We start from the raw sequence: 93,247 nt of genomic DNA, 5'->3' as shown, positions 1-93,247 counted from the left end.
GGATATCCCCTGAGTTTGAAAGCCGGATGAGGCAAAAACAAACCGCCATTGTACCGGTCGAGCGTTCAGTTATCCACATGTGGACACGTTAGGAACCACGACAAAACAGCCATTTATCGACCAAAACGGCTTTTCGCCTCTGTGAATAAGCCCTGTGGATAAACGACCATGAGGGCTATGCACAACCCCACCCCTTAGCCTGTTGATAACTCCGCTGTGGATAACAGGTGTTTTCATCCACAGCTTTCGCTCACGATTGGAACAAGCGCAGCACGGGATCAGAACAAAGTTGTAAAACTCTGTACACCCCGTAATTCATGGGCCAGCGCAGGTTATCCACAGAAGGTTATCCACTTAAGAGTTATAAGTTCTTCAAAAAAGCTTTTTATATGTCTCTTCTTTTTTTTCATGTTGTCCCCGATCCGTGTGTCCGATCAAGCACCCCTTGGGCACTGATCAACAGGCACCGTCCATCACATGCTCTATATGGAAAGACTGGTTGGAAATTGACCTATGGGCTTGCTTTCTCTAGAATCGCCGGTCTCTTAAAAAGGGGGCCATCCCGGCCCGTCGTCGACAAACCAGGTAACACGCCATGAAACGTACTTTCCAACCAAGCACCATCAAGCGCGCCCGCACCCACGGTTTCCGTGCCCGTATGGCTACCAAGAACGGCCGTGCTGTTCTGTCGCGTCGTCGTGCCAAAGGCCGTAAGCGTCTGGCCATTTGATTTTTCGGCACAGGTGGTGAGTCAGGACTTCAGTCGGGAAAAGCGACTGCTTACACCCCGGCATTTCAAAGCGGTCTTCGACTCCCCAACCGGCAAGGTTCCAGGGAAAAACCTGCTGATCCTTGCTCGCGAGAACGGCCTCGATCACCCACGCCTTGGCTTGGTAATCGGCAAGAAGAGTGTCAAGCTCGCCGTTCAACGCAACCGCCTCAAGCGCTTGATGCGCGATTCCTTTCGTCTGAACCAGCAATTGCTTGCCGGTCTGGACATCGTGATCGTCGCGCGCAAGGGATTGGGTGAGATAGAAAACCCGGAATTGCACCAACATTTTGGCAAGCTCTGGAAACGCCTGGCGCGCAGCCGGCCGACACCAGCAGTCACCGCCAATTCCGCAGGGGTAGACAGCCAAGATGCGTAAACTGGCACTCGTTCCGATCCAGTTTTACCGTTATGCCATTAGTCCTCTGATGGCCAATCACTGTCGGTTTTTCCCCAGTTGCTCCTGTTACGCGTATGAAGCCATCGAAAACCATGGCATCTGGCGTGGTGGGTGGCTGGCCGTTCGTCGCCTGGGGCGTTGTCATCCGTGGAATGACGGCGGTTACGACCCCGTTCCACCCGCTCCTTCCTCCCGAACTTCTTCGATAGCCGAGTAATCATGGATATTAAACGCACGATCCTGATCGCCGCGCTGGCAGTCGTGTCCTACGTCATGGTCCTGAAGTGGAACGATGACTACGGCCAGGCTGCCCTGCCGACTCAGAATACTGCTGCCAGCACTGTTGCTCCGGGCTTGCCCGATGGCGTGCCGGCCGGTAACAACGGTGCCAGCGCCGATGTACCGAGCGCCAACGCCGAATCGAGCCCTGCCGAACTGGCACCGGTCGCACTCAGCAAGGACCTGATCCGAGTCAAGACCGACGTTCTGGAACTGGCTATCGATCCGGTCGGTGGTGACATCGTCCAGCTGAACCTGCCGAAGTACCCACGCCGTCAAGACCACCCGAACATTCCATTCCAGTTGTTCGACAACGGTGGTGAGCGTGTTTACCTGGCACAAAGCGGTCTGACCGGTACCGACGGCCCGGATGCCCGCGCCAGCGGCCGTCCCCTGTATGCCGCCGAACAGAAGAGCTACCAGCTGGCCGATGGCCAGGAACAACTGGTGGTAGACCTGAAGTTCAGTGACAACGGTGTCAACTACATCAAGCGTTTCAGCTTCAAGCGCGGTGAGTACGACCTGAATGTCAGCTACCTGATCGACAACCAGAGCGGCCAGGCCTGGAACGGCAACATGTTTGCCCAGCTCAAGCGTGATGCCAGCGGCGATCCGTCCTCCAGTACTGCCACCGGCACCGCGACCTACCTGGGTGCTGCCCTGTGGACAGCTTCTGAGCCTTACAAAAAGGTCTCGATGAAGGACATCGACAAAGGTAGTTTGAAAGAAAATGTGTCCGGCGGCTGGGTTGCCTGGCTGCAGCACTACTTCGTGACCGCCTGGATTCCGGCCAAGTCGGACAACAACGTTGTCCAGACCCGCAAGGATAGCCAGGGCAACTACATCATCGGCTACACCGGCCCGGTTATCAGCGTACCGGCTGGCGGCAAGGTCGAAACCAGTGCCCTGCTGTACGCCGGCCCGAAGATCCAGTCCAAGCTGAAAGAGTTGTCCCCAGGCCTGGAATTGACCGTCGACTACGGCTTCCTGTGGTTCATCGCCCAGCCGATCTTCTGGCTGCTGCAACATATCCACAGCCTGCTGGGTAACTGGGGCTGGTCGATCATCGTGCTGACCATGTTGATCAAAGGCCTGTTCTTCCCGCTGTCGGCTGCCAGCTACCGCTCCATGGCGCGTATGCGTGCCGTTGCACCTAAGCTCGCCGCACTCAAGGAACGCTTCGGTGACGATCGCCAGAAGATGTCCCAGGCGATGATGGAGCTTTACAAGAAAGAGAAGATCAACCCACTGGGCGGCTGCCTGCCGATCCTGGTGCAGATGCCGGTATTCCTGGCCCTGTACTGGGTATTGCTGGAAAGCGTGGAAATGCGCCAGGCCCCGTGGATCCTGTGGATTACCGACCTGTCGATCAAGGATCCGTTCTTCATCCTGCCGATCATCATGGGCGCCACCATGTTCATCCAGCAGCGCCTGAACCCGACTCCGCCGGATCCGATGCAGGCCAAGGTGATGAAAATGATGCCAATCATCTTCACCTTCTTCTTCCTGTGGTTCCCTGCCGGTCTGGTGCTGTACTGGGTTGTGAACAACTGCCTGTCGATTTCGCAGCAGTGGTACATCACTCGCCGTATCGAAGCAGCTACCAAAAAAGCTGCTGCTTGACGGGCTAATACGCTAGCCTGTGAATAAAAAACGCCCCCTAGTGGGGCGTTTTTGCTATCTGTCGTTTTTGTCGTAGAGGCTTTCGAGCATGAACACTGTGCGTGAAACCATCGCCGCCATCGCCACGGCCCAGGGCCGGGGCGGTGTGGGAATTGTCAGGTTGTCCGGCCCTCTGGCTGCCAAGGCCGGCCTGTTGATCACCGGCCGCACCCTGACCCCGCGGCATGCCCATTACGGTCCATTCCGCGACGATGAAGGGCTGGTGCTGGACGAAGGGATTGCTCTGTTCTTTCCAGGGCCTAATTCGTTCACTGGCGAGGACGTGCTTGAACTGCAGGGACACGGTGGCCCTGTGGTCTTGGACATGCTGCTGCAGCGCTGTGTACAAGTCGGCTGTCGTCTGGCCCGCCCGGGCGAGTTCAGCGAGCGCGCCTTCCTCAACGACAAGCTCGACCTGGCGCAGGCTGAAGCCATCGCCGACCTGATCGAGGCCAGTTCCAGCCAGGCAGCGCGCAACGCCCTGCGCTCGCTGCAAGGGGAATTCTCCAGGCGTGTGCACAGCCTCACCGAGGCGTTGATTGCCTTGCGTATTTACGTCGAGGCGGCGATCGATTTTCCTGAAGAAGAGATCGACTTCCTCGCCGATGGCCACGTGCTGTCGATGCTTGATGCCGTGCGCAGCGAGTTATCCACTGTGCAGCGCGAGGCCGGGCAGGGCGCCTTGCTGCGTGACGGCATGACGGTAGTCATTGCCGGCCGGCCGAATGCCGGTAAATCGAGCTTGCTGAACCAGCTGGCTGGTCGGGAAGCTGCCATCGTCACTGACATCGCCGGCACTACGCGGGATATCCTGCGCGAACATATCCACATCGACGGCATGCCGCTGCACGTTGTCGATACTGCCGGTTTGCGCGATACCGATGACCATGTGGAAAAGATCGGCGTGGAACGCGCCCTGAAGGCCATTGGCGAGGCAGACCGCGTTCTGCTGGTAGTCGACTCTACTGCGCCCGAGGCCAGCGACCCGTTCGCTTTGTGGCCTGAGTTTCTGGCTCAGCGGCCTGACCCGGCCAAGGTCACGCTGATTCGCAACAAGGCCGACCTGAGTGGTGAGCGGGTAGCGCTGGAACAGTGCGATGACGGCCATGTGACCATTACCCTGAGCGCCAAGGGCGACGACACAGGGCTGCAACTGCTCCGCGACCATCTGAAAGGCTGTATGGGTTATGAGCAGACTGCAGAGAGTGGCTTCAGCGCCCGCCGGCGCCATCTGGATGCCTTGCGCCAGGCCAGCGAGCACCTGGAGCACGGCCGTGCTCAATTGACCTTGGCGGGCGCGGGAGAGCTTCTGGCTGAGGACTTACGCCAGGCACAGCATGCGCTGGGGGAGATCACAGGAGCATTCAGCTCGGATGACCTGCTTGGGCGGATTTTCTCCAGCTTCTGCATCGGCAAGTAATCCACAGCCACGCAAGGCCAAGCGCCGCTCCTTAGGGAGCGGCTTTTTTTTGCCTGAAATTCGTTGCAGAAGATGAATGCAGGCCGCTGACCCAAGCACCTGTGGGAGCGGGTGGACCCGTGATGAAGCTCTTACAAGCACCAGATCTCTGTGGATGTACCCATCCTTTCGCGGGCTCGACCGCTCCAACCTGACCATGCCTAGCCGCCAGCGCGATGAATTTTCCCTGCTCGGTTTGAAAACTGTGCTCAGGAGCCCTGTGGAAAAGTCGCCTTCAGCTCAGTTGATAAGCGGGCTTTTTTTCTGAGGAAAAACCCGCCTGTGGGTAAACAGCCATTTAATCCACAGGCTAAATGACGTTATCCAGAGCCCTCATGGCACTCCAGGCACAGGGTTTAATTTCTCTCTACATAGCGACATTATTGGGATGCAGGACTTTATCCACAGAAGTCGCTGTGCATAAGAATAAACATAAAAACAAAGCTTTTTAAATTTCTTCTCTCTGATTTCTGTTGTTTGCCACTCATCCACAGACTGGTCAAAATTTGCTCAGACGGTTTCTTTACTGGGGGGGAAGTCCCTATACTTGTCCGCTTACCTTCTCTATTCGCAAAAACAGGCACGAGGTGCGTGGTGGATTTCCCTTCCCGTTTTGACGTGATCGTCATCGGCGGCGGCCATGCCGGTACCGAGGCTGCGCTTGCGTCTGCACGCATGGGTGTGAAAACCCTGCTGCTGACCCATAACGTGGAAACCCTCGGTCACATGAGCTGCAACCCCGCCATCGGCGGTATTGGCAAAAGCCATCTGGTCAAAGAGATCGATGCGCTCGGCGGCGCCATGGCGCTGGCCACCGACAAGAGCGGCATCCAGTTCCGCGTTCTGAACAACCGCAAGGGCCCGGCCGTACGTGCCACCCGTGCGCAAGCCGACCGCGCCATCTACAAGGCAGTGGTACGTGAAATCCTGGAAAACCAGCCAAACCTGTGGATATTCCAGCAGTCCTGCGACGACCTGATCGTCGAGCAGGACCAGGTCAAAGGCGTGGTGACCCAGATGGGCCTGCGTTTCTTTGCCGAATCTGTGGTGCTGACTACCGGTACCTTCCTCGGCGGCCTTATCCACATTGGTCTGCAAAACCATTCCGGTGGTCGCGCCGGTGATCCACCTTCGATTGCCCTGGCCCACCGCATGCGTGAACTGCCGTTGCGCGTCGGCCGCCTGAAAACCGGTACCCCGCCACGCATTGACGGCCGCTCGGTGGACTTCTCGGTAATGACCGAACAGCCAGGCGATACGCCGATCCCGGTGATGTCGTTCATGGGCAATGCCGAAATGCACCCGCGACAGGTGAGCTGCTGGATTACCCACACCAATGCGCGCACCCACGAGATCATTGCGTCGAACCTCGACCGTTCACCGATGTACTCGGGCGTGATCGAAGGTGTCGGTCCGCGCTACTGTCCGTCTATCGAAGACAAGATCCACCGCTTTGCCGACAAGGAAAGCCACCAGGTGTTCATCGAGCCGGAAGGCTTGAACACCCATGAGTTGTATCCCAACGGTATTTCCACTTCGCTGCCGTTCGACGTGCAGTTGGAGCTCGTGCGTTCCATCCGTGGCATGGAAAACGCCCACATCGTGCGCCCCGGCTACGCCATCGAATACGACTACTTCGATCCCCGCGACCTCAAGTACAGCCTCGAGACGAAAGTCATCGGCGGCCTGTTCTTCGCCGGGCAGATCAACGGCACCACCGGGTACGAAGAAGCCGGCGCCCAGGGCCTGCTGGCCGGGACTAACGCCGCACTTCGGGCGCAGGGCCGTGACAGCTGGTGCCCGCGCCGCGACGAGGCATACATCGGCGTACTGGTGGACGACCTGATTACCTTGGGTACTCAGGAGCCGTACCGCATGTTTACCTCGCGTGCCGAGTACCGGCTGATACTGCGCGAAGACAACGCCGACCTGCGCCTGACCGAAAAGGGCCGTGAACTGGGCCTGATCGATGACCAGCGCTGGGCCGCATTCTGCGCCAAGCGCGACGGTATCGAGCGTGAGGAACAGCGCCTGAAATCGACCTGGGTTCGGCCCAATACCGAGCAAGGCCAGGCCATTGTGGATAAATTCGGCACTCCGCTGAGCCACGAGTACAGCCTGCTCAACCTGCTGGCGCGCCCCGAAATCGACTACGCCGGCCTGATCGAAGCGACTGGCGGTGAAGCGATCGATCCACAGGTTGCCGAGCAGGTCGAGATCCGCACCAAGTACGCCGGCTACATCGACCGCCAGCAGGATGAAATTGCCCGACTGCGCGCCAGCGAAGACACACGCCTGCCTGTGGATATCGACTACACGACGATTTCCGGCCTGTCCAAGGAGATACAGGGCAAGCTGAGCCAGACCCGTCCGCAGACGCTGGGTCAGGCTTCGCGTATCCCGGGTGTGACCCCGGCGGCGATTTCCCTGTTGCTGATTCACTTGAAAAAACGCGGCGCTGGCCGCGAATTGGAGCAAAGCGCTTGAGTTCCCTGGTCACCCCTCAACACGCTGAAGAGTTGTCCACAGGTGCGCGCCAGCTTGGTGTCGAGCTGACTGCCGAGCAGCACGAGAAGCTGCTTGGCTACCTGGCTCTGTTGATCAAATGGAACAAAGCCTACAACCTGACTGCTGTGCGCGACCCGGACGAGATGGTTTCGCGTCACCTGCTCGACAGCCTTAGCGTCATGTCTTTTATCCACAACGATCGTGATAACTGGCTGGATGTTGGCAGCGGCGGTGGCATGCCCGGCATCCCGCTGGCTATCCTGCATCCACACAAGCGCGTCACCGTGCTGGACGCCAATGGCAAGAAGACCCGTTTCCTGACTCAGGTGAAAATGGAACTCAAGCTGGACAACCTCACGGTTATCCACAGCCGGGTCGAGGCCTTCCAGCCGGCACAACCGTTCGACGGAATCATCTCCCGCGCCTTCAGCAGCATGGAGAACTTCACCAACTGGACCCGCCACTTGGGCGACACCGGGACGCAATGGCTTGCAATGAAGGGGCTGCATCCTGCCGATGAACTGGTAGCATTGCCCGCAGACTTCACAGTGGAAAGCGAACAGGCCCTGACCGTTCCGGGTTGCCAGGGCCAGCGCCATCTGCTGATACTGCGCCGCAAGGCATGACTGGGAACACTCGCAACAATGGCTAAGGTATTCGCAATCGCGAACCAGAAAGGTGGTGTGGGCAAGACAACCACCTGTATCAATCTCGCCGCCTCGCTGGCTGCGACCAAGCGTCGTGTCCTGCTGATCGACCTCGATCCGCAGGGCAACGCCACCATGGGCAGCGGTGTGGACAAGCACGAGCTCGAGCATTCGGTCTACGACCTGCTCATCGGGGAGTGCGACTTGGCCCAGGCTATGCACTACTCCGAGCACGGAGGCTTCCAGTTGCTGCCGGCCAACCGTGACCTGACCGCCGCTGAGGTGGTGCTGCTGGAAATGCAGGTCAAGGAAAGCCGTCTGCGCAACGCCCTGGCGCCTATTCGCGATAACTACGACTACATCCTCATCGACTGCCCGCCGTCGCTGTCGATGCTCACGCTGAATGCTCTGGTCGCTTCCGATGGCGTGATTATCCCCATGCAGTGTGAGTACTACGCACTGGAAGGTCTCAGCGACCTTGTGGATAACATCAAGCGTATCGCCGCCCGGTTGAACCCGGAGTTGAAGATCGAGGGCCTGCTGCGGACCATGTACGATCCGCGTCTGAGCCTGAACAACGATGTTTCGGCACAGTTGAAGGAGCACTTTGGCCCTCAGCTGTACGACACGGTCATTCCGCGCAACATTCGCTTGGCCGAGGCCCCCAGCTTCGGCATGCCAGCCCTTGCTTACGACAAGCAATCGCGGGGCGCGCTGGCGTACCTGGCCCTGGCTGGGGAACTGGTACGCCGTCAACGCCGTCCATCACGCACTGCACAAACAACTTAAGGAATCCGTATGGCCGTCAAGAAACGGGGTCTCGGACGTGGGTTGGATGCACTGCTCAGTGGTCCTTCCGTCAGCGCGCTCGAAGAGCAGGCTGTGAAGATCGACCAGAAAGAACTGCAACACCTGCCGGTCGAGCTGGTCCAGCGCGGCAAGTATCAGCCTCGCCGGGACATGGACCCGGAGGCGCTGGAAGAGCTTGCGCACTCGATTCGCAACCATGGTGTGATGCAACCGATCGTGGTACGCCCGATTGGCGACAACCGATACGAGATCATCGCCGGTGAGCGCCGTTGGCGCGCTACCCAGCAGGCCGGCCTGGACACGATCCCGGCCATGGTCCGCGAAGTGCCCGACGAAGCCGCCATCGCCATGGCATTGATCGAGAACATCCAGCGCGAAGACCTCAACCCACTGGAAGAGGCCATGGCCCTGCAGCGCCTGCAACAGGAATTCGAACTCACCCAGCAGCAGGTGGCTGACGCTGTGGGCAAGTCGCGGGTGACTGTGGCCAACCTGCTGCGCCTCATCACCTTGCCCGATGCGATCAAGACCATGCTCGCCCACGGTGATCTGGAGATGGGGCACGCCCGTGCATTGCTGGGCCTGGACGAAAATCGTCAGGAGGAGGGGGCGCGTCATGTTGTCGCACGTGGCCTCACCGTGCGCCAAACCGAGGCACTGGTCCGTCAGTGGCTCAGCGACAAGCCTGATCCGGTCGAACCGAGCAAACCTGATCCGGATATCGCACGCCTTGAACAGCGGCTCGCAGAGCGCCTGGGCTCGGCCGTGCAGATCCGTCATGGCAACAAGGGCAAAGGCCAGTTGGTTATTCGCTACAACTCGCTTGACGAGTTGCAAGGCGTGCTCGCTCACATCCGCTGAAACAATTCCTGTTGTAGCGTGAAGTCGGAAATCACTACCGAAGAGTTGAATAGGGGTTAATCCACCCCTATACTCTGCGCGCATTTTGTCGGCACAAATTATGCCAAGTCATAGCTGACTTGTTGGTCGACTTCCGAGGAGCAGTTGTGATGGAAATACGCACGCCAAACCGCCTGCCTTTCCATCGCTGGGCGGTTTTTCCGGTACTGCTGGCTCAATTTGTCGTACTGCTGCTGGCAACCTTGGTGTTGTGGCAGTGGAAAGGGTCGGTCAGTGGATATTCAGGCCTTTGCGGAGGTTTGATTGCCTGGCTGCCCAATGTGTATTTCGCCTGGAAGGCTTTTCGCTTCAGCGGGGCTCGGGCGGCACAAGCTATCGTCAAGTCGTTTTACGCTGGCGAGGCAGGCAAGATGATTTTGACGGCAGTGCTTTTTGCACTGACCTTTGCAGGAGTGAAGCCACTGGCGCCGCTAGCAGTATTCGGCGTCTTCGTGTTGACCCTTTTGGTCAGCTGGTTCGCGCCCCTGCTGATGAATAAAAGACTTTCGAGACCTTAGGGCGTTTGAGGCAACCATGGCAGCAGAAACCGCTTCGGGCTATATCCAGCACCACTTGCAGAACCTGACCTACGGTCAACTACCAGACGGCAGCTGGGGCTTCGCCCATTCGGCTGCAGAAGCCAAGGCAATGGGCTTCTGGGCGTTCCACCTGGACACCCTGGGTTGGTCCGTCGCGCTGGGTCTGATCTTCCTGTTGATCTTCCGCATGGCGGCCAAGAAGGCGACTTCCGGCCAACCTGGCGGTCTGCAGAACTTCGTTGAGGTGATGGTCGACTTCGTCAACGGCAGCGTGAAGGACTCCTTCCACGGCCGTAGCCCGGTAATCGCACCACTGGCGCTGACCATTTTCGTCTGGGTATTCCTGATGAACGCCGTCGACCTGATACCGGTCGACTGGATTCCTCAGCTGGCCATCCTGATTTCCGGTGACCCGCACATTCCGTTCCGCGCCGTGTCGACCACCGACCCGAACGCGACCCTGGCCATGGCCTTCTGCGTCTTCGCCCTGATCATCTTCTACAGCATCAAGGTCAAGGGACTGGGCGGCTTCATCGGTGAGCTGACCCTGCACCCGTTTGGCAGCAAGAATATCTTCGTGCAGATCCTGCTGATTCCAGTCAACTTCCTGCTGGAATTCGTAACCCTGATCGCCAAGCCGATCTCGCTGGCACTGCGTCTGTTCGGCAACATGTATGCTGGCGAGCTGGTGTTCATCCTGATCGCTGTAATGTTCGGCTCCGGCCTGCTGTGGCTCAGCGGCCTGGGTGTGGTGCTGCAATGGGCGTGGGCTGTGTTCCACATCCTGATCATCACCCTGCAAGCTTTCATCTTCATGATGCTGACCATCGTCTACCTGTCGATGGCTCACGAAGATAACCATTAAGACCGCCTGGCGTGTCTGATAGCCTTCCCTGCCTGTACGGGGGGAGGGCTTAAAAAGTCCGCAAGGGCATGCTGTACCAAACGATTTGTTTTACCGCTTCAAACTAAAAACCTAACCAATACGACGTAAAAGTCGGGAGGAAAGATGGAAACTGTAGTTGGTCTGACCGCTATCGCTGTTGCTCTGCTGATCGGCCTGGGTGCTCTGGGTACCGCCATTGGTTTCGGCCTGCTGGGTGGCAAATTCCTGGAAGGCGCTGCTCGTCAGCCAGAAATGGTTCCGATGCTGCAGGTCAAAATGTTCATCGTTGCCGGTCTGCTCGACGCCGTAACCATGATCGGTGTTGGTATCGCTCTGTTCTTCACCTTCGCGAATCCGTTCGTTGGTCAGATCGCCGGCTAATCACTCGTCACCACGAGTTGATGGCTGTATGAATTAAGACCGAGCGAGGTGTTGGCGTGAACATTAATGCAACCCTGATTGGCCAATCCGTTGCTTTCCTGATTTTTGTACTCTTCTGCATGAAGTATGTATGGCCTCCGGTCATCACTGCTCTGCAAGAGCGCCAAAAGAAGATTGCCGACGGCTTGGACGCTGCCAACCGCGCAGCTCGCGACCTGGAGCTGGCCCAAGAGAAAGCGGGTCAGCAACTGCGTGAAGCTAAAGCACAAGCAGCCGAAATCATCGAGCAAAGCAAGAAACGCGCTGCTCAGCTTGTCGACGAAGCCCGTGAACAGGCTCGCGTCGAAGCTGACCGTGTGAAGGCTCAGGCTCTGGCCGAGATCGAACAGGAACTGAACAGCGCTAAAGACGCCCTGCGTGCCCAAGTGGGTGCTCTGGCCGTTGGTGGTGCTGAAAAGATCCTTGGCGCCACAATCGATCAAAACGCGCATGCGGAGCTGGTTAACAAACTGGCCGCTGAAATTTAAGCGAGGGCGATCATGGCAGAACTGACCACGTTGGCCCGACCTTACGCTAAGGCTGCCTTTGAGCATGCCCAGGCCCATCAGCAACTGGCCAATTGGTCAGCCATGCTCGGCCTGGCTGCTGCGGTGTCGCAAGACGACACCATGCAGCGCCTGCTCAAGGCCCCGCGACTGACGAGCGCAGAAAAGGCCGCCACGTTCATTGACGTGTGCGGTGACAAGTTCAATGCACAGGCACAGAATTTCATTCATGTTGCCGCGGAAAACGACCGTCTCCTGCTTCTGCCGGAGATTGCCGCTCTGTTCGACCTGTACAAGGCCGAGCAAGAGAAATCCGTGGACGTGGAAGTCACCAGTGCCTTCGCGTTGAACCAAGAACAGCAAGACAAACTCGCCAAGGTTCTCAGTGCACGGTTAGGCCAGGAAGTGCGCCTGCACGCGTCGGAGGATGCCAGCCTGATTGGCGGCGTCGTCATCCGCGCCGGTGACCTGGTAATCGATGGCTCTGTTCGCGGCAAAATCGCGAAACTGGCCGAAGCATTGAAATCTTGAGTTTGAAGGGGCAGCAGAGCAATGCAGCAACTCAATCCTTCCGAAATTAGTGAAATCATCAAGGGCCGCATCGATAACCTCGATGTGAGCTCCCAAGCCCGTAACGAAGGTACCGTCGTTTCGGTATCCGACGGTATCGTGCGGATCCACGGTCTGGCCGACGTCATGTACGGCGAAATGATCGAGTTCCCTGGCAGCGTCTACGGCATGGCCTTGAACCTGGAGCAAGACTCCGTAGGTGCAGTGATCCTGGGTGCCTATGACACCCTCGCCGAAGGCATGAGCGCCAAGTGCACCGGCCGCATCCTGGAAGTTCCGGTTGGTAAGGAACTGCTGGGTCGCGTCGTTGACGCACTGGGTAACCCGATCGACGGCAAAGGTCCTCTGGGCAACACCCAGACCGACGCAGTCGAGAAAGTGGCTCCAGGCGTGATCTGGCGTAAGTCGGTAGACCAGCCTGTACAGACTGGTTACAAATCCGTCGACGCCATGATCCCTGTCGGCCGTGGCCAGCGTGAGCTGATCATTGGCGACCGTCAGATCGGCAAGACCGCCATGGCCATCGACGCCATCATCAACCAGAAAGACTCCGGTATTTTCTGTGTTTATGTTGCAGTCGGCCAGAAGCGTTCCACCGTTGCCAACATCGTTCGCAAGCTGGAAGAAACCGGCGCCCTGGCCAACACCATCGTGGTTGTTGCCAGTGCTTCGGAATCCGCCGCACTGCAATTCCTGGCGCCATACGCCGGTTGCACCATGGGCGAGTTCTTCCGCGACCGCGGTGAAGACGCACTGATCGTTTACGATGACCTGTCCAAGCAGGCCGTTGCCTACCGTCAGATCTCCCTGCTGCTGCGCCGTCCACCAGGACGCGAAGCATACCCAGGCGACGTGTTCTATCTCCACTCCCGTCTGCTGGAGCGTGCATCGCGCGTTTCGGAAGAGTACGTCGAGAAGTTCACCAACGGTGCTGTCACTGGCAAAACCGGTTCCCTGACCGCTCTGCCGATCATCGAAACCCAGGCTGGCGACGTTTCTGCGTTCGTTCCGACCAACGTGATTTCCATCACCGACGGTCAGATCTTCCTGGAATCGGCCATGTTCAACTCGGGCATCCGCCCTGCAGTTAACGCCGGTGTTTCGGTATCCCGCGTAGGTGGTGCCGCTCAGACCAAGATCATCAAGAAGCTGTCCGGTGGTATTCGTACCGCTCTGGCTCAGTACCGTGAACTGGCTGCATTCGCCCAGTTCGCGTCCGATCTGGACGAAGCGACCCGCAAGCAGCTGGAGCATGGTCAGCGCGTTACCGAGCTGATGAAGCAGAAGCAGTACGCGCCGATGTCCATCGCGGACATGGCTCTGTCGCTGTACGCCGCTGAGCGTGGCTTCCTGATCGACGTAGAAGTCTCCAAGATCGGCAGCTTCGAGCAAGCTCTGATCGCCTTCTTCAACCGTGATCACGCTGAACTGATGGCGAAGATCAACGTGAAGGGTGACTTCAACGACGAAATCGACGCAGGCCTGAAAGCCGGTATCGAGAAGTTCAAGGCCACCCAGACCTGGTAAGCCGCAGCGGGGGCTCAGGCCCCCGCTTGCTAACCTGATAGGTGATACATGGCAGGCGCAAAAGAGATTCGCAGTAAGATTGCGAGCATCAAAAGCACGCAAAAAATTACCAGCGCCATGGAGAAAGTGGCGGTCAGCAAGATGCGCAAGGCACAAATGCGCATGGCTGCTAGCCGTCCTTACGCGGAACGTATCCGCCAGGTGATCGGTCATCTGGCCAACGCCAACCCGGAATACCGCCACCCGTTCATGATCGAGCGCCCTGTAAAGCGCGCTGGTTATATCGTGGTGAGCAGTGACCGTGGTCTGTGCGGTGGCTTGAACACCAACCTGTTCAAGGCCCTGGTCAAGGACATGAGCGCAAACCGCGAACAGGGCGTGGAAATCGACCTGTGCGTGATCGGCAGCAAGGGTGCGACTTTCTTCCGCATCTTTGGCGGCAACGTCGTAGCAGCGATCAGCCACTTGGGCGAAGAGCCATCGATCAACGATCTGATCGGCTCCGTCAAAGTGATGCTGGACGCCTACCTGGACGGCCGTATCGATCGCCTCTCGGTGGTTTCGAACAAGTTCATCAATACCATGACCCAGAAGCCGACGGTCGAGCAATTGGTACCGTTGGTGGCAACCCCGGATCAGGATCTCAAGCATCACTGGGACTACCTGTACGAACCCGACGCAAAAGAGCTGCTGGACGGCTTGATGGTGCGCTACGTGGAGTCGCAGGTTTACCAGGCGGTGGTCGAGAACAACGCTGCTGAACAAGCGGCCCGGATGATCGCCATGAAGAACGCCACAGACAACGCCGGTGATTTGATCAAAGAGCTTCAGTTGATCTACAACAAGGCGCGTCAGGCTGCGATCACCCAGGAGATCTCGGAAATCGTCGGCGGCGCTGCCGCGGTTTAACGGTTCACATATTCAGAGGATCCAGCTATGAGTAGCGGACGTATCGTTCAAATCATCGGCGCCGTCATCGACGTGGAATTCCCACGTGACGTCGTGCCGAGTGTATACAACGCGCTTAAAGTACAAGGCGCGGAAACCACCCTGGAAGTTCAGCAGCAGCTGGGCGACGGCGTGGTTCGTACCATTGCGATGGGCTCGACCGAAGGCCTGAAGCGCGGTCTGGATGTCGTCGACACCGGCGCTGCCATTTCCGTTCCAGTTGGTAAGGCCACCCTGGGCCGTATCATGGACGTACTGGGCAACCCGATCGACGAAGCCGGCCCGATCGGCGAAGAAGAGCGTCGCGGTATCCACCAGCCAGCGCCTTCGTTCGCTGACCAGGCAGGCGGCAACGACCTGCTGGAAACCGGCATCAAGGTTATCGACCTGGTTTGCCCGTTCGCCAAGGGTGGTAAGGTTGGTCTGTTCGGTGGTGCCGGTGTCGGCAAGACCGTAAACATGATGGAACTGATCCGTAACATCGCCATGGAACACAGCGGTTACTCCGTGTTCGCTGGTGTGGGTGAGCGTACTCGTGAGGGTAACGACTTCTACCACGAGATGAAGGACTCCAACGTTCTCGACAAAGTAGCGCTGGTCTACGGTCAGATGAACGAGCCACCAGGAAACCGTCTGCGTGTAGCGCTGACCGGCCTGACCATGGCCGAGAAGTTCCGTGACGAAGGTAACGACGTTCTGCTGTTCGTCGACAACATCTATCGTTACACCCTGGCCGGTACCGAAGTATCCGCACTGCTGGGCCGTATGCCTTCGGCAGTAGGTTACCAGCCGACCCTGGCTGAAGAGATGGGCGTTCTGCAAGAGCGCATCACCTCCACCAAGGAAGGTTCGATCACCTCCGTACAGGCCGTATACGTACCTGCGGACGACTTGACCGACCCGTCGCCAGCGACCACCTTCGCCCACTTGGACGCCACCGTCGTTCTGTCCCGTGACATCGCCTCCCTGGGTATCTACCCAGCGGTCGACCCACTGGACTCGACTTCGCGCCAGCTGGACCCGAACGTGATCGGCAACGAGCACTACGAGACCGCTCGTGGCGTTCAGTATGTTCTGCAGCGCTTTAAAGAGCTGAAGGACATCATTGCGATCCTGGGTATGGACGAACTGTCCGAAGCCGACAAGCAACTGGTAGCCCGCGCTCGTAAGATCCAGCGCTTCCTGTCGCAGCCGTTCTTCGTGGCAGAAGTCTTCACCGGTTCGCCAGGCAAGTACGTTTCCCTGAAAGACACCATCGCTGGCTTCAGCGGCATCCTCAAAGGTGACTACGACCACCTGCCAGAACAAGCGTTCTACATGGTCGGCAGCATCGACGAAGCGATCGAGAAAGCCAAGAAACTGTAATTCCTGCGCCCCGCAAGGGGCGCTATCAGGTTGAGGCAAGCAGATGGCTATGACAGTCCATTGCGATATCGTCAGCGCGGAAGGAGAGATCTTCTCCGGCCTGGTCGAGATGGTGGTTGCGCACGGTAACCTGGGTGATCTTGGTATCGCTCCAGGCCATGCGCCGCTGATCACCAATCTCAAGCCTGGTCCGATCACGCTGACCAAGCAGGGTGGCGCACACGAGGTGTTCTACATCTCTGGTGGTTTCCTCGAGGTTCAGCCGAACATGGTCAAGGTGCTTGCCGATACCGTGCAACGTGCTGCAGACCTGGATGAAGCTCAGGCTCAGGAGGCCCTCAAGGCTGCCGAGAACGCCCTGAATCTGAAAGGCGCGGACTTCGACTACGGCGCCGCCGCCGCACGTCTGGCCGAGGCCGCAGCCCAGCTGCGTACCGTCCAGCAAATGCGCAAAGGCAAGTAATCGGCCCCGGCTGATAACTTCTGTTGCGATTGAGTAAAAGGGTAGCCTCGGCTACCCTTTTTCTTTTTCTGTTTTCTCCCCCGGTCTTTCACTGACCGCACAGGATTGGTAGCCAGTAATGTCACTCGATATCGTTATTCTCGCCGCCGGTCAAGGCACCCGCATGCGCTCGGCGCTGCCCAAAGTGTTGCACCCGGTAGCTGGCAATTCCATGCTCGGCCATGTTATCCACAGCGCGCGTCAACTTCAGCCGCAAGGTATTCACGTGGTCATTGGCCATGGTGCCGAGCTGGTTCGCGAGCGGCTGGCTGCTGACGACCTGAATTTCGTCATGCAGGATAAACAGCTGGGTACCGGTCATGCTGTTGCCCAGGCACTGCCAGCGCTGACCGCTGACACCGTGCTGGTGTTGTACGGCGACGTGCCTTTGATCGAAGTGGAGACCCTGCAGCGTCTGTTGGCCAAAGCCAACGATCAGCAGCTGGGGCTTCTGACAGTCACCCTCGACGATCCGACCGGCTATGGCCGGATCGTGCGTGACGAGCAGGGCAAGGTAACTGCCATCGTTGAGCACAAGGACGCCAACGACGCGCAAAAAGCGATCAAGGAAGGCAACACCGGCATTCTGGCCTTGCCGGCCGCGCGCCTCGCCGACTGGATGGGCCGCCTGTCGAACAACAACGCCCAGGGCGAGTACTACCTGACTGACGTAATCGCCATGGCAGTGGCCGATGGCTTGGTGGTGGCCACTGAACAGCCACACGACGCTATGGAAGTGCAGGGCGCCAACGACCGCCGCCAACTCTCCGAGCTGGAGCGTCACTACCAGTTGCGTGAAGGCCGCCGTCTGATGGCTCAGGGGGTTACCCTGCGTGATCCGGCACGCTTCGATGTTCGTGGTGAAGTAAGCGTTGGTCGTGACGTGCTGATCGACATCAACGTGATTCTCGAAGGCAAGGTGGTCATCGAAGACGATGTGCAGATCGGCCCTAACTGCGTGATCAAGAACACGACCCTGCGCAAAGGCGCGGTGGTCAAGGCCAACAGCCACCTCGAAGGCGCCGTGATGGGCGAAGGCAGCGATGCTGGCCCGTTTGCTCGCCTGCGCCCGGGCAGCGTACTGGACGCCAAGGCCCATGTGGGTAACTTCGTTGAACTGAAAAACGCCCACCTGGGTGAAGGGGCCAAGGCTGGTCACCTGACCTACCTGGGGGATGCCGAAATCGGTGCGCGCACCAATATCGGCGCCGGCACCATCACCTGCAACTACGATGGCGCCAACAAGTTCAAGACCGTGATGGGTGAAGACGTGTTCATCGGTTCGAACAACTCGCTGGTGGCGCCTGTGGAAATCAAGGCCGGCGCGACCACCGCAGCCGGCTCGACCATCACCCAGGCTGTAGAAGCGGGTGACCTGGCTGTAGCCCGTGCGCGCCAGCGCAACATTTCGGGCTGGAAGCGCCCGGAGAAGATCAAGAAGAGCTGAGTTATTCACAGCCCTTTCCATCGAAAGCCGACTTATGTGAATAAGTCGGCTTTTTTATTGGCGCGGCTGCGCCTATAGGACCGCCTCAAAGCAGAAGCAAACAATCCACAGGTCAGCGACAGCTTGACGAATCGCGCGTCTTAGGTTTTGATTGCAACCATTAACTTTCGAATCGAAACTTAAACGCACATGTCGAAACGAAACACACCACAACGGCGACACAATATTCTGGCTCTGCTCAGCGAGCAGGGTGAGGTAAGTGTGGACGCGTTGGCCAAGCGTTTCGCCACCTCGGAAGTGACCATTCGCAAAGACCTCGCCGCCTTGGAAACCAACGGCTTGTTGTTACGCCGCTACGGTGGTGCTGTGCCGGTACCGCAAGAGTTGCTCGGTGAACCGGCACAACCCGTCTCTTCCTATAAAAAGGCCATTGCGCGTGCCGCCGTGGGGCGTATCCGCGAACATGCGCGCATTATCATCGACAGCGGCAGCACCACGGCGGCAATGATCCCCGAACTGGGGCGCCAGCCAGGCCTGGTGGTGATGACCAATTCGCTCAATGTGGCCCGTGCAATCTGCGACCTCGAACACGAGCCGGTGCTGCTGATGACCGGTGGCACCTGGGACCCGCATTCCGAATCGTTCCAGGGCCAGGTCGCGGAGCAGGTACTGCGCTCCTACGATTTCGACCAATTATTCATCGGCGCCGACGGCATCGACCTGGGCCGGGGTACCACTACCTTCAACGAGTTGCTTGGGCTGAGCCGGGTCATGGCGGAAGTTGCCCGTGAAGTGATCGTGATGGTCGAGTCGGACAAGGTGGGGCGCAAGATCCCTAACCTCGAGCTGCCCTGGGGCAGTGTGCACACCCTTATTACAGATGAACGCCTGCCAGCAGCAGCGCGCGAACAAATTCAAGCCCGCGGCATCAACCTGATCTGCGCCGCGATCAGCCAGGAGCAATAAAACATGTGTGGAATCGTTGGTGCTGTCGCCGAGCGTAATATCACAGCCATCCTGATCGAAGGCCTTAAGCGTCTTGAATACCGCGGTTACGACAGCGCCGGTTTGGCTGTACTCACCCAGAACGGTGAACTGCAGCGCCGCCGCCGCATCGGCAAGGTCAGCGAGCTGGAGGTTGCTGTTGCTGATGACCCATTGGCAGGCCAGCTGGGTATTGCCCACACCCGCTGGGCTACTCACGGCGCGCCGACTGAAGGCAACGCCCACCCGCACTTCTCGGGCAATGATGTGGCCGTGGTGCACAACGGCATCATCGAGAACCATGAGGAGCTGCGCGAAGAGCTGAAGGGCCTGGGCTATGTCTTCACTTCGCAGACCGATACCGAAGTCATCGTCCACCTGATCCACCACACCCTGAAGAGCATTCCAGACCTGACCGACGCCCTTAAGGCGGCGGTGAAGCGCCTGCACGGCGCTTACGGCCTGGCGCTGATCAGTGCCAAGCAGCCGGACCGCCTGGTGGCAGCACGCAGTGGTAGCCCGCTGGTTATCGGCCTGGGCCTTGGCGAGAACTTCCTGGCGTCCGACCAGCTGGCGCTGCGTCAGGTTACTGACCGCTTCATGTACCTGGAAGAAGGCGACATCGCTGAAATCCGCCGTGATCAGGTCTCTATCTGGGACCAGCAGGGCAACAAGGTCCAGCGCGAAACCGTGCAGTACCACGAAGGTGCCGAGGCTGCCGACAAGGGCGCTTACCGTCACTTCATGCTCAAGGAAATTCACGAGCAGCCAAGCGTTGTTCAGCGCACGCTTGAAGGCCGCCTGGGCAAGGACAACGTGCTGGTCCAGGCCTTTGGCCCGCAAGCTGCCGACCTGTTTGCCAAGGTGCGCAACGTGCAGATCGTTGCCTGTGGCACCAGCTACCACGCCGGTATGGTTGCGCGCTACTGGCTGGAAAGCCTGGCCGGCATCCCTTGCCAGGTAGAAGTGGCCAGCGAGTTCCGTTACCGCAAGGTGGTGGTGCAGCCGGACACTCTGTTCGTCTCCATCTCGCAGTCCGGCGAAACCGCCGATACCTTGGCCGCACTGCGCAACGCCAAGGAGTTGGGTTTCCTTGGCAGCCTGGCGATCTGCAACGTGGGTATCAGCTCGCTGGTACGCGAGTCGGACTTGACCCTGCTGACCTTGGCCGGCCCTGAAATCGGCGTGGCTTCGACCAAAGCGTTCACCACTCAGCTGGTTTCGCTGATGCTGCTGACCCTGGCCCTTGGTCAGGTGCGCGGTACGCTGGAAGCCGGTGTCGAAGCTGAGCTGGTTGAAGAGCTGCGTCGACTGCCTACCCGCCTGGGCGAAGCCCTGGCCATGGATGCCACCGTCGAGAAAATTGCCGAGCTGTTCGCCGACAAGCACCATACCCTGTTCCTCGGCCGCGGCGCGCAGTACCCGGTGGCGATGGAAGGTGCTCTCAAGCTTAAAGAAATCTCCTACATCCACGCCGAAGCATACCCAGCAGGCGAGCTGAAGCACGGCCCGCTGGCTCTGGTGGACAACGACATGCCGGTGGTTACCGTTGCACCGAACAACGAACTGCTGGAGAAGCTGAAGTCCAACCTGCAGGAAGTGCGTGCCCGTGGTGGCGAGCTGGTCGTGTTCGCCGACGAGCACGCTGGCATGACCAATGGCGAAGGCACCCACGTGATCAAGGTGCCGCACATTGCCGATGCCCTGGCGCCAATCCTGTACACCATTCCGCTGCAGTTGCTGTCTTATTACGTGGCCGTGCTAAAGGGGACCGACGTTGACCAGCCTCGTAATCTGGCCAAGTCGGTGACTGTCGAGTAACGGGTAGTCAGGTGTTGATCAACTTTGATTTTAGAGAATTAAAACTGTCGCTAGAGAATTAAAGCTGTCGCAGGAGCCGGTGAGGTCTGTCTCATCGGCTCCTGCGATGGTCCCAGCCCTTCGCCTGACCCTCCACTCGCTCACCTTTCCTGCTCCCTAGGGACCAGCAATCCATGCTGTTGCGAATCCAACCTGATGAATCGCTCCGTTCTTATGTTGAACGAAACCTTTACCTACAATTCCGTAACTCTGACTTAGATATTCTGAAGTCGGCGGAGCTCCGTTACTTCAGCTGGAGCAACAGGCAGGTAAAGCTCGTAGGCAGTATCATGGGCTGGCATGGCTGTTACGGCTTTAACAAGTTGGTGCATTTGCATAGCGATTACCCCTTTCGAAGTGTGTTTAAGCCAGCAAAGTTTTTAGCTTACTCTGGCGCAGAGTATGTATATGGGCAATACTGTTTTGACTCCCTCGCAGATACTCGAACCTACTGTCCATTGTGCGTGAATGAAGATATTCAGTCGCTAGGTTACTCTTATTGGCGACGTCTTCACCCACATGTAACTGTGTGCGCGAAGCACAACGTCGATTTGCTCTCGTACTGCCAGTTCTGTGAGCAGCCATTTTCTCGCGATGGCCACTCTGTCCAGGTAATGTGGAGCGGATGTTGCGGGCGCAGCCTAGGCAGCGCAAGGCCTGCGGCCAACAGGGACCCATTGGCATTGCGGCTGGCACAATTCTACGAAAGGATCTGCCTCCTTGAGCACCACCTTGCACTTGAAACGGTTCTACGGGTGCTCGAAAGCAAACTCAAAAACATAGACAATCGAATTGTTGATCAAAGCTTTAGGGAAGCTATTGATGAATTTATAGCTGACACTGAATTGCGTAAGGAACGTGGTTATGGGTTTATCCTCCACGAAGATCGGCAGTATGGCCTGCTTGATTTAATAGCGCTTATCTACGAGGGGTTTGATGACTTCCTAGGCCATTACTTAAGCCTAGAATCGGGTTCAGCACTGATTGACTCTTGTTGGAGCACTTATCAAATTCGCAGTGATTACTTTGATCACTACATCGAAGAAGATTACCGCCATGGAGTTGCCTTATGGTCACTCCGCGATTTTGACCACTACAAGGCACACTCACTCCGAGACCGCCGACCAAGACTCTATCGTTGCTGCAACGTAGCTGATTCAAGACGCGACTTGCGTTTCAGTCCCAGACTGGTAAAAGCATCACTCCCAGCGGTTCCTCGACTTGGAGCCACCGGTTGGGCGCCAGTGACCACGAGCAGATCCCTGCTGGGGAACCGGTCATCTATCGATGACACCTGTGAGCGTCAGTTGCAGTAAGGTAAGCCTTACCCTCGCGGTCGCGTGGTAGCGGAGGCGCTATGCTTACAACTGACCTGCTCGGTCCCTGTCCTTTCGCTCCTTCCCATTGCTGGAGCAGCCAGCACCGTTGTTTCGTTGCGCGTCGAGAACAGGTTCAAGGCCAGGCGGCCTACGTTCTTGGCAACAATCGCCTGGCGGCTGAATGGCTAAAGCGGCCAGCAATCGGCCTAGATCGACGGATCCCCTGTAGCCTTCTAGCTGATGCCCAAGGCTATCGGCAAGTCTGCGACTACCTCATGAGGATCGAGTACGGCGTTTACTGCTGAGGTGGATTGCCCTGCGGCTGGTGGAGCGGCACCTCATGGACATTCACTACCAGGCGGTTTGGCACACTAATCGGCACGAGTGAGGCCGTTGCTACCCCGGAACAGAGGCGGCTGTTGCTTCAATGTAAGTCTCATGTGGCCTAACTCTTAAACGCTAAGGAGTTACTCACGCATAAATCAAAAAAGTACCATAGATTGAGGGACTTTTCACGAGCTACAGTCATATGTACCCGTATTTCCGTGAGCTCGTACAAGTAACAGTCAATCATTAAAAATCTACTGCTGAGATATTTCGGAGACGAGCTGCCTCGTCTTTGGATAGTGCGACTTCTGCTCAAGCGAAGAAAAAAGACTAGGTACCATTTGGTACAAGTCACGTTTTCGGATTTTTCTGGGTTCGGTGGTCGACGTTACCAGTACCTTCTTAATCAAGGTACACAAATTCTCATCCCGGGCATCCCAGTCAATTGCGACATGGTTGCCGGCCCTGCCACTTGGTAGTGAGCCTGTTTGCGAAAGTAACCAAGACTGATCGTTTCTGTAGAGCCATGCATAGACGTTGGGTACTGACCGCTTAATTACATTCGCGCTGGCGAAGGGCGATTTGTCCACGGCGCAGCGCCACAAGGTACGCTGTTCCTCAAGTTTCTTGAGTTTAAAGTATATTTTTATCTTCTCGTCGACACTCGGGTTAAGCCGTAGTAGCCGATTTACCGTGCTCATAGATATCTCAAAGTTAACACAGACCTCTTTTTTGCTAGAGCCAGTCATCAGTTCCCGGAGGATTTTCTCCTTCAAGTCATTAAATAGCTTTTTGGGTTTCGGGGCTCCAGTTCTCCTTATTTGAGCTGAAATAGGATTAACGAAAGAGTTATTTAAGTTAAGCTTCACTGAGGGGCTAGTCCCTGGAAGTTTCTGCTGGTTCGCGGCATGTTGATAGGCCTTAACGAATGATTCTAAGCTCCCGAATAGCCACCAAATCAGGGTCAGATGCTTCAACGGATGGCAGTAACCACGGGGCTTACGGGTCATTTGAGAAATGAACCCTATTGCACACTTGCGCGTGGTTGGCAAAGCGGTGAAAGGCGGGTGCTGTTTGAGCATTGCACAGAGCTCAGCAAAGCGGTCGGCAGCAGCATCGCGAGACTTCTGGGAGCGGCCAAAATTACTGAAGGCTTCCTTGTAAACGTTAGCGACTGTAGTGCTATCAAACTGGCAGGAGGAGCCTGATTTCCACAGGTCCACCGCTAACTCAGACATGTTTTGTAGTGCTTCGAAGGTTGCAGGATCTATGGCCGATTGATCAGTTACGCTGAGGGCTAATTCATCAGGAAGAAGCCACTGAAAACCCCTGGACCACTGCCTGTTCTCGATTGACTCCGAGAGCAAGACTCCATGCACTGGACAAGTCGTAACACCAGGAAGCTGGTGAGATAAGTGCCAATATGTGGCGCCCAGAACTGATCGGTCAGTTGCCATGCATTTAACACACGCCTTAAGAGGGTGCGCACCACCGAAGCGGCCAGTCACAAGTCCAAGCCTATACTTCATAGATCCAATTTTGGGCCCCATCAATGCTTGTTTCAGTTCCTGAATGTGATCAGAAGATTGGAAAGGAAAGAAAATGGGTGCAATGGTGTGTTCAGATATCAATTCCTCTGGGGTTCCCCAAGTAGACTTTGCAGACTCGATTAATAGACTCAGGTTACTTGGAAAGTCGTGTGCAAATTTTTTATACCCGCTTCCAAAAAGAAAACTCAGTGTATCTGTAGGTGACGGGTTGCCCCAAAGAATATGCTGGCGGCTGCATACGCTGTAAAGACATTCATCTGGGAGCCAGTGTAAAAAGGGTAAATGCTTGCCTTTGAGGTTCATGAGATATGCCTCAAAGAATATTAATCTAATACATTGTCTTGGACTCTTAAAGTCCAATAAATTATCGGTCTAGAGCTGGTTAGAATTTTCAGTTTTGAAGCGTCTTCGGCGGTTCTCAGGGGCGGACCAAGGCAGCATGGTCCTGGCATGGACCGGAATCCTGTGAGCGCTTCGTATAGGCGGAAATTTGCTAGGTGGGAGTATTTGAAAGTTATGTGTGGTTTGCGCGCAAACTTGTTGTCAGCTAGGAATTTCCAGCGTTAACATATTGAGTTAACCAAGCTCGTAGCCCAAAAGCGCTGCGTCAGCGAACCCTGAAAGAAGGGTTCGTGAGCATGGGCAAGATCACAATCGGCGGAGACGCCTAAGGTAGACCTAACGATAGAAATTCAGACGACAGCTAGCTAAACGAGAGCGCTGAAAATGAGATAGACAAAGGCCCAAGTGCGACCTTGGGCCCTTGTGGATAAGTCAGAAAAGGCACCTGACTCCTCCATTGTCTATCCCTTGCATGTGAAACGTCAAGTTTCGCACGGATTCGCTCATCCACAAGAATCTCCGCGTTATCCACAACCGGAAACGCGGTTACCTGCCCGCAGGATAAGGGTTTTGCCGGTGTGCGCGTTGTTATCCCCAACGTGCGCCTTCAGCAACAAATCCTGGTTAGATTGGAAAGCTTGGATGAAACCGCAGGAACGATTTGACCTGATCATGAAACGCCAGGCCCGGTTCGAATGGGGCCAGGAATATGTACCGTCCACGCTGGCGGTTCCACGAGAGGCACCTAAAGGCTCTCGCATTAGCAGACTGCATAGCCGAAAGCTGGGGCGCACGATTCATCTCCTTTCCCACCCAGAGAAGGTGTTTGCTCAATTAGCTCTCTTCCACCCCGAGCTTTTTGAGCTGCACGAGCAGAAGATGCTTTGGCCAGTGAACACAGGGCACCCACTGAAAGGGCACCCATTGACGAAGGGCACATTCCCGCCCCCTCTCCGCGGCACCATGGATATCGCAAGAGAGATCGGTTTCAAACATCATGAAATCGTAGTCGAAGACGCGAGCGGAAACAGGGGCTGGGTCCCGTACCCGTACCAAGGCGACCTCCTGCTCTTCCTCTTCAACTGTCGAGGAGAACCGTTTGCCATCAACTGGACGGTCAAGGACCAGGCCCAGGAATTTCGAGAACGTCGAAGCACGTCTGCGAAGACCCCTGTTCAACAAAAGAAGGACCGCGACCATGCCGAGCTTCGGGGAGAGCTCGAGCGCCGATACTACGCCAGCGCCGGCATCCGGACCGTAGAGGTTTCCCGAGATCTGATATCGCCCACTATTCAGGCGAATCTAGACCTGTTGTTTGGTATGCACGGTCTTGATTTTTCACTTGAACCGAATCTGCTTCAAGACTTTGTCGGTGCGATTGCTGAGGCTGTTCAGGTCGGGAAGCCCGTGGCCTACGTGGCGATTGAATACGGTGCTCGGTGGGGCTTCCGTGACCAGTTCATAGCCAAGATCTACCAACTGATTTGGGACCGAAAGCTTCAAGTCGACTTCAGCGAACCTATCTTGATCGATCGCCCGTTGATTACCGGTGGATGCGATCTGCTCCAGGAGTTCGGCTCGCTTTTTGAAGAGGCCGCGCCATGAGGGCAGGCTCGCGAATCATAGCCCCCGAGGGGTTTCGTAACCTTCCACAAGGCGATGTATATCACCTATTGGTCAGCGATGGCCGGCAAAACCGTGTTCGCTTGGTCGAATTCAAAGACGATGGCAAACACATCAGCACCCACCTGATCCAACTGAGCCAGTTTGATTTTGAGGAGGCAGTCGAGAATGGGTGGCTGGTTGAGGATGGATCGGCCGATTCAAGTCCTCCATGGCTTACACCCATCGAGGGCGTTGCCATCGAGCATCTGGAGTATCGGCGAGCTTCAAAGAAAGAAAGCTACGAGCAGAAGGTGGACAAGCGTTTTGCTGCGATATCTGGCTTGGTTGCTCGCCAAAATGAAATCCTCGCGAGCGATGATCCTGACGCCCTAATTAACGCCTACGCCAAAGCACAACGACCCCATCAGAACGCAGCCAGGACAAGGCTCTGGTTCTACTCATACATGGTGTTTGGTCGGACTAAGTGGTCCTTGCTGCCACCTCTCCACCGTATTGGGGCATGGAATCGAGAAGGGCCAGGGCGTATGACGAAGCTTGGTCGGCCCTCTCGCAAGGGAAAAAGGCATGGTTATCGTTGCGATGCAGAAATGCAGCAGAGGTTGCTAAAGGGGTTCCTCGCCAATAAATCCCCCCACAAGACTCAAAATAAGGTAACCGATCCATGAACCCCACCTACCACAAGGTGGAAGCCAAAGTTACCGTGGCATCTCTGGCGAACAGTTCCATGGCAGCAGCGCTTCGTAGTCTGCTACCGATGAGGCGTGCGGCAGTCGCTCCAGGACGTGGCGCAGCCACGTATAGGGCTCTTGGCCGTTGACCTTGGCGGTTTCGACCAAGCTGTAGATCTGCGCGCTAGCCGTGGCTCCCTTGGGCGTGTCACTGAACAGCCAAGCTTTGCGCCCGATCACAAACGGCTTTATGGCCCGCTCTGCCAGGTTGTTGTCGATCGGCAGGTGGCCCGCCTCGACATACCGCTCCAGGCGGTTCCAGTTGTTTGCCAGGTAAAGCACCGCCTTGCCCAGTACGCTTTGCGGTGTCACCTGTGAGTGCGTCTTGTCGAGCCAACTTTTCAACTGCTCAAGGATCGGCAGGCTTCGTTCCTGACGACCGATGAATCGCTGTTCATCGCTGGCATCCTTGAGGTCGCGTTCGATGCCATACAGTTTGTTGATCATCGTCAGCGCAACATCGGCGCGACCGCTCTTGCCCTTAGGCTGCACCTTCTGCGCTTCGACGAATTTACGCCGGACATGCGCCATGCACGCCAGTCGTTCAACGCCCGGCTGTAGCGCCAACGCGTTGTAACCGGCGTAATCATCGGTCATCACGTAACCGCGATAGCCCTCCAGCAGGCGCAGCGGCACCTCCTGCGCGCGGCTGGTGGTGTAATCGAACAGCACGACTTGTCGATCAGGCGGGCCACTGGCCTGCACCCACATCCAGGATTGACTGGTCGGATCACGATCCGGCTCTTTGAGCACCTGCACGCGAGTTTCATCGCAATGGATCACCGGGCTTTCCAGCAGGCGGTCACGCATCAGGTTCAGCAGTGGCTGAAAGTGTTCGCTGCACTGGATGACCCAGCGGGCCAGGGTTTGCCGGGGGATCTCGATACCATGTCGGTTCAGCACCGTTTCGAAGCGGTGCAGCGGCAGGCCATCGACGTACTTGGTGGTTAGCAACATCGCCAGCACGCTGGGACTGGCCATGCTCTTTTCAATCAATTGGGCCGGCTTGTCAGCGGTGACCGGCGCGGTTTCGCAGCCACGGCAGCCATAGATTTTGCGTACGTGTTTAAGCACACGGATCTGCATCGGCACGATGTCGAGTTGTTCGCTGGTTTGCTCGCCAACCACGTGTTTGCGGCAACCACAGGCGCAAGTCAGTTCGTGCTCGGGCAAGTCATGAATGACTTCAATGCGTGGCAGGTCAGCCGACAGTGGCTTGCGTTTGCCGCGCTGCTTGCTTGGCGCAACAACTTCTTCGTCGGCATCATCAGCGGTAGGTACCCACTGACTTTCGGGTTCATTGAACAACGCCAGTTGGGGCGTGTTGGACTCGACGGTTTGCTCGGACTTGCGATTGAATAATCGGTCACGCAGCAGCTTGACCTGTTCTTTAAGGTCGACGATCTGACCTTTGTCGACCGTGCGCTCGGCCAACAACTGCGCAAGCAGTAGTTTGAGCGCGGCAGGGTCGTCAGGAAGGTTATCGGGCACTGAAATCATGGCCCGGATTATACCCGGTCAGGCGACGAAACGAGGAGTCAAAACCTGATGCGGACGGTTGCGCCAGAGATCGAAACCGTCGAGTAGCCAATTCAGTTCCTGGACGGTCAGTACGATAGCTTCGTCGGTCGCGTCGGGTGAAGTTTTGAAACGCTCGGCTTCGAGGCGCTTGAGCCAAAGGCAGAAGCCGTTGCGCTCCCAATACAACACCTTGATGCGGTTACGGGCTTTATTGAGGAAGACGAAAAGTACCGGGTCGAACACGGCGACCTTGATGTCCAGTTCGACCAGGGCAGTGAGGCCGTCGATGGACTTTCGAAAGTCCACGGGCTTGGGGTAGAGGTAGACTTTTTCGACTTTGCTGTCGGGGCGCATCATGGCGGGCTGGCTCCAGAAAGAAATCGGGAGCACAGCATCGGGAATCAGGTGGACGGTTGGAATGTGGGGATGATGGATCCCTTACAAAATAAGATCTACAGCGACATCCTTATAGGAGAGTTTGGCTGCAATGCATACAAGCTGGCGGGAGAGGCTGTTGAATACAGACATCCTAAAGGCATGCCATTCCCTTCATTCCCACAGTTTAGGTATTGGATATCTAAACTAATCAGCGCAAAACAGCTCCGTATCGCTTTGAAAGGAGCGCACCGGGCTCGTGCTCAATCTGGTTCAGAGGGAAGTTTTGCCGACAACCTAATTAATGTGAGTCAGCGAATTGAGTTTGACGGATATAATATTTCCGAGAAACTATCTGGGTTGACTGAAGGCAGTGCAGTTGACAGCTTTTGTGTCGTCCGTGCTGTTTGTGCGTTGTCAGGGATGGTGCTTGGCATTGGCTTTTCGGAAGGCAAAGAAAATATGGCCGCTTATCGCATGGCAATCTACTGCATGGCATGTGACAAAGTTAAATTCTGCGAGCAGTACGGTATTGAAATCAGTGCCGAAGAATGGCCGAGTGCTGGTTTGTCGGGCTCTATGGTGCTTGATAGAGGACCTGCTGCAGGGTACGAAGTAGATCCAGAGATTCACTGGTTAAAGTCGGTAGATCTGACGCCAATCTACTCAGGTCAGTCCAAGGCTACTGTCGAATCCTCACACCCGAGAGACAAGAAAACCCTCGGGCAGCCGACCTATTTTCACAGCAAGCTCGATTTCGTACAGATGGCCAAGCGGGAGATTGTGCGGGTCCTGAAGGATAACCATACCTCTGACGCTGGCCTGCGTATGGACGAGGAGATGATTCTGGCCGGCATTAAGCCTACCCCACATGACATTTACTGCTATTGGAGTATGCGTGGACGAGATTCCTCGATTGGGGTCCCCTTCGAAACGGCTGTGAGGCAGTTTCTGGATGTACGACCAGCTGCGATAAGAAAGGACGGTGTCTATTTTTACGGGCGAAAATACCGATCCCGTGAATTGGAAGAAACAGGAATTTTTGATTTGGTGGCCCGGCAAGGTGTCATCAACACCTCCGTATATGTTTTGGTCATGTGTGTTCGTCATATATGGATAGAAGTTAAAGGGGTTTTATACCAGTTAGACTTCATGCGGCCATCGCGTAGTCCGCAAAGCTCCGTCGATATTTCCTTGCGTGATCTTCAAGACATTGATCAGGTACGTCGAGGAGCTGCTGCTGATCTCAGAGACGAGCGCCCTGCGCATGAGCAGCATTTCGAAGACAGATTCAAACAGAATACAGGCGAAGAATGGGATGCTGGCGAGAGAAAATTTGGGCGGCCCTCGAAAGGAGGTGCTGCCCAGCGCGACACGGACGATTTCAATCGATTCAGGGGCGCTAAAAAATGAACAGAATCATTGAAGCTCGCTTCGATGGTTATATGGACATCGAATCCATCCGTAGTCGAGTGACTGTTCGACCAGATCCGATAAAGGATTTGGAGGCGCTTCCTCCCTTGCTCGGTGCTGAGCTACTCGCTGAGCGGCTCAAAGAGATGTACCTCCCCAACCAGTTCTCGCTTGCCTTTATTCAAGAAATGATCGGTTTGGCATATTTGCACAACCTCAAAAATTTCAGGAGTGAAGCAGAGTACGCCGGAAGGATCTTTAATCCGCCCGACGTGGAAGCTTCACCGATTTGCCTTACCGGCCTAGCTGGGGTCGGTAAAAGCCAGACGATTGCTGCTCTTCGAAGAGCGATGCCCCCGCCGGTAGAACTGACTTGTGACCTGTTCGAGGGCAGCATAGAGCTTGCCTCGATGTGGTATGCGAGCGCCCGCGGTAAAGCGAGTGGTAAACAGCTCCTACTAGACTTCATTCATGGAAGTGGTCATGAGGGGCGGGGTGGTAACCTGGCAAAACTGCTTGTGGAGTGTCGCCGTCGCGCCAACCGGGACGGGGTTTTAACAGTTGTCCTGGATGAGACGCAGCACATCAACACCGGCATGGGCGCGTCCAAAGTGACCGACATACTATTGACGATGGTAGCCATCGGAGTGCCGACGATTTTTGTGTCCAACTATAGCCTCGGGCACAAGCTGTTTCGTCGCAACAGTGAGGACAAGCAGAGGCTGCTTTCTCAACCCAGGGTAATGCTGCCCGAGGATCCAAGGAGCCAGGATTGGGCAGAGTACGTAGGCGAGTGCATGAGGCTCAGTGACGGCCGTATCAGTTCAGGAAAGGATGAATTTGCGGCTGAGCTTTACCGTTCCACTTTTGGTATCAAGCGGCTTGTCGTACAACTGCTGAAGCTTGCCTACATCGAATGCCGAGTCGCCGGCAGAAACCGGATTGAAGTCGACGACCTCCACAAGGCCTACAGATCGAGCGCGTATACCACCAGCTCGAAAGAGGTCGAAGAGTTGCAATTGCTGGCCATTAGCAAAGGCAATCAAGGGGGGCATTTGGACCTGCGCTGTCCATTTGACTTACCTGTTGAATACAAGTCGAACGTGGTGAGCTTTAACAGGACAGACCGTGATCAGCGTGTACAGACAAAGGTCTTCGATTCGTCGGCTACCGAGACTGAGCGCTCCCTACTTAGGCAGATTACCCAACCGGATGAGAAAGCTCCGGCCAAAGCGCCCCGTCGTAAACCGCTTCCAAAGGCGACCGACGAAGACCTAGCACTAGCCTTCCATCGATATGCGGACTCACAGTCCCCGTCCTCACCCCCTAAAAAGCCGAAGTAGCATGTCCAGCTCGGCTTTCAAATCAGTGACCATCACGGAAAAAGTCATCCCTGGAAGCGAGGCCGAAGTCATCCTCGGGCTGCTGTGGATCACCTTCAAACATGTTGGCTGTGCGCCGCTCTTGCTTGAGGTAAGCGATGGTCTGGAAGAAGCAAGGTTCACATAGGTGCACCTCATAGCGCTCTCCGTCATGCAGTGCACCGAAGCCCCAGTGCGCGTGGAGCACCCCATACTGAAGACTGCCGGTTTCCAAACGTGTGGAGGAGCCGCATACGTCGCAGCTCACGTCGACCACCGCTTCCGTTTCTACACGACCAGTGATTTTCATCATCAAGCCTCTGCCAACGTTGGGACAATTGGTTAAGCCAGAGTCGCGCCTTTGACAGCATCAATATGTGTCGTATCGGTATTCCTGCGGCGAGAGTCGGCCGCCAGGGCCGAATAGCAGGTGGGAGGTGTAACGCTCCAGAAAAGCTATGGCTTCCTTCTGAACGCATCCCTCGTAGTAGGCGCGCCGAGCTAGCGGAACTTTGGCCCGATTTTTCAGGCAAAGCTTCACCAACTCTGATAACAGATAACCGCGAACGTCATACCGAGCATCAACCGCCTTGATCACCGTCGAATAGCAATCATGGAAGACGGGTCGCCAGTTACGATCGCTGCCGAGAGCTGCTTGACTGTTCATCTTTGATCCCCTGAGACGCCATCCATCGGACGCGGCACGGTATGCAGTCTGAAGCCGTTCATCTGCTCACACGTCTTCCTCTTGGCTTTTTCTTTGCGGCAGCTAGCACCTGTTCTGGGGCGGATAACAGCAAGGCCTTGGGAGCGATACCGCCCAGAGACGAATTTTCTGATTGGAACCAAGCCGCCATAGACCACTCGTCCATGCGAGTCGAGAGAACGGACAGTACGTCGCTAAGTCTGCTGATCGGTCGATAGCCGTTGCTACCGTCCAAAGCATAAACGGGGAAGAAGTCGACCTTCCCAGGTCGAAGCGAGAAGATCTGACCATCAGCCAGTGACTGGTTGGGATCAACTTCACCGCCTGGGGTGGAGGTAGATGCCAGCTGAAGCCATTGCTTGCCTGATATCCAGTCTCCGCTTTGGAAGACCCTGGAGCGGATGAGCCCGACTGAAACGCCGTTCTTCAGGATGGATTGAGGCACCGACTCTGCGGGGAGAAAGCAGTCGATGATGAGATCTAGCGCTTTCTGGGGGTACTCATCCAGCCGCCACTCGAATAGATCGTTGTACATCTGCAGCCCACCGAGGTAAGCATCGATCGTCTGGTCTGTATTGGCTTCAATCGACAGGGTAGCAACCAAAGCGACCTTGCTTTTATTCGGCTCGGTTGAAGGCTCATGTCGGGTCTGGATGTGAGCAAAGGGAGTGGTCACAAGCACCTCCCGCGATGGGGCTACGGCTAGCTGTAGATCGGGAAGCTGAAATCCATTGGAGCTTTCCTAAAATCGGTGAGATCAGTATGCGGCACCCTGCACTCAACGCTTGGTTTTCCGATCAAACGCGAGTGCTTTAGCTAGGATGTGCGGCTTTTCCCGTGTTTACTGCAAGGGTGTCCCTGCTGCGGGGCTGAGGTGTGTCCAATGAGCAATTTGCGAAGAGCTGCTGAGGCTTTGCGCAGGTCCAAGAGGGTCGTTTTTTTCACGGGTGCAGGTATCTCTGCTGACAGCGGAATTCCGACCTTCCGCGACAAACTGACAGGGCTCTGGGCGAAGCATGACCCTCAGCGTCTCGAAACAGCGAACGCCTTTCGCGAGAATCCAGCTCTCGTCTGGAGCTGGTATCTCTGGCGTCGACAGCAGGTTGGCCAGGCCAAACCTAACTTGGCTCATCTATCTATTCCACGGATAGCTGATGCTGGCTGGAACGTATCTGTCGTTACCCAGAACATCGATGATCTGCATGAACGAGCCGGCTCCAGTCCGGTGATACACCTCCATGGCAGCTTGATGGACGTGAAATGCTTTGGATGTCACCGGCCAGCAGAGTTATCACCAGACCAACTGGCGGTTCCCCCGGCGGGACAGATGATCGAGCCCCCGCGATGCACTCGATGCAACGGAAGGTTGCGCCCTGGGGTGGTCTGGTTCAGAGAGAATCTTCCAGAGGATGCGTGGCGTTCAGCAGTAAGGCTTGTGGAAGCCTGTGACTTGCTGATTTCGGTGGGTACATCTGGCGTAGTCATGCCGGCAGCCGGTATTCCAGATATGGCTCTGGCGGCCGGGGCAACCGTGATCCATGTGAACCTTGACGACGTGGGGATGGACGGGGCGGAAGAGATAATGCTCGTTGGGCCTGCAGGGGTGGTATTACCCGCTTTGCTTCAAGCCGCAGGAGTTGCAGGTCCGTTGCAGCTTGATGGTTTTACTTAAGGAGCCAAGCCAGCTCTCCAATCCGCAGATGCTGTGCACATTTTTTTGCACATATCTCACGCCACGATACCCCAGTAGATTCAGGCTTTTCGCAGCCTTTGCATAGGTGAGTCGCGATGGATTTCTACACATCTCAATGAGGAAACCTAAGCTCCGTTTTCCACGTATTCCTCCGCTACAGAACGCTTTTCTGCGGTGTGTCCCCTGACATTCGCTTTTCAGGGCGAGCTATGGGGGCCACTCAAGACGGCTATCTTTTGCCTGGCACCAATGAAAAGGCCCTCAATATTGAGGGCCTTAAATTCAATGCGGATCCGTCACGCGGGCATTTTTTGCAGCTGTCGAACTCGATCATGGACCACAAATTTAATGATTCCTTTGACATCGTTGGTGCAGTTTTCAAAGGCAAGGCGCGATACCACCTGGCGACCCTCCTTCAGAATCAGCGCCCCGATCAACTCGTCGACGAAGGACTGAGTGACATCGTTCCCAGCGAAATCTATGACAACGCTCTCACCACTACTGAGCGAGCGTTCGATTTCGGTACGGTAGGGGATCGCTGAAGCTCGCATTCCGTACGTTCGGATAGAACTATCCCTACTTAATCGAATTTGAGTTTGCATGTCGTAACCCCTTGTATTGCATAATCCTTTTTTGCAGCCCGAGAGTTTCAGTTGACGCTGAATCTCCCATTTACCGCTCCTTGCATGATCGACTCTAGCCCTCGAGCTATCAAAAAGCCAGAGCTAGCGGAAATTCAGATCTAGGTCGAGATCGTCGTCAACCTGTCCCGCATCGTCCTTCGGCAGCAAGTCACTGATCGAAATGGTGGGCAGCAGCTCACGGGTACAGCTAAACGCGATCGATACACCATTCCACAGCGCATCATGCAGCTCCTGAGACTGCCGACGCTTTGTGTCATGTATGCCATTGCCGCTCACGATGATCAAACCACCGCCCGCCGCGTCTGCAATTTTTGCGGTAGTTGTTAACCCGATACCTTGGTTCTCGCTACCCAGGATCTCGGCCATCGCACCCCGGTTGCAGCTCACTCGCGGTTTGAGTGCCGCCTCGATCGCGTGCAAATGCGTGCGGTCATGAAGCTCAGGGTGATTCCTCAGTGTCGCGAGAAACCCACACCCATTATCGACGATCGCCATGCGTACAAGGTTCAATTTTGGATAAAACTGACAGGTCAGCCAAACGGCGGCGTCACCACGTCCCTCTCTGCGGGCGTGAGTAAGCGAGTTTTCCAATAGCTCCTTGAGCGAATACTCCAAAGGGCCCCGGTAGGAGTCAAACTCATTCCGTCCCGTGTACTCGTCGACTGGAGCGTCCGGGTCCGACTGAGTCAACCTTCCCGTGATAGCCCTAGCGAGGCGAGACGCTGCAGCCTCTGCTTGATGGTGTTCGCTGATTTTGGTGATTTCCACCAACGAGGTGCTTCGGTCGTTTCGACGTCCTACTCCCGATAGATCAACACCCTCTACATCAATGTCCTTGAAAAAATCCATCCTGGCTAGGTAGGAGGTCAGGTCTCTGCTCAGAAACTGCATCGAAACTCGCTTCTGGGCCAACTGGTTCTCAAACAACGCCCGCAGCGTGGCCATCCCTAACGGATCGATATACGAGAGGTTGCTAGCGTCTAAAACGATGTCGCCAGGGCAGTTAATGATTTCTGAGCACACAGAAAACAGGTCATGGGGCGATCTTGAGCCAAGCCCCCAAGGAAGAACGATCGCGTTTTCAATATCGATGGCCTGCATGCAATTCCCTGGCAACGGAGCTAACCCTTTCGGATAGAGATAGGGCTCGATAGTAGCCCATTGCCTGCCGGGTAGGCACTCACCTAATTTTTGACGAGTAGTGCCGGCATAGAATTGGCGCGCGGCAGTAGCGGCCTGTGGATGGTGGATCGCGCTCGCATTGGGCTCAACACGCACGAAGAAAACACGGCCAACGCCCTGCCACGGGTCAGCCATTCAAGCAAAGATGGCCAGATCAAAGCCTTGTGCGAGAGCACTGGAGCAGGTTTGTGAGTCCGCCGAGCAGTTTCATCTCCGACGTCTGCTGTGGGCAAAGGCAAAGCTGGAAGGGGAACAGCGAAGAGTGACCCGATCAGCGCTGTATCGCACCGCATGTATCAGGTCTGGGGCTTGAGCTGTTAGATCGCATAAGGCTACCTAGGCCGGCAACTGGAGAACGAACTGCACCTCGTCTTCCAATGCGTTGGCGTGGAAGTAACTGAGGAAGTACTCGCTTTGACGGAACTGGTCAGAAGCGATCTCCTCCAGGCGTTACAGCCCACTGGGCAGGCCTTCCTGACAGGCCCGGTAGAAGGGGTCGAGCAAGTATAGGCCGTCCAGGCAGGAAAGCATGGACGGCGTTCCCCTCCGGGAGCCGGCGTCGTACTCCTCCAGCGGCTTGGGCACTCCCTCGCCGGGGTACAAGGCAGCCAGCGCAGTGTCGAAGGGCAACCACTGGTGCAGCAGCAGGATCAGCAACCTCCAGAAATGATCTATGCCATGACGCTACACCACAACAATAATCGACACCCTTACAGGAGCATTGATTGGCGTCACAGTTGTACAAGGAGATGTTGTCTAGGCTGAGCAATACGGCAGCGGCCGATATTTCCCACCCAGCTTGGGAGTTGATCATGACGGAGCCCATCGCCATGGTGCTGATCTGGCAATACCTTTTTGGCGGACTAAAGGCGGTATCGCACTGATCATACAGGTCATATTTGGCCTGTTATATGTGGCTCGTGAGCACTATGGCCACCTGTCACAGGTACTACACTGATTTAATTTTGTTGCTCTGTCTGCTGACGCACCTCTTCGGGCACAACCATGGCGGGTATTCTCACCAAAAGGGTGAAAACTCGTCCAAACCGGACAACAAAGGGAACTACTTCATGCACACCGAATCGTGCCAGCATGACCATGACCACTCGCACCCGCATGAGCAACCGGATGGTAGTCAGCGCGATTTGGTATGCGGTATGACGGTGCCACCGGATAGTCGCTACTTCGAGCTATACGAGGGAAGGACATACCGCTTCTGCAGTGAAAAGTGCCTGACGAAATTCCGCGCAGCGCCTGTGCATTATCTTAGCCCTCCCCAGGACCAAGAACACGCGGGCCATCTCCACTCGGCTGCCCCGCAGCCAAGCAACGCGGCGGACGCCGAATACACTTGCCCGATGCATCCCCAAATCCGCCAGCGTGGGCCGGGCAGTTGCCCAATCTGTGGCATGGCCCTAGAGCCGGTAATACCGGAGCTTGAGGAAGACGAGAACCCGGAACTCAAGGACTTCTCCCGCCGCTTCTGGTGGACCTTGCCCCTGACGGTCATCGTGACCGTGTTGGCCATGACTGCCCACCAGCTCCAATTGCTGCATGGTGCCACACAGAATTGGGTGGAGTTGATTCTGGCCACTCCCGTGACACTATGGGCTGGCTGGCCGTTTTTCGTGCGTGGGGTCGCATCGATTCGTAATCGCAGCCCGAATATGTGGACCTTGATAGGTTTGGGAACGGCTGCGGCGTACCTATACAGCGTTGCGGCCACAGTGTTCCCGCAGGTTTTCCCGACGACTTTCATGCAGGATGGCCGCATTGGCGTCTACTTCGAAGCGGCCGCGGTCATCATCTCATTAACGTTGCTCGGCCAAATGCTCGAGCTCAAGGCGCGCTCACAAACCTCTGCCGCCATCAAGTCGCTCCTGGGCCTTGCCCCCAAGACCGCCCGTCGCATCGGGGCCGATGGTCAGGAGGAAGATATTCCGCTCACCCACGTGCATACGGGCGACCACCTGCGCGTTCGCCCTGGCGAGAAGGTGCCGGTCGACGGGGTGGTCCTGGAGGGCGAAAGTGCTATCGATGAATCCATGCTGACAGGCGAGCCCGTGCCAGTGATGAAGAAAGCTGGGGATGCACTCATCGGTGCCACGCTGAATACCCACGGCAGCCTTGTGATGGCGGCGCAGAAGGTCGGCGCCGAGACAGTGCTCTCGCAAATCGTGCAGATGGTCGCGCGGGCTCAGCGCTCGAAAGCCCCGATGCAGCGGATGGCGGACACCGTGGCCGGCTATTTCGTCATGGGGGTGATTCTGGTCGCGCTGGTCACCCTCTTCGGCTGGGGGCTTTTCGGACCGGAGCCTGGCTGGGTCTTCGGCCTGATCAATGCGGTCGCGGTCCTGATCATTGCCTGCCCCTGCGCGCTCGGCCTGGCCACTCCCATGTCGATCATGGTCGCTACCGGGAAGGCTGCCAGCAGTGGCGTGCTCTTCCGAGACGCCAGTGCTATCGAGAACCTCTGCAAGATCGACACGCTGATCGTCGACAAGACCGGGACCCTCACCGAGGGCCGGCCAGTATTTCATAGTGTGGTCGGTACCGGGCAGTTCATGCCACCCGAAGTCTTGCGCCTTGCCGCCAGCCTGGACCAAGGCAGCGAGCACCCGCTGGCACATGCGATTGTCGATCATGCGCGAGCGCATGGACACAGCTTGTCCAAGCCAGAGACGTTTGAGTCGGGCTCTGGGATCGGTGTACGTGGCCAGGTGGACGGCAAACGGCTGCAGCTTGGCAACACGACCTTGATGGAAGAGGCTGGCCTCGACACCAGTCCGTTGCGAGACCGCGCCGAGCAGCTACGTCTGGAAGGCATGAGCATCATGTACCTGGCCGTCGATGGCGTGCTCGCTGGCCTGCTAGCGGTGTCCGATCCGGTCAAACCCACCTCCAAGGAGGCGGTAACCCGGTTACAGGCAGAAAATGTGAAGGTCATCATGGCCACCGGCGACGGTCTGACTACGGCACGTGCGGTCGCGAAACAACTCGGCATCGAGGAAGTCCACGGAGAAGTGAAGCCCGAGGACAAGGAGCAACTGGTGGCGCTCCTGCAGGGCGATAAGCGCCGGGTTGCCATGGCAGGAGATGGGATCAACGATGCCCCCGCGCTGGCCCGGGCTGATGTTGGGATCGCCATGGGAACTGGCACCGATGTTGCCATGAACAGCTCCCAGTTGACGCTGGTCAAGGGCGACCTGATGGGCATCCTGCGGGCCAGAACACTATCCGTGGCCACGGTGAAGAACATGCGTCAAAACTTGGGCTTCGCATTTTTCTACAACGCTATGGGCATACCGCTGGCGGCAGGTTTGTTCTACCCGCTTACCGGCCATCTATTGTCACCGATGATTGCGGCATTGGCCATGAGCGTAAGTTCGGCTTCCGTGGTGTTCAACGCACTGCGACTGAAGCGCGTAGTCACAGACTGAAATGGGCACACCGCAACCTATGAGAGGAAGTTCCGCCATCAGCGTTTCAACGCCTGATCCATATGACTGACTGTCTAGGGCTTTGGCCTTAGCGGGTATGTCCGCGAGTTCGGCGCCAATCTGGTCCTGATGGAGGACATCGGGCAACTGCGACGTCCGCCATCTTCTGCCAAGATCGTAAGGGACAATTGTGATGCAGCAGGGTCCGCCGCCAGAGGAGTTGGACAAGATTTCAGGGCGAAGATAAATCCCTTGACCGGGCCTTGACCTTGTCATCGTGTCAAGGTTGAAGCTGTAAAAGCGGCGAGAAAAGCCGTACCAACATGAGAGGCCCGCTATGTTCGTTTTGGAAGTTTCCGGTATGGGATGTGGCAGTTGTGTCAACAAGATCACCAAGGCCATCCAGGCTGCCGATGGCGACGCGAAGGTGATCGTTGATCGTGCTGCCGGTACAGTGAGTGTCCAAAGCAACATCGAGGCGGAACGCGTCGGTGCACTGGTCCAGGCGCTTGGTTACCCAACCAAAGTCAGTCGCTAAGTCTCGTTACCGCTCAGATGGCAAGCCGCCGTGCCATGTTTCATGGCGCGGTTTCTTCATATACAGCCTGATGTCGACTGACTCCGGGTCGGGATAGCCAGCAATACTCCCCAAGAAATGGACGGCCTTCGATCACCCAGCGCCAAGTCAAGCCGTGGACGTTGACGCTGATCAAGAAAATGCTTCGCGATTGGTGTTTATCTTGAGTAAATGTATAGGCCAGCCTGGCTCACATACCCCGGCCCCTCGTTGGAGCTCATTCACAATGATGACTGCCAAGCGGTTTAGTTCTATGGCCTTGGGGATATCCCTGCTCATCCCTCTGGGGCTGGTCATGGCAAACCCTACGGGTAACGTCTACACGGCCAATGAACGGTCCGCTTCCATTAGCCAGGTAAATCTTGCGACAGGTGATGTGAGCACGGTCGCATTGCCGATCGCACCCCACAACCTACAGGTTTCGCCCGACGGCAGCTTGCTTCTGGTTGTTGGAGTGGCTGGACATGCGGGGCATTCGAGCGGTGAAAAGCCCGGTGGGCAGTTGCTGGTGTTCAGTACCAGCGCGCTGGACAGGCCACCGTTCAGCTTCCCGGCAGGCGATCACCCGGCTCATGTGGTCACCGACGTCACCGGGCTGCGAGCTTTTGTGACCGATTCCGCTGCCAACCAGGTGCGAGTATTTGACCTTGAGCAGCGAATCGAGTTGCCCGGTATTCCAACTGGGCGTTATCCCCATGGGCTGCGCTTGAGCCCTGATGGCCGGACACTCTATATCGCGAACATGAAGAGCGACAGCGTATCGCTTATCGATGTCGTCACACTCAAAGAAACCGCGCAGATTCCCGTGGGCAAAGGCCCTGTCCAGGTCGGCTTTGCCCCTGACGGTCGCCTGGCATTCGTCTCGCTCAGTGCGACAAATCAGCTTGGCATCATCGACACAGCCAGACGCAAGGTGATCAGCAAGGTTGATGTTGGCCGCACGCCAATCCAGATGATGGCCACCGTTGACGGTCGCCAGGTCTATGTCGCGAATCAGGGCAGCGGCCAGAATCCGGACGACCGAGTCTCCATCGTAGATCTCCAGACGCGTAGCAGCCTGGGCACCGTGACCACCGGCAAGGGTGCCCATGGTGTGGCCATCAGCAGCGACGGCGCTTATGTGTTTGTCAGCAATATTGAAGCGGGCACCGTATCTGTCATCGATACGAGCAGCCGTAAGGTCGTTGCTACCCATAAGGTTGGCGCCGGGCCAAACGGGATCAGCTTCGAGCCGCCGAGTGCCCAATAGCCCGTCGGTGTACAACCCGAGCACGAGGCGAAAAATGAGCATTCACGCCGGCGCAGTAATTTGCTTGTCGTGCCAGGTGAGGCCTGGCGCCCAGACCAAGGCATCCGGCTTTAAAACAGTGCTAAGGAGATGATGATGAACAACGTTCGAAATTTACTGATCGGACTTTGTTTGGCCGCAGCGTCCGTGGGCGCCATGGCGCAAAACACCGATGAACACTCGACACATCAACCGGCCGATGCACCAAGCGCGGCGGCTACCGAGAAGACGCCTTCTCAGCCAATGGACAAAGGGCAAATGGCGGCGATGGACCAGCAAATGAAGGCCATGCAAGCCATGCACGAAAAGATGGCTGCAGCCAAAACGCCGGAAGCCCGTCAGGCGTTGATGGCCGAGCATATGGCGCTGATGAAAAATGGCATAGCCATGATGAAGTCCATGGAGGGTGGCATGCCTGAAATGGGGGGCATGCATGGCGGCATGGGCGGGGATATGGCCGCCCGCCACCAGATGATGGAAAAGCGCATGGACATGATGGAGTCGATGATGCAGATGATGATGGACCGCATGCCATCTCCTGCATCGAAGTAACCCATCTCCTTTCCCAGGAGTCGCTATGAACCCTCACTTCGATGAAAACGGCTCACCACCCAGTTTCTGGCGTTCACGCTACGCAATCGGCCTGGTGGTAATCGGCGGGGTCGCCGTCTACTTCCTGCTCACCGAGCACCTTGTCCATGTCGTTGGAGCCCTGCCTTATCTGTTGTTGCTCGCCTGTCCGCTGATGCATGTCTTCATGCATCGAGGGCATGGGGGACACCATCACCAGGGCCAGAGCAAACCGGCCCCCTCCGATAAGGCTGATATCCATAAGCCGGGAGATCCATCATGAATCATGGTGAAAGCGCGTATGGCCTCTGGTCGCTGGTTTTCATCAACTCCGCGATCTTCATCATGTTTGCCTTCAGTTTCTTCAAGCCGGCAACGGCGAGAGACTGGAGGAGCTTCGGTGCATTCTCGGCCTTCATCGTTGCCCTGTTTGTGGAAATGTATGGCTTCCCCCTGACGATCTATCTGTTGTCAGGCTGGTTGCAGGCCAGGTTCCCCAACCTTGATCTGCTTTCCCACGAATCCGGCCATCTGTGGTCGACGTTGCTCGGTGACCAGGGCAACCCACACTTCAGTGTTTTGCACATTGCCAGTTACCTATTCCTGGGTTTCGGCTTCTATTTGCTTTCTGCCGCCTGGAACGTGCTATATCACGCGCAACGCCGCCATTCACTTGCAACGGTCGGGCCATATGGCTGGATCAGACATCCGCAGTACGTGGCATTTGTGCTGATTCTTCTGGGCTTTCTCCTTCAGTGGCCGACGCTGCTGACGCTGGCAATGTTCCCGGTGTTGCTGGTGATGTACGGGCGTTTGGCGGTTTCCGAAGAGCGGGAAATGCACAAGCAGTTTGGCGCTGCCTACGAAGCTTATACCCGCGTTACGCCTAGGTTCGTTCCGCACCTGCGCGAAAGGTTGGGTGGGGGTCATAGAGGCTGAAGCGTAGGACGAAGGAGCTACATGCCAGGAGGGTTTCAGCGGCAGTGTTTCTAGCGGGAATAGGGTATCCAAAGTCTGTTTGCTCGGATAACACTCTGAGTTGTCGCGGGTTTTCTTGTCGACAAGCTCGGTGGAATCCTTTTTGGCGTTCGGATAACTCAGGCAGTTGGATGACTTTGCGATGCCCTGTCCGCTTTCGACCCATATAGATCGTGATGCACGAAGATCTCTGCTCAAACGTCAGCTACTACTCTGATCTGAATGCATCCCGGCTACAGAGCGCAAAGACCAACTAGCGTCCCGAGGCACAGAGCTGAAGGCGGCGCGGTCAGGAATTGCGGCAGCACTTTTTCCAAAGTTTGGCTAAATGACCCTGCCTATCAGCTCTAATAGGCAGGGTTAGAAGTCAATCCGTCACTGCTTGCGAATACCTACGATCGTCGCTGTGCCCCCATTCATTCGGAAATCGAAGCTGACCTTGTCGCCTACCTTGAGTCCCTTGAGTTGCTGCTCGGTAGCGCTGAAGCCCATGGTCATTGCCGGCCATTTCAGGGCTGATACTGGTCCATGCGCCAAGGTAACTTTACCTGGTTCCAAAGCTTTGATGGTGCCCTCAGCCGATGCAGTCGGAGCCGCCTGGCTGCCTTGGGTCTCGTTGCCTTCCATGGGCATATTCTTCATATCCGTGCCATACATGTCTTGGGCCTGCACCGCCGCCGCAACGGCGAACACCAGGCCAGCGCTGATCAGTAGCTTCTTCATCGGGTTACTCCTGTTTGGGGGTTATCGTGTACAGCGAGTCCGCGGCGCCTGACGAGCCAGTAAGCCGCAGGGATTACAAATAGTGAGAGCAAAGGCGCGGTGAGCATGCCGCCGACCATGGGTACAGCGATCCGGCTCATGACTTCGCTGCCGGTACCGCTACTCCAGAGGATTGGCATCAAGCCTGCGACGATCACTGCTACGGTCATGGCTTTGGGGCGGATGCGCTGCACGGCCCCTTCGCGGATAGCATCCAGAAGCGCAGGTTGCCCCTGCGTACCGTTGCCGTTTCGTTCAGTCCAGGCATTGTTGAGGTAGATCAGCATGATGACTCCAAACTCTGCTGCGACCCCAGCCAAGGCGATAAAGCCGACACCCGTGGCCACCGACAGGTTGTAGCCCATCATGTACAGCAGCCATACGCCGCCGGTTAGCGCAAATGGCAAGGTAGCCATGATCAGCAGCGCTTCACCGAGGCGGCCAAACGTGAGGTAGAGAAGGACGAAAATAATGGCCAGCGTCGCCGGTACTACCCATGCTAAGCGCGCATTGGCGCGCTCCAGGTATTCGAACTGCCCGGAATAGCTCAAGCTTATGCCAGGATCGAGCTTCACCTGCTGATCGACTAGCCGGCGCAGGTCGGCAACGACGGAGGACAGGTCCCGTCTCCGCACGTCGATATACACCCAGCCCGAGGGGCGCGCGTTTTCACTCTTGAGCATGGGTGGACCGTCCGCAATACGCACCCGTGCCACGGTTCCCAGTGTGATTCGCCCCCCTTGGCTGGTGTAAATCGGTAGCTGCCGCAGGGCATCAACAGAGTCACGCCACTCCCGTGGGTACCGAACACTGATGGGATATCGCGCCAGGCCTTCTACGGTTTCGCCGATGTTTTCGCCCCCAACGGCGCCGGCAACAATCGCTTGGACATCAGCAATGTTCAGGCCGTAACGCGCTGCGGATTGGCGGTCGATATCCAGATCGATGTAGCGTCCACCGGTTAATCGCTCGGCGAGGGCGGAAGTCACCCCTGGAACCGTTTTGGCCACCTTCTCGATAGCCTGAGTCACCCGGTCGATCTCATTCAAATTGCTGCCGGCGACCTTTACGCCGATCGGGCTTTTGATACCGGTGGCGAGCATGTCGATACGGTTTCGAATCGGTGGGATCCAGATATTGGTTAGCCCAGGTACCTGCACGGTACGGTCCAGCTCTTCGATCAGCTTCTCAGTGGTCATCCCTGCTCGCCACTGATCCTTCGGTTTAAGTCGGACAGTCGTCTCGAACATCTCCAGCGGGGCCGGGTCGGTCGCTGATTCAGCCCGGCCCGCTTTACCGAAGACACTGGCGACCTCCGGCACCGTTCGGATCAGCCGGTCCGTATGTTGCAAAAGCTCAGAGGCTTTCTGCGCCGAAAGACCTGGCAGGGCAGACGGCATGTACAGCAAATCGCCTTCATCCAGTGGCGGCAAGAATTCGCCGCCGAGCCGGCTCAGGGGCCAGACACTGCTGAGCAAAATTAACAGTGCACCCGCCAACGTGAGCTTTGGCCGGCGTAGAACGATCTCCAATGCTGGGCGATAGAGCCGTATCAGAGTTCGATTGAGTGGGTTGCGCTCTTCTGCCGGTAAACGACCCCGAATCCAGTACCCCATCAGCACGGGCACCAGGGTGACCGACAGGCCCGCTGCTGCTGCCATGGCGTAAGTCTTGGTGAATGCGAGGGGCGCAAACAGCCTTCCCTCCTGAGCCTGCAAGGTGAATACCGGTATGAAGGACAGCGTAATGATCATGAGGCTGAAGAACAGCGCAGGCCCGACCTCGACTGCTGCCTCAGTCATCACTTTCCAATGATCTTCGCCACGCAACGACTTTCCAGGGTGCCACGTATGCCAAGCCTCAACCCGTTTGTGCGCGTTCTCAATCATCACCACAGCGGCGTCCACCATCGCACCGATTGCAATGGCTATGCCCCCAAGCGACATGATGTTGGCGTTGATGCCCTGGTGGCGCATGACGATCAGGGCAATGAGGACACCAACCGGAAGCGAGACGATGGCGACCAACGATGAGCGCAGATGCCAAAGAAATGCAGCGCACACCAGTGCGACCACGATGAACTCTTCAATCAGCTTCTGGCTGAGATTTTCCACAGCACGATCGATCAACTGGCTACGGTCGTAGGTAGTGACCAGCTCGACCCCGGCAGGCAGGCTTTTTTCCAGCGATTCAAGCTTGGATTTGACGTGAGCGATGGCATCTTTCGCATTCTTGCCATTGCGCAGGATTACTACGCCGCCCACCGCTTCGCCCTGTCCATCAAGTTCGCCGATGCCGCGACGTGCCTCAGGGCCCAGCTGTACAGTGGCTACATCGCCCAGTGTTACGGGTATACCCTTCGCAGCCAGGCGCAGGGGAATAGCTCGGAAATCATCGAGTGACTTCAGATAGCCGGAAGCCCTTACCATGAACTCAGCTTCGCCTTGTTCGAGCACGCCGCCACCGGTTTCCTGATTGGCCTTGGCGATGGCGTCCGAAACCTCAACTTGAGTGATTCCCAAGCTGGCCATGCGCAGCGGATCGAGCACTACCTGGTACTGCTTGACCATCCCGCCTATCGTCGCCACTTCGGCAACGTCCGGAAGAGTTTTCAACTCGAAGCGCAGGAACCAGTCCTGAAGGCTGCGCAGCTGTGCCAGGTCATGGGTACCACTGCGGTCCACCAGCGCATACTGGTAGATCCAGCCTACACCAGTGGCATCGGGTCCGAGCACTGGCTTAGCGGACGCCGGTAATCGAGACTGAACCTGGCTTAGGTATTCGAGCACCCTGGACCGCGCCCAATAGAGATCTGTGCCGTCCTCAAACAACACATATACGAAGCTGTCTCCAAATGCTGAAAAGCCCCGCACTGTCTTGGCTCCGGGTACGGAAAGCATTGTGGTGGTCAGGGGATATGTCACCTGATTTTCCACGATCTGCGGTGCCTGCCCTGGGTAGGAGGTGCGGATAATCACCTGCACATCTGACAGGTCAGGCAACGCGTCGATCGGCAAACTGCGCAGAGAGAAAACGCCCCAAGCTACGGCAAACAGTGTTGCCAGCAAGACCAGGACGCGGTTGCCAACCGACCAACGAATCAGGTTCGCGATCATGGCTGGTTCTCCTGCTGGGTTATTTGCTCGATGACCATGCCTTCATCGCGCTCGCGCACTCCAAACCGGATGCGTTCGCCAACCTTGAGTCCGGCAATCAAGCGGGGATCTGCCACAGGGAAAGTCATCGTCATTCCAGGCATGCCCAGCGTCACGAACGGTCCATGAGCGATGGTCAGCTGATTACCTTCTATTTGAACGATGCGCCCATTGGTCTGATGTAGAGCTGGCTGAACAGGTTGCGCAAGTGGAGCATCGCCAGCAGTAACGGCCTCGATACCTTTCAAGCTCGCTTCAGAGTCCAGCAGAAACTGCCCGGACGCCACAACGCGCTGGCCCGCCTGAAGGCCTCGCAGCACGACCACCTGGCCAGCACTTTCCTGGCCGAGCACTACTTCCACCGGCCAGAATCGACCTCCGTCTTCTGACACCATTACGAGATCGCGTTTCCCCGTCCGAATGATCGCCTCGGCTGGCACCAGTAGGCTGTCATCCTGTTGCCCGGACGGATGGAGGGAAACCTGCGCGGTCATGCCTGGGCGTAACCGGCCGCCGGGGTTGGGCAGTTCTATACGAAGCCGCAAGGTGCGGCTTTGCAGATCAGCATCAGCCAGCAATGCGGTCAGCTTGCCGGGAACAGGTTCGCCTGGGAACGCTGCCAGATTCGCCTGCACTGCCTGTCCTTCCTGTAGGCCTTGGGCTTGCGCTTCAGGTACTGCGGCCTCAAGCCAGACGTTCGCGATACCATTGATCTTCGCCAACGTTGCACCCGGTGTCATTGTCATGCCTGGCCGCAATTCCAGAGCCTGAAGGACGCCTGCTGTTGGGGCCAAGAGCGTTACCGAATTCTGGACCCTTCCCGTACGGTCAATCCGGTTGATAAGATCGGCAGGCATACCCGCCAGCAGTAGTCGTTGCCGAGCTGCAGCGCGCAATTCAGTGTCCCCAGATCGCTGAAGCGCCAGGTACTCTTCCTGCAAGCCCGCCCATTCAGGCGTCAACACATCTGCCAATGGGGCGCCCTTGGCAACCATGTCGCCTGTAGCGCGGCCATAGGTGCGTTCGACGTAGCCACCGGTACGAGCCTGCAGAACGCTAAAATCCCGCTCATCGAAGGTAAGCACGCCGCTCACCTGGAGGGTTCGAGCAAGCTGCCCTTTCGCTACGGTAGCCAGACGGACCCCCAGATTTTGTTGGAGCCCCTGTGAAACTTGAACTGCGGGGCTTACCTCAGCAGCAGTGCTTTCCTGGTACTTCGGCACCAGTGGCATGTCCATAAAGGGCGACTTGCCCGGTGCTGGAAAGTGCTGCTGGGGGTACATCGGGTCATACCAATACAGCACCTTCTGTTGCGTTTCAGGGGAGGCAGTGGACACCTGCCCACGCTTTGCTAGCTGATAGCCAACGCCACCGCCGATAGCCAACGCGGCCAATACCACAAGGCTGATAGTTGAATTTCTCATGCGCGCACCTCTCCATACGCGAAGTGCAGCCGTGCAGCTGTCGCGGCCAATTGTCCTTGAAGATCGATGTCTTGCAGTCGTACCTCAACGCGCTGACGTCGAGCGGTGAGAACCTCACTTAAGGGCGATTTACCGGCGCGATAGTCGGCAAGGGCGAGGCGGACCCGATCCTCGGCCAGCGGCAGCAGTGTTTCACGGCTGCGCTGCACTGCTCGCTGCAATCGCTGGTAATCCGCAAGATCTGTCTCCAACTGCGCCTTATGCTCACGCAATGCCGCTTCCTGCTCGTCTTCCAGTTGCCGGACCTGTGCGCGACGTGCCGCGATCATCGGGTCCTGCCGTGAGCCAGCGAACAGGGGTAGTTGGAAACTTACCTGCAGGCTCACCATATTGCTGAAGTCAGGCCCGCGCCGCTGGTAGTCCACCTGCCACCCCCAGTCCGACTTCTTTTCTGCCAAGGCTTGGTGAACCTGAGCTTGTGCTTCCCGCGTAAGGGCGTTGTAGGTCGCCAACTCGGGGTGTGCATGTATGGCGTGTAGATAGTCCGGCGCGCTCACTGCCCACTGCGGAAATGCTTGGGCTTGCGTATCAGCATCCTCCCCAATCCAGCGCTTGAGCGCAGCCCGTGCCTGAGCGGCCTGTGTGAGCAGAACATCTTTTTGCTCATCGAGTTGCGCAGCTTCCTGGTCAGGAGCAAGTGCGTCGGCCGTCGCGCCGGTACCGCCGGCCAGGCGTGCGCGGATTGCTGCGGCCAACAGACGGTTTTCTTTGTAGAAGTCCTCAAACTGCTGCAGTTTCCGTTGAACGGTGTACGCCGCGACCCAAGCTTGGGCTGTGGCAGCACGCACTTTTAAGCGCTCGAACACCGCCTCTGCATCGGCTCGCTCAACGCTCGCTCGTGCCGTCTCAACTCGTGCCTCCCGCTTGTCCCGGTTTGGTACTTCCTGGGAGAGGCCGACAACCTGCATCGTCATGAAATCGCGGTTCATGCTCCAACGATCACTGCCGTCAACAGGAAGGTTCTGCACTCCTAGGTTGAGACGTGGATCAGGCAGCTCGCCTGCTGGGATCACCGCGTGTCGAGCGGCCGTCATTTGCTCTTGCCTGGCCTGGAGGATGGGGGCATTGCGTTCGGCAAGTTGAAGCGCTTCCTCCAGAGACAACGGTGTAGCCTGAGCCGGTAACGTCGACAACAGGCTGATCAGAGCGGCCAGACATGCCATCCCTAATCGGTAACGTGGGGGAGTCATGGAAATGATTCCTCAAAAAATCAGCGCGCAAGCGCATGCCATCATCCGGCTGCAAAACAGGACGATGGGGTGAATTTAAGAGGTAATCAGGCGCGGGGTGGCCGCCAAGGGTCAGGAGGCGCCCTGTTTACGAGGCTCACCGCATAGGTATCCACTGGCCTAGGCGCAGAATAGGTGAGCGTGGGGTTAATTATTTCGACCTGAACTGTGCTCGCGGTTCTACACTCCTGGCCCACTTTGCAGGCTTTGGAGTGGTCGGCAGCTGATCCTGGATCAGTATCCTGGCAACAATCGGGATCCATCCCCGCCATCATCTCCATCCCCATGGTTTGCATGGGGCATGGTTCAATGGCCGAGTCGACTCCCGCCATTCCGTTGAGAGGAAGCGATGCGATTAGAAGCAGGATGGTGAACAGTCGTAGGAGCCGGTTCATGATGGCCGAGTATAGGTTACACGCATGAAATGAGCATTAAGCCGTTTGAGGCTTGGAAGTGGATTGTTTGGCGTGCGGCAGAGCGATGTGAAAACTCGTCACGCCGTCAGCGGAGGTACACCAAATCCGCCCACCATGAGCCTCGATGATCGAACGCGTTATGGCCAGACCCAAGCCGGCGTTGCTTGGGCTTCCTTCCCGCCTTGCAGGGTCAGCGCGATAGAACCGGTCGAAGATTTTGTTGATATGTTCCGGATCAATCGTGGCCCCATTGTTCTGGACGGACAGGTTCACTTGATCAGCCGCCTCGACAATCCGGACGGCGATATCGTGGCCTTCGGGGGTATAGCGCAAAGCGTTGGATAGAATGTTGGAAACCGCCCGGTCAATCATTAGCCGGTCACCACGGATCGTACCTTCGCCTTGAAGGGCAAGCCGAATGCTTCGGTCTTCGGCTGCAAGCTGGTAGTACTCAATCAGTCTGGACACTAGCCCGACCAGATCGATATCAACCTGCTCGGGGATGATCAAGCCGTTATCAGCTTTTGCCAGGAACAGCATGTCATCGATCATGCGCGACATGCGCTTGAGGTCTTCAAGATTGGAGTAGAGGTTGTCTTCGTAGGCATCGAGGTCGCGTTTTTTGGTCAGAACGACTTCGGTATGCGTCAGAAGATTACTTACCGGAGTCCGCAGCTCATGTGCGATGTCGGCTGAGAAGTTTGATAGCCGGACGAACGCGTCTTCCAGGCGTGCAAGCATTCCGTTGAAGGAGAGGATCAGCTCCTGCAATTCAAGCGGCACGGGCTCCAATGGAATTCGCTCGCGAAGGGACCGGGCAGACATGGATGTCGCCACCTTGGTGATCTGCCCAACCGGCCGAAGACCGCTCTTGGCCACGATCCACCCTAATCCTGCACTAACCAGAGCGCTGATGACCAAGCCAATGCCGAACCACCATTGCAGCGTCTTGAAAAAGTGGGCATGGCTGGTGACATCCAGCATCAACATGACTGTTACCGGCGCCTGCGACTGCGCTATAGCCAGTTGAGAGGTAATCCCCCGGAAGTTCCGCGAGTCGATTTTCCAGTCCCAAACGGCGCCAGAAGAGGCCTGCTTAAAGCGCTCAGGGATGCGGGATGCCTTGGAGTCCGAGAACAGGACAGTACCGTCAGCATCAAGAATCTCCGCAGAAAGGTCCTGATGAGCCCCCAACAAAGCACGCAGTTGAGGCTCCTGATCCTCAAGTTCATCACGTGCTGCTGAAAGTGAAAGGATGTGCCGGGTGGATTCGAGTTTCTCGGCCAGGGCTTGCTCATCCAGCATCTGGAAATGGTGCTGACTGAGCATGTAGAAGCTCACGCCGGCAACGACCAATACGGCGATGACCGCGAACATGAACATGAGGGTAAGGCGTTTAACGAGCGACGATTGGGCGCGCATTACTCGGGAACATCCATCAGATAGCCCATGCCACGAACTGTATGTATGAGCTTGGGGGCGAAATCGTCATCAATCTTGGCCCGCAACCTACGAACAGCAACCTCGATCACGTTAGTGTCGCTGTCGAAGTTCATATCCCACACCTGCGATGCGATCAGGGACTTCGGCAGCACCTCGCCGCGTCGGCGCATGAGTAGTTCCAGTAAGGAGAACTCCTTGGCTGTGAGGTCGATCCGCTTGCCATTTCGGGTGGCCCGGCGCTTAAGCAGGTCTACCTCCAGGTCAGCCATCTTCATAGTGGTCTGAGCAGAGCCACTGCTGCCTCTTCGCAGCAAAGTGCGCACACGCGCTAGCAGTTCCGAGAATGCAAAGGGTTTGACCAGGTAATCGTCAGCCCCGAGTTCTAACCCTTTCACGCGATCGTCCACGCCATCACGGGCCGTCAAAAACAAGACTGGGACCTCTTTCCCTGCCGCACGTACCATCCGCAGCACCTCCCAGCCGTCTAGCCCCGGCATCATTACATCAAGAATCAGCAGGTCATACGCCTCGCTCAAAGCGTATTGCAGCGCGTCGGTCCCTGTAACCACACGATCGACGGTAAAGCCTGCCTCCGTCAGCCCTTGCTGCAGGTAGGCCCCGATTTTTGGCTCATCTTCGGCTACGAGTAATTTCATCTGCTGCGCCCCCTTGGATGCCCTTCAGTGTGCAGCAAAAAAGGCACCCAACCAGAAGCTGACGGAAAAGTAATGTCGGGCTCAGCTTGCTGACAGTGCCGGGTAGCTAGCTTGAGCACTGTGAACGGCGCCAATCAGGCGAAACTGACCCTTAGAGGAAACGCAAATGAACATGATCAAAGCGATTGTGATGGTAGTCACCTTCGGCATGGCGAGCCTCGCCCTGGCTGAAGGCGGCGCGGATCGCACCTTCGCCAGGATGGAAGCTGCACGTGCATCTTCCATGCAGGCTTACCAGGTTGCTCAGGAGAAAAAAGCAGAGGCTCCCGTTACCGCCCAAAGCCAAAAGCACCCCGGCCACGAGAGCTGCTGAGCTTAGCTTACAGAAATGTAATCACCCCGGAATCTGAACTATGTCAGCTTTCGGGGTATTGCCTCCCGCAATCCTTGTGCTTTGGCGAAAGTCTACGAGGCTTGGGGGAGCTCAATTGAAACCAGATGGCTGCGGACCCCGCAGTCTGGATATCAGCGATCTACCTGATTGGACGCAACGGCATGCAAAGCAAAACCACGAGACGTTCATTCGTCAAAGGCCTGGCTGCTACCGGACTACTGGGTGGGCTGGGCATGTGGCGCGCGCCGGTCTGGGCCGTAACCAGCCCTGGCCAGCCTAACGTACTGACCGGCACCGATTTTGACCTGTACATCGGGGAGCTCCCGGTGAACATTACCGGGGCAGCTCGAACGGCGATGGCCATCAACGGTTCGCTGCCAGGACCAATACTCCGTTGGCGCGAAGGCGACACGGTCACGCTACGGGTTCGCAACCGCTTGAAGCAGGACACGTCCATCCACTGGCACGGCATCATCCTGCCGGCGAATATGGACGGCGTGCCGGGTCTAAGCTTCCATGGCATCGCTCCCGACGGCATGTACGAGTACAAGTTCAAGGTCCACCAGAACGGCACCTACTGGTACCACAGCCATTCGGGCTTCCAGGAGCAGGTCGGTGTTTACGGTGCGCTGGTGATTGATGCCAAGGATCCAGAGCCTTTCACCTACGATCGTGACTATGTCGTCATGCTGAGTGATTGGACCGACGAAGATCCGGCGCGAGTTATGTCCAAGCTCAAAAAACAGTCGGACTATTACAACTTCCACAAGCGCACCGTTGGCGACTTCGTCGACGACGTGAGCGAGAAAGGTTGGTCTGCTGCTGTGGCCGATCGAAAGATGTGGGCCGAGATGAAGATGAGCCCAACCGATCTCGCTGACGTGAGCGGGCACACCTACACCTACCTCATGAACGGCCAGGCGCCAAATGGGAACTGGACGGGAATCTTCAAGCCAGGGGAGAAAATCCGGCTTCGCTTTATCAATGGCTCGGCGATGACCTATTTCGACGTGCGGATCCCCGGCTTGAAAATGACGGTTGTCGCAGCCGACGGTCAGTACGTTAAGCCAGTGTCGATCGATGAATTCCGGATTGCCGTTGCTGAAACCTACGATGTCATTGTCGAGCCTGAAAACGAGCAGGCTTACACCATCTTTGCTCAATCCATGGATCGCACCGGCTATTCAAGGGGTACCTTGGCTGTCCGTGAGGGCCTGCAGGCACCGGTGCCGGCTGTAGATCCAAGGCCTCTCATCTCCATGAGTGATATGGGGATGGACCACGGCAGCATGGGTGGCATGGATCACGGCGGTATGGCCGGTATGGACCACAGCAAGATGGCCGGCATGGACCACGGCAGCATGGCCGGTATGGACCACAGCAAGATGGCTGGCATGGACCACGGCAGCATGGCCGGTATGGACCACAGCAAGATGGCTGGCATGGACCACGGCAGCATGGCCGGTATGGACCACAGCAAGATGGCTGGCATGGACCACGGCAACATGGCCGGTATGGATCACAGCAATATGGCCTCCAGCGGTGGCATGCAAACTCATCCCGCCTCCGAAACAAACAACCCTCTGGTCGATATGCAGACCATGACCCCTACGCCAAAGCTGAACGATCCGGGGATCGGGTTTCGCGATAACGGGCGTCGGGTTCTCACGTATTCGGATTTGCGTAGCACCTTCATCGACCCGGACGGCCGGGAACCTGGCCGGACCATCGAACTGCACCTTACCGGGCATATGGAAAAGTTCGCTTGGTCCTTCGATGGGATCAAGTTTTCTGACGCAGAGCCGCTGCGGCTCAAGTACGGCGAGCGCCTGCGTATTACCTTGGTCAACGACACCATGATGACTCACCCCATCCATCTGCACGGCATGTGGAGTGACCTGGAGGATGAGGACGGCAATTTCATGGTGCGAAAACACACGATCGATATGCCGCCTGGCTCGAAACGAAGCTATCGCGTAACCGCAGATGCACTCGGGCGCTGGGCCTATCACTGTCACCTCATGTACCACATGGAGATGGGCATGTTCCGAGAAGTCCGCGTGGACGAATGAACTGGAGATACGAGATGAGCAAACCAATGAAACGAAGCGCCTTTTTCCTCTCTGCCGCGATGGTTGGCCTGCTCGCGGTGTACGCCCCGTCTTCCTGGTCCAGTGACAACCATGATCAGCACTCTCAAAAGTCGTCCAACGCGGCGCAATCGAACGGCTCGAAGAGCAAGCAAGCCCAGGGCATGAACCATGAAGGCATGGATCACGGCTCCATGAAAGGCATGGATCATGGCTCTATGGAGGGCATGGATCATGGTTCCATGGAAGGAATGGATCACAGCAAAATGATGGAATCGCATGGCAGCGACAAAGCTAAGGCAGGGAAAAATGGCCAATAGCGTTGCACGACCATCGCTGCTGGCATTCGCCGTTTCTCTAGGTGTGCTGGGCGTTTCGCCCAGCTTCGCCGCTGAAATGGATCATTCCGGAATGGACCACTCGGCAATGGGCCACGGTGCCATGCAGATGGACGACGCCTCATCACAGGCTGCGATGCCGGGCATGGACCACAGCCAGATGGGCGCGAGCAAGCAACCCACGCAACCTGCACCCGTTGATCACAGCAAAATGGGCCATGGCCAGCCCAAAGCGAAACCCGCCTCGATGGACCACAGCAAGATGGACCATGGAAGCATGAAAGGCATGGATCACGGGTCCATGGAAGGCATGGATCATGGCGCGATGGGTCATTCCACGATGGGAAACGGGAACGCTGATTCGCCGACCCCGACCAGCCGTACGCCAATCCCGGTGCTGACTGATGCCGACCGGCAGGCTGCCTTCCCCCCGCTTGACGGGCACAAAATGGATGACAGCGGGTTCAACAGCTTTTTCTTGCTGGACCAACTGGAATACCAAGATGCCGATGAAGGTAGCACGCTTGCTTGGGATGCATCCGGCTGGGTGGGCGGCGATATCAATAGGCTCTGGATTCGCTCGGAAGGTGAACGAACCAATGGTGTGACTGAAGATGCTGAGCTGCAGCTCCTCTATGGCCGCTCGGTAAGCCCGTGGTGGGATGTTGTCGCCGGCGTCCGGCAGGATTTCAAACCGGAGGATCCGCAGACCTGGGCTGCGTTCGGTATTCAGGGCCTGGCCCTGTATGACTTCGAAGCTGAAGCCACCGCCTTTATCGGCGAGAACGGTCAAACCGCTGCCCGTCTGGAGGGCGAGTACGACATCTTGCTAACCAATCGTTTAATTCTTCAGCCAACCGCTGAGGCCAACTTTTATGGCAAGAACGACCCGGAACGCGGCGTCGGCTCTGGCCTGGCAAACACCGAAGTCGGGCTGCGGTTACGGTACGAGATTGTTCGCCAGTTCGCGCCATACATAGGTGTCACCTGGAGCCGTTCCTACGGCAAAACCGCCGATTTCATTCGGGATGAAGGCGGGGACGTGGACGAAGCTCGTTTTGTGGCCGGTATTCGGATGTGGTTTTGAGAACTCAACATGAAAAAAACAATTACAACGCTGGTGGCGGCAGGTGCTGTTACTAGCGCAGCAGTGCTAGGTGCTGCTTACTTCGGTCTCGTGAACGTTGGTGCGGACGACCCACACTTCCCCGCTGTGCATGCGTTTTTGGCCATGGCGCGGGATCGCTCGATTGAAGTCCGAGCAAGCGACATTGAGGTGCCAAACCTTAAAGATCCTGCTCTCATCCAAGCAGGGGCAGGCAACTACAACGCCATGTGTATCGGTTGCCACCTCGCGCCAGGGGTGGAGAAAACTGAACTCAGCCAAGCCCTATACCCATCCCCACCAAACCTCACCGAGATAGGTGTAAGCGGTGACCCTGCTGCTGCGTTTTGGACCATCAAGCACGGTATCAAAGCGACAGGCATGCCAGCCTGGGGTAAGAGCATGGACGACCAGTACATCTGGGGAATCGTCGCGTTCCTGGACCAGCTACCGCAACTCAATGCTGAGCAGTACCAGATGATGGTCGCTTCCAGTGGTGGTCACCAACATGGCGGTGGCGAAAGCGATATGCATAACCATGAAGGCCAACACGGTGGTGCGAAATCAGGTCATGGAAATCATGATGATTCCGCAGCAAACGGCGTGGCTGAGGAAAGTCATGATCATGGCAGTTCGCATTCGGAGTCTTCATCAGTAGCGGAGCACCACGGTGAACACGAGTCCGGCGAGGCGCACTCGGACCACCACACAGGTTCTACTCCCAAAACCCATGTGCACAAAGACGGGAAGGAGCACACTCATGACAAGTAAGCGCCGCTTCCTCGGTTTAAGTACCGCAGCGTCACTTCTAATCGCCTCAGCCGCCTTTGCTGCGGAGCCCCTGACTATCGATGTGCACCGGGACGCTAATTGCGGTTGCTGTAAGAAATGGATAGCGCACTTGGAGGCAAACGGCTTCAAGGTCGTCGACCACGTTGAAACGGACATGAGGGCGGTGAAGCAAGAGCTAGGAGTAGCTCCGAGGCTGGCTTCGTGTCACACCGCGGTTATCGATGGCAAGTTTGTGGAAGGTCACGTCCCCGCAGCCCAGGTGCAGGAGCTCATAAAGCGCAACGACCTGGCAGGCGTCGCGGTACCTGGCATGCCCGCTGGCTCACCAGGTATGGAGGTTGATGGCATGAAACACGCCTATCAAGTCATCGGCCTCACCAAGAGTGGGGACGATCAAGTAGTTGCCAGTTATCCTGACACGTAATGCAAGATGCCCCGGGGGAAGGGCTTCTGCCGGCCAGCCGACCAGCTGCAGCGCTGGTCGTGGTCAGCTTACTCCAAGACTTACCCTGTCCCTTCGGTCAGTTTTGACCTCTACAGTTAATTCCAGCAGAGCGATATTCGAGGATTTTCAACTCACCTGTTGAGTCCTCGTAATTCATCTGTGTCGGCATCACGTCGCAGCTACCTTTGAGCGAAGTCATACTGATAACTCTCGCCACATCCAGTTTCATTCCGTAGCGATAATGGATCACTTCAGGTGGTTTTTTTCCATTGGCAGCGGCGTAGGCACGCATTGCTTGCTCATTTGCCTGAATCATCTTTCCGTGTAAGCGATCAGATCCTCCTTCAGCTAAAGCGGATGAGGAGGCGATTACGAGCATGAGGGCGGCAATGCTTTTAGCGGTGTTCATTTCTGTTACTCCATGAAGACATGAGTGAAGCTTACCGACTGGGAGCTGTCATCCACGTGATCCAGGAATTACATGTTTGTAAGCAGGCTATCGATAATGATGGCTCTGAATACACGTGAAAGCCGCGTCGTTTCAGGCTGCGACAGTTTTAATTCTCTAGCGAATCAGTCTGAACCGGCGTTTTGGGTGATTGCGACAGTTTTGCGTTTCCTCTCCAAATGGCTGCAGGCCGCGAAAGACGGGACCCTCTAGCGACAGTTTTAATTCTCTAAATCCAACTTGGTTTCGTTGAATTAAAACAGTCGTCGAACAATTAAAACTGTCGCCGGTAGAGGGGAAGCGCTCGTTTCCCTTCATCGGACGGTTTCAACCGTCTCCCTCGCGTCCCGTCTCCCCCTTGGTCTGGCGTTCGCCTATGCCCCTTCCAATTCAGACTGATGAACCTTTTCTGTCATTACATGAGAAGGAATTTGCTGCTCTCCTGGGCTGATCCCAAGGCAGCAACCTTCGAAATCCTGGCCCCAAGCCATGTGATCAAGAGCTCCGAGTTCCACATGCTCGCTGCTGAACTCGGGTGACCACGGTGCTATGGCTTCAATCGGCTTGTTCACTGTCACACAATGCACGCCGCGTTCAATGTCATTAAAAGTGATTGGGATATTGCCTATTCAGGGAACGAATATCTTTCTGCAAATGTGCAGTATAGTGAACCGGTTGCTTCGTTCTGCCCTGAATGCGTTAGGGAGGAAACCGCCACTCCAGTGAGCGGATGATAATAAAAATGAGTGGAACCCCTGCCTGTGAAAATCCAGCCTCTTCCGCCGCTCAACAGTCTTCATGCGTTTGAGTCTGCGGCACGCCACTTGAGCTTTACCCTTGCCGCCAAGGAATTGAATGTTACCCAGGGTGCAATTAGCCGTCAGGTTCGCCTTCTTGAGGACTACCTGGGCAAGGCACTATTCACCCGTACCACCCGTAGCATGTCCCTGACCCCCACCGGCGCGCAGTATTACGAAACGGTGCGTGAATGCATGCTTCACCTGGCCCGCGCCACCGGCGATATACGCCAGTGGCAAGGCAACCAACAAGTCACCGTTGCCACCAGTACCGCCATGGCGTCGCTGTGGTTACTGCCCAAGGTGTCGGAATTCCAGAGTGCCCATGAAAACATCGACCTGCGGATCATCGCCCACGATCATGTGAAGGATTACGCCAGGCTCGACAGCGACCTGGCGCTTTACTACTGCAACCCACCGCCCAAGGACATGGCTGTCACGCCGCTGTTCTCGGAAGAAATCTTCCTGGTGTGCAGCCCGGCCTATCTGGCCAGGCATCCGCAACTGAGCAGCATCGAAGGGTTGTCGTCGTGTACCTGGCTCTGGCTTGAAGACTCCCAGCGCGACTGGGTAGGTTGGCCCGAATGGTTCAAGCGCCTGGGATACGAGCCCATGACCCCCAAGCATCGCGTCAATATCAACAGCTACGGTATGCTGATCCAGTCGGCGATCAGTGGCCAGGGCGTGGCCCTGGCCTGGGGCAACCTGGTGGACGATGCGTTGAGCACCGGTGCGCTGGTCAAGCCCAACGATGTGGTACTCCAGACCGACGCCAAGTTCTGCCTGCTGGAGTCGTCCACCGAGCGTGGTCCTCGTGAAAGCGTGCGGCTGTTCCGGGACTGGTTGATGGCCCTGCCTTCGGTGCAGAAATAGCCTGCCCAAAACACAAGACCGACAGCTGATGGCTGTCGGTCTTGTGTCTTCCAGGGTGGCTTTAGGTTAGCTGGCTTTCTTCGCTGTCAGCCCCATATCAAGCCCCTCGCAGGCCAAGGGCCCAGCCACCGGCGTGATGCCTTGCGGGTGAATCCCAGGTATAGGAAGGCGCCCACCCGGCGGCGTATCAAGCAGGCCGTCAGCCATCTCCTGGCGCAAGCTGCGCATCAGGGTGTAACTAATCAGCAGGATGAACCCCGCAATCGGCAATCCCGCCGCAATGCTCGCCATCTGGATCGCCTTGAGCCCCCCCGCCATCAGCAGAGCCATGGCTATAGCACCTTCCAGGATGCACCAGAGCAGGCGGATACTCTGCGGCGGGTTGGCGCTGCCCATGGAGTTCAACGTACACAGCACCTGGGTGCCGGAGTCGGCCGAGGTGATGAAGTACGTCGCCAGCAGGATACAGACCAGCACGCTCAGCACCTTGCCCAACGTACCGGCGTCGATCTTGTGCAGCAGGGTGAACATGGCAGCGGTGGTTTCCTGCTTGGTCGCCAGCAATACCGTGCCACCTTCGTACTTGGCCTTGTCGCCCTGCAGCTCACCACTGGCAACCAGTTCTGCGTGCTGCTGACGATCGAGCTGCTCAGCCTTGAGCGCGGTACCACCGAACACCGACATCCAGATGATCGTCACCAGGGTGGGTACCAACAGCGCGCCGGCGATCAGTTCACGGATGCTGCGGCCTTTGGAAATTCGCGCAATGAACAGACCGACAAACGGGCCCCAGGTCATCCACCACGGCCAGTAGAACGCCGTCCACCAGTTCTGCCAGCCGCTGTCCTTCTGGGTATCGCTCCAAAAGCTCAGACCCACTACATGGCTGGCGTAGTCGCCGGTGCTCTCCAACATCAGGTTGATGATGTAGCGGGTTGGCCCCAGCAGCAGGATCAACACCACCAGCACCACCGACAACAGCATATTCCATTCCGAAAGGCGCTTCATGCCACGCGACACGCCGGCCATCACCGATACGGTAGTAACGAGGGTAATGAGCACGATCAAGGTGATCTGCACCCCCAGGCTGATGGGCAGGTCAAACACCTGGCTCAGCCCGGTGTTCATTTGCACCACGCCCAGGCCCAGCGACTGGGATACACCGAACGCGGTAATCACCACGGCAAGGATGTCCACCACATGTCCGATGGGCCCATAGATGCGCTCACCAATCAGCGGGTAAAGGATCGAGCGCATGCTCAGCGGCAAGCCCTTGCGATAGGCAAAGTAGGCAAGGCCCAGGCCAACGATGGTAAAAATAGCCCAGGGATGCAGGCCCCAGTGGAATAGGGTAATTCGCATAGCTGTGGTGGCGGCTTCGTCGGTGAGGCCGGTGGCGAACGGGTTGCCCGCGTAATGCCACATGGGTTCGGCAACCGACCAGAAGATCAGTCCGATGCCCATGCCGCCACTGAACAACATGGCGATCCAGGAGCCGAAGCTGAACTCGGGTTTGTCGTCGTCTCGCCCAAGCTTCATAGACCCAAACTTGCTGCACATCAGATAGATCAGTAGCCCCAGCACACCCGTGACGGAAATCAGGTAGAACCATTTGAAATTCTGCAGGATGAAGTCAGATGCACGTTGAAAAACCGCTGCTGCATGTTCGGCAAACAGGGCGCAAAACAGCACAAAGGCTACTACGGCCAGTAACGACCAGATCGTCACGGTGGGATTGAGGCCTTTGAGCAGGCCAGATTCGGCACGCATTGGTTATCCCCTATTGTTTTTGTTCAAGGGTTTGATGTCACGGTTTGGGTAGAGCCGCTGCCACAGGCAGGTGCCGGATCCCTGGCGGCGGTCTTCCCGCAGGCCCAAGGCGAGGTACGCTCTCTCGGGCCCTATCAAAATGGGAGAATTACCCGCTCTTCGACAAACCATTTCTAGTCATTAATTGATTACCAAAAGTCATTAATCTGAAAATTCCAGAGCCTGGCAGTTCATCAACGATTATCTACCACTACCGTCATCGACGAATAAATCATTAATGATAAAAACTGATAAATAGCGTTGAAATAAATCGTTTGTCGCGCCCTTCTTCTCTTGCTGAAACTGGCACCAGGCATCAAGGCATTGCCTGCCGTGCATCTAACAAGAGAAAACAAAAATGACCGTATCGACTGACTCCCGCCTTATTCCCGTCCACGTCTTGGAAACCGTTCTGGCGCCTATCCATGAAGCTCATGGCCTGACCAACGAGTTCTACACCGACCAGCGCTATTTCGAACTCGAGCGCGACGAAGTGCTGGGGCGTAACTGGGCGTGTATAGGTTTTGCCAGCGACTTGCCGACCAACAGCTACGTCAAGCCGGTCGATTTCATGGGCCTGCCGCTGCTGATGATGCGCAACCGTGAAGGCCTGGTGCAGGTGTTTCACAACGTCTGCAGCCACCGCGGCGTGAAACTGGTTCAACAGGCGGGTGAAGTGCAGGGTGTGATCCGCTGCCCCTACCACTCCTGGACTTACGACCTGAACGGAGGTCTCAAAGGCACTCCGCACATTGGCGGGATCAACCAGCACAAAGACGAACGTTTCGCATGCGAGAAACACGGCCTGAAGGCGCTGCGCACCACGATCTGGATGGACATGGTGTTCATCAACCTGTCTGGCGAGGCACCGGCGCTTGAAGAGCAACTGCAGCCGTTGACCGAACGCTGGACTCAGTTCCTGGGCAATGACGGCATGAGTCTGCTGCGTCGTGAAGCGAACGGTGGTGCTATGAGCATCGAGGTCAACTGCAACTGGAAGCTAGCAGTCGAGAACTACTGTGAGGCCTATCACCTGCCGTGGGTGCACCCGAGCCTGAACAGCTACTCGCGCCTGGAAGACCACTACAACATCATGTTCGAGGAATTCGCTGGCCAAGGCAGCCACGCCTACAACCTCTCGGCCGTTGCCGGTACCCATTTGCCGATCTTCCCATCCTGGCCACAGGACCGCCTGCGCACTGCTGAGTACGTGGCGTTCTTCCCCAATGTGCTGCTGGGCATCCAGGCCGACCATGCGTTCGCCATGATGCTCGAGCCTGTGGCGCCGGGTAAAACCATCGAGCACCTGCGCCTGTTCTACGTGGGTGACGAAGCGCTCGACAGCCGCTACGACGCCTCGCGCAAAGCGGTAATGGAATCCTGGCGCGTAGTGTTCGCCGAAGACATCGCCTCGGTCGAAGGCATGCAGAAGGGTCGCTCCTCGCCTGGTTACAGCGGCGGTGCGTTCTCGCCGGAAATGGATCTGCCGACTCACTACTTCCACAAGTGGGCTGCCCGCCAATTGCTTGACTGTGCTCAACGCGCCTGAGGTGATCATCATGCATCCGATAGCTCCGCACTGGCTAAACTTCATCGACGGCCAGTGGACCGACAGTGAGCAGCACCTGAGTATCCACAACCCTGGCACCACGGACCTTGTGGCGACCATCGCCCAAGCCAGTGTGGCCGACGCCGAATGCGCCCTGCAGGCGGCTCGGCGCTGTGCTGACAGCAACGCTCTGAACCGTGTGCGTCCTGCGCAGCGGGTGACCTGGTTGCTTGAGGTTGCCGCGCAGATTCGTGCGATCACCGACGAAGGGGCGTGGGTGCTTTGCCAGGAAAACGGCAAGAGCCTGCGTGATGCCCGTGACGAATTCATCGAGGCCGCGCGCTACTTCGAATACTACGCCGGCATGGCCGACAAGATCGAAGGGAAGTCGATTCCGCTGGGCGACGGCTACATAGATTTCACCGTCTACGACCCCTTGGGCGTGTCGCTGCAGATCGTGCCGTGGAATTTCCCGGTATCCATCTGCGCCCGCTCCCTGGCCCCTGCCTTGGCGGCCGGCAACGCGGTAGTGATCAAGTCGCCGGAACTGTCGCCACTTGGCCTGTGCGTGCTGATGCAGGCCATCGAGCGTGCCGGCCTGCCACAGGGGGCCGTCAATCTGATCTGCGGCCGTGGTCGTGAAGTGGGTGCCTACCTGGCCGGCCATCGCGATGTCGACCAGATCGTCTTCACAGGTTCCGTCGGCACCGGCCAGAGCATTCTGCGCAGTGCCGCCGAACACGCGATTCCCAGCGTCATGGAGCTGGGCGGGAAGTCGGCGGCCCTAGTGTTCCCGGATGCCGATCGTGAGCAACTGATCAGCAGCGTTAAAAGCGGCATCTTCTTCAATGCCGGCCAGGTGTGCTCTGCCATGTCGCGCTTGCTGGTACATCGCTCTATCTACGACGAGGTTGTAGCTGACGTGGTAGCGATGGCCGAGGGGCTGACCGTGGGCCTGGGCCAGGACAACCCTGACCACACACCCGTGATTTCTGCTGCTCAGCTCGAAGGCATCGAGGCCTTGTGCCGACGTGCCCAGCAGCAAGGCGCGGTGGTCGCAACCGGCGGCGAGGCCATCAGCGGCCTGAGCGGGCATTACATGGCGCCAACCGTATTGCGCGATGTGACTGCGCAGATGGAGATAGCCCAGACTGAAGTCTTCGGCCCTGTGCTGGCAGTAATTCCCTTCGACAGCGAAGAGGAGGCCCTCGCCATTGCCAACGGCACCGTGTTCGGTCTGGTGGCCGGCGTATTCACCCAGGACCTCAATCGCGCCCTGCGCTGTGCCCGGCGACTGTGCACCGGCCAGGTGTTCGTCAACGAATGGTATGCCGGTGGCATCGAAACGCCGTTCGGCGGCGTCGGGCTCTCGGGCTTCGGACGGGAAAAAGGCCAGGAGGCGCTCTACAGCTACGTCAGGACCAAGAACCTGGCCGTGCGTATCAAGGGCGAGTGAGGAGGCAGCATAATGAAAACCTGGCTCTGCATCATCTGTGGTCTGATCTACGACGAAGCCAAAGGTTGGCCCGACGACGGCATTGCCCCCGGTACCCGCTGGGAGGACGTGCCCGAAGACTGGCTATGCCCTGAGTGCAAGGTCGGCAAAGCCGACTTTGAAATGATCGAACTCAGCACCCCGATCGCAGCAGTGGCTACCGCGCCGGTTATCCAGGCGCAACCACTGGTTGCCGCTCGTCCCGCCCAACCGGTGGTCATCATCGGTAGCGGCCATGCCGGCTACGGCCTGGCACAGGCCCTGCGCAAGGCCGCCCCGCAGTTGGAGATTCGCGTACTGACCCAGGAGTCGGGCCATCTTTATTCCAAGCCCGCGCTATCCATCGCCCTGGCTCAGGGGCGCACCGCCGCAGCCCTGGCCACCGAAACGCCGCTGGCGATCGAACAGAGGCTTGGCATTCGTATCTATACCGGCTGCAAAGTCGAACGCATCGATGCCCAGGCGCAGCGCTTGTACACCAGCCTCGGCGAAATGGACTACGGCCAACTGGTGTTAGCCAGTGGTGCTTCTCCCGTGCGGTTGCCTATCGAGGGCCGCGCCGAGGCACTGCTCAGTGTCAACAACCTGCAGGATTACCAGGCGTTCCGCCAACGCCTTGATGGCGTGCGCAGAGTGGCCATTCTGGGCGACGGTTTGATCGGCTGCGAGTTTGCCAACGACCTTGCGAGCAATGGCTATCAGGTTCGGGTAATCGGCCTGGGTGCCTGGCCCATGGAACGCCTGCTGCCCGAGGCGGCAGGCCAGCACTTGCAGCAAGCGCTATCGGGGTTGTGGGTGCAATGGAGCCTGCGCACGACCTTGCAGTGCATCGAGCCGGACGGCGAAGGCTACCGACTGACCCTTGCCGACGGTCAGGTCGTCGGTGCAGACCTGGTGCTCAGTGCAGTGGGCTTGCGCCCCAACCTTGAGCTGGCGCTGGAAGCCGGCCTGGACTGTGGCCGCGGGATCAAGGTCGACGCACAACTACAGACCTCACAACCGGGCATCTATGCCTTGGGCGATTGCGTCGAGATCAACGGCCAGTTGCTGCCTTACCTCGCGCCGATCAACGAAGGCATTCGTGCCCTCGCCAAGACCTTGCTGGGCCAACCGACCGCCGCCCACTACCCATTGGCGCCCGTGACGGTGAAAACCCCGGTCGTCCCTCTGTGCCTGCTGACACCTCCCGGTGGTTGCGAGGGCCAATGGCGCTGCGATGCGACCAGCGATGGATTGAGCGCTGCGTTTCATGACCACGCAGGTGCCCTGCGCGGGTTCGTGCTGCTCGGCCGTCAGGCACAAATGCAACGAAATACCTGGCTGCAAAACTGCCAGGACACCCAACAAAATGTGGCCTGAGGCTGAACCATGAACAGTATCGTCAATCTGCCTCATGATGACCGCAATTGCGGCTGGTATGCCGCGCTGCCTGAACAGGCGCCGAGCAAGCGCCTAAGTGGCGAACATAACGCCGATTATGTGGTGATCGGTGCTGGCTTTGCTGGGCTTGCCGCCGCACGGCGCCTGGCCGAGCACCTGCCGCAGTCGCGCATTGTTTTGGTAGATGCCCAGCGAATCGCCTACGGCGCCTCCGGGCGCAACTCGGGTTTCGTCATCGACCTGCCGCACAAATTCGCCCTCGAACATCCCGATCCTCAGCATAAACAACGGCTCTTGGGCCTAAACCGCTCAGCCATCGATCAACTGCAAACATTGATCGGCCGTCACGGCATCGAATGCCAGTGGTCCCATGCGGGAAAATACCAGGGCGCGGTGGGAGAACGTGGCCAGGGTTATCTGGATCACTTTGAAAAACTGATGGCCGACCTGGGTGAGCCCTATCGCGTGGTTGGGCGTGACGAACTAGCCGGTGTACTCGGTAGCCGCTACTACAGCCGCGCCATCTACACCCCCGGTTGCTACCTGATGCAGCCTGCTGCCCTGGTACGTGGCCTGGGTAATTCGCTTCCCGGCAACGTCGAAGTGCTTGAAGAGTCGCCAATCCGCACACTCCAGAAAGACCCCTGCGGCACGTGGCTGGTGCGGGGCGACAACGGGCTGATCCGGAGCCCGCAGGTATTGCTGGGCACGAGCATCTTCACCCAGGAGTTCGGCTACTTGCGCAACCGACTCCTGCCGGTGATGACCTTCGCCAGTTGGACGCGCCCACTGAGCGACGTCGAGATGGCGACGGTTGGTGCCCAGGCCGACTGGGGCCTCACCCCTGCCGACCACGCCGGTACCACCGTACGAATGACCCAGGACCGGCGCCTGATCATCCGCAATACCTACAAGCATGTCCCTCGCTACGGTCGCAGCGTAACCGATGCTACCCGCAACAAGATTCGCGATGACCATCGCAAGGCCTTCGAGGCGCGCTATCCGCAACTGGCCCAAGTGCCGTTTACCCATACCTGGGGTGGGGTCTATGCGATCTCACGCAACTTTACCAACTATTTCGGCCAACTCGATCAGGGTGTTTACGCCACCGCCTGCGACAACGGCGTGGGCGCGGCCTGGGGCACCATTTCCGGAACGCTCCTGGCAGACATGGCGGTGGGGGCGGACTCCCAGCAATTGAGTGACATCCGCGCAGTGACTGGCCTGCCCTCCCGTAACCCGCCTGAGCCGTTCTTGGGTATGGGGGTGCGGGCCCGGATCCGCTGGGCCGCGTTCAACAGTAGGAGCGAAGTATGACCCGCACACTCAGCGGAAAAGGCCCGGTGCGTCTGGTCGACCACCGGAACCTGGACTTTGTCCACCGGGGCGGGCCGCCTGGCGGCGCCTCGGTAGCGCGTGCTGTCAGTAATGAGGTGTCGCCCAACCTGGGTATCGGCTTTGCCCGCTGGGAAGGTGCTGAAGTGGCCTGGACGGTGCTCTATGACGAAGTGATTTTTGTCATTGAGGGCTGTTTTGAACTCCAGGCCAACGGCGAGGTGTACCGCGTGTCGCCAGGTCAGGTGCTGTGGATTCCCGAAGGCACGGAGCTGGTGTACGCAGGCCACGCGCTGTTCGGTTATGTGGTGTACCCGGGTGATTGGAAACAGCGCCACGGCCTTGCCTGACTACCGACCACCCTGGTCTGGGGAATCCAATTGTTCGCATTATCCAAACGTTTCGGCACGATTTATGTCGCTGCCTTGTTGATGCAGCTGGGTTCCAGCCTGCTGATGACCTACCTGGCCCTGCGCCTGAATGCTTCCGGTGTGGCGCAGGTATGGGGTGGTGCGCTTATGGCCGCCAACGCGCTGGGCATGGTGGTGGGAGCCCGCTCCGGTTATTGGCTGATTGGCCTGGTCGGCCATGCTCGGGCCTTTGTGGTGAGCGCCGGGGTAATTGTCACTGCGGTGCTCTCGCACCAGCTCAGTGATGGTTTACTGCTGTGGCTTGCCCTGCGATTTGTCGTTGGTGCGGCAATGATGGGCCAATTGATGGTCATCGAGAGCTGGCTCAATGACTGCGCACCGGTCAGCCGGCGAGGCGGCGCCATGTCGCTGTACATGGTGGCCAGCTATGTCGGCATGATGCTAGGGCAATTGATGCTCAGTCTGGGAGATGGGCTGCACACCTTGGCGTTGACGGGCGTGGCCATGGCTTTTGCCATTGGTTTGATCCCTGTGGCTCTGCACAACGGTACCCAGCCGAGCAACATCAACCAGGCCCGGATCAAACCCATGCTGTACCTGCGTAGACTTCCTCAATCGTTGTTCACGATTCTTGCCTCGGGATTGCTGAACGGTTGCCTGTATGGGCTGACGCCGATCTTTGCTGCGCAACTGGGCTTTAGTCCGGCGCAGGTCGGGCAGTTCATGGCTGTCAGCATTGCCGCCGGGCTTCTAGCACAACTACCGCTGGGTAAACTGTCGGATCATATTTCCCGCATCACCTTGATCCGCGCTACCGCTGCATTGCTGTGCATAGCCTATTTGCCGCTGGCCTTCGGGCTGGCATCAGGGCAGCTGTGGATCATGTTGGCCGGGGCTGCCATCGGCTTCTTGCAGTTCTGTTTGTATCCGCTGGGCGTTGCCCATGCCAATGACAACCTAGAGCCGGAACTGCGTGTATCGCTGGCCGGAGTGCTGCTGATGACCTTTGGTATCGGCGCGACCATCGGCCCGCTGGTTGCAGGGGCGATGATGGAGCATGCCGGTCCACAAGCACTGTATCTGTTCGGCATTGGTGTAACGGCTATGGTTGTTTGCTTTATAAGGAATAAATCCGGCGTTGATGTGTCATTGGCAAGGTTGTCATGAAACGTCGGAGCCCAGGGATATGTCCGCCTCACTCCATTTGATGTCCGAACCAGTCAATTGAGCCCTGTTTTCGCTCTCTATGGTTAAGCGGTGAAGTGTCCCTGGCACTGCACCCTACCCATAACAAGAGCAAAAGCAGGGACCATAATGACTATGACGACGTCTGGGAAAGCCAGCGATCAGTTGGCTCAGGGATTCAAGCCTCGACATGTGACCATGTTGTCGATTGCCGGTGTGATCGGCGCGGATTTGTTCGTAGGGTCCGAACAAGCGATCGCTGCGGCAGGTCCGGCAGCAATCATTGCCTATGCGCTTGCTGGCGCTCTGATGGTGCTGGTAATGCGAATGCTTGGCGAGATGGCAGTGTCACCGCCGAAAACCATTCGATCATCGGCGGCCTGGGCGAGGCGGTGGCGGGCCTGCTGCTGCGCAACGGGGTAACGCCGACATTCCGCCAGATCGCCTTGCCCGATGCCTTCCTCGATGCTGGCGCTCTGCCGACGCTGCATGACCGCTACGGTATCTCCACCGATGCAGTGAGCGCGCAGATCAAGGCTTGGCTGTGACGTGATGCCTGAAGATAGAGCCGGCCGGAATTAAAGGCGGCTCTATCCCTGTATGCCCGCAAAGCAAATGCCGAAGGCAAGGGCATGGCCTGACGCAGCGAATGGGGCTCGTCAGATTTGCATGGCCATGCCATCCACATTCATCGCCGCCTGGCGCAGGGCCTCGGAGCGCGTCGGGTGCGGGTGGCAGGTGAGGGCGATATCTTCTGCCGAGGCCGAGAACTCCATAGCCACGCAGAACTCACCAATCATCTCGCTGACGCTTGGGCCCACCAGGTGCACACCCAGTACTTCATCGGTTTCGGCATCGGCGATGACCTTGGCGAAGCCTTCGGTCTCGTGGTTGATCTTGGCACGGCTGTTGGCGGTGAAGGGGAACTTGCCAACCTTGTAGGCACGTCCTTCGGCCTTGAGCTGCTCTTCAGTCTTGCCCACGGTGGCCATCTCCGGGCGGGTATAGATCACGCCAGGGATGAGGTTGTAGTTGACCTCGTGGGGCTTGCCGGCGATGCGTTCGATACAGGCCACCGCTTCGTCTTCGGCCTTGTGCGCCAGCATTGGGCCCGAAGTGACGTCGCCAATCACCCAGACACCCGGCACTGAGGTACGGTGGTGCTCGTTGTTGAGCATGCCGCGCTTGTCGGCTTCCAGGCCCACGCTTTCCAGGTTTAGCCCTTTTGTATAAGGGCGACGGCCGATAGCCACCAACACGTAATCGGCTTGCAGCGATTCTGCGGTACCCCCGGCGGCAGGCTCCAGCGTCAGGCTGACGCCATCGGCACCTGCGGTAGCCTGAGTCACTTTACTGCCCAGCTTGAACACCATGCCTTGCTTGGCGAGCGCCTTCTGCAGGGTCTTGGCCGTTTCCGTGTCAGTGCCTGGGCAGATGCGGTCCAGGTATTCGATGACAGTGACCTGGCTACCCAGGCGGCGCCAGACCGAACCCAGCTCAAGACCGATCACGCCAGCACCGATGACAACCAGGTGCTTGGGCACTTGCGGCAGCGACAGCGCGCCGGTCGAGTCGATGATGCGCTGGTTGTCGACGGTCACACCTGGCAGAGGGGTGGGCTCAGAGCCGGTGGCAATGACGATGTCCTTGGCCTGCAACGCGGTTTCGCTACCGTCTTCGGCCTTGACCACGACCTTGCCGATGCCATCCAGGCGGCCCCAGCCTTTGATCCACTCGACCTTGTTCTTGCGAAACAGGTATTCGATGCCCTTGGTCAGGCCTGTCACGCTCTCGTCCTTCTGTTTCATCATCTGGGCGAGGTTGAGGGTGGGCTTTACTTCGATACCGAGGTGGGCGAACTCGTCACCGCTGGCAGCTTCGTAAAGCTCCGAAGCATGCAGCAGCGCCTTGGATGGCATGCAGCCGACGTTCAGGCAGGTACCGCCCAAGGTCGAGCGGCCTTCCACGCAGGCAACGCTCAGGCCCAACTGGCCAGCACGGATGGCTGCGTTGTAGCCGCCAGGGCCACCGCCGATGATCACCACGTCATAGGATTTCATGGGTTCAACTCCAGGATGTAGAAGCGCGAGAGGGCACAAGGTTAAGCTGAGATGCAGTGATTGTATACAATCTGCTGTGTGGATAAGATCAGTTGGTTCTAGACCATGGTCTTGCTTAGAGGAAACATCCTACAGATGAACTACTCTGATCCGGTGACGTTCGAAATATTAGGCGTCGTGGCCAATTACGGACAGGAGGGGTGTTTCATGCTTGCTCAACTTCCACCTGCATTGCAGAGCTTGCATCTGCCGCTGAGGCTGAAGCTGTGGGACGGCAACCATTTTGATCTTGGGCCTAGTCCTCAGGTCACGATTTTGGTCAAGGAACCACAGCTGATCAGCCAGTTGACCCACCCAAGCATGGACCAGCTAGGCACCGCATTCGTCGAAGGCAAGCTGGAGCTGGAAGGCGATATCGGTGAGGCCATCCGCGTGTGCGACGAGCTGAGCGAAGCGCTGCTGGCGGATGAGGATGAAACGCCGCCGCCACGTGTTTCTCATGACAAGACCACCGACGCCAAGGCAATCTCCTACCACTATGACGTGTCCAACGCGTTCTACCAGCTTTGGCTGGACCAGGACATGGCCTATTCCTGCGCCTACTTCCGTGAGCCGGACAATACGCTCGACCAGGCGCAGCAGGACAAGTTCGACCACCTGTGCCGCAAGCTGCGCCTGGATGCCGGTGACTACCTGCTCGATGTTGGCTGTGGCTGGGGCGGGCTGGCGCGGTTCGCTGCCCGTGAATATGGCGCCAAGGTGTTCGGCATTACCCTGAGCAAGGAGCAATTGAAGCTCGGCCGCAAGCGTGTGCAAGCGGAAGGGCTTGCCGACAAGGTCGACCTGCAGATTCTCGATTATCGCGATCTGCCCCAGGATGGCCGCTTCGACAAGGTTGTCAGCGTGGGTATGTTCGAGCATGTCGGGCATGCCAACCTGGCGCTGTACTGCCAGAAGCTGTTCGGGGCGGTGAGGGAAGGGGGGCTGGTGATGAACCACGGCATCACTGCCAAGCACGTCGATGGCCGACCGGTCGGGCGTGGGGCGGGTGAGTTCATCGATCGCTATGTATTCCCCCACGGCGAGCTGCCGCACCTGTCGATGATCAGCGCCAGTATCTGTGAAGCCGGGCTGGAGGTAGTGGACGTGGAGAGCCTGCGCCTGCACTACGCTAAAACCTTGCACCACTGGAGCGAGAACCTGGAGAACCAGTTGCACAAGGCGGCAGCGCTGGTGCCTGAGAAGACCCTGCGGATCTGGCGTTTGTACTTGGCCGGGTGTGCCTACGCCTTTCAGAAGGGCTGGATCAACCTGCACCAGATATTGGCCGTGAAGCCATACGCCGACGGGCATCATGACCTGCCCTGGACGCGGGAAGATTTGTACCGCTGAAATCGTAAGTGTCGCAGCCCTGATAGGGTTGTGCAGGAGCGGCCTTTAGCGCGAAAAGGCCGCTTTCAACGGGCGTGTTCACCCTAAAGAATCGGCGATATCAGCCGCGCAATCCGCATCCCCAATTGCTGCAGTCGATGGGTATCTTGGGTGTCTTCAGCAGTAATTTCCCGCGCTTGTTCGAAGTCTTCCTGGAGCATGTGCTCGACCTGGTCGGCGAAGCCGCGATCGACTGTCAGCAGGGTAATCTCGAAGTTCAGGCGGAACGAGCGGTTGTCCAGGTTGGCACTCCCAATTGCGCTGACGTCATCATCCACCAGCACCACCTTCTGATGCAGAAACCCGGGTTGGTAACGGAACATACGTACCCCCGCGCGCACTGCTTCGAAGGCAAACAGGCTGGAGGCGGCGTAGACGATGCGGTGGTCAGGCCGTGACGGGATCAGCACCCGCACATCGACTCCTCGTAGCACCGCCAGCCGCAAGGCGGCGAACACGGCCTCGTCAGGGATGAAGTACGGGCTGGTGATCCACACCCTGCGGGTGGCCGAATGAATCGCTTCAAGGAAGAACAGCGAGCAGGTTTCTTGTGGGTCTGCCGGGCCGCTGGCCAAGGCCTGACACAGGACGCCGTTATCCGGGTATGTATCGGGCAGGATCAGCGGCGGTAGCTGGCGCGTGGCCCAGTACCAGTCCTCGGCGAACGACTCTTGCAGGCAGGCCAGTACTGGCCCGCTGATCTGTACGTGGGTGTCACGCCAAGGGGAAAGCTGTGGATGTTCACCCAGGTACTCGTCTCCCACATTGTGGCCGCCGATGAAGCCGAGCAAGCCATCCACCACCACAATCTTGCGATGGTTGCGGAAGTTCACCTGGAAGCGGTTGAACCAGCCGCGACGTGTGGCGAATGCATGGATCTGCACACCGCCGTCACGCAGCACCTGGCTGTAGCTGGACGGCAAGGCATGGCTACCGACACGGTCGTACAGCACGAACACCTGCACGCCTTCGGCGGCTTTGCGTAGCAAGAGTTGCTGCAGTGCCTTGCCGAGGGTGTCGTCATGAATGATGAAGAACTGCACCAGTACCACATCGCGTGCTTTTTCGATGGCTGCGAAGATGGCATCGAAGGTGGCTTTGCCATTGATCAGCAGTTTCACCTGGTTATTTGCCAGGCATGGCATTCGACCCAGCTTGGGCATGGCGCGCAAGGCTGTGTAGCTTTCCGACTCGCGGGCGGTAAGGGCTTCTTCAACCCAGGGCCGCCAGTTGAGGTTGGCCATGGCCACGTGCATTTCCTGGTTGGCCTGGCGCCGAGCCTTGATGTAGGCATAGAACGAGCGGGCGCCGAAGATCAGGTAGGGGATCAAGGTGAGGTAGGGGATGAAGAGCAAGGGCATCGCCCAAGCAATGGCGCCCTGGGCTGTCCGCACGGTGAACAGCGCATGCAGTGCGGCGACAATACCCAGCAGATGGATCAGGCCGAGTAGGTAACCAAAGAAGTAGGGGCTGTGGTAATCCATATGCATCCTGCTTGCCGAGTACACTTGAGGTAACAGAACACGTTCCCGGTCCGCCTGCAACCCGCAGGCGGATTTGGCGTCTAAGGCTCAGTCCGGCCCGTTTGACCGGCTTTTTTCCAGGAGCGTTCGTCCATGAAGATTCGTCTGCCACTGTTGGCGTTGGCCCTAGGCATGAGCAGTCCACTGGTACAAGCCCAGATGCTGCAACCGGGGTTGTGGGAGCTGACCACCAGCAACATGCAGGTCGATGGCAAGCCGCTACCCGACATGGAATTCATGCTCGGCCAGTTGAAGAACCTGCCGCCAGAGCAACGCGCAATGATGGAAGGGGTGTTGGCCAAACAAGGGGTCAGTGTAGGTGGTAAGGGTGTGCGTTCGTGCCTGACGCCTGAACAGGTGGCAACGAATGACATTCCCCTGCAGGACCCGAAATCGGGCTGCACACAGAAGATTACCGACCGTACCGGTAACGTGTGGAAATTCCAGTTCAGCTGCCCGAAAGCACAGGGTAGTGGCCAGGCTACATTCCTCAGTGATCGGGAATTCACCACCCAGGTCAGTGGCACGTTCAACGCTTCGGGTGTGCAGCAGCAAGGCAGCATGAACACGCGTGCGGTGTGGTTAGGCAATGACTGCGGGGCGGTCAAACCGCGCAGCTGAAATTCCCATTAGTGAGTGGCAACCGCGTCGTGGGCATGCAGGCTCGGATAGTTCCACGTGGAACATTTCATTTCGATCCTTGCCTCGACGCGGTTACGGCATAGCTTTTCGGTCTGACAAAGGGTTGGTCAAGGCTGGTGTTTTCAGCGCGTGCTCGAAGCTGACTTACAAAATAGGCAGCAGAGAAAAAACGTTCAAAATGAAAGGAGGCGTCAACGGCACCCCTCGATCAAGCTGCAATGCAGCTTGAAGCGCTCCCCGCTGGAACTGGATACGCGGTTCAAGGTGGTCCAGCCTACGCGGCGGCTGTAGCCCACCCAGGCCTCACCATCGCTGGCCAGGCCGGTAAAAAAAGTCAATGTGCCATAGCGGCTGTTGGTTTGTGCCCACAGCCGACGGCTGCTGAAGTCGTAGCCGCGAAGGTAGAAGGTGCTGCCTTCAGTACGCACACTGTAGTAACTGCCTTTGCCGTCCTGGCAAGCGAGCAGCGTCGCACTTCGCGTACAAAGGGCCAATGTTTTGTTTTGTGGCATGGCCAAGAGCGAGGCAGGCATGGTGAGTAACAGCAATGCCATGACGCGTGGCAAATTCATTTTTCATCCTCTGTGAGCACTCGTCCGTCGAGAACCACTTGGCGAAATTGTATTGTTACCTTATAACATTATGCAATGCATCGTTTCGAATGCGTCTGCCTGAAGGGGTTCGCCATGTCCAATCGTCTTCCCGTCACCGTGCTGTCCGGCTTTTTGGGCGCCGGCAAGAGCACGCTGCTCAACCATGTGCTGCGCAACCGCGACAACCTGCGGGTGGCGGTAATCGTCAACGATATGAGTGAAATCAACATTGATGCCAGTGAGGTGCAGCGCAATGTCAGCCTCAACCGCGCTGAAGAGAAACTGGTCGAGATGAGCAACGGCTGCATTTGCTGCACGTTGCGCGAAGACCTGCTCGAGGAGGTTGCGCGACTGGCCGAAGAGGGGCGTTTCGATTATTTGCTGATCGAGTCCACCGGTATCTCTGAGCCACTGCCAGTGGCTGAGACCTTCACTTTCCGCGACGAGCAGGGTCGCAGTCTGTCCGATATGGCGCGACTGGACACCATGGTCACCGTGGTCGATGGCTTGAACTTCCTGCGCGACTATCAGGCAGCAGACAGCCTGGCCAGCCGGGGCGAAACGTTGGGCGAAGAAGACGAGCGGTCGATCAGTGATTTGCTGATCGAGCAGGTCGAGTTCGCAGATGTGCTGCTGCTGAGCAAGATCGACCTGATCAGCCAACATGAGCGCGAAGAACTCATCGCTATTTTGCGCAGTCTCAATGCCCGAGCGCAGATCGTACCCATGGTCATGGGCCAAGTGCCGTTGGCACGTATCCTCAACACCAGGCTGTTCGACTTCGATCAGGCGGCCCAGGCACCAGGCTGGTTGCAGGAGCTGCGCGGTGAACATGTACCAGAAACCGAAGAGTACGGTATCGCGGCCATGACCTGGCAGGCTCGACGCCCGCTTCATCCACAGCGCTTTTACGACTTTATCCACAAGGACTGGGAAAACGGAAGGCTACTGCGTTCCAAAGGGTTTTTCTGGTTGGCCAGCAAATATCAGGAAGCTGGCAGCTGGTCGCAAGCGGGCGGCATGATGCGCCATGGTCTGGCTGGCCGCTGGTGGCGCTTCGTGCCACGCGAGCAGTGGCCACAGGATGTGGATAACACGAATGCGATCTTGAAACACTGGACCGCCGACACCGGTGACTGCCGACAGGAGTTGGTGTTTATTGGGCAGAATATCGACGTCGAAAAATTATCCACAGCCCTGGATGCATGCCTGTTGACGGATCAAGAAATGGGCTTGGGTCACATGGGCTGGCTGCGTTTACCTGACCCATTTGGCCCATGGCATGAGGAAGCGGCAGCATGAACCTGGCTCACCGACCTGTGGATATCTTTCAGGTGTTTGGCGAGACGCCTCAAGTGCTGGCCGAAGTGCTGCAGGATGGCGTGAACCTGGCCGTCTGGCGGCGGCGCTTGCCGGCACAACTGGAGGACTTTGCCGCACTGGTGATCAGCCTTGGCCAGCCCTTGGCTGATCAGCGGGTGATTGATGTGAACGAGGAGCAGAAGCCGGTATTGCCAGATCTGCTGCGTGAAGCGGCGGATTTGCATGGGTATGAAGCTTTCGTAGCTGATGTGACGTGGTTGGTGGCGGCTTATACCTGTCTGGTTGGCGCACGACGGGTCGGTTTGCGCTTGCGCGTGTTGAACGCTCCGATGTGCCCACGCTTCCATGTGGATAACGTACCGTTGCGCTTGCTCACCACTTACGTCGGCCCAGGTAGTGAATGGTTGCAAGAGCGGGATAGCTGTCGTGGAGAGTTACACACAGCTCAGCCACCTGTGGATAACATCCAACACCTGCAAGCCGCCGAGGTTGCGATACTTAAAGGCGAACAATGGCAGGGTAACGAAGGGGCAGGCTTGGTGCATCGGTCACCTTCGGCGCAGCGGGGGCGTTTGCTGCTCAGCCTTGACTGGCTGGCTTGACGGCGCATAGTGAGGCATCACCGCCGCCTGAAGCCACCCCATGCTGCAGAACATTCCCACCCATGTAATTGCCGGCCCCCTTGGTGCTGGCAAGACCACGCTGATCCGTCACTTGCTGGCTCAGCGCCCAGCCAACGAGCGCTGGGCGGTATTGATCAACGAGTTCGGCCTTGTCGGCCTGGATGCAGCCTTACTCAGCCGTGACGAAGACGGCATCGCCATCGGCGAGGTCGCAGGCGGCTGCCTGTGCTGCGTCAACGGCATGCCGTTCCAGGTGGGCCTGGGACGACTGCTGCGCAAATCGCGGCCTGACCGGCTGTTTATCGAACCTTCCGGCCTGGGCCATCCCTTGCAGCTGCTGGCTCAGCTGCAACAAGCGCCTTGGGTTGGAGTGCTGACAATTCAGCCACTCCTGATGGTTGTGGATGCCCGGGCCATGGCTCGAAACGAGCCTCTTCCAGAGGCTCAACAGCAGGCTTTCAACGCCTCTGAAAGCGTGGTTTTCAATAAGTCAGAGGCTGTGGATGAAATACATAAGTTGTTGATAAGTAATAAATTTCAAGAAAAGAAGATCATGTGGACCGTGCAAGGGCAGCTGCCTTTGTCCGGCCTCCCGACGGTATCTCCACAGATTGTTGACAGCCCATTCTTGAAAAACAGGATTGTCGACAATCTTGGAATCGCTCCAGCAGCATTGTGGGCTGACCCGAGTCAACCGATTTGCCTTGTCCAGCAGGGAGAGGGTGGTTGGAGTATTGGCTGGCGGTGGCACCCTGGACAACAGTTTTATCCACAGCGGCTGAAAGCTTTCTTGTGTGCTTTGCCATGGCGACGGGCCAAGGGAGTTATCCACAGCATGGAGGGCTGGTGGTCATTCAATGGGCTGAATGGGGATATGCCCGCTTGGCAGCCCAGCGACTGGCGCAGGGACAGCCGTATCGAGCTGATTTTCCATCAGCCGCAACCGCAACCCGCGTTGCAAGCCGGGTTGAATGAATGTCGCGTCAGTTGATCAGTTGCGCCAGCGGTTATGCTCCTGGCGCCATTGCTGCATCTCTATGACGTTGTCGGCGCGTGGTGGGGTCTTGATTTCGAACGGGTAGGGCGCTAGTTCGATCTGCACGCTGTGGGCGCCGAACTGGGTCGCGGTGCCGGGGTGACGTTGCTCACCCGTGACGGTGAATTCGAAGGCATAGACGCGTGCCAGGCGCTTGCGGCCATTGGCATCCCGGACAAAGGCGATACGCTTGAGCGCTACGGCATCGTCAAGCAACTCCAGGTCGAGTTTGGCGCAATGCTGTTTGACCCGTTCCAGGGCCTTTTCACGCAACCCATGGTTGTGCCACAACCAGGCGCCTGCCGTGGCTACCAGCATCAGGACGAAGAGGTTCTCCAGGGTCAACATTTGCATATGCTCCAAACAGGTAGATCCAGCTTAACTGCGTTCCTGGCCTGTCGTACAGGTAGCAATCAAGTTCATACTGCGCTGCGCACAATCCTAGAAACAGCTTTGGAAACCTCCCGCATGAAACGTACCCCGCACCTGCTCGCCATTCAGTCCCACGTGGTGTTCGGCCACGCCGGCAACAGCGCCGCGGTATTTCCCATGCAGCGTATCGGGGTCAATGCCTGGCCCCTCAATACCGTGCAGTTCTCCAATCACACACAGTATGGCCAGTGGGCGGGGGAAGTGCTTGCCCCAGCGCAAATTCCTGCGTTGGTGGAAGGCATTTCCAACATCGGCGAGCTGGGCCACTGCGATGCGGTGCTTTCCGGCTACCTGGGCAGTGCCGAACAAGGGCGAGCGATCCTGGCCGGCGTCGAGCGGATCAAGGCGGTAAACCCAAAAGCGTTATACCTGTGCGACCCGGTCATGGGGCACCCGGAAAAGGGCTGCATCGTGCCGCCCGAAGTCAGTGAGTTTCTGCTTGACGAGGCTGCAGCCACAGCGGACATCCTGTGCCCCAACCAGCTGGAACTGGACAGCTTCTGTGGGCGCCGCGCCCAGTCGCTGGAGGATTGCGTGAACATGGCGCGCAGCCTGCTGCAGCGTGGACCACAGGTTGTACTGGTCAAGCACCTGGCGTACCCCGGGCGGGCCGAAGAGCATTTCGAAATGCTGCTGGTGACCGCCGAGCACAGCTGGCACTTGCGCCGCCCACTGCTGGCGTTTCCGCGTCAGCCGGTAGGGGTGGGTGACCTGACCTCAGGCCTGTTCCTGGCGCGTGTGCTGCTTGGCGACAGCTGGGTGCAGGCATTCGAATTCACGGCTGCGGCAGTGCATGAAGTGCTGCTGGAAACCCAGGCTTGCGCCAGCTACGAATTGCAGCTGGTACGGGCCCAGGACCGCATTGCGCACCCACGGGTGCGCTTCGAAGCGCAGTTACTGGCGCTTTAAATGGCGTCGGTTTTCAAGTCCTGATAGCGCTTTTCCAGTTCCTGGCGGATCTGACGGCGCTGCTGGCCTTGCAGGAAGCGGCGCTTTTCTTCGCTGCTGTGCGGCTGGCGTGGTGGCACCGGCACCGGGCGGCGGTTGTCGTCGACCGCGACCATGGTGAAGAAGCAACTGTTGGAATGGCGCACCGAGCGCTCGCGAATGTTCTCGGTCACGACTTTGATGCCAACTTCCATCGAAGTGTTGCCGGTGTAGTTGACCGACGCCAGGAAGGTCACCAGTTCACCCACGTGCACGGGTTCACGGAAGATCACCTGGTCGACCGACAGGGTTACCACATAACTGCCGGCATAACGGCTGGCGCATGCATAAGCCACTTCGTCGAGGTACTTGAGCAGGGTGCCGCCATGTACGTTGCCAGAAAAGTTGGCCATGTCCGGGGTCATCAGGACGGTCATGCTCAGCTGGGCGTTTCCAGGTTCCATAGTGTGCTCACGGTGAGGTTGCGCTGAATCGGGCGAATGGAGGGCGTTATCTGCTGACACTGCTGTTCCCCTCTTTTGAATGTGCCTTGCTGATACGGGACGTTGGCTGGCGCATCATCGTCACGCTGATCATGCCATCAGCGGCGCTTTTCCAGCCGATCTGTTTCTGCATATTGCACTGGCTTTTTGCGGCGGAGCGCGATGTTAACCTGAGTACGCCCATGCAACATGGGTGTTCCCGGATTCAATACAGTATGTACTTGCTGCTCGCTCAGGTTTGCCTCGGCAGAGGAGCGGTCTGCCCAGGCATTCACAAGACGAGAAAAGGAGTATCACGCCATGCATGCCATCAGCTTCATCCAGGACCTGGCAGTCATCATGCTGGTCGCTGGCGTGGTCACCATTCTTTTTCACCGTTTCAAGCAGCCGGTGGTGCTGGGCTACATTGTCGCCGGCTTCATCATTGGCCCGCACACTCCGCCATTCGGCCTGATTCATGACGAAGACACCATCAAGACCCTCGCCGAACTGGGGGTGATCTTCCTGATGTTCTGCCTGGGGCTCGAGTTCAGCTTGCGCAAGCTGTTCAAGGTCGGTGCCACGGCGTTCATCGCAGCGTTCCTGGAAATCGTCCTGATGATCTGGATCGGTTTTGAGATTGGCCGCTGGTTTGGCTGGAGCACCATGGATTCACTGTTCCTGGGCGCCATCCTGGCCATTTCCTCCACCACCATCATCGTCAAGGCGCTCAACGACTTGAAGATGAAGAACGAGCGCTTTGCCCAGCTGATCTTCGGCGTGCTGATCGTCGAGGACATTCTTGGCATCGGTATCATTGCCCTGCTGTCGGGTATCGCGGTCAGCGGCACGGTCAGCTCGGGCGAGGTGTTCTCCACAGTCGGCAAGCTGTCGCTGTTCATGGTTGTCGCTCTGGTCATCGGTATTTTGCTGGTGCCGCGGTTATTGGCCTACGTCGCAAGGTTCGAAAGCAACGAAATGTTGCTGATCACCGTTCTGGGCCTGTGTTTCGGCTTCTGCCTGCTGGTCGTGAAGCTGGAATACAGTATGGTTCTGGGCGCTTTCCTGATTGGCGCGATCATGGCCGAATCACGCCAGTTGTTGAAGATTGAACGCTTGATTGAGCCCGTACGCGACCTGTTCAGCGCCATATTCTTCGTCGCCATCGGTATGATGATTGATCCTGAGGTGCTCATCGACTATGCCTGGCCGATCGTAGTCATCACCCTGGCGGTGGTACTGGGCAAGATGCTGTCTTGCGGCATGGGGGCGTTTATAGCCGGCAATGACGGGCGTACGTCTTTACGCGTGGGCATGGGGCTTTCGCAGATTGGCGAGTTCTCTTTCATCATCGCCGCGCTGGGCATGACCCTGCAGGTGACCAGCGACTTCCTATACCCGGTGGCGGTCGCAGTATCGGCAATCACTACGTTGCTGACACCCTACCTGATCCGCGCGGCTGACCCGTTGTCGCAGAAACTGGGCAATGTGGTGCCCGCCCGCCTCGCGCGCGTGCTGTCGTTGTATGGCGAGTGGTTGCGCAACATCCAGCCGCAGGGCGAGAGTGCCATGCTGGCGGCGATGATCCGGCGCATCCTGTTGCAGGTGGGGGTGAACCTGGCGCTGGTGATCGCCATCTTCTTCAGTGGCGGTTATTTTGCAGGGCGTCTCGGCAATTGGCTCAGCGAGTGGGTCAGCGATGTCAGCCATCAGAAGGCCGTCATTTGGGGGGCAGCGTTGTTGCTGTCACTGCCATTCCTGATCGCCGCGTACCGCAAGCTAAAAGCACTCTCGATGCTGCTGGCAGAGATGGGCGTGAAGCCGGAAATGGCCGGGCGACATACCCAGCGCGTGCGCCGTGTGATCGCCGAAGTGATCCCGCTGTTGTCGCTGTTGGTGATTTTCCTGCTGCTGTCGGCATTGTCCGCCAGCATTCTGCCCACCAGCGAATTGCTGCTGGTGATTGCCGTGGTAGCTGCGGTGGTGGTGGCGTTGTTGTGGCGCTGGCTCATCCGCGTGCACACGCGCATGCAGATCGCGTTGCTGGAGACGCTGGAGAACAGTCGCGAGAACTCGCACTGAGGGGGTCTGCCCCGGGCAAAGTATCTCGCCCGCCCGAGGAGATGGGGCTATAGCGATGTCGCCAGGCGCAAAAAGCCTGGCGATTTTAACGACCTTGAGTCGCTAAGACGTCATTTTCCTGCCTCAAATCGCGCATCTATAAGGGCGTTAGCGATCAGCTCTCCAGCCAAACATCTCGCGCCCAGTGCCACACCGATTCCCAACTGTCTTCGCCGACACCTTCCTCTTCGGCATCCCACAGCACCACGGTGCCGTCTTCTTCCACGCAATAGTAATTGTCGCCGTCCTGGCACAGCGGAATCAGGTCGCGCGGTACGCCGGCATCCCAAGCGTTGGAGGCCACATCTGGCAGGTAGGTGTGCGAGTGCGGATCAGTGACGGTAACTGGCTCAAGGGAGCCGTAAACCACATCACTTACGGTCAGCAGAAACTCTTTGAACACGAATGGAATATTGATGAACAGCTGCTCTTCGATTTCTACCAGCTGGTCTTCGTCGGGAAGCTCCAGGGGCACCGGTACCGGCTCATTCGCTTCACGGAGTTGTTCGATCACTTCTTCCACGGTTCACTTCCTCTGACCTAGATGACAACGCTGCGCCTTATACCCTAGTAGCCCACTTTGGCAAAAGCAAAAACCCCGGGCAAGCCCGGGGTTCTGTGTTTAGCACGCAGCGATTAGCTGTTTTGACGGATACCGGCTACCAGCCAAGGCTGGTTCTCGCCTTGGGCGCGAACCATGTGCCAGCTTTCGCTGAACACTTCGCCCTGGTCGAAGCGCGAATTCTTCGACACGCCACGGAAGGTCAGGGTAGCGTCGGTGCGGTCGGCGCGGTCATCGACACCGTCCAGTTGCACTTCCAGGTTATCGATGTAGGTAGACTGGAAGCCATCACCCAGCTCAGCACGCTCACGCTTGAGGAACTCAAGCATTTGCGGGGTAACGAACTCGCTGATCTTGTCCATTTCATTGGCATCCCAGTGCTGCTGCAGCGACTGGAAGTGGTTACGGGCTGCCGCCAGGAAGCTCTGCTCGTTGAACCAGGCCGGCGCGTTGATCACCGGTGCGGCTGTGGCAGCAGGTGCGGCCGAACCACCGAAAATCGACGGCTGCGCAGGCTGCGCGTGAGCCTCACGCTGCATCGGCGCATGGCCTGGCATGGCCATTTGCGGCTGCTGCTGGCGACGGCGCGCGGCGATGAAGCGGAACACGAGGAAGGCGATGAGCGCCACGATCAGGAAGTCCATGATCTGGAAGCCTTCGAAACCGTCGCCCATGAACATGGAAGCCAGCAGGCCACCGGCGGCGAGGCCGGCCAGTGGGCCCAACCAGCGCGAAGCACCGCTGGCGGCAGCCGGTGCACGGCCAGGTACGGTCGGCGCGGCAGCAGGCGTGGTTGGCGTAGCCTGGCGGGTCTGGTGGATAGGCGCGGAGCCCGAGCTCTTGCCGCCGCCGAAACGCTTGGCGCTGGCGTCCAGGCTCAGCGTCAGGCCGACGCAGAGCGCCAGTGCGATGCTAAGAAAACGTTGCATAAGTGGGATATCCCCTGTTGTGGATTGCACGCGCGTCATGGTGCACAGGTTCCCGGGCACATGACCAGCGACATAGTGTTTCGAGCTTTTGCTTGAATGTTACAAAGTTGGCAGGCCCGACCCTTGCGGGCTTTAGACAGCCTCGAGCTTGGCATACCCCAGCATCAGCCATTTGCTACCTTCGGCAAAATTCACCTGCACCCGCGCCTGAGCGCCAGAACCCTCGAAGTTGAGGATCACACCTTCCCCGAATACCGCATGCTGCACACGCTGGCCAAGGTTGAACGCGGTCTGCGGAATGCTGGCATTGGCGAACAGGTTGCTGTTGGTGGCCGTCTTGGCCCCGCCGAACGGGCGGCTGACGCTGTTGGACAGGCGTACTTCCTGAACCAGGCCTGCCGGAATTTCACGTACGAAACGCGACACCTTGTTGTAAGTCTCGCTGCCATAAAGGCGGCGTGTTTCGGCATAGGTCATGACCAGCTGGCGCATGGCGCGGGTGATGCCTACATAGGCCAGGCGTCGTTCCTCTTCCAGGCGGCCGGGTTCTTCCAGGCTCATCTTGTGCGGGAACAAGCCTTCTTCCATGCCCACCAGGAACACATATGGGAACTCAAGGCCTTTGGCGCTGTGCAGGGTCATCAGCTGGATGCTGTCTTCATGCTCGTCAGCCTGAGTATCGCCAGCTTCGAGTGAGGCGTGGCCAAGGAAGGCCGAGAGCGGGGAAAGGTCGGCGTCTTCGTCGGTGGACTCGAAGTTGCGCGCCGCACTGACCAGTTCCTCAAGGTTTTCTACCCGTGCCTGGCCCTTTTCACCCTTTTCTTCCTGGTGATAGGTGATCAGGCCGGACTGTTCGATGGTGGTCTGGGTCATGGTATGCAGCGGCATGTCCACAACCTTGGCAGCCAGCCCCTCGATCAGCTCGATAAAGGCCCCCAGGGCACTGGCGGCGCGGCCTTTGAGGGCCTTGGCAGCGATCAGCTGGCACATGGCCTCCCACATGGACAGCTGGCTGTGGCGGGCGTGCTCGCGGATGGCTTCGACGGTTTTTTCGCCAATACCGCGCGGCGGCACGTTGATCACCCGCTCCAGAGCGGCATCGTTGCCACGCCCTTCGATCAGGCGCAGGTAAGCCATGGCATTCTTGATTTCGGCGCGCTCGAAGAAGCGCTGGCCGCCATAGATGCGGTAGGGGATGCGCTCGCGCAGCAGGGCCTCTTCCAGCACGCGCGACTGGGCGTTGGAACGGTACAGAATGGCGATCTCGTTGCGCGCATTGCCCTGCTTGACCAGGCTCTCGATGGTTTCCACGACATAGCGCGCTTCGTCGTGCTCGTTGTAGGCCGCGTACAGGGTCAGTGGTTCGCCTTCGCCCATGTCGGTCCACAGTTCCTTGCCCAGGCGCCCGCTGTTGTTGGCGATCAGCGCGTTGGCCGCCTTGAGGATGCCGCCGGTGGAGCGGTAGTTCTGCTCCAGGCGGATCATTTCGGCGTCGGGGAAGTCGGCGGTGTACTGGTGAATGTTCTCGATCTTGGCGCCGCGCCAGCCGTAGATCGACTGGTCGTCATCGCCTACCGCCATCAGGCTGTCGCCACCGCGTGCCAGCAGGCGCAACCAGGCGTACTGCACGGCGTTGGTATCCTGGAACTCGTCCACCAGCACGTGGCGGAAGCGTCGCTGATAGTGCTCCAGCAGGCCCGGGTGGTCACGCCACAGGTCCAGGGCGCGAAGCAGCAGCTCGGAGAAATCGATGACACCGGCGCGCTCGCAAGCCTGCTCGTAGGCCGTATAGACCTCGCGCATGGTCGCCAGGAACAGGTCGCCCCCCGCCTGGATATGCTGCGGGCGCAGGCCTTCGTCTTTCTGTCCGTTGATGAACCATTGGGCCTGGCGTGCCGGCCACTTCTGCTCGTCCAGGCCCAACTCGCGCATGACCCGCTTGATCAGGCGCTGCTGGTCGTCGCTGTCGAGGATCTGGAAGTTCTGCACCAGCCGCGCTTCCTGCCAGTGGGCCCGCAACAGGCGATGGGCCAGGCCGTGGAAGGTGCCTACCCACATGCCTGCCGGGTTGATGCCCAGCAGTTGCTCGATCCGCTGGCGCATTTCTGCTGCGGCCTTGTTGGTGAAGGTCACCGACAGGATCGAGTGCGGCGACGCCTGCTCGACCTGGATCAGCCAGGCGATGCGGTGTACCAGCACGCGGGTTTTACCGGAACCGGCGCCGGCAAGCACCAGTTGACGCCCGAGCGTGGCCGCTACGGCCTGGCGTTGGGCATCGTTGAGGGAATTCAGCAGGAGAGAGAGGTCGTCTGTGCGCATCGGGCCATTCTAGGGCGATGCCGGGTAAGGGGCAAATATCTACTGTATGAATATTCACCTGGCGGCATCCCGCTCATCGGTCCGGGGCCAGGTCACGGCTTGCGCAAGCTGGCTGAGGCATGGTCAGGCGATGGCCTTCACCTTATGGATTTCTCACCTTCGCACTTCATCTGCTGCTGTATCAGATTAAAGATCGCGCCATCGCGCAGGCCATTCAGCCATGCCAGTGCCTGCCATGCCTGGCGAGCAGGCTGTTGGCTTGTTCGGGCCCGAAACTGCCAGCCGGGTAGGGGCGGGGCGCCTGGAAGTGCTCTTCACAGCCCTTGATGATTGGATCTACCCAAGCCCAGGCTGCTTCCACTTCATCGCGGCGCATGAACAGTGTCGAATCACCTTCGAGCACATCCAGCAGCAGACGCTCGTAGGCTTCCCAGCGGCGAGTCTGGCTGAACACCTGGGCCAGATTAAGGTCCAGGTCCACGGGTTCCAGGCGCATGCCCTTGCCTGGGCTCTTGGTCATCATGCGCAGGCTGATGCGTTCGTCCGGTTGCAGCTGTATCAGCAACTGGTTGACCTGGCCGCCGCTGAACAGTTCGTGAGGCACTGGCTTGAACTGGATGACGATCTGCGAAGCGCGCCGCGCCATGCGTTTGCCGGTGCGCAGATAGAAAGGCACGCCCGCCCAGCGCCAGTTGTCGATATGCGCCTCGATGGCCACGAAAGTTTCGGTATCGCTGTCGTTGTCGACGTCCTTTTCAAAGTAGTAGGCCGGCACTTCCTGGCCGCCGATACGCCCGGCCCCATATTGGCCGCGTACCGTCTTGTCCTGCACATCCTGGCCGGTGATCGGCTTGAGGGCGCGCAGGATTTTCACCTTTTCGTCGCGTACCGCCTCTGCCTCGAATTGCGCGGGTGGCTCCATGGCCACCAGGCACAGCAGCTGCAGCAGGTGGTTCTGCAGCATGTCGCGAATAGCCCCGGCGCGATCGTAGTAGGCACCGCGGTTTTCTACGCCCAGTGTCTCGCAAACGCTGATCTGGACATGGTCGACCTGGTTGTTGCGCCACACCGGCTCCAGCAGGGCATTGGCAAAACGCAGGGCCATCAGGTTCTGCACGGTTTCCTTGCCCAGGTAGTGGTCGATGCGGAACACCTGTCTTTCTTCGAACACCGTGCCAATCGCTTCATTGATGGCAGTGGCCGATTCCAGCGAATGGCCGATCGGTTTTTCCAGCACGATGCGCGCTTCGGTGTCGGCCAGTCCGGCAATGCGCAGGTGGTTGGCAATCGGCACGAACAGGTTGGGAGCGGTGGCCAGGTAGAAGATGCGTGTCAGTCCACCGGGTTCGCCCAGGTAGCGTGCCAGGCGGCCGAAGTCGGCGCTCTGTGAAGCATCCATCGGGAAGTAGTCGACCCGTGCGGAAAACCGCTGCCACACCTCTTCGTCGAAGTCGCTGCGGGCAATCTGCGCCCGACAATGGCGTTCGGCGAGCTTCAGATAGTCGATGCGTGGCAGGTTGCGCCTGGCCAGTGCGATGACCCGCACGGCAGGGTTCAGACGGGCCTCGCGAAACAGGTGGTAGAGCGCCGGAAGCAATTTGTGCAGGGCCAGATCACCGGTGCCGCCGAAGACCAGAATGTCGCAAGGAATAGTCAAACCACCACTCTCCACGTTCGTTTAACTGGGCGGGTTGGCGTCCATGTAGTATAACTACAAGAAAGCTACAACCCGGCAAGCCGATCATAACCGAGTCCCGCCTGTGAATCTGTTGCAACATATCGCCCAATCGCGCCACTTGCTGCGCAAATCGGAACTGAAAGTGGCCGACCACGTGCTGCTCGACCCGGCTGCCGTCATGCACAGCTCCATGGCCGATTTGGCGCACAGCGTGGGTATCAGTGAGCCGACCATCGTGCGTTTCTGCCGGGCCATTGGCTGCTCGGGCTTCCAGGACCTGAAGCTGAAGCTGGCGCAAAGCCTGGCTGCCGGGGCCAGCTTCGGTCAGTTCGCCATCCACGAAGACGATTCGGTCGCCGACTACAGCCTGAAGATCTTCGACACCACCCTGCACACCCTGATGGAAGTGCGCGAGCACCTTGATCCGCAGGCGCTGCAACAAGCCGTGAGCGCCATGGCCCAGGCGCAGCGGGTAGAGTTCTATGGCTTTGGCGCGTCCGGTGCGGTTGCGGCCGATGCCCAGCACAAGTTCTTCCGCCTGCTGCTCAGCGCGGCAGCGTATTCCGACCCCCACATGCAAGCGATGTCGGCCGTTACCCTGAAACCGGGCGATGTGGCGGTGTGTATTTCCCAGTCGGGCCGTTCCAAGGACCTGCTGATCACTGCCAACCTGGTGCGTGAGAGCGGCGCCAACCTGATTACCCTGTGCCCCAGCCAGACGCCGCTGGCCGAGCTATCGACGGTCAACCTGGCGATCGACGTGCATGAAGACACCGAGATCTACACCCCACTGACCTCGCGTATTGCCCACCTGGTGGTGATCGACGTGCTGGCCATGGGCGTTGCCATGGCGCGCGGGCCTAGCCTGGTCAACCACCTGAAGAGCGTGAAACGCAGCTTGCGCAGCTTGCGTCTGTCGCCCAAGTCGATCAAGGCTACCGACGACTGAATTCAACCTGTACTGGCCTGTTCGCGGGCTTGCCCGCTCCCACAGGTACTGTGCACTTCTATAAATCGGTGCAATTCCTGTGTGAACGGGGCAAGCCCGCGAAGAGGCCGGTACAGGCAGTGAAAATTCACGATTCTGTCACCATTCCACCGCCAAACGGTAAACCATCAAGGCCAGTCTGAAACTCCCGCATACTATCTGGGAGACAGGCAATGGCTCGTGACTTCGACGGTACGTACCAACCCAACGCCAAGGCTCGCAAGCAGCAGGAAAAGGATCAGCGCCGTATGGAATACCGCCGCGCGATCGAGAGCTATTGCGACCAACGTCAATTGCTCCGCGACCTGGCGGACTACCCCGAGCTGCAAGCACTCACGGTATGGCAGTCGTCGGCGGCAACTTCCCCGAAAAACGTTCAACAAGCGCGCTGATAAGAGCACGTTCGCCGCGTATGAATGCAAGAAACGCCAAGGCCACCGGTGACTGCCGCTTGGCCTTGGCCTGCACCACGCACCAGCTACGGTACAGCGGTAGCTCCTCGACCGGTAATTCCTTCAGCATCCCGGTAGCCAATTCCAGGTTGACGGCGTGACGGGTCAACAGGGCGATCCCCAGCCCGGCGATCACGCATTCGCGCTGGGCATCGGCCGAGGCTACTTCAAGCGTCTGGGCGAAATGCACGCGCTTGTCCTTGAAGTACTCTTCGCACGCCTTGCGTGTTCCCGAACCTTGCTCGCGGACCAGCAGGGTATGAGGCTCCAGGTCCTGCATGCGCAACTGCTCCAGCTTGCACAGCGGGTGCTGTGGCGGCGCAACCGCAACGATCGGGTTGTTGAGGAACGGCAGAAACTCCAGGCCCATGTCTTGCGGCACCATCGACATGATGATCAGGTCGTCGCGGTTATCGGAAAGACGGCGGATGGCTTGGGCACGATTGACCACCGTCAGGGTCAGGTTGACTTCCGGGTGACGCTGCTTGAAGGCGGCGAACAGGTGTGGCACGAAGTACTTGGCACTGGACTCGATCGCCAGTTTCAACTGACCCTGCAGTGAGCCCTGCATGTCCGACAGCTGCATGTCCAGGCTCTCCAGGCGCCCGAAGATATCGTGGCTGGCGCGCTGCAGGGCCTCGGCCGCCTCGGTCAGGTAGAGCTTCTTGCCCACGTACTCGAACAATGGCTGGCCAATCAGCTCTTCAAGCTGGCGGATCTGTAGACTAACGGCGGGTTGCGTCAGCGCCATCTCCTCCGCAGCACGGCTGTACGACCGCAAATCGCACACCTCGTTAAAGATCTGGAGTTGACGCAATGTCATACGCATCAAGGACTTACGCATTTTAATCAGCTCGTCGGCAACACCTTGTTACCCAACTATAAGCTTTTGCTAATACAGCCTCTAACAAATATTGATTTTTGTTTATCGACCTACAGCGCTAGGGTGAATACGCGACTGGCTAGCAACGTCTGGTCACGCGCCGACCGGTAGAACCGGCTCGACTGTTCCTACGGCTTTGGGAAGACTCCAGTGATAAAAAAAATCCTGATCGCCAACCGAGGTGAAATCGCAGTTCGGATCGTGCGTGCTTGCGCCGAGATGGGCATTCGCTCGGTAGCGATCTTTTCCGACGCCGACCGGCATGCCTTGCACGTCAAGCGCGCTGACGAAGCACACAGCATCGGTGCCGAGCCGCTGGCCGGTTACCTCAACCCGCGCAAGCTGGTGAACCTGGCTGTGGAAACCGGCTGTGATGCCCTGCACCCAGGCTACGGTTTCCTTTCGGAAAACGCTGAACTGGCAGAAATTTGCGCCGAGCGCGGGATCAAGTTCATCGGCCCGGCCGCCGACGTGATTCGCCGTATGGGCGACAAGACCGAAGCGCGCCGCACCATGATCGCCGCCGGTGTGCCGGTAACCCCGGGCACCGAAGGTAACGTTGCCGATATTCATGAAGCCCTGAGCGAAGGTGACCGCATCGGTTATCCGGTGATGCTCAAGGCCACCTCCGGTGGTGGCGGCCGTGGTATTCGCCGTTGCAATAGCCGCGAAGAACTGGAACAGAACTTCCCACGGGTCATTTCCGAGGCGACCAAGGCATTCGGTTCGGCCGAAGTGTTCCTGGAGAAATGCATCGTCAACCCTAAGCACATCGAGGCGCAAATTCTCGGTGACAGCTTCGGTAACGTAGTGCACCTGTTCGAGCGCGACTGCTCTATCCAGCGCCGTAACCAGAAGCTCATCGAAATTGCCCCCAGCCCACAGCTCACTCCTGAGCAGCGCGCCTACATCGGCGACCTGGCGGTGCGTGCGGCCAAAGCGGTGAATTACGAGAACGCCGGTACCGTGGAGTTCCTGCTCGCCGATGGCGAAGTGTACTTCATGGAAATGAACACCCGGGTGCAGGTGGAACACACTATTACCGAGGAAATCACCGGTATCGACATCGTTCGTGAGCAGATCCGCATCGCCTCGGGGCTGCCACTGTCGGTCAAGCAGGAAGACATTCAGCACCGCGGCTACGCCCTGCAGTTCCGTATCAATGCTGAAGACCCGAAAAACAACTTCCTGCCCAGCTTCGGCAAGATCACCCGTTACTACGCCCCCGGCGGCCCGGGCGTGCGCACCGACACGGCGATCTACACCGGCTATACCATTCCACCGTTCTACGACTCCATGTGCCTGAAACTGGTGGTGTGGGCGTTGACCTGGGAAGAAGCCATGGACCGCGGCCTGCGGGCCCTGGACGACATGCGCGTGCAAGGGGTGAAGACCACCGCCGCGTACTACCAGGAAATCCTGCGCAATCCGGAATTCCGTAGCGGCCAGTTCAATACCAGCTTTGTCGAAAGCCACCCTGAATTGACCAACTACTCGATCAAGCGCAAACCCGAAGAGCTGGCCCTGGCCATCGCCGCCGCCATCGCCGCCCACGCAGGCCTGTGAGGAACCCTATAATGTCCAAGAAAATTCACGTAACCGACACGATCCTGCGCGACGCTCACCAGTCCCTGCTGGCTACCCGCATGCGTACCGAAGACATGCTGCCGATCTGCGACAAGCTCGACAAGGTTGGCTACTGGTCGCTGGAAGTCTGGGGTGGTGCAACCTTCGACGCCTGCGTGCGCTTCCTCAAGGAAGACCCGTGGGAGCGCCTGCGCAAGCTGCGCGCAGCGCTGCCAAACACCCGCCTGCAAATGCTGCTGCGCGGCCAGAACCTGTTGGGCTACCGTCATTACAGCGACGACGTGGTCAAGGCCTTCGTCGCCAAGGCGGCGGTCAACGGCATCGATGTGTTCCGCATTTTCGACGCCATGAACGACGTGCGTAACCTGCGCGTGGCCATCGAAGCGGTCAAGGCCGCCGGCAAGCACGCCCAGGGCACCATCGCTTACACCACCAGCCCGGTACACACCATCGAAGCCTTCGTGAACCAGGCCAAGCAGATGGAAGCCATGGGTTGCGACTCGGTGGCGATCAAGGACATGGCCGGCCTGCTGACCCCGTTCGCCACTGGCGAGCTGGTCAAGGCGCTGAAGGCAGAACAGTCGCTGCCGGTGTTCATTCACTCCCACGATACCGCCGGCCTGGCAGCCATGTGCCAGCTGAAGGCCGTGGAAAATGGCGCGGACCACATCGACACCGCCATCTCCAGCTTCGCCTGGGGCACCAGCCATCCGGGTACCGAGTCGATGGTTGCTGCACTCAAGGGCAGCGAGTTCGACACCGGCCTGGACCTGGAGCTTCTGCAGGAGATCGGCTTGTACTTCTACGCTGTGCGCAAGAAGTACCACCAGTTCGAAAGCGAGTTCACCGCGGTAGACACCCGGGTGCAGGTCAACCAGGTACCGGGCGGCATGATTTCCAACCTGGCCAACCAGCTCAAGGAGCAGGGCGCCCTCAACCGCATGAACGAAGTGCTGGCCGAAATCCCGCGTGTGCGTGAAGACCTCGGCTTCCCGCCACTGGTCACCCCGACCTCGCAGATCGTCGGCACCCAGGCGTTCTTCAACGTGCTGGCGGGTGAGCGCTACAAAACCATCACCAATGAGGTGAAGCTGTACCTGCAAGGTGGCTATGGCAAGGCCCCGGGTGTGGTCAACGAGCAACTGCGTCGCCAGGCTATCGGCAGCGAAGAAGTGATCGATGTGCGCCCGGCTGACCTGCTGAAGCCGGAAATGGCCAAGTTGCGTAGCGACATCGGTGCCCTGGCCCGTTGCGAAGAAGACGTGCTGACCCTTGCCATGTTCCCGGACATTGGCCGCAAGTTCCTCGAAGAACGCGAAGCTGGCACCTTGACGCCTGAAGTTCTGCTGCCGATTCCGGAAGCCGGTGCCGTGGCTGCCCCAGGCGGTGAAGGCGTGCCGACCGAGTTCGTGATCGACGTACACGGCGAAACCTACCGCGTCGACATCACCGGTGTGGGCGTGAAGGCCGAAGGCAAGCGTCACTTCTATCTGTCGATCGACGGCATGCCGGAGGAAGTGGTATTCGAGCCACTCAACGAGTTCGTCAGCGGTGGCGGCAGCAAGCGCAAGCAAGCGACCGACCCTGGCCACGTGAGCACCACCATGCCAGGGAACATCGTTGATGTGCTGGTCAAGGAAGGTGACATGGTCAAGGCCGGCCAGGCGGTCCTGATCACCGAAGCCATGAAGATGGAAACCGAAGTGCAGGCGGCCATCGCCGGTAAGGTCGTGGCCATCCATGTGGCCAAGGGTGATCGCGTGACGCCGGGTGAGATCCTGATCGAGATCGAGGGCTGATTTAAGCCCTCATCTACAAGTGGTTAACCTCTGGGGAGCGGATGCTCCCCTTTTTTTGTGCCGGACTCACCCGCACCTCACAACGCGCATCCCTTGTAGGAGCTGATTCAGCACACCGCTCAACCTTTGCGGCACATCTCAAGGCTTTCCACCTGGCCACCCGGCTGCTGGTTCTCTTCACTCAACCACCGCTCAAACCCGGCAGCCACCGCCGGCCATTCATCATCGGTAATCGAATACCACGCCGTATCGCGGTTATGGTCCTTCACCACCAGGTGCTTGCGGAACACCCCTTCGTAGACGAAGCCGAATCGCTCTGCCGCACGTTTGGAGCGGGCGTTGGCGTTATTGCACTTCCACTCCAGCCGTCGATTACCCAGCGCGAAGCCCAGCTTGCCCAGCAGGTACACCGCCTCGGTACCCTTGGGCGTGCGCTGCATGGCGGCACCGAAGGCAATGTGGCCGATCTCGATCCGGCCGTGTTCAGGCACGATCGACATCAGGCTGAGGATGCCTTGGGCCTGGCCACTGGCGCGGTCGATGACGGTGTAGAAAAGCGGGTCGCGGCCAGCAGCGTTGCCTTCCAGCCAGCGGTCGAAGGCGGCGCGTTCGGCGAACGGGCCGTAGGGCAGGTAGTCCCACAGCACCGGATCGGAGGCCGGACCCTGCAGTGCCTCC

Annotated in this window: 85 protein-coding genes and 4 pseudogenes (1 of these 89 only partly in view); 61 read left to right on the top strand and 28 right to left on the bottom strand. The window is 57.9% G+C overall.

Annotated elements, in window-relative coordinates; all coding sequences use genetic code 11:
- Positions 1–595: 595 nt before the first annotated feature.
- The 23 genes from rpmH (at position 596) to LU682_RS29655 (ending at position 22,612) form a co-directional block, all read left to right on the top strand.
- Positions 596–730: a 50S ribosomal protein L34 gene (gene rpmH / locus LU682_RS29765; RefSeq protein WP_003253163.1), complete on the top strand. Its 135-nt coding sequence runs from the start codon at positions 596–598 to the stop codon at positions 728–730.
- 13 nt (positions 731–743) lie between these two features.
- Positions 744–1,148: a ribonuclease P protein component gene (rnpA, locus tag LU682_RS29760; protein WP_003253166.1), complete on the top strand. Its 405-nt coding sequence runs from the start codon at positions 744–746 to the stop codon at positions 1,146–1,148.
- Positions 1,141–1,386: a membrane protein insertion efficiency factor YidD gene (gene yidD, locus LU682_RS29755; RefSeq protein ID WP_010951426.1), complete on the top strand. Its 246-nt coding sequence runs from the start codon at positions 1,141–1,143 to the stop codon at positions 1,384–1,386. The genes rnpA and yidD overlap by 8 nt, the downstream gene beginning before the upstream one ends.
- Before the next feature lie 2 nt (positions 1,387–1,388).
- Complete coding sequence (gene yidC, locus LU682_RS29750) at positions 1,389–3,071, top strand: membrane protein insertase YidC (RefSeq protein ID WP_010951425.1); 1,683 nt, start codon at positions 1,389–1,391, stop codon at positions 3,069–3,071.
- An 88-nt stretch (positions 3,072–3,159) separates the two neighbouring features.
- The gene (gene mnmE, locus LU682_RS29745) at positions 3,160–4,530 is read left to right on the top strand and encodes a tRNA uridine-5-carboxymethylaminomethyl(34) synthesis GTPase MnmE (RefSeq protein WP_010951424.1); all 1,371 of its coding nucleotides are present in this window, start codon (positions 3,160–3,162) and stop codon (positions 4,528–4,530) included.
- Positions 4,531–5,163: 633 nt separating this feature from the next.
- A complete protein-coding gene (mnmG, locus tag LU682_RS29740; protein WP_049588470.1) occupies positions 5,164–7,056 on the top strand; it encodes a tRNA uridine-5-carboxymethylaminomethyl(34) synthesis enzyme MnmG in 1,893 nt (630 codons plus the stop codon).
- Entirely contained in the window at positions 7,053–7,703 is a 651-nt protein-coding gene (gene rsmG / locus LU682_RS29735; RefSeq protein ID WP_003253179.1) for a 16S rRNA (guanine(527)-N(7))-methyltransferase RsmG, read from the top strand. Before mnmG ends, rsmG begins: the two co-directional genes overlap by 4 nt.
- Positions 7,704–7,721: 18 nt before the next feature.
- A complete protein-coding gene (locus LU682_RS29730; RefSeq protein ID WP_003253182.1) occupies positions 7,722–8,513 on the top strand; it encodes a ParA family protein in 792 nt (263 codons plus the stop codon).
- A 9-nt stretch (positions 8,514–8,522) separates the two neighbouring features.
- On the top strand, positions 8,523–9,395 hold the full coding sequence (locus LU682_RS29725; protein ID WP_003253185.1) for a ParB/RepB/Spo0J family partition protein: 873 nt from the start codon (positions 8,523–8,525) through the stop codon (positions 9,393–9,395).
- 149 nt (positions 9,396–9,544) lie between these two features.
- Complete coding sequence (locus LU682_RS29720) at positions 9,545–9,952, top strand: F0F1 ATP synthase subunit I (RefSeq protein WP_010955890.1); 408 nt, start codon at positions 9,545–9,547, stop codon at positions 9,950–9,952.
- 16 nt (positions 9,953–9,968) lie between these two features.
- Positions 9,969–10,838 carry a F0F1 ATP synthase subunit A gene (gene atpB / locus LU682_RS29715; protein ID WP_010955889.1) on the top strand — a complete coding sequence of 290 codons (870 nt, stop codon included), beginning with the start codon at positions 9,969–9,971 and terminating at the stop codon, positions 10,836–10,838.
- 144 nt (positions 10,839–10,982) lie between these two features.
- Entirely contained in the window at positions 10,983–11,240 is a 258-nt protein-coding gene (gene atpE, locus LU682_RS29710; RefSeq protein ID WP_003097235.1) for a F0F1 ATP synthase subunit C, read from the top strand.
- A gap of 56 nt (positions 11,241–11,296) precedes the next feature.
- The gene (locus tag LU682_RS29705) at positions 11,297–11,767 is read left to right on the top strand and encodes a F0F1 ATP synthase subunit B (RefSeq protein ID WP_010955888.1); all 471 of its coding nucleotides are present in this window, start codon (positions 11,297–11,299) and stop codon (positions 11,765–11,767) included.
- Between the two features lie 12 nt (positions 11,768–11,779).
- Positions 11,780–12,316: a F0F1 ATP synthase subunit delta gene (locus LU682_RS29700; RefSeq protein WP_003253191.1), complete on the top strand. Its 537-nt coding sequence runs from the start codon at positions 11,780–11,782 to the stop codon at positions 12,314–12,316.
- A 21-nt stretch (positions 12,317–12,337) separates the two neighbouring features.
- The gene (gene atpA / locus LU682_RS29695) at positions 12,338–13,882 is read left to right on the top strand and encodes a F0F1 ATP synthase subunit alpha (protein ID WP_010955887.1); all 1,545 of its coding nucleotides are present in this window, start codon (positions 12,338–12,340) and stop codon (positions 13,880–13,882) included.
- Between the two features lie 48 nt (positions 13,883–13,930).
- Entirely contained in the window at positions 13,931–14,791 is an 861-nt protein-coding gene (gene atpG / locus LU682_RS29690) for a F0F1 ATP synthase subunit gamma (protein WP_003253195.1), read from the top strand.
- 27 nt (positions 14,792–14,818) lie between these two features.
- Positions 14,819–16,195 (top strand): F0F1 ATP synthase subunit beta, encoded by a 1,377-nt coding sequence (gene atpD / locus LU682_RS29685; protein ID WP_232857548.1) that lies wholly within the window; start codon positions 14,819–14,821, stop codon positions 16,193–16,195.
- 43 nt (positions 16,196–16,238) lie between these two features.
- Positions 16,239–16,658 carry a F0F1 ATP synthase subunit epsilon gene (locus LU682_RS29680; RefSeq protein ID WP_010955886.1) on the top strand — a complete coding sequence of 140 codons (420 nt, stop codon included), beginning with the start codon at positions 16,239–16,241 and terminating at the stop codon, positions 16,656–16,658.
- Between the two features lie 118 nt (positions 16,659–16,776).
- Positions 16,777–18,144 carry a bifunctional UDP-N-acetylglucosamine diphosphorylase/glucosamine-1-phosphate N-acetyltransferase GlmU gene (glmU, locus tag LU682_RS29675; RefSeq protein WP_010955885.1) on the top strand — a complete coding sequence of 456 codons (1,368 nt, stop codon included), beginning with the start codon at positions 16,777–16,779 and terminating at the stop codon, positions 18,142–18,144.
- Between the two features lie 189 nt (positions 18,145–18,333).
- Positions 18,334–19,110 (top strand): DeoR/GlpR family DNA-binding transcription regulator, encoded by a 777-nt coding sequence (locus tag LU682_RS29670; protein ID WP_003253204.1) that lies wholly within the window; start codon positions 18,334–18,336, stop codon positions 19,108–19,110.
- A gap of 3 nt (positions 19,111–19,113) precedes the next feature.
- Positions 19,114–20,949 carry a glutamine--fructose-6-phosphate transaminase (isomerizing) gene (gene glmS / locus LU682_RS29665; protein ID WP_010955884.1) on the top strand — a complete coding sequence of 612 codons (1,836 nt, stop codon included), beginning with the start codon at positions 19,114–19,116 and terminating at the stop codon, positions 20,947–20,949.
- A gap of 794 nt (positions 20,950–21,743) precedes the next feature.
- Positions 21,744–22,304: a hypothetical protein gene (locus tag LU682_RS29660; protein WP_139139515.1), complete on the top strand. Its 561-nt coding sequence runs from the start codon at positions 21,744–21,746 to the stop codon at positions 22,302–22,304.
- A gap of 41 nt (positions 22,305–22,345) precedes the next feature.
- Entirely contained in the window at positions 22,346–22,612 is a 267-nt protein-coding gene (locus LU682_RS29655) for an MbcA/ParS/Xre antitoxin family protein (RefSeq protein WP_082412265.1), read from the top strand.
- A 276-nt stretch (positions 22,613–22,888) separates the two neighbouring features.
- Here the strand turns inward: LU682_RS29655 and LU682_RS29650 are convergent, their stop codons facing one another.
- On the bottom strand, positions 22,889–24,487 hold the full coding sequence (locus LU682_RS29650) for a TnsD family Tn7-like transposition protein (protein ID WP_082412264.1): 1,599 nt from the start codon (positions 24,485–24,487) through the stop codon (positions 22,889–22,891).
- A gap of 681 nt (positions 24,488–25,168) precedes the next feature.
- Here LU682_RS29650 and LU682_RS29645 point away from each other — a divergent pair.
- Together LU682_RS29645 and LU682_RS29640 are read left to right on the top strand one after the other, a co-directional pair.
- Positions 25,169–26,131 carry a PDDEXK family nuclease gene (locus LU682_RS29645; RefSeq protein ID WP_060495548.1) on the top strand — a complete coding sequence of 321 codons (963 nt, stop codon included), beginning with the start codon at positions 25,169–25,171 and terminating at the stop codon, positions 26,129–26,131.
- 101 nt (positions 26,132–26,232) lie between these two features.
- Positions 26,233–26,817, top strand: a complete 585-nt coding sequence (locus LU682_RS29640; RefSeq protein ID WP_232857547.1) for a hypothetical protein — start codon at positions 26,233–26,235, stop codon at positions 26,815–26,817.
- A 30-nt stretch (positions 26,818–26,847) separates the two neighbouring features.
- On the opposite strand, the gene LU682_RS29635 is transcribed toward LU682_RS29640, so the two are convergent.
- On the bottom strand, positions 26,848–28,380 hold the full coding sequence (locus LU682_RS29635) for an IS66-like element ISPpu15 family transposase (RefSeq protein WP_010951895.1): 1,533 nt from the start codon (positions 28,378–28,380) through the stop codon (positions 26,848–26,850).
- An 18-nt stretch (positions 28,381–28,398) separates the two neighbouring features.
- A complete protein-coding gene (gene tnpB / locus LU682_RS29630; protein WP_009687920.1) occupies positions 28,399–28,758 on the bottom strand; it encodes an IS66 family insertion sequence element accessory protein TnpB in 360 nt (119 codons plus the stop codon).
- Positions 28,759–28,827: 69 nt separating this feature from the next.
- On the opposite strand from tnpB, the gene LU682_RS29625 reads away from it, so the two are divergent.
- Positions 28,828–30,189, top strand: a complete 1,362-nt coding sequence (locus LU682_RS29625; protein ID WP_289176120.1) for a TnsB C-terminal domain-containing protein — start codon at positions 28,828–28,830, stop codon at positions 30,187–30,189.
- Positions 30,186–31,532 carry an AAA family ATPase gene (locus LU682_RS29620; RefSeq protein ID WP_060489290.1) on the top strand — a complete coding sequence of 449 codons (1,347 nt, stop codon included), beginning with the start codon at positions 30,186–30,188 and terminating at the stop codon, positions 31,530–31,532. The genes LU682_RS29625 and LU682_RS29620 overlap by 4 nt, the downstream gene beginning before the upstream one ends.
- Positions 31,533–31,554: 22 nt before the next feature.
- Here the strand turns inward: LU682_RS29620 and LU682_RS29615 are convergent, their stop codons facing one another.
- From LU682_RS29615 to LU682_RS29605, 3 genes are read right to left on the bottom strand one after another with little or no spacing between them, the layout of a single operon-like run.
- Positions 31,555–31,863 (bottom strand): hypothetical protein, encoded by a 309-nt coding sequence (locus LU682_RS29615; protein WP_079977404.1) that lies wholly within the window; start codon positions 31,861–31,863, stop codon positions 31,555–31,557.
- A 57-nt stretch (positions 31,864–31,920) separates the two neighbouring features.
- Positions 31,921–32,217, bottom strand: coding sequence for a hypothetical protein (locus LU682_RS29610; protein WP_082412269.1), 297 nt, complete (start codon positions 32,215–32,217; stop codon positions 31,921–31,923).
- 58 nt (positions 32,218–32,275) lie between these two features.
- Positions 32,276–32,932 (bottom strand): hypothetical protein, encoded by a 657-nt coding sequence (locus LU682_RS29605; RefSeq protein ID WP_060489288.1) that lies wholly within the window; start codon positions 32,930–32,932, stop codon positions 32,276–32,278.
- Positions 32,933–33,139: 207 nt separating this feature from the next.
- Here LU682_RS29605 and LU682_RS29600 point away from each other — a divergent pair, with 207 nt between their 5' ends.
- Entirely contained in the window at positions 33,140–33,928 is a 789-nt protein-coding gene (locus LU682_RS29600; protein ID WP_060489286.1) for an SIR2 family NAD-dependent protein deacylase, read from the top strand.
- A 317-nt stretch (positions 33,929–34,245) separates the two neighbouring features.
- On the opposite strand, the gene LU682_RS29885 is transcribed toward LU682_RS29600, so the two are convergent.
- The 3 genes and pseudogenes from LU682_RS29885 to LU682_RS29585 all read right to left on the bottom strand — a co-directional run.
- Complete coding sequence (locus LU682_RS29885; RefSeq protein WP_128337688.1) at positions 34,246–34,500, bottom strand: STAS-like domain-containing protein; 255 nt, start codon at positions 34,498–34,500, stop codon at positions 34,246–34,248.
- A gap of 174 nt (positions 34,501–34,674) precedes the next feature.
- Positions 34,675–35,910 carry an ATP-binding protein gene (locus LU682_RS29590; RefSeq protein WP_060489281.1) on the bottom strand — a complete coding sequence of 412 codons (1,236 nt, stop codon included), beginning with the start codon at positions 35,908–35,910 and terminating at the stop codon, positions 34,675–34,677.
- A gap of 207 nt (positions 35,911–36,117) precedes the next feature.
- A pseudogene (locus LU682_RS29585) lies at positions 36,118–36,453 on the bottom strand (helix-turn-helix transcriptional regulator); the annotation flags it as partial.
- A gap of 392 nt (positions 36,454–36,845) precedes the next feature.
- On the opposite strand from LU682_RS29585, the gene LU682_RS29575 reads away from it, so the two are divergent.
- From LU682_RS29575 to LU682_RS29550, 6 genes are all read left to right on the top strand, one after another.
- A complete protein-coding gene (locus tag LU682_RS29575) occupies positions 36,846–39,215 on the top strand; it encodes a heavy metal translocating P-type ATPase (protein ID WP_060489296.1) in 2,370 nt (789 codons plus the stop codon).
- A 337-nt stretch (positions 39,216–39,552) separates the two neighbouring features.
- Complete coding sequence (locus LU682_RS29570) at positions 39,553–39,753, top strand: heavy-metal-associated domain-containing protein (RefSeq protein WP_004575963.1); 201 nt, start codon at positions 39,553–39,555, stop codon at positions 39,751–39,753.
- A gap of 265 nt (positions 39,754–40,018) precedes the next feature.
- The gene (locus LU682_RS29565) at positions 40,019–41,041 is read left to right on the top strand and encodes a YncE family protein (RefSeq protein WP_011953096.1); all 1,023 of its coding nucleotides are present in this window, start codon (positions 40,019–40,021) and stop codon (positions 41,039–41,041) included.
- Between the two features lie 135 nt (positions 41,042–41,176).
- A complete protein-coding gene (locus tag LU682_RS29560) occupies positions 41,177–41,632 on the top strand; it encodes a hypothetical protein (protein WP_060489276.1) in 456 nt (151 codons plus the stop codon).
- Between the two features lie 25 nt (positions 41,633–41,657).
- Positions 41,658–41,933: a DUF2933 domain-containing protein gene (locus LU682_RS29555; protein WP_082412222.1), complete on the top strand. Its 276-nt coding sequence runs from the start codon at positions 41,658–41,660 to the stop codon at positions 41,931–41,933.
- Complete coding sequence (locus LU682_RS29550) at positions 41,930–42,589, top strand: methyltransferase family protein (RefSeq protein WP_010955869.1); 660 nt, start codon at positions 41,930–41,932, stop codon at positions 42,587–42,589. Before LU682_RS29555 ends, LU682_RS29550 begins: the two co-directional genes overlap by 4 nt.
- A gap of 414 nt (positions 42,590–43,003) precedes the next feature.
- On the opposite strand, the gene LU682_RS29540 is transcribed toward LU682_RS29550, so the two are convergent.
- From LU682_RS29540 to LU682_RS29510, 6 genes are all read right to left on the bottom strand, one after another.
- Positions 43,004–43,351: a copper-binding protein gene (locus LU682_RS29540; RefSeq protein ID WP_011953092.1), complete on the bottom strand. Its 348-nt coding sequence runs from the start codon at positions 43,349–43,351 to the stop codon at positions 43,004–43,006.
- Entirely contained in the window at positions 43,348–46,506 is a 3,159-nt protein-coding gene (locus LU682_RS29535) for an efflux RND transporter permease subunit (RefSeq protein WP_060489272.1), read from the bottom strand. The genes LU682_RS29540 and LU682_RS29535 overlap by 4 nt, the downstream gene beginning before the upstream one ends.
- Entirely contained in the window at positions 46,503–47,969 is a 1,467-nt protein-coding gene (locus LU682_RS29530; protein WP_060489270.1) for an efflux RND transporter periplasmic adaptor subunit, read from the bottom strand. The genes LU682_RS29535 and LU682_RS29530 overlap by 4 nt, the downstream gene beginning before the upstream one ends.
- Positions 47,966–49,219, bottom strand: a complete 1,254-nt coding sequence (locus tag LU682_RS29525; protein WP_060489267.1) for a TolC family protein — start codon at positions 49,217–49,219, stop codon at positions 47,966–47,968. Before LU682_RS29525 ends, LU682_RS29530 begins: the two co-directional genes overlap by 4 nt.
- A gap of 470 nt (positions 49,220–49,689) precedes the next feature.
- On the bottom strand, positions 49,690–51,096 hold the full coding sequence (locus LU682_RS29515; RefSeq protein WP_060489264.1) for a heavy metal sensor histidine kinase: 1,407 nt from the start codon (positions 51,094–51,096) through the stop codon (positions 49,690–49,692).
- Positions 51,096–51,773: a heavy metal response regulator transcription factor gene (locus LU682_RS29510; protein ID WP_060489262.1), complete on the bottom strand. Its 678-nt coding sequence runs from the start codon at positions 51,771–51,773 to the stop codon at positions 51,096–51,098. Before LU682_RS29510 ends, LU682_RS29515 begins: the two co-directional genes overlap by 1 nt.
- Positions 51,774–51,939: 166 nt before the next feature.
- Here LU682_RS29510 and LU682_RS29505 point away from each other — a divergent pair, with 166 nt between their 5' ends.
- The 6 genes from LU682_RS29505 (at position 51,940) to LU682_RS29480 (ending at position 56,916) form a co-directional block, all read left to right on the top strand.
- Entirely contained in the window at positions 51,940–52,146 is a 207-nt protein-coding gene (locus LU682_RS29505) for a co-regulatory protein PtrA N-terminal domain-containing protein (RefSeq protein ID WP_011953085.1), read from the top strand.
- Positions 52,147–52,328: 182 nt separating this feature from the next.
- Complete coding sequence (locus tag LU682_RS29500; protein ID WP_289176121.1) at positions 52,329–54,239, top strand: copper resistance system multicopper oxidase; 1,911 nt, start codon at positions 52,329–52,331, stop codon at positions 54,237–54,239.
- Between the two features lie 14 nt (positions 54,240–54,253).
- Complete coding sequence (locus tag LU682_RS29495; RefSeq protein ID WP_012269845.1) at positions 54,254–54,577, top strand: hypothetical protein; 324 nt, start codon at positions 54,254–54,256, stop codon at positions 54,575–54,577.
- A complete protein-coding gene (locus LU682_RS29490) occupies positions 54,567–55,682 on the top strand; it encodes a copper resistance protein B (protein WP_060489260.1) in 1,116 nt (371 codons plus the stop codon). Before LU682_RS29495 ends, LU682_RS29490 begins: the two co-directional genes overlap by 11 nt.
- 9 nt (positions 55,683–55,691) lie before the next feature.
- Positions 55,692–56,471: a c-type cytochrome gene (locus LU682_RS29485; RefSeq protein ID WP_011953081.1), complete on the top strand. Its 780-nt coding sequence runs from the start codon at positions 55,692–55,694 to the stop codon at positions 56,469–56,471.
- Positions 56,461–56,916 carry a DUF411 domain-containing protein gene (locus LU682_RS29480; RefSeq protein ID WP_011953080.1) on the top strand — a complete coding sequence of 152 codons (456 nt, stop codon included), beginning with the start codon at positions 56,461–56,463 and terminating at the stop codon, positions 56,914–56,916. The genes LU682_RS29485 and LU682_RS29480 overlap by 11 nt, the downstream gene beginning before the upstream one ends.
- 97 nt (positions 56,917–57,013) lie before the next feature.
- On the opposite strand, the gene LU682_RS29475 is transcribed toward LU682_RS29480, so the two are convergent.
- Complete coding sequence (locus tag LU682_RS29475; RefSeq protein WP_011953079.1) at positions 57,014–57,346, bottom strand: DUF2790 domain-containing protein; 333 nt, start codon at positions 57,344–57,346, stop codon at positions 57,014–57,016.
- Positions 57,347–58,146: 800 nt separating this feature from the next.
- Between LU682_RS29475 and LU682_RS29470 the strand changes: the two genes are divergently transcribed.
- A complete protein-coding gene (locus tag LU682_RS29470) occupies positions 58,147–59,055 on the top strand; it encodes a LysR substrate-binding domain-containing protein (protein ID WP_010955855.1) in 909 nt (302 codons plus the stop codon).
- Between the two features lie 66 nt (positions 59,056–59,121).
- Here the strand turns inward: LU682_RS29470 and LU682_RS29465 are convergent, their stop codons facing one another.
- Complete coding sequence (locus tag LU682_RS29465; RefSeq protein WP_010955854.1) at positions 59,122–60,825, bottom strand: BCCT family transporter; 1,704 nt, start codon at positions 60,823–60,825, stop codon at positions 59,122–59,124.
- Positions 60,826–61,222: 397 nt separating this feature from the next.
- Between LU682_RS29465 and LU682_RS29460 the strand changes: the two genes are divergently transcribed.
- From LU682_RS29460 to LU682_RS29420, 9 genes and pseudogenes are all read left to right on the top strand, one after another.
- A complete protein-coding gene (locus tag LU682_RS29460) occupies positions 61,223–62,413 on the top strand; it encodes an aromatic ring-hydroxylating oxygenase subunit alpha (RefSeq protein WP_003253228.1) in 1,191 nt (396 codons plus the stop codon).
- A 10-nt stretch (positions 62,414–62,423) separates the two neighbouring features.
- The gene (locus LU682_RS29455; RefSeq protein ID WP_010955853.1) at positions 62,424–63,869 is read left to right on the top strand and encodes an aldehyde dehydrogenase family protein; all 1,446 of its coding nucleotides are present in this window, start codon (positions 62,424–62,426) and stop codon (positions 63,867–63,869) included.
- 12 nt (positions 63,870–63,881) lie between these two features.
- A pseudogene (locus LU682_RS29450) lies at positions 63,882–64,043 on the top strand (rubredoxin); the annotation flags it as partial.
- Complete coding sequence (locus LU682_RS29445; RefSeq protein ID WP_232885715.1) at positions 64,032–65,267, top strand: NAD(P)/FAD-dependent oxidoreductase; 1,236 nt, start codon at positions 64,032–64,034, stop codon at positions 65,265–65,267. The pseudogene LU682_RS29450 and the gene LU682_RS29445, both read left to right, overlap by 12 nt.
- 9 nt (positions 65,268–65,276) lie before the next feature.
- Positions 65,277–66,605 carry an NAD(P)/FAD-dependent oxidoreductase gene (locus LU682_RS29440; protein ID WP_003253234.1) on the top strand — a complete coding sequence of 443 codons (1,329 nt, stop codon included), beginning with the start codon at positions 65,277–65,279 and terminating at the stop codon, positions 66,603–66,605.
- Positions 66,602–66,973: an ethanolamine utilization protein EutQ gene (locus LU682_RS29435; protein WP_003253236.1), complete on the top strand. Its 372-nt coding sequence runs from the start codon at positions 66,602–66,604 to the stop codon at positions 66,971–66,973. The genes LU682_RS29440 and LU682_RS29435 overlap by 4 nt, the downstream gene beginning before the upstream one ends.
- Before the next feature lie 30 nt (positions 66,974–67,003).
- Entirely contained in the window at positions 67,004–68,161 is a 1,158-nt protein-coding gene (locus LU682_RS29430; RefSeq protein WP_010955851.1) for an MFS transporter, read from the top strand.
- Positions 68,162–68,308: 147 nt separating this feature from the next.
- A pseudogene (locus tag LU682_RS29425) lies at positions 68,309–68,542 on the top strand (GABA permease); the annotation flags it as partial.
- Positions 68,527–68,727, top strand: a pseudogene (locus LU682_RS29420) (transketolase family protein); the annotation flags it as partial. The pseudogenes LU682_RS29425 and LU682_RS29420, both read left to right, overlap by 16 nt.
- A gap of 111 nt (positions 68,728–68,838) precedes the next feature.
- Here the strand turns inward: LU682_RS29420 and lpdA are convergent.
- Positions 68,839–70,239, bottom strand: coding sequence for a dihydrolipoyl dehydrogenase (gene lpdA / locus LU682_RS29415; RefSeq protein WP_010955849.1), 1,401 nt, complete (start codon positions 70,237–70,239; stop codon positions 68,839–68,841).
- A 207-nt stretch (positions 70,240–70,446) separates the two neighbouring features.
- Between lpdA and cfaB the strand changes: the two genes are divergently transcribed.
- Positions 70,447–71,631 (top strand): C17 cyclopropane fatty acid synthase CfaB, encoded by a 1,185-nt coding sequence (gene cfaB / locus LU682_RS29410; protein WP_049588386.1) that lies wholly within the window; start codon positions 70,447–70,449, stop codon positions 71,629–71,631.
- 83 nt (positions 71,632–71,714) lie between these two features.
- On the opposite strand, the gene cls is transcribed toward cfaB, so the two are convergent.
- The gene (gene cls, locus LU682_RS29405) at positions 71,715–73,154 is read right to left on the bottom strand and encodes a cardiolipin synthase (protein ID WP_049588388.1); all 1,440 of its coding nucleotides are present in this window, start codon (positions 73,152–73,154) and stop codon (positions 71,715–71,717) included.
- Between the two features lie 132 nt (positions 73,155–73,286).
- On the opposite strand from cls, the gene LU682_RS29400 reads away from it, so the two are divergent.
- Entirely contained in the window at positions 73,287–73,814 is a 528-nt protein-coding gene (locus tag LU682_RS29400) for a DUF3617 domain-containing protein (protein WP_010955846.1), read from the top strand.
- 212 nt (positions 73,815–74,026) lie between these two features.
- Here LU682_RS29400 and LU682_RS29395 read toward each other — a convergent pair whose 3' ends face one another.
- Positions 74,027–74,407 (bottom strand): hypothetical protein, encoded by a 381-nt coding sequence (locus LU682_RS29395; RefSeq protein ID WP_010955845.1) that lies wholly within the window; start codon positions 74,405–74,407, stop codon positions 74,027–74,029.
- Between the two features lie 114 nt (positions 74,408–74,521).
- Here LU682_RS29395 and zigA point away from each other — a divergent pair, with 114 nt between their 5' ends.
- Genes zigA through LU682_RS29380 form a run of 3 tightly spaced genes read left to right on the top strand, consistent with a single transcriptional unit; the run spans position 74,522 to position 77,365 of the window.
- Positions 74,522–75,730 (top strand): zinc metallochaperone GTPase ZigA, encoded by a 1,209-nt coding sequence (gene zigA / locus LU682_RS29390; protein WP_010955844.1) that lies wholly within the window; start codon positions 74,522–74,524, stop codon positions 75,728–75,730.
- A complete protein-coding gene (locus LU682_RS29385; RefSeq protein WP_010955843.1) occupies positions 75,727–76,353 on the top strand; it encodes a DUF1826 domain-containing protein in 627 nt (208 codons plus the stop codon). The genes zigA and LU682_RS29385 overlap by 4 nt, the downstream gene beginning before the upstream one ends.
- 40 nt (positions 76,354–76,393) lie before the next feature.
- Positions 76,394–77,365 carry a CobW family GTP-binding protein gene (locus LU682_RS29380; protein WP_010955842.1) on the top strand — a complete coding sequence of 324 codons (972 nt, stop codon included), beginning with the start codon at positions 76,394–76,396 and terminating at the stop codon, positions 77,363–77,365.
- Here the strand turns inward: LU682_RS29380 and LU682_RS29375 are convergent, their stop codons facing one another.
- Positions 77,366–77,758, bottom strand: coding sequence for a DUF3301 domain-containing protein (locus tag LU682_RS29375; RefSeq protein WP_003253259.1), 393 nt, complete (start codon positions 77,756–77,758; stop codon positions 77,366–77,368).
- A 120-nt stretch (positions 77,759–77,878) separates the two neighbouring features.
- Here LU682_RS29375 and pdxY point away from each other — a divergent pair, with 120 nt between their 5' ends.
- Positions 77,879–78,751: a pyridoxal kinase PdxY gene (gene pdxY / locus LU682_RS29370; RefSeq protein WP_004575195.1), complete on the top strand. Its 873-nt coding sequence runs from the start codon at positions 77,879–77,881 to the stop codon at positions 78,749–78,751.
- Here pdxY and LU682_RS29365 read toward each other — a convergent pair.
- Complete coding sequence (locus LU682_RS29365; protein WP_003253263.1) at positions 78,748–79,233, bottom strand: acyl-CoA thioesterase; 486 nt, start codon at positions 79,231–79,233, stop codon at positions 78,748–78,750. The two genes, pdxY and LU682_RS29365, sit on opposite strands and share 4 nt — an antisense overlap.
- A 339-nt stretch (positions 79,234–79,572) precedes the next feature.
- Here LU682_RS29365 and LU682_RS29360 point away from each other — a divergent pair, with 339 nt between their 5' ends.
- A complete protein-coding gene (locus LU682_RS29360) occupies positions 79,573–81,333 on the top strand; it encodes a cation:proton antiporter (protein WP_010955840.1) in 1,761 nt (586 codons plus the stop codon).
- A 154-nt stretch (positions 81,334–81,487) separates the two neighbouring features.
- Here the strand turns inward: LU682_RS29360 and LU682_RS29355 are convergent, their stop codons facing one another.
- The 4 genes from LU682_RS29355 to zwf form a co-directional block, all read right to left on the bottom strand.
- A complete protein-coding gene (locus tag LU682_RS29355; protein WP_010955839.1) occupies positions 81,488–81,895 on the bottom strand; it encodes an SMI1/KNR4 family protein in 408 nt (135 codons plus the stop codon).
- Positions 81,896–82,008: 113 nt separating this feature from the next.
- The gene (locus LU682_RS29350; RefSeq protein ID WP_010955838.1) at positions 82,009–82,863 is read right to left on the bottom strand and encodes a Tim44 domain-containing protein; all 855 of its coding nucleotides are present in this window, start codon (positions 82,861–82,863) and stop codon (positions 82,009–82,011) included.
- Between the two features lie 132 nt (positions 82,864–82,995).
- Positions 82,996–85,182, bottom strand: coding sequence for a DNA helicase II (uvrD, locus tag LU682_RS29345; RefSeq protein ID WP_010955837.1), 2,187 nt, complete (start codon positions 85,180–85,182; stop codon positions 82,996–82,998).
- Positions 85,183–85,396: 214 nt separating this feature from the next.
- Positions 85,397–86,839, bottom strand: coding sequence for a glucose-6-phosphate dehydrogenase (gene zwf, locus LU682_RS29340; RefSeq protein WP_003253271.1), 1,443 nt, complete (start codon positions 86,837–86,839; stop codon positions 85,397–85,399).
- Between the two features lie 103 nt (positions 86,840–86,942).
- On the opposite strand from zwf, the gene hexR reads away from it, so the two are divergent.
- Together hexR and LU682_RS29330 are read left to right on the top strand one after the other, a co-directional pair.
- Positions 86,943–87,809, top strand: a complete 867-nt coding sequence (gene hexR / locus LU682_RS29335) for a transcriptional regulator HexR (protein WP_003253273.1) — start codon at positions 86,943–86,945, stop codon at positions 87,807–87,809.
- 212 nt (positions 87,810–88,021) lie between these two features.
- Positions 88,022–88,240: a PA3496 family putative envelope integrity protein gene (locus tag LU682_RS29330; protein WP_061405728.1), complete on the top strand. Its 219-nt coding sequence runs from the start codon at positions 88,022–88,024 to the stop codon at positions 88,238–88,240.
- Here LU682_RS29330 and LU682_RS29325 read toward each other — a convergent pair.
- Entirely contained in the window at positions 88,182–89,144 is a 963-nt protein-coding gene (locus LU682_RS29325; RefSeq protein WP_010955834.1) for a LysR family transcriptional regulator, read from the bottom strand. The genes LU682_RS29330 and LU682_RS29325 overlap by 59 nt on opposite strands.
- A 189-nt stretch (positions 89,145–89,333) precedes the next feature.
- On the opposite strand from LU682_RS29325, the gene LU682_RS29320 reads away from it, so the two are divergent.
- Complete coding sequence (locus LU682_RS29320; protein ID WP_003253279.1) at positions 89,334–90,749, top strand: acetyl-CoA carboxylase biotin carboxylase subunit; 1,416 nt, start codon at positions 89,334–89,336, stop codon at positions 90,747–90,749.
- Between the two features lie 11 nt (positions 90,750–90,760).
- Positions 90,761–92,569, top strand: coding sequence for a sodium-extruding oxaloacetate decarboxylase subunit alpha (gene oadA / locus LU682_RS29315; RefSeq protein ID WP_060489258.1), 1,809 nt, complete (start codon positions 90,761–90,763; stop codon positions 92,567–92,569).
- Between the two features lie 119 nt (positions 92,570–92,688).
- Here oadA and LU682_RS29310 read toward each other — a convergent pair whose 3' ends face one another.
- Positions 92,689–93,247: the 3' portion of a GNAT family N-acetyltransferase gene (locus LU682_RS29310; protein ID WP_010955833.1), read on the bottom strand. It continues 113 nt past the right edge of the window; 559 of the gene's 672 nt are visible here — the last part of the coding sequence; the start codon falls outside the window, past its right edge; its stop codon occupies positions 92,689–92,691.

The sequence above is a fragment of the Pseudomonas alloputida genome, from assembly GCF_021283545.2.
In the GTDB taxonomy this organism is placed as follows: Bacteria; Pseudomonadota; Gammaproteobacteria; order Pseudomonadales; family Pseudomonadaceae; genus Aquipseudomonas; species Aquipseudomonas alloputida.
The sequence above is the reverse complement of the archived record's forward strand: the minus strand, read 5'-3'. Positions and strand labels throughout refer to the sequence as shown.

Excerpts from the sequence above, each read along its gene's own strand:
- rpmH (WP_003253163.1), top strand. The coding sequence starts at position 596 with ATGAAACGTACTTTCCAACCAAGCACCATCAAGCGCGCCCGCACCCAC.
- yidD (WP_010951426.1), top strand. The coding sequence starts at position 1,141 with ATGCGTAAACTGGCACTCGTTCCGATCCAGTTTTACCGTTATGCCATT.
- yidC (WP_010951425.1), top strand. The coding sequence starts at position 1,389 with ATGGATATTAAACGCACGATCCTGATCGCCGCGCTGGCAGTCGTGTCC.
- mnmE (WP_010951424.1), top strand. The coding sequence starts at position 3,160 with ATGAACACTGTGCGTGAAACCATCGCCGCCATCGCCACGGCCCAGGGC.
- LU682_RS29730 (WP_003253182.1), top strand. The coding sequence starts at position 7,722 with ATGGCTAAGGTATTCGCAATCGCGAACCAGAAAGGTGGTGTGGGCAAG.
- LU682_RS29725 (WP_003253185.1), top strand. The coding sequence starts at position 8,523 with ATGGCCGTCAAGAAACGGGGTCTCGGACGTGGGTTGGATGCACTGCTC.
- LU682_RS29720 (WP_010955890.1), top strand. The coding sequence starts at position 9,545 with ATGGAAATACGCACGCCAAACCGCCTGCCTTTCCATCGCTGGGCGGTT.
- atpB (WP_010955889.1), top strand. The coding sequence starts at position 9,969 with ATGGCAGCAGAAACCGCTTCGGGCTATATCCAGCACCACTTGCAGAAC.
- atpE (WP_003097235.1), top strand. The coding sequence starts at position 10,983 with ATGGAAACTGTAGTTGGTCTGACCGCTATCGCTGTTGCTCTGCTGATC.
- LU682_RS29700 (WP_003253191.1), top strand. The coding sequence starts at position 11,780 with ATGGCAGAACTGACCACGTTGGCCCGACCTTACGCTAAGGCTGCCTTT.
- atpA (WP_010955887.1), top strand. The coding sequence starts at position 12,338 with ATGCAGCAACTCAATCCTTCCGAAATTAGTGAAATCATCAAGGGCCGC.
- atpG (WP_003253195.1), top strand. The coding sequence starts at position 13,931 with ATGGCAGGCGCAAAAGAGATTCGCAGTAAGATTGCGAGCATCAAAAGC.
- atpD (WP_232857548.1), top strand. The coding sequence starts at position 14,819 with ATGAGTAGCGGACGTATCGTTCAAATCATCGGCGCCGTCATCGACGTG.
- LU682_RS29680 (WP_010955886.1), top strand. The coding sequence starts at position 16,239 with ATGGCTATGACAGTCCATTGCGATATCGTCAGCGCGGAAGGAGAGATC.
- glmU (WP_010955885.1), top strand. The coding sequence starts at position 16,777 with ATGTCACTCGATATCGTTATTCTCGCCGCCGGTCAAGGCACCCGCATG.
- LU682_RS29670 (WP_003253204.1), top strand. The coding sequence starts at position 18,334 with ATGTCGAAACGAAACACACCACAACGGCGACACAATATTCTGGCTCTG.
- glmS (WP_010955884.1), top strand. The coding sequence starts at position 19,114 with ATGTGTGGAATCGTTGGTGCTGTCGCCGAGCGTAATATCACAGCCATC.
- LU682_RS29655 (WP_082412265.1), top strand. The coding sequence starts at position 22,346 with ATGCTTACAACTGACCTGCTCGGTCCCTGTCCTTTCGCTCCTTCCCAT.
- LU682_RS29650 (WP_082412264.1), bottom strand. The coding sequence starts at position 24,487 with ATGAACCTCAAAGGCAAGCATTTACCCTTTTTACACTGGCTCCCAGAT.
- LU682_RS29645 (WP_060495548.1), top strand. The coding sequence starts at position 25,169 with ATGAAACCGCAGGAACGATTTGACCTGATCATGAAACGCCAGGCCCGG.
- LU682_RS29635 (WP_010951895.1), bottom strand. The coding sequence starts at position 28,380 with ATGATTTCAGTGCCCGATAACCTTCCTGACGACCCTGCCGCGCTCAAA.
- tnpB (WP_009687920.1), bottom strand. The coding sequence starts at position 28,758 with ATGATGCGCCCCGACAGCAAAGTCGAAAAAGTCTACCTCTACCCCAAG.
- LU682_RS29625 (WP_289176120.1), top strand. The coding sequence starts at position 28,828 with ATGATGGATCCCTTACAAAATAAGATCTACAGCGACATCCTTATAGGA.
- LU682_RS29620 (WP_060489290.1), top strand. The coding sequence starts at position 30,186 with ATGAACAGAATCATTGAAGCTCGCTTCGATGGTTATATGGACATCGAA.
- LU682_RS29615 (WP_079977404.1), bottom strand. The coding sequence starts at position 31,863 with ATGATGAAAATCACTGGTCGTGTAGAAACGGAAGCGGTGGTCGACGTG.
- LU682_RS29610 (WP_082412269.1), bottom strand. The coding sequence starts at position 32,217 with ATGAACAGTCAAGCAGCTCTCGGCAGCGATCGTAACTGGCGACCCGTC.
- LU682_RS29600 (WP_060489286.1), top strand. The coding sequence starts at position 33,140 with ATGAGCAATTTGCGAAGAGCTGCTGAGGCTTTGCGCAGGTCCAAGAGG.
- LU682_RS29885 (WP_128337688.1), bottom strand. The coding sequence starts at position 34,500 with ATGCGAGCTTCAGCGATCCCCTACCGTACCGAAATCGAACGCTCGCTC.
- LU682_RS29590 (WP_060489281.1), bottom strand. The coding sequence starts at position 35,910 with ATGGCTGACCCGTGGCAGGGCGTTGGCCGTGTTTTCTTCGTGCGTGTT.
- LU682_RS29575 (WP_060489296.1), top strand. The coding sequence starts at position 36,846 with ATGCACACCGAATCGTGCCAGCATGACCATGACCACTCGCACCCGCAT.
- LU682_RS29570 (WP_004575963.1), top strand. The coding sequence starts at position 39,553 with ATGTTCGTTTTGGAAGTTTCCGGTATGGGATGTGGCAGTTGTGTCAAC.
- LU682_RS29565 (WP_011953096.1), top strand. The coding sequence starts at position 40,019 with ATGATGACTGCCAAGCGGTTTAGTTCTATGGCCTTGGGGATATCCCTG.
- LU682_RS29560 (WP_060489276.1), top strand. The coding sequence starts at position 41,177 with ATGAACAACGTTCGAAATTTACTGATCGGACTTTGTTTGGCCGCAGCG.
- LU682_RS29555 (WP_082412222.1), top strand. The coding sequence starts at position 41,658 with ATGAACCCTCACTTCGATGAAAACGGCTCACCACCCAGTTTCTGGCGT.
- LU682_RS29550 (WP_010955869.1), top strand. The coding sequence starts at position 41,930 with ATGAATCATGGTGAAAGCGCGTATGGCCTCTGGTCGCTGGTTTTCATC.
- LU682_RS29540 (WP_011953092.1), bottom strand. The coding sequence starts at position 43,351 with ATGAAGAAGCTACTGATCAGCGCTGGCCTGGTGTTCGCCGTTGCGGCG.
- LU682_RS29535 (WP_060489272.1), bottom strand. The coding sequence starts at position 46,506 with ATGATCGCGAACCTGATTCGTTGGTCGGTTGGCAACCGCGTCCTGGTC.
- LU682_RS29530 (WP_060489270.1), bottom strand. The coding sequence starts at position 47,969 with ATGAGAAATTCAACTATCAGCCTTGTGGTATTGGCCGCGTTGGCTATC.
- LU682_RS29525 (WP_060489267.1), bottom strand. The coding sequence starts at position 49,219 with ATGACTCCCCCACGTTACCGATTAGGGATGGCATGTCTGGCCGCTCTG.
- LU682_RS29515 (WP_060489264.1), bottom strand. The coding sequence starts at position 51,096 with ATGCGCGCCCAATCGTCGCTCGTTAAACGCCTTACCCTCATGTTCATG.
- LU682_RS29510 (WP_060489262.1), bottom strand. The coding sequence starts at position 51,773 with ATGAAATTACTCGTAGCCGAAGATGAGCCAAAAATCGGGGCCTACCTG.
- LU682_RS29505 (WP_011953085.1), top strand. The coding sequence starts at position 51,940 with ATGAACATGATCAAAGCGATTGTGATGGTAGTCACCTTCGGCATGGCG.
- LU682_RS29500 (WP_289176121.1), top strand. The coding sequence starts at position 52,329 with ATGCAAAGCAAAACCACGAGACGTTCATTCGTCAAAGGCCTGGCTGCT.
- LU682_RS29495 (WP_012269845.1), top strand. The coding sequence starts at position 54,254 with ATGAGCAAACCAATGAAACGAAGCGCCTTTTTCCTCTCTGCCGCGATG.
- LU682_RS29490 (WP_060489260.1), top strand. The coding sequence starts at position 54,567 with ATGGCCAATAGCGTTGCACGACCATCGCTGCTGGCATTCGCCGTTTCT.
- LU682_RS29485 (WP_011953081.1), top strand. The coding sequence starts at position 55,692 with ATGAAAAAAACAATTACAACGCTGGTGGCGGCAGGTGCTGTTACTAGC.
- LU682_RS29480 (WP_011953080.1), top strand. The coding sequence starts at position 56,461 with ATGACAAGTAAGCGCCGCTTCCTCGGTTTAAGTACCGCAGCGTCACTT.
- LU682_RS29475 (WP_011953079.1), bottom strand. The coding sequence starts at position 57,346 with ATGAACACCGCTAAAAGCATTGCCGCCCTCATGCTCGTAATCGCCTCC.
- LU682_RS29465 (WP_010955854.1), bottom strand. The coding sequence starts at position 60,825 with ATGCGTGCCGAATCTGGCCTGCTCAAAGGCCTCAATCCCACCGTGACG.
- LU682_RS29460 (WP_003253228.1), top strand. The coding sequence starts at position 61,223 with ATGACCGTATCGACTGACTCCCGCCTTATTCCCGTCCACGTCTTGGAA.
- LU682_RS29455 (WP_010955853.1), top strand. The coding sequence starts at position 62,424 with ATGCATCCGATAGCTCCGCACTGGCTAAACTTCATCGACGGCCAGTGG.
- LU682_RS29445 (WP_232885715.1), top strand. The coding sequence starts at position 64,032 with ATGATCGAACTCAGCACCCCGATCGCAGCAGTGGCTACCGCGCCGGTT.
- LU682_RS29440 (WP_003253234.1), top strand. The coding sequence starts at position 65,277 with ATGAACAGTATCGTCAATCTGCCTCATGATGACCGCAATTGCGGCTGG.
- LU682_RS29435 (WP_003253236.1), top strand. The coding sequence starts at position 66,602 with ATGACCCGCACACTCAGCGGAAAAGGCCCGGTGCGTCTGGTCGACCAC.
- lpdA (WP_010955849.1), bottom strand. The coding sequence starts at position 70,239 with ATGAAATCCTATGACGTGGTGATCATCGGCGGTGGCCCTGGCGGCTAC.
- cfaB (WP_049588386.1), top strand. The coding sequence starts at position 70,447 with ATGCTTGCTCAACTTCCACCTGCATTGCAGAGCTTGCATCTGCCGCTG.
- cls (WP_049588388.1), bottom strand. The coding sequence starts at position 73,154 with ATGGATTACCACAGCCCCTACTTCTTTGGTTACCTACTCGGCCTGATC.
- LU682_RS29400 (WP_010955846.1), top strand. The coding sequence starts at position 73,287 with ATGAAGATTCGTCTGCCACTGTTGGCGTTGGCCCTAGGCATGAGCAGT.
- LU682_RS29395 (WP_010955845.1), bottom strand. The coding sequence starts at position 74,407 with ATGAATTTGCCACGCGTCATGGCATTGCTGTTACTCACCATGCCTGCC.
- zigA (WP_010955844.1), top strand. The coding sequence starts at position 74,522 with ATGTCCAATCGTCTTCCCGTCACCGTGCTGTCCGGCTTTTTGGGCGCC.
- LU682_RS29385 (WP_010955843.1), top strand. The coding sequence starts at position 75,727 with ATGAACCTGGCTCACCGACCTGTGGATATCTTTCAGGTGTTTGGCGAG.
- LU682_RS29380 (WP_010955842.1), top strand. The coding sequence starts at position 76,394 with ATGCTGCAGAACATTCCCACCCATGTAATTGCCGGCCCCCTTGGTGCT.
- LU682_RS29375 (WP_003253259.1), bottom strand. The coding sequence starts at position 77,758 with ATGTTGACCCTGGAGAACCTCTTCGTCCTGATGCTGGTAGCCACGGCA.
- pdxY (WP_004575195.1), top strand. The coding sequence starts at position 77,879 with ATGAAACGTACCCCGCACCTGCTCGCCATTCAGTCCCACGTGGTGTTC.
- LU682_RS29365 (WP_003253263.1), bottom strand. The coding sequence starts at position 79,233 with ATGGAACCTGGAAACGCCCAGCTGAGCATGACCGTCCTGATGACCCCG.
- LU682_RS29360 (WP_010955840.1), top strand. The coding sequence starts at position 79,573 with ATGCATGCCATCAGCTTCATCCAGGACCTGGCAGTCATCATGCTGGTC.
- LU682_RS29350 (WP_010955838.1), bottom strand. The coding sequence starts at position 82,863 with ATGCAACGTTTTCTTAGCATCGCACTGGCGCTCTGCGTCGGCCTGACG.
- uvrD (WP_010955837.1), bottom strand. The coding sequence starts at position 85,182 with ATGCGCACAGACGACCTCTCTCTCCTGCTGAATTCCCTCAACGATGCC.
- LU682_RS29330 (WP_061405728.1), top strand. The coding sequence starts at position 88,022 with ATGGCTCGTGACTTCGACGGTACGTACCAACCCAACGCCAAGGCTCGC.
- LU682_RS29325 (WP_010955834.1), bottom strand. The coding sequence starts at position 89,144 with ATGCGTAAGTCCTTGATGCGTATGACATTGCGTCAACTCCAGATCTTT.
- oadA (WP_060489258.1), top strand. The coding sequence starts at position 90,761 with ATGTCCAAGAAAATTCACGTAACCGACACGATCCTGCGCGACGCTCAC.